Source organism: Marinoscillum furvescens DSM 4134 (assembly GCF_003386095.1).
GTDB lineage: Bacteria > Bacteroidota > Bacteroidia > Cytophagales > Cyclobacteriaceae > Marinoscillum > Marinoscillum furvescens.
Genome location: NZ_QREG01000019.1, coordinates 1 through 115,343, shown reverse-complemented (window position 1 = coordinate 115,343; position 115,343 = coordinate 1). Strand labels below are relative to the sequence as shown.

75 protein-coding genes and 1 tRNA gene are annotated in these 115,343 nt (G+C 45.4%); 20 read left to right on the top strand and 56 right to left on the bottom strand.

All coding sequences use genetic code 11. The annotated features are described in order from the left end of the window. Nucleotides 1–3: 3 nt before the first annotated feature. From C7460_RS17695 to C7460_RS17630, 15 genes are all read right to left on the bottom strand, one after another. Nucleotides 4–2,817 (bottom strand): NBR1-Ig-like domain-containing protein, encoded by a 2,814-nt coding sequence (locus tag C7460_RS17695; protein WP_115869467.1) that lies wholly within the window; start codon nt 2,815–2,817, stop codon nt 4–6. 690 nt (nt 2,818–3,507) lie between these two features. Then, complete coding sequence (locus tag C7460_RS17690) at nt 3,508–3,969, bottom strand: hypothetical protein (protein WP_147303007.1); 462 nt, start codon at nt 3,967–3,969, stop codon at nt 3,508–3,510. Nucleotides 3,970–4,102: 133 nt separating this feature from the next. Next, entirely contained in the window at nt 4,103–5,398 is a 1,296-nt protein-coding gene (locus C7460_RS17685) for an Ig-like domain-containing protein (RefSeq protein ID WP_115869465.1), read from the bottom strand. Between the two features lie 559 nt (nt 5,399–5,957). After that, nucleotides 5,958–9,035 (bottom strand): T9SS type A sorting domain-containing protein, encoded by a 3,078-nt coding sequence (locus C7460_RS17680; protein ID WP_115869464.1) that lies wholly within the window; start codon nt 9,033–9,035, stop codon nt 5,958–5,960. A 9-nt stretch (nt 9,036–9,044) separates the two neighbouring features. Continuing rightward, nucleotides 9,045–11,297, bottom strand: a complete 2,253-nt coding sequence (locus C7460_RS17675; protein ID WP_221409568.1) for a GH92 family glycosyl hydrolase — start codon at nt 11,295–11,297, stop codon at nt 9,045–9,047. A 222-nt stretch (nt 11,298–11,519) separates the two neighbouring features. After that, a complete protein-coding gene (locus C7460_RS17670; RefSeq protein ID WP_115869462.1) occupies nt 11,520–12,266 on the bottom strand; it encodes a DUF3823 domain-containing protein in 747 nt (248 codons plus the stop codon). A 68-nt stretch (nt 12,267–12,334) separates the two neighbouring features. After that, nucleotides 12,335–14,263: a RagB/SusD family nutrient uptake outer membrane protein gene (locus tag C7460_RS17665; RefSeq protein ID WP_115869461.1), complete on the bottom strand. Its 1,929-nt coding sequence runs from the start codon at nt 14,261–14,263 to the stop codon at nt 12,335–12,337. 18 nt (nt 14,264–14,281) lie between these two features. Continuing rightward, nucleotides 14,282–17,452 carry a SusC/RagA family TonB-linked outer membrane protein gene (locus C7460_RS17660; protein WP_245986441.1) on the bottom strand — a complete coding sequence of 1,057 codons (3,171 nt, stop codon included), beginning with the start codon at nt 17,450–17,452 and terminating at the stop codon, nt 14,282–14,284. A 611-nt stretch (nt 17,453–18,063) separates the two neighbouring features. Continuing rightward, complete coding sequence (locus tag C7460_RS17655) at nt 18,064–18,999, bottom strand: ROK family protein (RefSeq protein WP_115869459.1); 936 nt, start codon at nt 18,997–18,999, stop codon at nt 18,064–18,066. Nucleotides 19,000–19,054: 55 nt separating this feature from the next. Beyond that, nucleotides 19,055–24,025 (bottom strand): InlB B-repeat-containing protein, encoded by a 4,971-nt coding sequence (locus C7460_RS17650; protein ID WP_115869458.1) that lies wholly within the window; start codon nt 24,023–24,025, stop codon nt 19,055–19,057. Between the two features lie 289 nt (nt 24,026–24,314). Beyond that, the gene (locus tag C7460_RS23850) at nt 24,315–24,479 is read right to left on the bottom strand and encodes a PID-CTERM protein-sorting domain-containing protein (protein ID WP_170148085.1); all 165 of its coding nucleotides are present in this window, start codon (nt 24,477–24,479) and stop codon (nt 24,315–24,317) included. 19 nt (nt 24,480–24,498) lie between these two features. Beyond that, nucleotides 24,499–26,760, bottom strand: a complete 2,262-nt coding sequence (locus C7460_RS17645; RefSeq protein WP_115869457.1) for an autotransporter outer membrane beta-barrel domain-containing protein — start codon at nt 26,758–26,760, stop codon at nt 24,499–24,501. Nucleotides 26,761–26,942: 182 nt separating this feature from the next. Next, complete coding sequence (locus tag C7460_RS17640; RefSeq protein ID WP_115869456.1) at nt 26,943–28,352, bottom strand: sulfatase; 1,410 nt, start codon at nt 28,350–28,352, stop codon at nt 26,943–26,945. A 131-nt stretch (nt 28,353–28,483) separates the two neighbouring features. Then, nucleotides 28,484–29,296: a metallophosphoesterase gene (locus C7460_RS17635; RefSeq protein WP_170148084.1), complete on the bottom strand. Its 813-nt coding sequence runs from the start codon at nt 29,294–29,296 to the stop codon at nt 28,484–28,486. 162 nt (nt 29,297–29,458) lie between these two features. Next, nucleotides 29,459–37,036 carry an InlB B-repeat-containing protein gene (locus tag C7460_RS17630; protein WP_115869454.1) on the bottom strand — a complete coding sequence of 2,526 codons (7,578 nt, stop codon included), beginning with the start codon at nt 37,034–37,036 and terminating at the stop codon, nt 29,459–29,461. Nucleotides 37,037–37,653: 617 nt separating this feature from the next. Here C7460_RS17630 and C7460_RS17625 point away from each other — a divergent pair. Then, nucleotides 37,654–38,544: a hypothetical protein gene (locus C7460_RS17625; protein WP_115869453.1), complete on the top strand. Its 891-nt coding sequence runs from the start codon at nt 37,654–37,656 to the stop codon at nt 38,542–38,544. A 74-nt stretch (nt 38,545–38,618) separates the two neighbouring features. Here the strand turns inward: C7460_RS17625 and C7460_RS17620 are convergent, their stop codons facing one another. From C7460_RS17620 to fabG, 8 genes are all read right to left on the bottom strand, one after another. Then, on the bottom strand, nt 38,619–39,632 hold the full coding sequence (locus tag C7460_RS17620) for a hypothetical protein (protein ID WP_147303006.1): 1,014 nt from the start codon (nt 39,630–39,632) through the stop codon (nt 38,619–38,621). 209 nt (nt 39,633–39,841) lie between these two features. After that, nucleotides 39,842–42,313 carry a TonB-dependent receptor gene (locus C7460_RS17615; protein WP_115869451.1) on the bottom strand — a complete coding sequence of 824 codons (2,472 nt, stop codon included), beginning with the start codon at nt 42,311–42,313 and terminating at the stop codon, nt 39,842–39,844. A gap of 364 nt (nt 42,314–42,677) precedes the next feature. After that, on the bottom strand, nt 42,678–44,114 hold the full coding sequence (locus C7460_RS17610; protein WP_115869450.1) for a hypothetical protein: 1,437 nt from the start codon (nt 44,112–44,114) through the stop codon (nt 42,678–42,680). Between the two features lie 12 nt (nt 44,115–44,126). Then, nucleotides 44,127–45,068, bottom strand: coding sequence for an alpha/beta fold hydrolase (locus C7460_RS17605; protein WP_115869449.1), 942 nt, complete (start codon nt 45,066–45,068; stop codon nt 44,127–44,129). 24 nt (nt 45,069–45,092) lie between these two features. Beyond that, entirely contained in the window at nt 45,093–46,565 is a 1,473-nt protein-coding gene (locus C7460_RS17600; protein ID WP_115869448.1) for a class I adenylate-forming enzyme family protein, read from the bottom strand. Then, nucleotides 46,558–48,072 carry a sodium:solute symporter family transporter gene (locus C7460_RS17595; RefSeq protein ID WP_115869447.1) on the bottom strand — a complete coding sequence of 505 codons (1,515 nt, stop codon included), beginning with the start codon at nt 48,070–48,072 and terminating at the stop codon, nt 46,558–46,560. The genes C7460_RS17600 and C7460_RS17595 overlap by 8 nt, the downstream gene beginning before the upstream one ends. Before the next feature lie 3 nt (nt 48,073–48,075). Then, complete coding sequence (locus C7460_RS17590; protein WP_115869446.1) at nt 48,076–49,062, bottom strand: 3-oxoacyl-ACP synthase III family protein; 987 nt, start codon at nt 49,060–49,062, stop codon at nt 48,076–48,078. A 9-nt stretch (nt 49,063–49,071) separates the two neighbouring features. Next, entirely contained in the window at nt 49,072–49,806 is a 735-nt protein-coding gene (gene fabG / locus C7460_RS17585) for a 3-oxoacyl-ACP reductase FabG (protein ID WP_115869445.1), read from the bottom strand. 392 nt (nt 49,807–50,198) lie between these two features. Between fabG and C7460_RS17580 the strand changes: the two genes are divergently transcribed. Then, on the top strand, nt 50,199–52,136 hold the full coding sequence (locus C7460_RS17580) for an extracellular catalytic domain type 1 short-chain-length polyhydroxyalkanoate depolymerase (protein WP_115869444.1): 1,938 nt from the start codon (nt 50,199–50,201) through the stop codon (nt 52,134–52,136). 298 nt (nt 52,137–52,434) lie between these two features. After that, nucleotides 52,435–53,133 (top strand): DUF2490 domain-containing protein, encoded by a 699-nt coding sequence (locus C7460_RS17575; RefSeq protein ID WP_115869489.1) that lies wholly within the window; start codon nt 52,435–52,437, stop codon nt 53,131–53,133. 368 nt (nt 53,134–53,501) lie between these two features. On the opposite strand, the gene C7460_RS17570 is transcribed toward C7460_RS17575, so the two are convergent. From C7460_RS17570 to C7460_RS17515, 13 genes are all read right to left on the bottom strand, one after another. Further along, entirely contained in the window at nt 53,502–56,642 is a 3,141-nt protein-coding gene (locus C7460_RS17570; RefSeq protein WP_115869443.1) for an efflux RND transporter permease subunit, read from the bottom strand. 7 nt (nt 56,643–56,649) lie between these two features. Then, nucleotides 56,650–57,873 carry a signal peptidase I gene (gene lepB / locus C7460_RS17565; protein WP_115869442.1) on the bottom strand — a complete coding sequence of 408 codons (1,224 nt, stop codon included), beginning with the start codon at nt 57,871–57,873 and terminating at the stop codon, nt 56,650–56,652. A 6-nt stretch (nt 57,874–57,879) separates the two neighbouring features. Then, complete coding sequence (locus C7460_RS17560; RefSeq protein ID WP_115869441.1) at nt 57,880–59,427, bottom strand: TolC family protein; 1,548 nt, start codon at nt 59,425–59,427, stop codon at nt 57,880–57,882. Further along, entirely contained in the window at nt 59,424–62,492 is a 3,069-nt protein-coding gene (locus tag C7460_RS17555) for an efflux RND transporter permease subunit (protein WP_115869440.1), read from the bottom strand. The genes C7460_RS17560 and C7460_RS17555 overlap by 4 nt, the downstream gene beginning before the upstream one ends. Nucleotides 62,493–62,603: 111 nt before the next feature. Beyond that, the gene (locus C7460_RS17550; protein ID WP_170148083.1) at nt 62,604–63,686 is read right to left on the bottom strand and encodes an AhpC/TSA family protein; all 1,083 of its coding nucleotides are present in this window, start codon (nt 63,684–63,686) and stop codon (nt 62,604–62,606) included. 5 nt (nt 63,687–63,691) lie between these two features. Continuing rightward, nucleotides 63,692–64,783, bottom strand: coding sequence for an efflux RND transporter periplasmic adaptor subunit (locus tag C7460_RS17545; RefSeq protein WP_170148082.1), 1,092 nt, complete (start codon nt 64,781–64,783; stop codon nt 63,692–63,694). A gap of 190 nt (nt 64,784–64,973) precedes the next feature. Further along, nucleotides 64,974–66,569, bottom strand: coding sequence for a 6-bladed beta-propeller (locus C7460_RS17540; RefSeq protein WP_115869437.1), 1,596 nt, complete (start codon nt 66,567–66,569; stop codon nt 64,974–64,976). 414 nt (nt 66,570–66,983) lie between these two features. Further along, entirely contained in the window at nt 66,984–67,199 is a 216-nt protein-coding gene (locus C7460_RS23550; protein ID WP_147303004.1) for a hypothetical protein, read from the bottom strand. 54 nt (nt 67,200–67,253) lie between these two features. After that, complete coding sequence (locus C7460_RS17535) at nt 67,254–69,161, bottom strand: O-antigen ligase family protein (RefSeq protein WP_147303003.1); 1,908 nt, start codon at nt 69,159–69,161, stop codon at nt 67,254–67,256. A gap of 116 nt (nt 69,162–69,277) precedes the next feature. Beyond that, nucleotides 69,278–69,625: a LytTR family DNA-binding domain-containing protein gene (locus C7460_RS17530; protein WP_115869435.1), complete on the bottom strand. Its 348-nt coding sequence runs from the start codon at nt 69,623–69,625 to the stop codon at nt 69,278–69,280. Nucleotides 69,626–69,715: 90 nt separating this feature from the next. Then, entirely contained in the window at nt 69,716–71,677 is a 1,962-nt protein-coding gene (locus C7460_RS17525) for a hypothetical protein (protein ID WP_147303002.1), read from the bottom strand. 139 nt (nt 71,678–71,816) lie between these two features. Beyond that, nucleotides 71,817–72,833: a UDP-N-acetylmuramate dehydrogenase gene (gene murB / locus C7460_RS17520; RefSeq protein ID WP_115869433.1), complete on the bottom strand. Its 1,017-nt coding sequence runs from the start codon at nt 72,831–72,833 to the stop codon at nt 71,817–71,819. A gap of 67 nt (nt 72,834–72,900) precedes the next feature. Next, entirely contained in the window at nt 72,901–74,592 is a 1,692-nt protein-coding gene (locus C7460_RS17515; RefSeq protein ID WP_115869488.1) for an amidohydrolase, read from the bottom strand. Nucleotides 74,593–74,877: 285 nt separating this feature from the next. Here C7460_RS17515 and rpsA point away from each other — a divergent pair, with 285 nt between their 5' ends. Further along, on the top strand, nt 74,878–76,968 hold the full coding sequence (gene rpsA, locus C7460_RS17510; protein WP_245986438.1) for a 30S ribosomal protein S1: 2,091 nt from the start codon (nt 74,878–74,880) through the stop codon (nt 76,966–76,968). A gap of 166 nt (nt 76,969–77,134) precedes the next feature. Next, nucleotides 77,135–77,205, top strand: a tRNA-Cys gene (locus tag C7460_RS17505). A gap of 979 nt (nt 77,206–78,184) precedes the next feature. Here the strand turns inward: C7460_RS17505 and C7460_RS17500 are convergent. Continuing rightward, nucleotides 78,185–78,502 (bottom strand): thioredoxin family protein, encoded by a 318-nt coding sequence (locus C7460_RS17500; RefSeq protein ID WP_115869486.1) that lies wholly within the window; start codon nt 78,500–78,502, stop codon nt 78,185–78,187. 80 nt (nt 78,503–78,582) lie between these two features. Between C7460_RS17500 and trpF the strand changes: the two genes are divergently transcribed. Then, the gene (gene trpF, locus C7460_RS17495) at nt 78,583–79,203 is read left to right on the top strand and encodes a phosphoribosylanthranilate isomerase (protein ID WP_115869432.1); all 621 of its coding nucleotides are present in this window, start codon (nt 78,583–78,585) and stop codon (nt 79,201–79,203) included. 30 nt (nt 79,204–79,233) lie between these two features. On the opposite strand, the gene C7460_RS17490 is transcribed toward trpF, so the two are convergent. The 13 genes from C7460_RS17490 to C7460_RS17430 all read right to left on the bottom strand — a co-directional run bounded on the left by C7460_RS17490 (nt 79,234) and on the right by C7460_RS17430 (nt 94,868). After that, nucleotides 79,234–80,103 carry an FKBP-type peptidyl-prolyl cis-trans isomerase gene (locus tag C7460_RS17490; RefSeq protein WP_115869431.1) on the bottom strand — a complete coding sequence of 290 codons (870 nt, stop codon included), beginning with the start codon at nt 80,101–80,103 and terminating at the stop codon, nt 79,234–79,236. A gap of 1 nt (nt 80,104) precedes the next feature. Next, nucleotides 80,105–80,821 carry a tRNA (guanosine(46)-N7)-methyltransferase TrmB gene (gene trmB / locus C7460_RS17485; protein WP_115869430.1) on the bottom strand — a complete coding sequence of 239 codons (717 nt, stop codon included), beginning with the start codon at nt 80,819–80,821 and terminating at the stop codon, nt 80,105–80,107. Then, the gene (locus C7460_RS17480; RefSeq protein ID WP_115869429.1) at nt 80,818–82,104 is read right to left on the bottom strand and encodes a bifunctional folylpolyglutamate synthase/dihydrofolate synthase; all 1,287 of its coding nucleotides are present in this window, start codon (nt 82,102–82,104) and stop codon (nt 80,818–80,820) included. The genes trmB and C7460_RS17480 overlap by 4 nt, the downstream gene beginning before the upstream one ends. Before the next feature lie 3 nt (nt 82,105–82,107). Continuing rightward, on the bottom strand, nt 82,108–83,019 hold the full coding sequence (locus C7460_RS17475; protein WP_115869428.1) for an energy transducer TonB: 912 nt from the start codon (nt 83,017–83,019) through the stop codon (nt 82,108–82,110). Nucleotides 83,020–83,022: 3 nt separating this feature from the next. Further along, nucleotides 83,023–83,412: an ExbD/TolR family protein gene (locus tag C7460_RS17470; RefSeq protein WP_115869427.1), complete on the bottom strand. Its 390-nt coding sequence runs from the start codon at nt 83,410–83,412 to the stop codon at nt 83,023–83,025. Further along, on the bottom strand, nt 83,409–84,065 hold the full coding sequence (locus tag C7460_RS17465; protein WP_115869426.1) for a MotA/TolQ/ExbB proton channel family protein: 657 nt from the start codon (nt 84,063–84,065) through the stop codon (nt 83,409–83,411). The genes C7460_RS17470 and C7460_RS17465 overlap by 4 nt, the downstream gene beginning before the upstream one ends. 91 nt (nt 84,066–84,156) lie before the next feature. Then, nucleotides 84,157–85,212: an SPOR domain-containing protein gene (locus C7460_RS17460; RefSeq protein ID WP_115869425.1), complete on the bottom strand. Its 1,056-nt coding sequence runs from the start codon at nt 85,210–85,212 to the stop codon at nt 84,157–84,159. Nucleotides 85,213–85,297: 85 nt separating this feature from the next. Then, nucleotides 85,298–86,950 carry a porin family protein gene (locus C7460_RS17455; RefSeq protein WP_147303001.1) on the bottom strand — a complete coding sequence of 551 codons (1,653 nt, stop codon included), beginning with the start codon at nt 86,948–86,950 and terminating at the stop codon, nt 85,298–85,300. Nucleotides 86,951–86,952: 2 nt separating this feature from the next. Further along, nucleotides 86,953–89,955, bottom strand: a complete 3,003-nt coding sequence (locus C7460_RS17450) for a tetratricopeptide repeat protein (protein ID WP_115869423.1) — start codon at nt 89,953–89,955, stop codon at nt 86,953–86,955. A 53-nt stretch (nt 89,956–90,008) separates the two neighbouring features. Next, nucleotides 90,009–91,028, bottom strand: a complete 1,020-nt coding sequence (gene holA, locus C7460_RS17445) for a DNA polymerase III subunit delta (RefSeq protein ID WP_115869422.1) — start codon at nt 91,026–91,028, stop codon at nt 90,009–90,011. Between the two features lie 121 nt (nt 91,029–91,149). Continuing rightward, nucleotides 91,150–91,365, bottom strand: coding sequence for a cold-shock protein (locus tag C7460_RS17440; RefSeq protein WP_115869421.1), 216 nt, complete (start codon nt 91,363–91,365; stop codon nt 91,150–91,152). 332 nt (nt 91,366–91,697) lie between these two features. After that, nucleotides 91,698–93,386 carry a DEAD/DEAH box helicase gene (locus C7460_RS17435; protein WP_115869420.1) on the bottom strand — a complete coding sequence of 563 codons (1,689 nt, stop codon included), beginning with the start codon at nt 93,384–93,386 and terminating at the stop codon, nt 91,698–91,700. A gap of 87 nt (nt 93,387–93,473) precedes the next feature. Further along, nucleotides 93,474–94,868 carry an exonuclease domain-containing protein gene (locus C7460_RS17430; protein WP_221409567.1) on the bottom strand — a complete coding sequence of 465 codons (1,395 nt, stop codon included), beginning with the start codon at nt 94,866–94,868 and terminating at the stop codon, nt 93,474–93,476. A 161-nt stretch (nt 94,869–95,029) separates the two neighbouring features. Between C7460_RS17430 and yaaA the strand changes: the two genes are divergently transcribed. Next, nucleotides 95,030–95,794 carry a peroxide stress protein YaaA gene (yaaA, locus tag C7460_RS17425; protein WP_115869418.1) on the top strand — a complete coding sequence of 255 codons (765 nt, stop codon included), beginning with the start codon at nt 95,030–95,032 and terminating at the stop codon, nt 95,792–95,794. On the opposite strand, the gene C7460_RS17420 is transcribed toward yaaA, so the two are convergent. After that, nucleotides 95,791–96,549, bottom strand: a complete 759-nt coding sequence (locus C7460_RS17420) for an enoyl-CoA hydratase/isomerase family protein (RefSeq protein ID WP_115869417.1) — start codon at nt 96,547–96,549, stop codon at nt 95,791–95,793. The genes yaaA and C7460_RS17420 overlap by 4 nt on opposite strands. A 93-nt stretch (nt 96,550–96,642) precedes the next feature. Between C7460_RS17420 and C7460_RS17415 the strand changes: the two genes are divergently transcribed. Continuing rightward, nucleotides 96,643–97,296: a hypothetical protein gene (locus tag C7460_RS17415; protein WP_245986436.1), complete on the top strand. Its 654-nt coding sequence runs from the start codon at nt 96,643–96,645 to the stop codon at nt 97,294–97,296. Here C7460_RS17415 and C7460_RS17410 read toward each other — a convergent pair. Next, nucleotides 97,285–98,808, bottom strand: coding sequence for a GH3 family domain-containing protein (locus C7460_RS17410; RefSeq protein ID WP_115869416.1), 1,524 nt, complete (start codon nt 98,806–98,808; stop codon nt 97,285–97,287). The two genes, C7460_RS17415 and C7460_RS17410, sit on opposite strands and share 12 nt — an antisense overlap. 214 nt (nt 98,809–99,022) lie before the next feature. On the opposite strand from C7460_RS17410, the gene C7460_RS24485 reads away from it, so the two are divergent. Then, nucleotides 99,023–100,489 (top strand): MltF family protein, encoded by a 1,467-nt coding sequence (locus C7460_RS24485; RefSeq protein WP_170148080.1) that lies wholly within the window; start codon nt 99,023–99,025, stop codon nt 100,487–100,489. A gap of 60 nt (nt 100,490–100,549) precedes the next feature. Beyond that, on the top strand, nt 100,550–101,251 hold the full coding sequence (locus C7460_RS17400) for an MIP/aquaporin family protein (protein WP_115869414.1): 702 nt from the start codon (nt 100,550–100,552) through the stop codon (nt 101,249–101,251). On the opposite strand, the gene C7460_RS17395 is transcribed toward C7460_RS17400, so the two are convergent. Together C7460_RS17395 and C7460_RS17390 are read right to left on the bottom strand one after the other, a co-directional pair. After that, entirely contained in the window at nt 101,252–102,295 is a 1,044-nt protein-coding gene (locus tag C7460_RS17395; RefSeq protein ID WP_115869413.1) for a hypothetical protein, read from the bottom strand. It abuts the gene before it with no gap. Continuing rightward, a complete protein-coding gene (locus C7460_RS17390) occupies nt 102,292–105,009 on the bottom strand; it encodes a S8 family peptidase (protein ID WP_221409566.1) in 2,718 nt (905 codons plus the stop codon). The genes C7460_RS17395 and C7460_RS17390 overlap by 4 nt, the downstream gene beginning before the upstream one ends. A gap of 333 nt (nt 105,010–105,342) precedes the next feature. On the opposite strand from C7460_RS17390, the gene C7460_RS17385 reads away from it, so the two are divergent. Next, nucleotides 105,343–106,191, top strand: a complete 849-nt coding sequence (locus C7460_RS17385; protein ID WP_245986434.1) for a M57 family metalloprotease — start codon at nt 105,343–105,345, stop codon at nt 106,189–106,191. Between the two features lie 70 nt (nt 106,192–106,261). Here C7460_RS17385 and C7460_RS17380 read toward each other — a convergent pair whose 3' ends face one another. After that, nucleotides 106,262–106,810, bottom strand: coding sequence for a DUF2911 domain-containing protein (locus C7460_RS17380; protein ID WP_115869410.1), 549 nt, complete (start codon nt 106,808–106,810; stop codon nt 106,262–106,264). Between the two features lie 114 nt (nt 106,811–106,924). On the opposite strand from C7460_RS17380, the gene ppgK reads away from it, so the two are divergent. The 9 genes from ppgK (at nt 106,925) to C7460_RS17335 (ending at nt 115,044) form a co-directional block, all read left to right on the top strand. Further along, nucleotides 106,925–107,665, top strand: a complete 741-nt coding sequence (ppgK, locus tag C7460_RS17375; protein ID WP_115869409.1) for a polyphosphate--glucose phosphotransferase — start codon at nt 106,925–106,927, stop codon at nt 107,663–107,665. A 9-nt stretch (nt 107,666–107,674) separates the two neighbouring features. Then, nucleotides 107,675–109,354, top strand: a complete 1,680-nt coding sequence (locus tag C7460_RS17370) for an AMP-binding protein (RefSeq protein WP_115869408.1) — start codon at nt 107,675–107,677, stop codon at nt 109,352–109,354. Continuing rightward, the gene (locus C7460_RS17365; RefSeq protein WP_115869407.1) at nt 109,344–110,282 is read left to right on the top strand and encodes a D-2-hydroxyacid dehydrogenase; all 939 of its coding nucleotides are present in this window, start codon (nt 109,344–109,346) and stop codon (nt 110,280–110,282) included. The genes C7460_RS17370 and C7460_RS17365 overlap by 11 nt, the downstream gene beginning before the upstream one ends. Before the next feature lie 2 nt (nt 110,283–110,284). After that, nucleotides 110,285–110,563, top strand: a complete 279-nt coding sequence (locus C7460_RS17360; RefSeq protein WP_115869406.1) for a hypothetical protein — start codon at nt 110,285–110,287, stop codon at nt 110,561–110,563. A 72-nt stretch (nt 110,564–110,635) separates the two neighbouring features. Beyond that, on the top strand, nt 110,636–111,568 hold the full coding sequence (locus tag C7460_RS17355; protein ID WP_115869405.1) for a translation initiation factor IF-2 N-terminal domain-containing protein: 933 nt from the start codon (nt 110,636–110,638) through the stop codon (nt 111,566–111,568). 8 nt (nt 111,569–111,576) lie between these two features. Then, nucleotides 111,577–112,122: a hypothetical protein gene (locus C7460_RS17350; RefSeq protein ID WP_170148078.1), complete on the top strand. Its 546-nt coding sequence runs from the start codon at nt 111,577–111,579 to the stop codon at nt 112,120–112,122. After that, a complete protein-coding gene (locus C7460_RS17345; protein WP_115869403.1) occupies nt 112,119–112,502 on the top strand; it encodes a hypothetical protein in 384 nt (127 codons plus the stop codon). The genes C7460_RS17350 and C7460_RS17345 overlap by 4 nt, the downstream gene beginning before the upstream one ends. Nucleotides 112,503–112,775: 273 nt before the next feature. Further along, nucleotides 112,776–113,723 carry a hypothetical protein gene (locus tag C7460_RS17340; RefSeq protein ID WP_221409565.1) on the top strand — a complete coding sequence of 316 codons (948 nt, stop codon included), beginning with the start codon at nt 112,776–112,778 and terminating at the stop codon, nt 113,721–113,723. A gap of 616 nt (nt 113,724–114,339) precedes the next feature. Continuing rightward, a complete protein-coding gene (locus tag C7460_RS17335) occupies nt 114,340–115,044 on the top strand; it encodes a hypothetical protein (RefSeq protein WP_115869401.1) in 705 nt (234 codons plus the stop codon). Nucleotides 115,045–115,159: 115 nt separating this feature from the next. Here C7460_RS17335 and C7460_RS23845 read toward each other — a convergent pair. Then, the coding region (locus tag C7460_RS23845; RefSeq protein ID WP_221409564.1) for a hypothetical protein at nt 115,160–115,343 on the bottom strand (184 nt) is incomplete at its 5' end.

Here is a 115,343-nt window from a genome sequence, read left to right as displayed (position 1 = left end):
TGGTTATTTTATAAAGAATCGTCTAACTATCCTTTGAGCCCCAACTTTGATTTCCAAGACATGAATCCCGGGCTCTAATCCCTCAATGGGGAGCCTCCACTTTGACGTGTCAGTCTGTTCAAAATCATGAGTTAATAAGCGTACCCCTGCGAGATTATACACTGACGCGTGCACCTGCTGCTCCTGAGGTATTCCCAAATCGATGGTGATGAACTCACTAGCAGGATTAGGATAAACGGTGACTTTTGGATCATTCAATTGTCCTCCTTCATGGATATTCGTAGCACGTGCCCCTCCATTATTCACTAGTTTGATCTCATCAATTCTATTGGTGACCGATCCGGATTTGGCATTATATATCCTGAACCAATTAATCGCGTTCAGGTCTGGGGTACCACCTGTCGTACTTGCAGCACTCACATCCAGGCTGATGAAATTCCATCCTGTAGTAAAGCTTGAAAGCTTCCAGTGGTACTCATTTACATCAGCCACCCCTCCACTACCGATCTCTACCTGGTTATTGGATGTGCTCATATTTGATGGGTCAGACACATAATACCAGAACTCTAATCGCGCATTGGATGCTGTAAGGCCAGAATTGTAAGCCGTAGCAAATGCTTTCTGAAATTCATTTGTGCCAGATCCGCTCATTTGAATACTAGCACTTCCCTGCTTTAGGGTGGTACCATCTAATGATAAGCTATTTGACCCTGCTGTTCCCCAATCGGTCAGGGCATCACAATCATCGAGCATGTTGTTTGATTGATTTGGGTCGATTAGTTGAATAGCATCTAAACGGGTAGTTACAGAAGCTGACTTGAAATTATAGAGACGGAACCAGTCAATTGCATTGATGTCCGGCGTGCCTATCTGGTTTGCAGCACTGATATTTAGATCTATCAAATTCCAGCCATTTACTAAAGTCGGCAAAGCCCAATTGAACTCATCCGTATCAGCCTGACCGCCACTGCCTAACTCTACCTGATTTACACCGGTAAATTTGGAAGCATCTGAGACATAGTACCAAAACCTTAAAATAGCATCTGACTGACTGACATTTCCATTGTATGCCGGGCTAAAAGCTTTTTGGAATTCCATTTCTGTGGAGCCGGTAAACTGAAGACTATTTGTACCTTGCTGACTGTCAGTGCTCAGCGATAGCGACTGGGAAGAGCCCCAGCCCGTTAAGGCTTCACAATCATCCAGATAGTCGATATTCCCAACTGTAATCACCAAATTATCAGTGGTTGCACCGAACCACTCCACATTGTCCTGTACCATTTTCCACTGAAAATTATAGGTTCCTGCACTGGCGGGAGCGGTACCATTTAGCGTGAAAGTTACCTGAGCGCCGGGCGCTACACTTTCACTGGGTTGCAACTCTATACGGGTACTACCCCAAGTGGTGTTATCCTGAGGGTTTTGACTTCCCAACTTGTATAGGTTTGATTTTGTCCAGGTGGTGCTCCCTGTATTTTTCATGGTAATGGTGGCTGTAAATGACGCCCCTTCTGTTAACGTGGTAGGAACACTTTGTGAAACGAAGGATGCCCCATTACCATTGGCAGTGGATGGAGTAATAGGAATCGTACTACTTATCCCTGTAGTACCGTCCAGCATTTTTTGTGTTTCATCTGCCAACTGCAAATACCAATCGCTGGGCAAGCTCACTCCATCCTCATCCAGTGTCACCAGTGTGGAAGTAAGTTGAGTGGGCAAGTCAGCTTCTGTTTCGGCAATTTTAAACATAGCCGTACCTTCATCCACCTCATCAAACATGGCCACATAGATAAAGTCCGAACCAGCATCTATTGCATTGTAGGCCTGCTTCCAGTAAAAATCGCCTCCATACCTTGGGTGCTGATTGAATGCACCCCCATGAAGGTTGAGCCAGGAAAACCCCGGCCAGATCACTGGCATATAATCCTTCCCTCGGGAGTTGCAATCACTCAGGTCGGGCACAATTTTGCTCGTCTTCCAGCTGTCCACACCACTGAATCCATATCGCCCTACAGTCCACGGAGAAATCATGTCTAGTGATTGATAAACGCTGGTCCAGGCACTGCCTGTTTCTGAATCGTTTGAAAGTGTCCTCCAGCCACTAGGTACGCCTCCTACCACATACATGCCGTGTGTATTTCTAAAATAATCGATGATCGACTGCATGGTGGCTGTGGTAAGGCCGCGATTTTTAAAACCAATCCCCCAAATGGCAATGACGGGTTTGCCATCCTGATGTACATATTCAGGAGCATTGAGTATGTCAAATGTATCAATTAAATATTCCCAGTCATCCGTGATTTTGCTGAGCATGGTGCCATCATCCGCTACTCCAGATATATCATACATGATTGAAAACTTACGACCATATTCTGTAGACGCTGCGATTACATTTTCCAATACATCGTTTCGGACCTGGAAGAATCGATTGTCCTGGACTTCACCTAAAAAGCGTTGCAAATAGACCCCATGCACATTATAATCACTCATCCATTCAAAGTGCTTGCGTGTAGTACTCAAGTCATGCGAGGAAAACAATGCCGCATTGGAACCATCCGAATACGTCATGTTGGTATTATGTGTAACTGTGTACTCCGACATATCTGGCCACATGTCCACGCCAATATTGGCAGCCGAAGGGTCTGTTCGCCCTGCACTGTTGAACCAATGACGCCATTCATTGGGCGTAGAGCTATCCGATTGGGCCAGAAACCATCCTTGATACCCCATCATGACTTTGTTCGTGAGCTCATTTTGGGCGTGCAATCCGAACACGCACAAAACCGCTATTAGGGTTAGATATAATTTTTTCATCATAATATTGAATTAATGGTTAGAAATTGATTTATCCTTTGTTAGTAGAGATCCTATGGATCCTGAATTCCTGTGTGGTTATGTTTTCATGTTTTTCTTTTTTTAGGTTTAAAGAATAAATTCAGAAATACCGCTGCGAAATTGACCAGCCGTATTAACTAGCTCTTTTCATTGAAGTGCGCCTGAGCGAGTCCTTGAGTTTTCCGGCCACTATTAGATTTGCGTCCTCTTTCACACACCTTGCAAGGCGATCAATTCAGCTAAATTTTTTATGGCTTTTAGCCTTTTAGTAATCTTAAAATCAATGACTTAATATCAACTTAATAGCAAGTGAATTCTTAATTAATCGGTAGGTATATTGCATTTTTTTGCAATACTGGAAATGAGAATTCTATTTCCTAATGCTTACAACTAGTAGTTATCTTGGAACATCGCCTTCACGCCATAGGAAGGACGTAATTGAATAAAGCCAGAGGATGAGTGAACGTCCTATTTTGACCACTTTAGGACCTAGGAAAACGAGCAGATCTGCTCGCCAGGGGTCCTGCCGTTTATCTTACCACATGAGCATGGTAAGTGTCTTCCTGTAGGTGTCAATTGCAACGAGTGACAGGAAGTAGATTCAGTGTAAATAAAAAAGCTGCCACGTATGTGACAGCTTTATCAACCGATGTAAACGACTATGAAAAAATATTAAAAATTGAATGTGAAGACCCAGGGGCCTTCTACTACATCTACTCGGCCGCTAGAAAGTGCGGTGGTCATGGCAAATTCAATTTCAACAGATGTTTCTGACAGTTTGGTTACAGTTATAGGCTCTGCAGTATTACCATCTCTGATAATTACTGCACCTTCCTCATCACCAAACGCCCAGGTACCAGACTTTTTCCAAACGGCAGTTTGATAAAGATCTGCTTCTGCATTCGTGGTATAAGTACCACCGTTTTCATCTCCGGTAAACTGAATAGTAAAGCCTGTCCAGCTGGTCACATTGCTACCATTGGGAATGCTTACAGAAGAAAGTGTAGCCTGTCCTGAAGTAAGGATCTCGGCTTTGCCAATCAGTGGTGACGGCTCATCTGAGCCCGATGAGTTGCAGCTTGCAAGCAATGCCAGCACAAGCATGTATGTAGAAAGTTTCAAAAAGTATTTCATGATTTCTATGGTTTTGATCGCCGGTCTACCCTCCTGCACGCAGGACAAACACGGCTTTGATTTATCAATATTGGTTAAGGTTGGTGGCGGTCATGAATCAAAAGGAATCACAAGCGTCCAACGGATATTCGATTTATTTGACCAGAATACGGCCAGTGAATGCATCACCATTCACAATCGCTTTTACCAGGTAAGTACCTGACTGAAGATTTTGAACGTTTACTTTAGACACGTTGTACTCTTGCAGCATTAGACGACCTGTAGCATCAAAAACCTTTACTTCTGAGGCCAAACCTTTGTTGAATGAGAAGAAGTCTACTGTTGGGTTCGGGTATGCTACCAATTGCTCCTGAATGTTCTGATCAGAATTGAGCAGCACGTCTCCTTCGATAGTAAAAGAAAGTGATTCGTCAAACGCCAAACCGTATCCGTAAATATCCTTGGCCGACTTGCTCACAGAGATAGCGTACGTCACCCCATCTTTTAGGTCACCAGAAATCGTCAGTGTATCGCCACTTGTAGACCATCCCATCGCCTGGTTGTCGATAGCCGGTGTAATCGTGATATTGTCCGATACGCTTGCCTGATCCATTGCTTTGGTAAAGACAATTTGTATGTCTGCATCTCTGGATACTTCCGTAGACGCGTCCGCAGGGAAAGTAGACTCTACCAGCGTAGGTGCTACGATGTAGGTCTCATCAGCTTCTGCGTTGTACCAGTAGATCACGTCACCGTTTCCACCAAGAGCGGTGAGTCTTCCAGCCTCAATGAAAGGCTTCAGCTGATCTTCATAGTCCACATTGTCTTCACCTGTGTGTGCTAGTCTATTGCCATTGATGGTAATCAGTCCACCACCAGATACGTCAATAAGTGACCCTTCTCCGATTGACTTCATATCTGTGGCATTGATATTGGCTAGATCCAGCAGTCCGTCAGAAACGTAAACTTTACCGATTCCACCTTCCCAGCCAAGACCAGTCATAGCTACTACGCTTACCGTACCACCGGCAACATTTACAGTGCCCTCAGCACCAGCCAGAAATCCAACCCACATATGCTGACCAAATGTCAAGGAACCACCAGTTTCTACTGTTACGGTCGCCACATTGTTGTACCCAATACCACTCCATACATCTCCGGTAGTGAGTGTTCCTCCATTCTTTATGACAATTTCGCTAGCGATACCATTGTCACCAGCAACCATTTGGAATACCTCCTGAGTGTCAGTGATCAGACATGGTGCAGCATCTTCTACATTAAATACAGCCTTACCAGATCCTGGATTTGGGATACCTTCTGTCCAGTTGGCAGCTTCATTCCAATTGCCCGTACCATCAGGGTTTGCCGCAGGATTCCAAACTGTGGTTTGGCCATAGGCACCTACGCTTACAGCAACGGCTGCCACCAATTGTAAAATTCCTTTTTTCATAACTATTAGTGATTAGTTGTACATTTAATTTCTGGACCTAAAGTAGAGGGCGGTACTTAAAATGCGATTAAAATGCTCTTAACAGCTTGTTAAAATCGGCTTAAATCAGACTTAATCGCACTTTTTCTAATTAATCACCGTTTTTGGCGCTTTTAGGGGTTATCTATTTTTTAGTATTTCAAAAAAAAATTGTCGACTTGCTAATTTGCCCAGTCCATTCCACTGCTATTTCATGAATTTCATAAGCTCACGCACCTCCTTCGGGTTTCAATGGGCAATGATTTCGCACCAAGAAGTGGCCGATAGTTGACCCGAAAAACGGTACTGATATGTGAGCTAGACAAAGAAGCCAGGAGCAGCGGCTATAGCAAACAGAAGGGTAACAGCTCGTCCTTTTTCTCAGTCGTGGTTGCTGGAAACTTTAATGAAATAAGCCTGAGCGGTGCATGACAGCCTGATCAGGTATGCATTGAACTTAGAAATAAAAAAAGGCTGTCTCAAATGTAAAACGTTACAGTTGCATTGGAGACAGCCTTTTTCCGAATAATTAGCCCTATTGCTAGCGCTTTACCAGTTTAATGGTGTGGCTTTGATTGGCCGTCGATATAAAGTAGAGTAAGTAAATGCCGTTTGGCTGGTCTCGAATATCTAATTCGTAGGATTCATTACCGGTTTGTAATAGCCTTGGGTTGAGCTCCTTCCCGGTAAAGTCTGTCAATTTAACGTTTCCCAGATTTGTCTCACCGACCAATGCGAATTGACCATGCCCTGGGTTTGGGAAAACTTGAAAAGCCTGAGAGGCTTGCGATCCGAGTACTTGCGACCCACACTGTCCTTCGACTCCTACGCTGATTACTTGTTCTATTTTTGAAAAACACTCCGCGCTGGTCACTTTTAGTAAATAGGTACCATTCAAATCAGCTGACGCGCTATTAGAAAGTGTTGCTCTACGACCGGATTTTCGAAATCCATTTGGTCCTTCCCACTCATAGGTGTAGGTCGACTCATTGGGTGTAGCCTCCAAAATAAGTCGTTCACCTTCGCAAAATACGACCTCTTCAGGATTTCTTAGGTTACCATCCGCTTCTACCTGAAAGGCAACCTCAGGAACCGACCCCTCACCTACGACTACTTCATAGCTTTCTGTAGCCGAACAACCTTTGGCATCCGTATAAGTCACTGTATAAGTACCGGCCTCTGCCTCTGAGAGGCTCTTCGTAACGGAAATTTCGGATGTATTGGCTTCAAAACCACCCGGGCCAGACCACAACCAAGACTCCACAGTTACCGATTCGTCTACGATAGCCGCCAAAGTCAGACTGCTACCCAGACAAATACTCCCTGTAGCAGGCTCATCAAAGACCTCAGGGTTGATTGTCGGAGCAGGCACAATCGCCGCAATGTCCACTACACCCACAGCCTGTGCGCAAGTGGTACTTTCCCATTGGGCCCAAACGTCGTATTGCCCTTCTGCGATACCTTCGAGTGTTTTTTGATAGACACCTTCCTCAAGCGTGATACCATAAGTAGCACCACCATCCATGCTGATTGATACGGCTCCTAAATACGGATTGGTACCTACAGAAATATGAATTACACCATCCGAAAGGCAAGAGGCATCTTCTTTGGTAAGCGTTATTTCAGGTTGAGAATCTACGATGAGCACATCCCCAAGATCGGTAGGCAATGATCCATCCGCATATTTCACCCAGACATTGTACAAACCAGCGGACAGGTTAGGCACTTGTAGCGCAGAAACTGTCGGGTCTGCCGTGTAGCTATAGTTCTGCCCACCGTCAATACTAAATTGCCAGGCTTCGGATCCCGCAGGATAGCCTAAAGCAAGTGCGCCATTTGCTGATGCACAGGTAGCATGTGTAGCTTTTAAACTAAAGGCATCAATACCGTCCGGAGGTGTCTCCAGAAACTCACGGTTTTCTTCCTCGCCACGCACAACCTGAGTTACCAGACTCACCGCACGCAAATACCAGTCACTCGGGATCTCTTTTCCATCCGCATCCAGTGAAAGCCAGTAACCCTTGTCTGGCGACATGTCTTTATTTTCCGGTAGTTTGAAAAATGCAGTCGCCTCGTCTATCTCATCGAACATGGCGATATACAAACTTTTGGCCCCTCTACTGATATTGCCGCTGGCCTGCTCCCAGAAAAAGTCTCCACTGCGTCTTGGGTGCTGGTTTTTAGGTCCATCATGTAAGTTGAACCAGGAAAATCCAGGCCAGTTTACCGGCAAGTAGTCTATGTTTCTTTCATTGCACCATACCATATCTGGCACGGTGGTACGATTGGCAAAGTTTTCATAGCCTTCTTTTGAAGAACCATAACGCCCCACTGTCCAAGGGCTTATTACCTCCACCTTACTAAATGCTTCCTGCCACATGCCACCACCACGGGTACGCCAGCTGTCATTGCAGCCTAGCTTGATAGAGGCGCGGTACTTTTCTTCCGGATGGTTATGAAAAAACTCAATCAGCTCTTCCAGTTCCTCCAGCTTGGCTTCATCACGTACGGTATACCCCCACAGTGAGATCAGCGGTTTACCTCGGTGGTGCAAATAATTGGGGCTTTCGGTCAATTTGAGGTCATCTACCAAATGCATCCAGTCGTTTTTGATATCTTCTGCAGCCCCCGCATAGTTGAGGCCATCCCACATCATGGCAAAGGTGCGTCCATATCGCTCGCATCCATCTTTTACATGTACGGCTACCGTGTCCCGAAAGGTCTTAAACTTTGCATCTCGTGCCTCGGACATAAAGCGCTGAAGGAAAACTCCATCCAAGTCATAATCGCGGAGCCACTTCATGTGTCTCATGACCGTCTTTTTATTGCCTGACGAAAATGATCTTGCTTCCCGTCCGTCGGGAAATCTGTATCCCGTGGGGTAAAGTTCGTCTGGATCAAACTCACGGTCATCAAACCACATTTCTATACTGAGATTGCTTTGCTTTCCCTCACCAGGAGCCAAATCGCCCCAGTGATGGTAGCGATCACCAAGCGTAGTGCCGTCACCAGGTGATGAAAACCACCCCTGATAGCCAAACATGACTTTGCCATCCAGGGTCGAGGGGTCTACCGTTTTGATATCCAACAACTCTGGGGTGCTGGTCGTCAGACTATTGCGTAGTTTCAAGCCATCCAATCTGGCTTCTAGCGTGCCTGATAATGCCTGTGAGATGATGAATCCGCGTACAGCACTGAGATCTGGCGTACCCAGCTTTTGAGCAGAAGTGAATGTGAGGTTGAGTTCGTTCCAGCCATCGACCAAAGACAAATCCTGCATGCTCCATCGATAGGCATCTGTACCTTCGGTAGCGGAGCTATTGAGCTCCACAAAACCACTTCCACTAAAGGTGGAGGCATCAGAGAGGTAGAGCCAAAAGGATAAGTAGCCATTTTCGGACACACCAGACTGAATCTGTGCATATTTCTTACTAAACCATTTGGTACCTGTACCGCTAAAACTAAGAGCTCCAAGTCCTTCTTTCTTATCCGTACGCTCTACGGTCAGCACATTGTCACTTTCCCACCCGGGCGTAATTTCACATCTATCTACTATCATCTGCGCCATGGACAGGCGAGCGACGAGCAGCATCAGACATGTTATGGTAAGTTTCTTCATATTTTCAAATTATTGTGGGTCCTCACTTTTGGGCGAGGATGCCATTTCAAATTGTAAAACTCCTCCCTCTTCTATTTGCTTGTGACTGATAAAAGGCACTTCCAGCTCTTTTTCATTATACACATACCGCTGCAGGTAGATATTCTCCGGAGAGTTATTGAGTGCCTCAATGGTAAAGTCTTTTCCATTTTCCTGATGAATGGTCACTTTGTCAAACAGTGGAGAACCAAAGGTATAGTATGGACTTCCCGGTGCTACCTGATAGATGCCCATTGCACTCAGCAGATACCACGCGGACATTTGGCCGCAATCTTCATTGCCGGAAAGTCCGTTGGGGTTGTTGGAATACTGAGAAGTCAGTATTTGGCGAGTAAGCTCTTGTGCCCGATGAGGTGCCCCTACATAGTTGTACATGTACGCAATATGATGGCTGGGCTCATTGCCGTGCGCGTACTGGCCGATCAGCCCGGAAATATCAGCCGAGCTATGGTCTCCGGTAATTTCACTGCTTTCTGTAAAAAGTTGATCCAGCTTTGCTACAAAGGCCTCCCGACCTCCGTGCAGTGAAACCAGCCCTTTGATATCGTGCGGCACAAACCACGACCACTGCCAGGCATTACCCTCTACATAGTCGTCTTTTCGGTGGCGCGAATATTTCGGATCAAAAGGCTCTCTCCAACCTCCTTCGGCCAGTTTACCTCTCATAAAGCCCGTCTCCTTGTCAAAATACTGAACGTATCGTTTCGAGCGGGTCATGAAGTATTCATAATCAGCCGTCTTACCCAGTCCTTTCGCCATTTGCGCAATGCACCAGTCATTGTAAGCATATTCCAGGGCCTTGGATACAGATTCGTTTTCCAAATCTGCCGGAATAAAGCCCAGCTCATTGTTCAACGCTTTCGCTTTAGGCATGAGTTTTTCTCTAATGTGAGCGTCTGGAAAATGAATCCCCGCTGTGTCGTAATGTGCCGATTTGATCATGGCCTCATAGGCCGTTTCGATATCAAAGTCTTTTTGACCTTTGGTAAAAGCATCAGCAATCACTGCAACTCCATGGTAGCCGATCATGGTGCCCGTATAGTTGCCGGCCAGTTCCCACTTGGGCAGCGCACCTCCTTCTTCATACTTGGTAATGAGGGACTGGATCATGTCCTGATTGATGGCCGGTCGCACAAGTGTGTTAAACGGATGCAGGGCTCTATAGGTGTCCCAAAGGGAATAAACGGTAAAAATAGGTCGATCGGATTGATGAATCTGGCGATCCATACCCATGTACCTACCGTCTACATCACTAAATGTATTGGGTGCAAGCCCGGCATGGTACATCGCCGTGTAAAAGATGGTGCGGTCATCCATGCTGCCACCTTCTACGGTCACTGTGGAGAGGTATTGCTCCCAGGAGTCTTTGGCAGCCCTACGCACTTTATCAAAACTCCAATCCAAAATCTCTTCGTCGAGGTTGCGTTTGGCTCCTTTCCAATCCACATGAGAAATCCCCACTTTCACCAGTAGCTCGTGCGTATTGTCTTCAAACGTAAGTTCCGCTATGCTACCATCAGCATGGAGTTGGGACTGAAAAGGCATGGAAAATACTGCGTGAAAATAGACTTCATGCTTCCGTGCCCATCCACTGGTGCGCTTCACCCCGCGAATTTCATTGGGACCCACTACCTCCAATATGTTTTCGACCTGCCGATGCCCCTGCAGCGTGTGGTTTAGGTCTATGAGTAGCCCTGCATGACTGCCTTCAAAGCTGTAGCGATGGAAACCTGCTCGTGTGGTGGTGGTGAGCTCTACACCGATATTGTTGTCATCCAAGACCACCGAGTAATATCCTGGCTCCGCTTTTTCACTACCCTTTCGTTTCTTATTGGCATATGCATGGCTGTAGTTGCCATTTTCGTTTGGTGTGAATTCGGGAGTGGTCGTGATTGGCATAAACAGGATATCTCCATAGTCGCCAATACCTGTACCGCTTAGGTGGGTATGTGAAAAGCCCAAAATGCTTTCATCAGTGATATGATAGCCACTGCAGGCATCCCACCCCATGAGGCGTGTATCCGGACTGAGCTGCACCATGCCATTGGGCATGCTAGCACCCGGAAAAGTATGTCCATGGCCACCAGTACCGATGAATGGATTTACCAATTGGGTAAGTGATTGTTGTTCCGTGGTTGGTTCGCCATAGATCCGCTCGGCACGTGATCTATTACAGGCATATAGGATGATCAGGCTTAGCCCAAGGCTAACTAAAATTCCCAAGATCCTGGTTCGATAATTCTTTTTCATTGTTTCCTAATCAGACAAGTCAGATTGTATTTTGGCAACACGCAGCCAGCACTCCCCCGATCCTCCGCGGTGGAGCGAAGCTTTATGTAAAAATTGAGCTTCTTCGAAAATGGAGGCTGCTTCAGCGGTAGACAGATTCCAGAAAACTGTAGATAACCTGACAGAAACAGCCTCAGTATGTGTTATTGATTTATTTTAAAAATCCATCTCCACCGTACTGCCGTAATTTGATCGCGCAGTTGGCATGTCAGAGATGGCACCTACTCTCAGGTAAACTTTACCTCCGTTTACAAAGTCTGTATCACGAGAAGTATCAAACTCCAGGCTATAGACATCATTTTCCCCCTCACGGATTACGTCATTGACCGTCACGGTGGTTTTACCCAGGTTCATGTCCTTTCCTACATTCGGGTCCAGGTGTGCATATAGACCAACTTCTTTAATCACGACAGCACGCTTGACGGTATCCCCAGCGTTTAGATACACCGAATCGATCGGCTGCTCCAGCCTGAAGGTGGCCACTGCCTTACTACCTGTTTTAGAAATGTTGGCATCTACTACCCGCAGGTAAGGTACCACCTCAAAGTTGAGTTCGGTTTGTCCTTTGATCTCCACTTGTAAGGTATCTATGCTTTCAGTGGCATTGTTGTGGAAGTTGGTATTAACAGGAATGACGTCATACATGTTGCTAAACAAACGGGTATCCATGTAGCTACCATCCGTTTTTACTTCCAATCGCTGGGGTGTCACCGGATCATAACCGTACTCCCATATTTCTATGAGCGTACCATTGATGATGTCCTGAGGTACTTTACGCCCTGTTTCTTTATCAATAATTTCACCGTACAAGCCAGCATCAGGACCTTCAAAGTTATCCAGCTCGCAGGCTGAGAGTGCCCCTACCGTGCACAGCGCCAATGCTATATTTTTAATCTTTTTCATCTCTGTAAATGTCTTGTTTAAATCACCGCCGGCTTATCCTGCCGACGGTCTGTCCTGTTTTTTTTAGCTTACCAACCCGGGTTTTGAGTGAGTTGGTTGAGTCCGAGGTTATCGATTCTGCGATAGTATTCTCTGTGCACAAAAGTTTGTGGAGAGTTCGGACGGATGTCTTTACGCAAGAAGATGTACTTTGGAGGACTTTCACGCAAGTCCAACACCGGCACTAGCGCATGAGTACGCGTCTGATCAAAATACGTATGGAATTCTCTTCTGCGAATCATGTCCCAAAACAGCTTGTTTTCGAACGCCAACTCCACTACCCGCTCACGCTGAACATTTTCTACTGATAATGGAATGTTATCAGAATGTCCTGCTCTGCGACGAAGCGCATTGATAGCTGCAGTGGCCACATCTGCATCACCCAGACCGCTTTCTACCTGAGCTTCCGCGTAATTAAGCATCACTTCGGCCAGTCTAAACTCCATGAAATCTGTAAAGCTTTGGTTCCATGCCGGCACAACAGGGTCTGTGCTTAGAAACTTTTTCAGGCCAAAGCCTGTGCTGGAATGATTGGATCCTGTAGGATCAAAACCAGAGTAGTCCGCCTGAGTAGCCCCACCAAAAGTATGGTAGGTCACACCATCGATTTCCATGCTCAACTTGGTATCAGTCTTAAACTCCCCATCTGGCTGAATGTATCCATTTTGGTAGACGATCTCCACACCTTTCCACTCTGCGCCTGGTAGCATCACACTGCCAAAAAGTCGCGCATCTTTTCCCTGGAAGATGTCCATTGGGTGATCAAATTTCAAGTATTCACGAGCGGGATCATATCCCAGATAGTTCGTGACATCTCCGTCTATGGTTGTTTCGATAGGGTCGCTGACTCCACCTCCACCGTAGGACTCAAACATGTCTACGAAATCCAGCGTAGGACAAAAACGTCCTGGGTGCGGCCATCCGTTTCGTGTTTGGTTTGGATTAAACCAGATGTCGTAGTTATTCCCCAAAAAGTCTCCGGGAGAGGCTTTTCCTTTGATAAAAATGGCTTCTGTGCCTATTGCAAGGTTTGGATTTTCGAACATCTCACGGAAGTTTTCTGCCGCCTCTTCCGGCCCACCCGGGCTGGCTTTGTACAACTCAAACGGTCCATCCATCAATGCCTTGGAGGCATCCAGACACTGCTGGTAGTAGTTGGCAGCCTCACTGGCAGGTATACCCACCAGCCCCTGCTCCACAGCGGGTCCTACCAGATCCGCCTGTGCCCCAAACTTAGCGATTGAAGCCGCATGCAAAGCAGCTCTAGACTTCAGTGCAAGTGCCACCCATTTGGTCGCTTTTCTATAATTCGGATCTTCTACCCCTTCAAGATTTTGTATAGCTACATCACACTCAGAAAGGATAAAATCCCAGGTCTCTTTTTCTGTGGATCTACTGACTAACAACGCATCAGGATCACCTTCGTAGATTTGACGCTCTTTAATAATCGGTACTCCACCATAACGCTTGGCCAGGCCAAAATATGCAAAGGCACGGATGAATGAAGCCTCACCTAAATACTGTTGCTTGGTAGGTTCATCCACATTGAGGTCTGGAATAATCTCTATCAAAGCATTGGTGTTACGTATCAGTGTCCACGGAGTAAAGGTTTTGTCCGGTCGCGCATTATCTTCTACTTTCCACCATTCGCCATAGTCACCATTCACAAAAAGGTTTCTACCACTGTGATTGGCCCAGGGAGTGAGCATTGCCAGCACTTCTCCGGCATTGTTTGGCCCACCGTAATTAACTTCAAATCCCTGCTTGGGGTAATAATTTAGATCTTCTACCGGCATGCGGTAATACAAGTCTGCCATGTAGAGTTCGGTACCTGCAGGATCTGAAAACAGGTCCTGAGCAGTGATTTTATCGAACGGCTCTACATCTAGTGCATCGTGGCATCCTACTGCAAGAAAGGTAGATGCAACCAGCGATAATATATATTTAGCTTTTTTCATTTCTTTGGATGTTAGTCGTTAGAAAGTAATGTTTAGGCCCACGGTATAGGTTTTGGCTAGTGGATAGCCAAAGCCCGCATCATAGCTCAAGCCAGGACCATTGTTGGTACGCTCTGGATCGTGAGGTTTCACCCAGGGATCAGTAAGCGTAATCAGGTTAAAACCTGTGGTATAAAGTCTCATAGAAGCGATTCCGGTCTTTTTGATAAGCTCCGTGTTGAAGGTGTAGCCCAACTGCACGCTTTTGAGTCTTAGGTAGGTGGCATTTCTTCTCCACATGCTGTGCTCACTGTAGGTCATGCCTGGCATTGAGTCAATGTTTCTTGGCACTGGCCATTCACCTGCTATCCACTCACTGTCCTGATTGTAAGGATCTTCTTTCCTCCAGCTATCGTAGAAGTATGCTGGCGTATTGCCTCTGAAGGCAAAGATTTGACCGTATACTTCTCGGAACCTCAAGGTATGACCGGCCTGACCTTGTAGCAACATGTTGAAATCAAAGCCTTTGTAAAACAGGTCAAGGTTTAAACCATACTGATGGCGAGGTGTACCGTCTGAAAGGATTGGCGAAAGGTCATCGCCATTGATGATTCCGTCACCATTCACGTCATTGTATCGAAAATCTCCGGGCAAGGCACGTGTGATGTTCCCATCGCTACCGTTTTGCATGGCAGAGTTGCGCAGCTCGTCTTCGTTTTGGAACTGGCCAGCATAGTCGTATGCCCAAACAATACCTTGCCATCTGTCTGCACGCTGGTTTCTCCACTTACTGTAGCTGTTGGTGAAAGTTTCTCCCTCCCGATGAACGGCTTTCGTGCGATTGAAGGTGTAGTTAGCAGACACATTGTAAGAAAGCTCTCCGATGTTGCATTTGTAACCTACAATCATTTCCCATCCACGAGTGAGATTACTATTTAGGTTTTCCTCGGGCAGTTCACCTCCGTAAGTATCAGGAAGTGATATGTTTTTACGAGCTGGTATGCCTTTAAGGTGTCTTTGGAAGACATCTGCCGACAGGGTCAGTTTGTTATCCCAAAGCCCTACGTCTATTCCCGCATTGATGGTTTCAGCTGTTTGCCACGAAAGTTTTGCATTGGCTGGAGCCGGAGCTGAGATTCCGAATAGTTGCACGCCATCCTCAAATTCGTAAGGACCGCCACTGTTTACAGAATAGCCCTCTACATACTGAAATGGAAGTCCTTCAGGTCCTCCCACGGTACCAAAAGATCCGCGTATTTTCAGGTTTGACAGCATCGCCACATTATCTCGGATGAATGATTCCTCAGAGATTCTCCATCCCAGTGACATCATGGGGAACAGCCCCCATCTGTTGGAAGGCGCATATCTAAACTCGCCCATATATCTGGCAGCAGCTTCCAGCAGATATTTGTTGGCATAGCTATAGTTGACTCGCCCGATGTAAGACACATCCGCTCCATTCCAGGGATTGGAGCCGCTTTCCATGCGTAATCCAGCGAATTCTAATACGTCTTTGGTATAGAAATCTCCATAGTACCTTCTGATCCAGTATTCTTCTCTATTGTGCTGGTTTTGCTCATAAACAAGGACCGCATTCACATCATGTTTGGTACCGAACTTACGATCAAAGTTGATATATCCCTGAAAAGTCAGGTACTGATTGAGTCTATTCCGGTGCTGGATGTTTCCAGATCCATCGCGGTATTTGTTTTTTACGTATCCGGCTGCCGAGTCATAAGTATAGAGAAAATATGGCTTAGCGAGGTTTTTTGCCTCATAGTTGTTGAGGTCATAAGATGCTACCCCTTTGAAGGAAAGTCCCTCTAAAAATGGTGCTTTGTACTCCAAGGAAAAAGAAGACTGTAAGCTTTGAGTCTCTTCCTCCGCGTAGCCTGTAATGTCACGCTCGGCTAAGGCTACTGGATTTTGATCCAAATAGATCACTGCCGGATATTCAGGGTTTCCATTGGCATATGGCCCTTCGGTGGGTAAGCTTACCCTGGAACCTTTAAAGATGTTGAAAAAGCCCGTTCCCGGTTGCGTTTTAGTACTGTGACGTACCCCTAACAGGAGTTGTGCTTCCAGATTGTCCGTCAACTGCGTGGTGATATTGGAGCGTAGGTTGTAGCGCTTGTAACCCATATCCTCACTTTTGAGCAGGCCATTTTCACGCAAGTGCTCGAAACCCACATAGTACCCTACTTTATCGCCACCTCCGGTTACAGACAGGTTGTATTGCTGAAAATCAGCTCGATCTTTCATAACCTCATCGTACCAGTTAGTGCTTTCATAACCAGGGCCACCTTCTTGCCATTTGGCTAGCTCTTCCTGAGATATCAACGGCGTGCGGTCGTTGTTGCCACGCTCATAAATCGTAGCATAGTTGGTCATCTCCATATACTGTGCGGCATTGGCCATGTCCGGCACGTTGGTTGGAGTAAGCGCGCCAAAGTTCATGTCAAACTTAAATTTTGGAGCCCCTTTGGTTCCTTTCTTGGTGGTAACCAGAATTACACCGTTTGCAGCGCCTAGTCCGTAAATAGCAGCAGAGGCATCCTTGAGCACGGTGATGCTCTCGATATCGTTGGCATTGAGCTGCTGAAACTCTCCCTTGCCTTCCCGACGAATACCGTCAATTACGTAAATCGGGTTTCCAAACCCACGGATATTGATGTCATTGTCAAAAACCCCTGGCTGGCCACTTGCCTGACGGATATTTAGGCCTGCAACTTTTCCCTGGAGCTTTTGTGCCAAACTGGTGTGGTTGGTTGTTTGAATGTTTTCATTTCCGATTACAGAAACAGCGGAGGTCAGGCTGGCTTTGTTTTGTGTGGAGTACCCCACAACAACCACCTCTTCTAAATCTCCCAGATCCTCTGTAAGGCTCAGGTCGATGACCGATCGGCCATTTACAGCCATCTCTTCTGTTTTGTACCCAATAAAGGAAACTGTGATGGTGCTTCCCTCCGGTACTTGTAGTGAATACTTACCATCTATATCTGTGGTGGTACCCGTGGTGGTACCTTTTACTACGATAGTAGCTCCGGGCAATCCCGATCCCGTCTCATCTGTCACTGTCCCGGACACTTTCAGGTCGTTGGGACTTGCGGACTGTGCCATGGCAGCAATACTACTCATGCCAACAACCGCCAAGAATGCGAATAGCCATAATGTCTTGCGCACTATGGACTGTTGTACTGCTTTTCTCATAATTTTATCATTAAGTCAAAAACTAATGTCGGAAGTATTGTAAGCGGTTCAAGGTGTTCCCGGTATGCTCTTGTTCCTCCTGCACCTCGACGTTAGTGTAAGGTTTTTGGTGTTATGATTTTTAATTGCATTTCGAACTTAGGACGGTGGGATTAATTACAGCTTAAAATGGAATTAACTCATTAATTAAATTCAAAAAAGGCATCAAAATGCAATTTTTGAAGCTTTATTGGCTAAAAATTCACAAATTTTCAAAGAAAGGTGCTTAACAAAAATACCGATCTAGGGGCAGATATTTGGGGCATTAATTACCGATTAATTGGATGTTATGCCCGAACAGGTGCGGACTTGTAGCGAACTGGAAATAATGGCTGTAGCTAAAGTGAATTCGTGCTTGATTAGATACTGCTATGCCATGAATTTCACCTCCAATACCTCGCTGATTTGCTATTGAAACTTCAGGAATATTTAAAAGCCACGGGCATATAGCTTAACCAAACCCGGCTGGTTTCGAATACCATAAAAGCATCTTATCCCAGAGTCGAAAAACAAAGAAACCCCGGCGAAGCTCACCAGGGTTCCTAACATCTATTTCAACTAATTGAGGAGAATTATTGACTCGGTAGATCGTCTTTAATCTGTGTCCAAAAGTCATCATTGAGCAATCGGGCACTTCCGGCAATGGCTGCCTCTTCCAATTGATCGGAAACAAGGCACCTGATGTGAATACCGCGGTGCTCAAAAGCTTTTCCCAACCAGGGCTCTATGCGGTTCCAGGCCCTGGAAATATTTCCACCTATCACGATCACTTCCGGCTGGAATCCAGTGATCCAGGGGGCCATAAACTGCACCAGGTTCTCAGCAAAGGTTTTGAAAACACCTTCTACTACCCCCTGACGTGGATGGGCTACCATTTCTTTTACTCCGGCTACACGCTCACCAAGGCGCAGCTCAAACTCATTTACAAACCAACGCGTAGAAAAATACTCATCTGCAATTCCCGACTGAAAGGGAGCGTCCCACAGGCATCCATTTGCCGGCACGCCGGTACCATGAGCCACGGGTGCCCCGTTATGGATAAAAGCCGAACCAAATCCAGTACCTAGCGTCATGCAGATCGCTTTAGACGTGCCTTTAGCTGCCCCAAACCAGGATGTACCCACTGCAAAAGCTGTGGCATCATTGATAAATCGCAGCGATATATTCTTTTTGGAAAGGTAGGCGGGCAATTCGTCTACCACACTTACTCCATACAGGTTTTCATATTTGTCGTTGCCCGAGTACAGTGCTATTCCATCGCGGTAATTGAATGCTCCCGGCATCCCAAATCCAATACCATCTATGGCTGCATCACCGATCTTTTCTAAACACTGATTGATCGGCCGAGCCCATTGTTCAAATACCAATTCTTTGGTAGCCTTATTATCCAGGTCCGCCTCAAAGTGGGTACCAGCCACCAGCTCTCCGGTAGCTAAATCTACTCCACCGCATGCGATATGAGACCCTCCAACATCCACTCCTATTCCTATCAGACTTGCATTATTCATTCTTATATCAATTACTTATTCAAACTTGCTATTAACCAGCTATTCCATATGCCCATTACCTGAGCAGTAGTCGTGTACTGGCCGATGTACCCTCTCGAAACTGCACCGTCACCAAAAGCATGCGCTCGCCAGATACGTCCTGCAACAATCGCACTGTTTGGTAATCGGCAGAAGCGCTAATCGACACCTCGCTACCAGCAAGTGTGTGAACAGCAATGCCCACCACTTCTTTGGTAGCAGTGAGGAAAAAGTGATCTGTTGCCGGATTTGGATAAACGGTAAAAGCTTCTACTGTAGCATGAAGTGGAATTGGCTTAAACTCTGCTCGAATCGTATGCGAATCTTTGATTTTGGTAAACGTATAACTATTAACCACTCCTACAGACCGACCATCAACAAAGACGTCTCGGAGCTCGTAACCCTCAAATGGAGAGATCGCAAAAGTGGCGGTCTTACCTTCCAGCAAAGTCTGACTTCCCGGACTAATCGCCCCTCCTTCTGCAACCTCCACAGTGATGGTGTGATGAATGATTTTACGTTTGAAGCTCACGGCAATGCTGTGACTGGAGGTAACCGCACCGAACTGATAGCTTGATGATTGGCCTACGTATTCACCATCTACAAACACCTGATCGATTTCATAATCCTTGTCCGGGGTTATGACAAACTCCGGCGCACTTCCAAAAGCATAAGCGGCTGTACCTGACGGAGAAATGGACCCATTGGCACCGGCAGTTGCCGAAATCTGATAATAATGCTTTTCGAAAGTAGCACTGATCTGGTGAGCAGCATTTACGTCCGACAATGTGATTTTGCTTTGCGCTCCAACAGACTGTCCATCAACGGTAACATCCGCCAGCCTATGGCCAGACAGTGGATTAAACACAACTTCCCAACTTTCTCCAGCAAAGACCTCATGTGTACCTGGTGTCAGGCTTGACTCACCGCCATCACCTACAACTACCGTCACCTCATATGAGGTCCTGGCTGCAAACGCCACGTCCACCTGATGCGATTGCGTCACCGCACCCAGCTCAAACTGATATGCCTGACCTGGTGCCACATCAAATACCTGTGACTCACCATCCACCAGAACAGCTGATAGCTGATGACCTGTGGACGGGGTGAGCTGTAGCTTCAGATTGTTACCATCATTGACCAACAGCGTACCGGTTTGGGAACTATGCCCATCACCGGATACCGCCACCACTACGTCGTGTGCTGGTAGTTCTGTGAAGATCACCTCAAAGTTGATTTCCTGATCCAAATCCGCATAACATGCGCCTAATCCCAGGTGTAATTTCCAGGTTCCGATTATATCAGGTTGGTTGGAGGTGGCGGCTATTTTAGGATCTTCGTTGATCGGCATTAAATCCCCATTTGGCTGTTCCCATTGGTAATCACCATAATCCTCCATCGGCTGTAAAGCCAAACTTTGATCAGCTCGTACAACTACCTGATTATCAACTGAAATTGCATCCTCATCGAGGACATATCCGATTTGCGCATTCGTCAATGACGGATCATATGCATAGGCGATTTTCGTGGTAGCTTCTACCTGAGAGCACGCCAGGGGACTAAATGTCAACTGCCCCTGCAGGGATGATGAAACCACATAGTCATAAGTAGCTGTTGAGCTTAGCGTTACCTTCTCAGCATTGGGTAGCTGGGCAGAAACAGCCAATGGTGATGCAGCCATGTACGGATGGGCATTTGGCAACTGGTTTCCAATTTCCCACCGGTGACTTAGGTACCCTTCCAGCACGTTTCGTTCTGACTGCTCCATCGCATAGTCATAAAACATAACCTCTGAAATAGGTCCTTTATGAAAGCGGCTGGAGTTGGCATTCCCCTTATCGGAAAGACCCAGGAAAATTTCATAAGCCGTCGTAATTTTCTCACCTGGTTCCATCGTAAGCGAGCGTTCGAATTTTCCATTGAGGTAAAAGCTGACCTCCCGGCCTTTTTTGGTCATTACGGCTACAAAATCAAACGGGAGCTCGTAGGTATTACCACCATAATAGGCACCCCCAGCTGATATCTCCGTTCTTCCATTTTCAGAAAAGCGCATGAACCAACCATCATCATATTTACTTTCGGTTTTATTACCGATCACATCGGCCCAGTTGTTGATTCCCTGTTGCTGCCCTACCATCGCCATGGTCCAGTCATCTTCCATAAAGTCGTCCTCCTCCGTAGTAAACAAGCGCAAGCCATCGGCATTGTCTTCCATACCAAACATCACGGCCGGAAGTCCGTTGAATCCATCCTTATCAAAATACGGCATGAGCGCTTCTGAATTGGCTACTACTTCATAGTCGTTTCCAGATCGGTCATCCCATTGCCCCACTTTTGCCCCATCGGCCAGCTCGCCGGCTGCTTCCAACGCAAATGCATCCAGCCAAAGGATCGGCTCAAAAGGCATATCCACTTTTAGCGAGATCTGATCATTGTCACAAACTGTCATATCAGTTGCGAGGGTCCACGCTCCACCATTTTTACTGACCATCACATCAAATTCGGCTTGTGGCACTAGATAGGTAGCCACTGCTTCTTTTTTGGTGACACATGGCCTGTCACTGACTACACGCACCTGCAGTAAATCACCTGGCTCAAGTCCTGCATACTCCAGCTTTGAAGACCCTTCAGGGATTCTTACGTCATTTACAGACCAGATATAGGTTGGGCTTTGGCCCAGGTTTCCAGTCACGGCCTCAAAGGATTCAGGTACCGGATTACAACTACCTTCCGCCTCATATGCGAGCATCACACTCGCTGTAGTATGTGCCCGGAATTGCTCCCAGTCATAGTTGGGCCAGGCCTCGGCCGACCAGTCAACTAAACGGTTGATCAGCTCACAATCCACACCCAGAGCCGCAAAGCGAGGGATGAGGTAATACATCTTGTCCGTGTAATAGTATAAACCCAATTTGCTTTCAATGTTGACGAGCTCTCCCGACTTGGAGGCCGGTTCCAGCTCGTTGGCACCTCCATGCGGTGACCTCCGATCCCATCTGCTAAGATCATTTTCAGGCTTGTCCATTTCGCGTAGAAATTGACGCAGGAGTGCATCCAAAACCATTCGCTGCATTCCGGGCTTAATCTCATCAAGCAGCGCAGGAAAAGCCCCCGGTTCGAAACCGGAGAAGGAATTATTGTCATCTAGCCCATAAAACCAATGCGGCAATTGCTGACGTGCTCTAAATCCTCTCCCGCTGTTCGGACCTTTATTCTTTTTATTCGTCCGCAATTGATACATCGAATTGAGCGAGTGATAGTAGCGAATGGGTTCGTAGATTCCCGAACTGGAAGAGGCTCGTTTGATAAAATCCAATTGATATTGCCAGTCCATTGGTTCATTGCCACCGGTGTTTCCATTGCCACCATTGAGTACCAACTGCAGCTGATACCACGCTGTAGACTCATAGTGACCCGTTTTGCGCGGTTGGCCTACAAACTCATCACAGTTTACCGTGGTGATACATGACGTAAAATGTGGAGGAACTTCAAACACATTGTAATCAATACCTACCCACTGCCAGCCCCGTGGATTGAGCTCATCATAATCCTCCTCTATGGCGAACCACCTGGCCTTGTCTCGTAGTTCATAGACATTCATAAACTCAAAATTCTTTACAGCTAGTAGTCTGGCAAGGCTGGTTACGGCCATTTCTATCGGGATGTCATCGGGGATATGTGCCACCCGGTCGTTGTAGCGATTGTTGCGGACTGCATCGCCACCGGTCCGCCAGTGCCGCACCTGACCTTCGGTCTGATCCATAAAATGGCGGAAATGTCGATGAAAAATCCGTAACTCATTTTGAAGCTCAGATTTGTCTCGTTGCTCCAGCGGCATAGCATTGAGGTAGTCAAAAATGCGTTTCAGGCCCTCTCGCGGCTGAATAGCTACGGTAGTATTGTGGTAGTAGTCGTTTACAGAAAAAGCATCCATTGGATGCACCAGTGGCAACCAATGCTTCCAGTCTGGCAGCTGCACAGCCAGCGGCATGAGGGTGCGATCCTCCATGTTATCTGAATCAAAATAATCAGCTATGGTCACACTATCGATTCCATCGGGAAACATGTAAGGGAGCATGTCTTCATCTTTTTCCAATACTGCATTGAGCCCCGCTCCCGCAGCCCATTCATCGATGGTTTTGTCGGCTAAAGCCGGACCTGGCTGATACGGGGGGTTCCATGGACGACCGTAGCGTTCCAATCCATCAATCTCTCCAGAAAGCGAACGGATATAAGAAGCTATCTTTTTTCCCTCCTCTTCACTTAGCAAATGAAATTTTGAACGCTCGATTATCGACTCATTGCTATAGCTGAAATACTCCAGATCGTACCCATTGGACACATGACAGTCTGCACAAGTCGCTTTCATCTCTACGGCAGGTTGCAGGTCATAAGCATACCATACACCGAGGGTATCTTCATTTAAGTAGTTGCTCCAAAGTGTGGCGTTTTCCCAAAGTTCTTTTCCTTCTGCTATGGCACTCGCATCGGTGTAGGGCGCCTCCCAGGTGAAAGGATCATCTTGCACAAAAGCCTCCTTCCCAAGTAAACGTGCACCTCCTGCATCAAGAAGGTTAAAATCTACCACCCGATACCCGTTGGATATTCCGTCTGATCGGTTAAACCTAAAACTCAAAACGTTTTCACCTGAGTCCAGCGATATAGGAATGCTCAACCGAATGGTATTAAACCCTCCGTGAACCATACCCCCTCGGGCCTCCTCTTGATACTGCATGGTGACAGACTCATGGTTAAGGTCATACCATGCGCCATCATTTACTTTTATGGAAGCCTTGTTTTCGTAAGAAAGGTTATTGATTTGCAGCCAAAGCGTGGAGGCCTGACTTGCAGTATTCTGATCCAGATATAACATCCTGTCCACGACCTTGCCTTGCTCCCCGATAACTTCTACAGGTAGCTTCACCGGCTGAGCCATTGCGAGTGTCACTACCCATAGCAAGAGGATGGAAAGCATGTATTTTAAATGAATATATTTTAGGTATGCCATGATGGACCAGTTTTGAAAAGCGCCAGTACAAACTGGTCTTTTCGGTTTAGTTTAAGTTTCTGTGGTGACTAATAAAAGATGCGGCGATTAATGCCGGGTAAATCCTCAATTAATTTTGAATAAAACGTTTGTTAATAGGTAAACACAGGGAATTATTCCCTGTGTTTTGGGTTGGTGGTCTATATAAAAAGTGGTAGTCTCCTTCAATTAGCCTTACTTAATGTTAACACACATTATCGATTAAAAGAATCACAGAGCAGGCATCAGCCCGCTCTGCAAAAAATGATTCTTAGGGTTTTCTGCGATCGATCAGTTTTTTGACCCCATAAGCCCCGCCAGCAGCCAGGAGTATACTCAGCCCACCATCGATAGGTGTAGCTGGAGGTGCGCCTTGAGCTAAAACAGGTATGCTGATCAATAGGACGATTGCGGAAAGTATATAATTCGTTTTCATTGGAGTAGTGGTTAGTGGTTTAGTAGACAAACTTGATGCTGGTAAGCTCCCGGCCATTGACAACCTTGAGGATGAACACTTTGCCTGATTCCAATGGCACCATTGCAGACCAACTTCCCAGGTGATCAGGGGTTACCGCCAATGCCTCGAAACAAGCTTTTCCCGAAAGGTCAAACAAATGCAGGTCTTGAAGACCAGTCTCCAGCCCTGCAATTGTCAGCTGGGAGCCATCGTTGAAGACACGCACGTCCGTAGAACCTTGCGCAGACAAAATCCCACTCTTGCGCAAGTGAGCCGTCATCTGCCCGTTTCCAGCGGGCAGCTCGAGTGTCACCGCTTGCCCCATACCAAGTACATAGCTTTTATGAGCTACCTCAATGATCAGGTCATACCCTGCGGGGATACCTTGCATTTCTGCCACCGATAAGGAATATGTACCCGCTTGCTCTAGCTCATAGCCCAGCGCTACGGTGAGCTCCTCACTTGTGAGCTCTGGCAATCCCTGGATAGCCAGTCGTTGATCATTCAGCAATGAATAAAAGGAGAAAGCATCATTGCCTTTCAACTTCACAGCGTCGTAGCGTTTGTCAAAACCTGTGGTAGCATCGGCTCTAAAACCGATCAAAAGTTCATTGTAAAATTCCCCGGCAAGTGCCAGTTTCAAATGACTGCTTGCTTTTGCCTTACGGAAAAAGCTGTTGTTATTTCCTGACACACGCTGACTTTCATTGAAGGTCACAGATGCATCTGCAGTTTCACTGGTAACCTGCACAAAAAATCCCTGACCACTGGCAATATAGCCGTGAAAGCTATCCCCGGAGGGGCCATTATTAACTGTTCCGATAGCATTTGCCGTGATGTAGTCACTGTTGGTACGGCGCCCGGCATTAGACCCACCGTCATCCCACAGGTAAATGGCATTATTGATTACGGTACTGTTATCCGCCAAAAAAGTCTCTACATTAATCGCTGCAGCATATGGGTTGCTCACGAGGTTCCATCCTCTGTCTGAGGTAGAAGCAGCTGCTGCTACAGTATGCGACAATCCTGAGACTACCACCGATCCGGAATTGGGTGCACCGACAAAGGAAAGTGACTGGGTAAATGCCTGTGTATAGCCTACTCCCGGCACAAGCTCAGTGTTGGCAGCGTCAATCCACCGGCTGAGTCCACTATCGGTATCATAATTTTGCGTTTCGTCATAGCTATATACCGAAGTACCCAGTAGGCTCCCTGTAATGGCTGCATCCTGCTGCACAGGTGAGCCTACAAAGCTGTATTTTCCATCTGCATAGCGCGTATCTCGATAAATGGTTGCATTACCCGCCCAGCTGTTGGCTTCATAAGTAAGCAATGATGCCCCAGAGGCCACCGAAAGAGACCCTTCTACTAGTACATCACCCTGCACATCTAGCGTACCCGAGGCAATATTGACTAATGCATTTACCCCTATGGATAGGTTGTTGCAAGTAAAACCTTCTCCATCGTAAGCTGCGCTGATGATGGCGTTGACGCCTGCGGATGGAGCACCGTTAGTCCAGCTTCCGTTCCAGGTGGTGGGAGCAATAGCCGTCACGAAAATATCCCCATCGATCTTTTCTACAACCACAGTACCGGACCCGCCATAGGCCGTGATGCGCCCATTCGCTACATAATTTGTGGTAAAAGCATCGACAGTAAGTCCTGTGGTAATCTTAACAGTACCTTCTTCGATATCCATCACCGATCCATCTTTGATGGAATTGGTATCATGAAACTGTGCACAGTTCAGGTTTCCACTTTTGACGTTTACATAGCCAACACCTCCGTCCCATCCGAGACCGGTCATGGACGTCACATTGACTGTGCCCCCTGTGATGTTGACAGTTCCCTCGCCACCGGCGATGAGCCCTACCCACATATGCTGACCAAACGTGATGGTCCCTCCTGATTCTACAATAAGTTCTGCCTGATCATTGTAGCCAATAGCTGACCAGATGGTATTGTCGGTGGTAAGTGTACCCCCATCCTGTATACGTAGGATTTCGCCTACATTATTGTCTCCCATTACCAGCTGATAAACTGCCTGAGTATCGGTGACTTTACAATCCTGTGCTCCGGGCACATTCAGCACCACCTTGATGGTGTTATCCGGCACAGTACCTGTAGTCCAGTTGGCGGCTTCATTGAAGTTGCCCGTACTAGACGAATTGGCAGCCGGGTTCCAGACCGCAGTAGTCTGCCCAAAGACCACCGAAGTAGCACTGAGCAAGACCAACGCAAAGAGTGTTTTCATGTTCATACTGAAAAAAGATTTAGTTATGGTTAGTGATAGTGTTTAAGTCCTGAAAAAGGCCCTAAACCTGCGGTCAAATGTATTTGGAACAACTAAAGATTTACTTAAAATCCACTTAACCAAAGACTTAATTTTGCCATAATCTCAAATAATTGCAGTTTAATTGAGGCCTTTATAGCAATCAGAGTTTATTCACTTTTTTGCCCCTTGTTTTTGAGCAGCAAGCTCAGCTCACTCACCACACTTGCGTGGGCAGGATCTTCGGCAAGGTTGACATACTCTTGTGGATCATTTTGCTGATTGTACAGCTCTTTTCCTTTTACACCTTCATCCCACTCAATGTATCTCCATTCCTCAGTTTTCACCATCCGGCCGGTGGTTTCACCTCGTAGTGTCGATGCGTATACTGCTTCTTTAAAACTTGCATTTGGATTATCTAAAAGCTGCGCAAAACTCTCGCCCTCTAAATGATCAGGCTTTTCAGATATGCCCATTAAATCCAAAAAGGTTGGGTAGAGATCAATAAACTCCACCAAAGCATTGGAAGTCTTGCCTGCCTCAGCAATTTTATTGCCTGCCACGATCAAGGGTGCGTTGGTTCCTTCCTCGTAGACCGTCACCTTATTCCACCAATTGTGCTCTCCCAGGTGATAGCCATGGTCTCCCATGAATACAATTAGCGTATTTTCGGCTTGACCTGTTGCCTCCAATGCATCCAGGAGTTTGCCCACCTGCGCATCCATAAAAGACACACATGCATAATAGGAACGAATAAACTCACGCTGCTCTTTTTCGGTCATGGTTTCATGAAACACCTTTGACCAGCCCGGCAAAGAGTGCTTGTAAGCCGGCTGCCACTGATCTGGCAGTACTGGGGGTGTACATTGCTCCAGCGTATACCAATCAAAGTATTTTTTTGGTGCTACATACGGATCATGCGGTTTATGAAAACCAACAGCTAGAAAAAACGGTTGGTCGCGCTTTTCATGCAGGAGTTCCACAGCCTTTTGGGCGATCCTACCATCTGCCTGGTCCTCATCATCCCCCTCTGCTGCCTGCCAGTAGCACCACGGCAATTGATCATCTGTAGGGTTCACCTTGAGGCCTTGCTTTCCTTTTTCTGTAGAACCATACTTGTAGTAAGCATTCCATGCAGCAGGGTCTTCGTGATCGGGTTCTTTGTCATGAAAAGTTTTACCCAAACCGATCGTCTCAAAGCCATTTTGGAGGAAAAGTTTAGGCAATGTTGGTCGGCCCTGAAGTTTAGGTTGCAGAGGCGTTACATTGTCTAGAATGCCAAGCGTCTCCGGCCTTAACCCAGACAGGAATGATCCGCGGCTCGGGCCGCAAACCGCAAAATTGCAATGGGCATTGGTGAAAGTAATCCCCCGACTTGCCAGTTTATCAATGTTGGGTGTGATGGCCAACGAATCTCCGTAGGCACCTAAAGTGGGCTTCAGGTCATCTACAATAATGAAAAGTACATTTTGATAAGTGGAATCGGTCGTTGGAGCTTTGACTCCACAGCCATTTAGCCAAATACCAATCAGCGGGGCATAAAAGAAAAAGCGTAACAGTTTGAAAGGTGATAAAACCATCAATAATGAGTTTAGGTAAAAATAAAATCATGAGACTGCAACACCATTGATTGCTGATCCCAAAGCTTCAATTCTAACCCGATTGGCTTAATGACTCATTAATATCCAATTAAGTACCACGAAACCGGTAATTATTTTTCTAATTGATACGAATTGATGAGCGAATCCAACGGCAGGAACTGATGCGTTACGGATTGTTCCGACACTTCCCACATTCTAAACCCTAAAGGAGTCTGATCAAAATTTTTACTGATCGTCTCACCGCCAACATAATTGACTCCATTGTGGTGATTGATCACTCTGCGGTGCGTATGACCTGCGAGGTATGCACTGACCTGGTGTTTTTCAAATAGCCCCATAAGTTCGGCACGAATGGGCAATGGCAAATTGAAGTAAGCTTCCTCCTCTTCCGGGTTTTCAAGAAACAAGGGGTAATGCCCCACGACAAAGACCGGCCCTTGGCCACTATGTCCTGCAAGCGTGGCTTCAAACCACTCCTGATGTTTTTCTGAAGCCCCTGCGAGTGGAGCTTTCCATAGCTGCGTATTGGTGACGATCACACGGCATCCTTTGTGGTCTTCGTAATAGTAGTCTGGCCCGATGGTGCGTCGGTAGACCTCCAGGGTACTGTCGCTGGGTGTATTCCCCACATCATGATTGCCCGGTGCGGGAAAGTATGGCATTTCGAACCCTTCAGCAATTAATAAGAAATCTTCAAAAGACTTAGCATCCCGGTCATCTACCAGATCACCACAAATCACCACGAAATCTGGCGCCAGGTTGTTGATGACATTGACAGCCTGACGAAAGCTAAGTGAATCTTGACTGTAGCCTCCAAAGCCCAGCTGCGTATCACATAGCTGTACAAAAGTAAAATCTCTTTTGGGCTCACCACACGCGGCAACTAACCAATAGAGTGCGATAACATATATGATCCGGCGCATTTGCATAGTTAAGAAGTAATAAAAAACAGTTTGGCTCCAGGTCAATGTCGCCAAACTGCTAATCCTAATAGTAGTGAATTATAAATAAACGTATTAACCAAAGCAGAAAAGGTGCTACCAGGCACAAGAACACTTGCACCCGGTAGTCATCACCTTAACTAACTATCTTATGATGATTCGCTTCGCGATGCGATGTTCATCCAGTGAGAGATGCAAAACATAAAGCCCTGACTCCAGGCCTGAAACTGGTATGCTCCAGGTATTGCCACTAGCTTTTTCCAACTGCATCGAGCTCACTTCTATTCCTGCGAGGTTATAGACCTTCGCTGTTACTTTTTCTGCAACCAACGACCCAGCATCCACCGTGACAAAATCTGTGGCCGGCACTGGATAGATACTAATGTCAACAGACTGATCTACGTCAATCTCTGCCGTTCGGGAACTTCCATTATTTACCAGCTTGATCGCGTCAATGCGATTGGTAACCGAGCCAGATTTCGAATTATAAATTCTAAACCAGTTGATTGCATTGAGATTAGGTGTGCCACCAGTGATACCGGCGTTGCTGATATCCAGGCTGATAAAGTTCCACCCAGAACTGAAGCTGGAAATGGTCCAGTTGTATTCGTTTACATCCGGTCCACCGCCGCTGCCCAGCTCCACCTGATTAGATGATGTGCTCATCAGCCCAGGGCTGGATACATAATACCAAAACTCAAGTCGTGCATTGGTGGCTGTGAGCCCTGAATTGTAGGCAGGCGAAAAGACTTTCTTAAACTCGTCCGTTCCACTGCCAACGATTTTCACACTATTGGTGCCTTGCTGCACCGTACCACTCAAAATGAGGTTGTTCGAACTAGACGTACTCCAGCCTGTCAAAGCATCGCAATCATCGAGGAACTGATTGGGATCTACTACCGTAATGCTCACATTGGCCGATTGTCCACCAAACCACTCCACATGATCCTGCACCATTTTCCACTGAAAATTATACTGACCTGCTGTTGCCGGAGCGGTGATATCAAAGGTGAACACCTTGTTTTGATTCGGAGCAATCTGATCACTCACGTCTAGCCAGACACGATTGAAGCCCCAGTCGGTGTTATCCTGATTGTTTTGACTTCCCAGCTTATATAAGGCATCACGAGTCCAGGTAGAGGTCCCTGAGTTTTGCATCGTCACACTTACAGTAGCCGTTTGGCCAACATTTAGGGTGCTGGGCACTCCACTTTGGGAAACATAGGTGGCTCCATTGCTGATGGCCTGATAGGTGGCAGAAATGGTAGCCGTACCTGTGGACATGGTGAGCGTAGTGGATGCAGCACTGGCATCCGCTATCGTGGGGGTCCCCGCATCAATCACCCAGCCGGCAAACACCTGACCTGCAGGTGCAGCATACGCACTAATGTTTACCTGAGCACCCGGAGCATAGCTGCCACTGCCATTGCCACTGTTGACTACCAGGGCATAGGTGGTCGTGACGTAGGTCGCATTTACGGTCACATCGTTTGCCCCCATAGTCAGCGTAGTACTGCTGGCCAGTTCATCAGCCAGAGTTGCACTACCAGAGGCAATCACCCATCTATCAAACTCTTGCCCTGAGGGGGCGGCATCCGCTGTGATGGTCGCATTTTCATTGAATGTGTAAGATCCATCACCTGTGCCACTTCCTACCGTGAGCGTGTAGTTGATATTTCGATAAGTAGCCTGCACCTCAGCATTTTGAGCACCCATCACCAGGTTGGTACTGATTGCATTGGCATCCAATATAGCAGGCGAACCCGAAACGATCACCCAGGCATCAAACTCCTGCCCTTCTGGAGCTGGGTCTGCTACTATGGTCACATCTGTGCCGGAGGTATACGCACCATCGCCTGTGCCGCTGGTTACCACCAGGTCATAATCCACGTCTTTGTATGTTGCGCCTACGATGACACTGCTGCCATTGATGGTCAGGGTAGTATTCGCAGCATTGATATCAGCAATGGTAGCCGTACCCTCGGTGATCACCCACGCATCGAACTCTTTACCAGACGGAGGAGCATCTGCCGAAATGGACACAGCCGTGCTGTCAGCATAAGTGCCATCACCCGAACCAGAATTGACAACTACCTCATAATTGACGCCTCCTTGCGGATCGATCAACTGAATAGCATCCAGTCCTGTGGTGATACTTGTGCTTTTGAAGTTGTAAAGTCGGAACCAGTTGATGGCATTGATATCTGGCGTACCGATTTTAGAAGCCTCACTTAGTTGCAGGTTGATCAGGTTCCACCCGTTTTGTAAGGCAGGTAAGCTCCAGTTGTACTCCATAGAATCAGCCGTACCACCACTCCCAAGCTCTACCTGGTTGACTCCAGTCATCTGTGAGGCATCAGAGATATAATACCAAAACCTCAATACGGCCGTATTTTCATCCAGGCTGCCATTATGCGCCGGAGAAAATACTTTTTGGAACTCCATCTCGGTGCTTCCTGTAAACGAAAGGCTACCTGAACCTTGCTGATGTGTGGTAGTATTTAGACTTAATGTCTGTGAAGACCCCCAACCTGTCGTTGCATCACAATCATCTAGAAAATTGGAGACATTGCCCACGGTGATCAGGAAGTTTTCTGAAGAGGCTCCGAACCATTCTACCTGATCCTGAACCATACGCCATTGGAAATTGTATACTCCCGGGTTGGCAGGAGCCGTACCGCTCAGGGTAAAGGTCACCTGCTCATTTGGAGCAACGGACATTCCAGTACCCAGCTCAATTCTATTGGTGCCCCAGTTTACATTGTCCTGAGTATTCTGACTTCCCAATTTATAAAGGCCTCCAGGAGTAAAGGTCGTGGTTCCGGTATTTTTCATGGTGACTGTAGCTGTAAATGAAGCACCTGTAGCCAAGGTAGGCGGTACATCCTGACTTATAAATACAGCTCCATTGCCATTCACTGAAGGCGAGATAGGAATCGTACTGGAAATTGGAATGGTGCCGTCCAGCATATCCTGAGTCTGACCTGCCAGCTGCAGGTACCAGTCAGAAGGAAGGGCCTCACCGTCCTCATCCATGGTAATGAGCGTATTTTGAAGCTGTACGGGGACATCTGCCTTCGTTTCAGCAGTCTTAAACATCGCCGTACCTTCATCTACTTCATCAAACATCGCAACGTAGACAAAGTCTATACCCTCGTTGATTACGTTGTAGGCTTGTCGCCAGTAAAAATCACCTCCTCTTCTAGGCACCTCATTTAGCGGTTTGTTATTGTAAATGTTATGAGAGGAAAAGCCTGGCCATATCACCGGCATATAGTCCATACCCTGCGCCAAACAGGTATCCAAATCTGGCTTAATTTTAGTATTGAGCCAGTTGTCTACTTCTGTCTGCCAGTTATTGTTGGGGTCGGTTGCGTACCTACCTACTGTCCAGGGTGACAGCATATCCAAAGATCGATACACGTCTCTCCATTCAGAGCCACTTTCAGAGTCACCGGTCAGTGTAGCCCATTGACTGGGTACTCCCCCCACCAGGTACATGCCTCCATTTCTATTCTTGAAATAGGTGATGATATCCTGAATTTCACTTAATGCTAGCCCCCTATCCTGAAAGCCTATGCCCCAAATAGCGATCACAGGCTTACCCTCTTGCCGCGCATAGCCTGGATTATTGGGCACGTTGTAATTCAATTCCAGGTATTCCCAGTCTGCCTTTATCTGATCAGATAGATCAGCTGTGGTAGGCCAGTCGGACAAATCATACATGAGCGCGAACTTTCGATCATACATGGCCGCAGCATTGATCACATTGCTGAGCACTTGATTTCGAGTATCGAAAAAACGACTATCCTGAGCCTCCGCAATAAATCGCTGTAGGTATACCCCATGAATATTGTAGTCGCGCATCCATTCAAAATGCTTATTGGTAGTGCTGCTATCATAGGAACTAAACAGCTGCGCATTGGAACCATCCGCATAGGTCATATTGGTATTGTATGCCATGCTGTACTCACTCATATCCGGCCACATATCAGCTCCATAGTATGCCGCATCGGGAGTATCGTTGCCTGCACCATTTGTAAACCAGTGTCTCCACTCATTGGGTACGGAGTTATCGGGTTTAGCCAAAAACCAGCCCTGATAGCCCATCATAAGTTTACTGGTCAACTGATTATCCCCAGGAGCAGCAGCTACCTGTACCTCTAGATTCAATGATGGGTCTCCAAACCACTCCACATTTTCCTGCACCATTTTCCATTGAAAATTGTATGTACCAGGTGTTTCCGGCACATAAATTTCAAAGGTGAATGCCTTATTTTGACCTGGAGCTATTTCATCATTAGTCTCCAACTGTACTCGGTTAAATCCCCAATCGGTATTATCCTGTTGGTTTTGGCTTCCGAGTTTATAGCCTTCTGCATTTGTCCAGGTGGTTAAGCCGGTATTTTTCATGACTACTGTCACCGAGACCGTATCACCGGCGATCACTTCATTGGGTACCGTTCTGGAGACAAACTCTGCACCATTAGTCAGATTGGATGCCTTGTAAGTTGCCGTAACGGAGGCATCTTCTGTGCCCATCACGAGCGTCGTGCTACTTGCTGTAGCATCGGCTATGTTAGGCACGCCACTGTTTACCACCCATCGATCAAAAACCTGACTGGCCGGAGGTGTGTCGGCGGTGATAGAAACGGTAGCATCGTGGGCATAGCTGCCATCACCCGTGCCATTATTTACCACCAGTGTGTGTGGTGTACAGGTACCTTCGGGGATACCACAGCCACAATCTCCAGGCGCCGACTTGTCAGGATCATTCGGGCAATCATCAGTCGACAAGGGTAATGTAGCCCAGTCGACCTCATAAGCCGGACCATTGATTTCTTTTACAATCGCTAGCGTAGGATCTCCGATTCCATCGATATAGCCGGTTTGTAATTGTCGCGTGGCGTTATCTTCTGTGTTGATGTATTGGATGACCACACGTGGTGGGTTGTCCAGCACGTGAAATTCCATATACCCATGTGTAGAGCCGGTATGGCATGCCGCACCTGTATTATAATGTACCGCACCATTCGGGTAGTCCACATTGTATTGTGGGTAGCGCTCGAAAGTATGAATCGTGGCTGACAAGCAGATGTCTGCTGTGGAAAGCAACAGGTTTTTGCGATAGGCATTGAGATTTCCATCCCGCACAAAATCTCCATCATAACTATGCACTGCTACGATGATGATATCCTTATTAGTTTTGATCGGTGCCAGGGAATCCAGCTTTTGCTGCATGTAGGCACGTGACTCTTCTCTAAATGGAGTGGAGTTTTTCGGCTCATCCGGAAAGTGTAGCTGTATCAGGTGAATTTTAAAACCACTATGTGAAAAATGCGCGTAATAATCCACCTTATTTGGTTGCATGTCTACATTGCTTCTTCCAAAAAAGTTGTCTACATAGTTAAACAGCTCCCATCCGGTGCCCCATGCGCCCTGGTTTTTACCAAAAGCCTGGTTTTCACCATCGGCAATATTGGGATAGAAATTTGTTTTCCAATAAGGATCATTTTGAATAAAACTAAGGAAGGGATCGTCCTCATTCTTACTCACCAAATGGTCTCCAAGGCCTATGACAAACTCCGAGCTTTGAATCCACGCATCCAGGCGCTGCATACTAGTCAGCGACTGTGAATTACTGGCTTGTAGCGGGCTTTCTCCCTTATTGTCACTCATCACCGAAAAATGAAACAACGACCCGTTATCCAGATCTTCGATGTTTCGCACAGAGTAGTTGACCGATGGGTCTACTATTTTTAGTCCATCTATTCGAGTGGTGACAGACCCTGACTTGTTGGTATTGTATAACCGAAACCAGTTGATCGCATTTAGATCGGGATTACCGATTACACCCCTTGGTTCATTCGTTTTTAGACTGATAAAGTTCCATCCATTATTCAGGTTATTGAGCTTCCAGTTGTATTCATTTACATCGGCTGCACCTCCACTGCCCAGCTCCACCTGATTGCTACCCACAAGTTTGGACACATCGGATACATAGTACCAAAACTCCAAGCGAGCGTGTGTTGGGTCTGCTCCTGAGTTGTAGGCCGTGGTAAATGCTTTTCTAAACTCATCCGTGGCCTGTCCCACAAACTCAATAGAGTTGGCTCCCTGTCTGGAAACCGGACTCAGCGCGATGGATCCTGAAGACTGCCAGCCACTGAGAGACTCTGCATCATCCAGGAAATTGTAATCTCCCGCAGTGATGTTGACCATATCAGACGTTTTGGTATTGCCATCATTGTCTGTGGCAACTGCCGTAAGCTGAAAACTACCATCTCCAGGAATGGTAAATGATACCGCATAGGGTGCGGCATTGTCTGTGGCGATCAACTCACCATTGCTATAAAAGGCTACGCTGCTCACCGACCCATCGGCATCTGAGGCATCCGCACTGACCGTGATCGTCTGCAAGTCTTGATAATAAGCGCCATCTCCAGGTGCAGTGATAGCTACCGTTGGTAGCGTCACATTATTATTGAGAATAGTTACAACCTCTCCGTTGCTGGGTTTCCAGGTGTCCAAATTTGCAGGTATTGCAAAAGGATTATTATTGGGGTTTTCGCCCACAGAGGTAACGTTATCCAGCTTGATTGTCCGTACTTCTATTTTGCTTTGATCTACAAAAATCCACTTAAACTGATTGAAATCTCCGGAATTTCGAGTCCAGCTTTTATTATCATCATTTGGCCGATTGGGTGCTCCCCAGCAGCCTTCACCGACGTACACCGTGCCATTTGCATCATCTCTGATAAAACCCTCATCATTACCCGAATTGGTGGATGGTATTATTGGCCAGGTAGTTTTCACGGTATGTGCATCACACTCTACTACGAGCTTCACATTGTAATCATAAAACTTTCGAGCCCATGCGTCATACTGATCGTTTTTCTCAGGCTTGCCGCCTACATGCGGGCGAATCGGCTTATGATATTGCGCTGCTTTCCAGATGATGTGGTCGTGGGCCAGCAGATCAGTATGAAGCCAACTTTCTTGATCACCCCCTACTGGTATTTCAGTGTTCAGCGTGTAAGCTCTGATGAGCGAACCTCCAAAAGTCAATGCGTAATAGACGCTGTTGTTGTTTCTGGGTGTATCAAAGAGGTGGTAGATATAGTCATCGTTTGTTTCGTGATTTCCTCTTGCAGCAACGATGGGATACATCCTTCCATCATCGCTGATGGTGAACTGCCAGTCGTCAAACCATTGCTTCCACTCGGTATTAGTGCAGGCATTGGTCATATCCCCACCAAAAAGTACTGCGTGCGGCTTCAGCTTGCTAACTAAACGATTCCCATTTTGTCTGGGCGTCCGGTTATTGCGCGAATCGCCTCCTGCAATGAAGGCAAGCCTTTCAGTGGGCACGTTTGGAGCGGTTTTAAACCAAAACCGTGGACTCGTACTATTCGAGTCCTTAATTACAAAATAGTAAATGGTATTTGGCTGCAATCCACTGAGCCGTGCAAAATGGTTGTCCATTCCTGCAAAACCAACACTACGTGTAGCACCTGTGGAATGTGAGTAGCTAGCATAATCTGTACCCTGATCCGTGGTACCATAATACACCGTTACGCCGGTGCCATCTATTTGATTCCACCCGATAACTATAGAAGTGGCCGGGTCATCCCGAAGGGTTAGTCGGTATTTGTCTGTGGTGGCATACAGGCTGATCGCCAGTAGCAACGCCACACAGGTTAGTGGTATGTGCTTGATCATACAATCTCATTTAAGGTTTTTAGTTAGTGTCAGTTAGTCAAGGTGGATTGGATGAAGCTTTTATATTTTCATGGCTCACTTGGTTAGGTGGTTAAAAAAGTACATTTCAATTACTGGATGGCTGTTATTAACGGCTTCCCGTTCCTTCCAAGGAAAAGCCATTAACTAGGTCACTCCACCCAGTAGTATCATCTACATGAGCCTCAATTATCCTGGCAAGCAGTTAATTCCTGATTAATCAGAAGTAAAAAATGAATTAATCGAGGAGTTTATTGAAAAAATCTAAAAATGAACACCTTATATTCTCAGTATTCAATCAAATTATCATTTAGTGGTTAGGAAATCGATCGCAGCACTTCCAAAACCTTAAGTTTGATTAAGGTGTCAGCTACAACTTTTAATTTCTGCCGAGGAGTTTGTATATTTGACTAGCTGCTCAGCACAAAGCCTCATTATTCCTTCCTTCTTTAAAGGCTTTGTCTTAGGTCACTCCATACGCAGTATTTTAATCTACATGATTTGTAAATCGTACAGTGAGGTTTAAAACCTCCGACACAAGCTTGTTGTATACTGTGCGGTTTTGAAAAGGATTTTTCGAACACTAACCTTTTGAGATCATGGACCGACGCAATTTATTTATCAATGGATTCCAGCTTTGTTGTTTTTTTGTTTTCGCAGGTCGCGCCTGGCAGCACCTCTTTTGGGATGCCCCCTTTCGCACCTTCTTCTGGGACGAAAGCCTCCTATCGGGGATCGTCCCTATCCTCACAGGCATGTCCTGGCATGAGTACGCCACTTCCCCACAAGTAGACGGCATGATTAATGGCATCAAGACCTTTTGTGGAGCTGTCTATACGCTCTTGGCCGTTTTCAGTCTATTAGCTCACCTTCCGAGCCTCAAGAGGTTAAGAGGACTGTTGCTGGTGGGAAGTGGAATGCTCTTTCTACTTTCTCTTTTATACTTCAAAGAAAAGTTCTATCAGGTGGGTCAGCTTCTGGAGTATTCCATACAATTTGGTGCTCCATTGCTCCTGTATATGGCGCTGAAGCCTGCTGTAGATCAAAGGCGGCTGATACTACTGATGAAAGTAGCGATAGCGCTGACATTTACATGTCATGGCTTGTATGCATTAGGTTACTATCCTCAGCCGGGGCATTTTGTGAGTATGACGCTAGGCATTTTGAGTATCGATGAAACCACGGCCCGATTGCTACTCAAGTGCTTCGGATGGGCGGACGTGGCGCTGAGTATTCTGATCTTTGTGCCGCAGGCATCACGCTGGGCACTCCTCTATGCTGCACTCTGGGGGTTTGCTACAGCTGCTGCGAGAATCTGGGCCAATATCCATTTTGACTTTTTACTTACATCGCTCAACCAGTGGACTTTCGAGACGGTAATGAGAATACCGCATGGTTTGGTGCCCCTACTATTGATCTATCCACTAAGTCAATATTTCAAATTTGGAACGCAGAAAGAAGCACATCCGAAATTGGAAATGAGTAACTAAAGCTTAAAATATAAAATCAGAGGCATGCCGAGAGCAGGACTTAATTCTGCAACTGACATGCCTCTGATCGTTGATTAGTGCTCTTTTAAGTAATAGCTCTTTACACCGCCGATAAAATCACTGTATTTGGGGTTATTCACTTTGGCGAGCCAGGCCGAATCATACAGGATCCCTCTATCAATATACTGGCTCAGCTCGCGGGTAAGATAAGCCTCCTTGACCTCTCCCTTCAGGCGCTTTTCGATTACCGAAAGTCTGTATGCCAACTCTTCTTTTCTTGTTTTGAAGGGCTGCGCGTCAACCGCCTCAAATTCAATCTGATGCGTGATGTATTGATCCAAAAAGCTCATGTAATCTCTGTTTCCCAATAGCTCTTTTTTCAAAATAAGAAGTCCCTTGTAGGGCGCTGCTATTAGCTCCGAGCTCACACCTTCCTGTTTCAGGGTTTTTGTGCGGTAAATCAATGCATTCACTTTGTACCAGGTGTTGAGGTAGTCCAGTCTTTTCAACTCAAACTGCACATACCAATTGGGGATGCTAGACTGATGCGTGTTTAAAAAAGTCTTTTGGACTGCCGTGATGGAGTCATTGTATGCATAAATATCCTCCAGTGCCTTGCTTCCATCGATCATGAACTTGCTACGCCCCTCTCGATCTGAATGATACGCGCCAAAATGAGTGCTTTTTTGCTTCAAAAACTGATTGACAACCTGAAGGTCTCCTGCAAAATCAACAACAAGATCGCCGCTCTTTGCTCCACTAATGATCACTGTATCACGTGAACCCGGGTATGCATAGAGATTGTACGTTTCACCTTCTACTGAGAGATAAAAATCGTTTCTCCCCTGGGTTTTCCTGATTTCCAGCTGGGTGACCTTAGGTGCCAGCACTTTTACATCGTAGTAGTTTTTCTCCGGCCAGATGGCATTGTCACGAATTCTTAGATCCAGAGAGTCATTGGTATGGTTGATCAGGTAAAGATGACTCTTGCCCTTTAGGTCGAAGGTGAGTTCCGATTCGGTCTTTTTTTCACCGCAACCCAGGGCCAGGCAAGTGATCCAAACTGTGAAAAAGGTTAAAGTACGCATAAGGTTAAGGTTAGTTAGCAGGCAGATGCTCGTGCACATTGCCCAAAAATAATTTCTACCTTAAGCTTAAGCCTGAAGGCTTAATTTGCACTAAATAATCTCTTAATTTGACAGGAAGTCCTTCATAAGGGTGACTTCCTTCCACAAAAAAGGCCGCAAAATCGCGGCCCTTTCCATTTTGGGTTATGTATGAACAAAGTATTCTTTGACTAGTTTCCGATGGCTGGTAAGTTGGCCTTTAGCTCAATGGAGAAGAGTCTGCCTGTGAATGGAGCGGCGGTAAACTCTCTGTACTCTGCGTTGAACAAGTTGGTCACCTGACCAGAGACGGTAAAGACATTGTTTACGCGATAACCAAGCCCAAAGTCTACATTGACAAATCCGCCCAGCGGACCGTAGTTCCAGGCATCCGTGCTGCGCGCATTCTCCACCACAGGGGTGCCCCTCCAGGAAAGGTCCTGGGTTTTGGCAGCTATCTGATAGCTGGAGAAGTAGTCATACTCCTGCACCCAACGGATGTAGATGTTGGAGAAAAACTTATTACCACGGTAGTACACGCCTGTTCCAAACTTGTTTTTGGGTGCATTTACCAGTACGTCTAGCTTGTTTACCTCACCGTCATTGTTAAAGTCATTGTTTTCCAGGTCATCCTCATCATAGGTGTAGTCAAAATAAGAGTAGTTAAACGTCCAGTTGATACGATCTGAAAGGTACAGGTTGGTTCCGATATCAAACCCATAGGTATTCACCTTTCCAAAATTGACATAAGTGGCTACCAAGCCGCCAAAGACGCTATATCCAGACTGCACCTCCTCCATCGGAGTGTCTCCACGCTCTGTAGCCACCCCTACAATCGTCACAGGAGAAAGGAAATCGCGAGAAATATTGTAATAAGCATTGGCATCTACAAAAAACCTTTTGGGTACCAGTTCTCCCTTATAGCCCACTTCAAATGTCTGAATTTGCTCTACTTTCTGCTTTTCTACTTTTGTACCATCGTTTAGCGTAAACCCTTCAGCATTTCCCAAAATCAGTCCTGCAAACAAGTCGCCATACATGTTGAGGATGGTAGGTGCGGCTATGCCTTTTCCGTAAGTAAAGCGGAAAGCATTGTTGTTTTTAGCATACACCAATCCTGATTTTGGAATAAAGTTGAACCCATATACTTCGTGGTTGTCGCCGCGAAAAGCCGCCGTAGCTTTAAACTCTGGAGTAAACTGATAATCCAACTGTCCATATACCCCTACCTGGCTAATAATGATAGGATCTTCACCATTGTTGTCCAGCAAATAGGTTCCGTTGCTATTGGCATGGTCTCGCTGCCACTGTGAGCCTATCACTACCCCCAGGTCCCCAAACTTGTCATGATACTGCACCTCAGCATTCCATCTTTTCGAATCATCAGCAAAGGTGGCGCCATTTCCAAGTGAGCTCTCACGTGCTTCTGCTTCAGTGGCTCCACCATCTATCGCCGCATAGTAGTTTTTAGTACGTTGATCGATGGCATAGGTATCATCGGTTTTACTTTTGGTATGATACACCTGAGCAAAAAACTTGTCGGAGGTATACCTGAGGTGAAACTGATTCATGCGCCAGTCTTTGATCTGGTTACGCCCCACGTTTGTTGGTGATAGGTAGGTACTGTTGCTTCCGCCCCAGCTAAATATCAGGTCGGAGGTATTGCTCACGCTGTAGTACAGCGCTGCTTCTGCACGCAAAAATTCCAGGTCATTGTCTAGCATGTATTCTTCATAGCCTTCTTTCACTCCATCAGCACCCATATTGCCAGCAGCATCTTTTCGGTCGATGTATACGGAATCGGTAAATTCAAACTCCTCGGCCCGGGTGTATTCACCGGTTACCTTAAAAGAAAACTTGTCGCTTAGCACCTGAGCATGGCGCATTCTCGCCGTAAACATGCTTTGGTTTCCTGCCCCTACCGCTATGGTAGTTCCCTGCGAAGTACGTGGGTCTTTGGTAATGGTATGTACCAGGCCATTGTGAGCATTGGGACCGTACAACGCGGCATTTGGACCCAGGATTACCTCCACTCGCTCTACGTCTTCCTTTATCTGTGTGGTCAAAGGGCCCATGGGAAGCCCCGTAGCGATCAGTGTAGCAAAGCGGCCATCGTTTACCTGAAGGTTTTTGGCGTTGAAGTTGCTGTTAAACCCTCGGATATTGATACCCGTGCCCACCACACCAGCTCTAATAAAATCTACACCCTTTACACGCGCAAGGAGTTCGCCCGGGTTAAAAGATGGTAGCTCCTCCAGGTCTTTGGAGGAAATAATCTCAATAGTAGCAGGCGTTTCTGTGACTTTTTCGGCCTGGCGTGTACCAGACACCACCACCTGGTCAAAAGCAAAAATTGCTTCCGCCATAGACAGTTCACCCAGTCGCACATCAGCCCCGTCCACAGTTACTTTCTGCGTAAAGTCCGAATAGCCTACATAGCTTATAGTCAATGAATAGGTACCATCCTCTACTCCCTGGATGGCAAATGTTCCGTTGGTATCTGTAGTGGCTCCTTTGGAAGTGCCCTCCAGCATGGCCGTTGCTCCGATCAATGGCTGCCCTGAGTCCGCATCCATCACCCGGCCCTGTACAGTAGATTGGCTGTATGACCGAAAGCTGATGAACAGCAGGCTCATGATTAAGATGGTAAAGGTCTTTTTCATTTTTTCAAGTTATTTAGGTTGTTTTTCAATCTCGTTCAATAAACCTAGAGAAAGGAGCAACGCAAATAGAAATATCGCAATATTACCAGGTGTGGACTTTAGATTAATAAAACAAGATATTTTTTCTTATCTCTCTGTTTTTCAGCAAGATAAGACTTACACCCACTGCATGGACTATGTTTTGACCTGGCGCACAAAATTTCAAACAGCCTACCAGTCATTATTCGGCAAATACAGACTAGGCCCGAAAAGGCTAAAAAGCCCCACCATCATTACACAAAGAATATTTTGAAAGAAAAGTACACCACCTTGGTATAGGACCAAAAAGTAGGCAATAGGATGCCAACCACCTACCAGGGGTGGACTATCGTACGTGTTCGCTCTGAAACAGCTGTGCTTTAGCCTGCACCACCGATCGAGGCACATAGGTTTCAAGCTCTGAGAGCACCTGATTGAGGATAAAGGTTTTGTGTGGGTCGCCAAGGTATTCCTGAGAGCAAGCCACGATAGACGCTACCAGCTCTTTGGCCTCTAGCTTACCTACCTTCACTTGTGCTATCTCGTAGTACCAGCGGATGGTAGGCAGATACACTGATTTTTTGCTGTCTTCCAGGTCTCGCGCGAGCAGATCATACCGCTTAAAGGTCTGTAGTACCTTGTGGTACTTGTCCTGCTTTACCAGGGCCTGTATGTAGGCGGTAAAAAACGAATACCACCGCTGATTCATGATGTCATCAGTATAGATGCGCAAAAAGCTATCCGCCAATATCTCACCACGTTGTGGCTGGTTGTTTAAGTTTAAACACTTGATATAGAATGAGATAAAGCCAATTTTATGATAAAAATTGGTAGACTTTTGCACTTCGGCAAAGGACTCTTTCAGCAGGTTAAGGGCTTCTTCTATCTTCCCTCTACGAATCAAAATGGAGCTGAAATTACTCAGGTATTGGACATGATCTGAGTTCTTCTGTCGGATGGAGAGGTAGCCATACTCCTCCGCCTGCTGCAGTACATCAAATTTACTATGCAGCATCAGGCGGTTGGCATAGTAGTTATACAATATGCGACGGGTATAGAACTTGCCTTTGCTCAATAGCACATCGAGCTGATCATATACCTGCTTGAGCTTGTTAAACTCCCGGCTGTTGAAATATAAAAACGTGAGCCGCACCACAGCCATGTAACGGTTGAAGCCGTCGAGCTGGGTATCGCCAAACAAGCCCAGCAGCCAATCTTCCCACTGACGTGAGTCGCCTTTTTTCTCCTTGAACTGGTGGATGATATCTACTGTAGCCTGATGTAGCTTGGCATTTACTTCCTTGCTATAGTCATACTGCACCTGATACTTTTCGATAAACTGGTTAGCTTCCTGATAATCACTGTGCCGCAGACGGATCAGCAGGTAATGCCGGTAGTTGATCACCAGCTCAAAAAACTTCATAAAATTATGAATGGGGTGCTGGTAAGTTTTGATGCGGCGCAGCAACACCTTTTCTTCCTCATGGGTAATGGCATCCGTGATCACCTTCCGATCCATTTCGTTGATCCACTGAAAGTACTTATCCACGTCTATACCATCTAGTCGTTTCTGGATCCAGTCCATCAGACTGGAATACTTGCGCTTATTAATGGCGGTATTGAAGGGCAGCTGATCTTGCTGCTGGTGCGCATTTTCACTCACTCGGCGTAAGATCTCCACCTTTTCCGCATCTTCAAACTCCTGAATACTCAGCAAATAGTCCGCCTCATGAGGTAGGATCTCCTTTGCATATGCCGTAAATTTTTTCAGTTTGACCTTCACCGCACGTTGAGTTTATTCTTTCAGAAAGCTATTCAATATTTTATTAATTGCCTCAGGCTGATCGTAGGTAATAAAGTGACCACACTGCGGAATCATTTCCAGACGTACATCCGCAATCTTTTCCGTCCCGGCTTCAGCCACAGCGGCAGTAGTGAGTGCGGGGTTCAAATATTTGTTCGGGATGAGGGCATCATCGGCGCCATACACCACGAGCGTACGGGTAGGCAGCTCTCCAAGACGATCATATACTGGCTGGTCGAGCATGCCGCTCACACTGCTCACTATTGCCTGTCCATAGCTGCGAAAGTCCGTTGCGGTTCTCATAGCGATGCGGTCCGTAATCATGAACGCTACCTGCTGAGGCATCCTGTAAAAATTCAGGGCCCAGTTGGAGCGGATCTGCTCATCTGTGGCGTCACAAATTACATCCAGCCGGGTAATGGCCTTGAGCCAGGCAGCCTGCTCAGTGGTAAATGTTTCGAATCCCGCCGGTGCCAAGAGTATCAGTTCTCGATACCTTTTGGGGTTTTCTAACACAGCAGTCACCGCCACCTGCGCACCCATGCTATGTCCTACAAGCACTGGGTTAGTCACTTCCAGCTTTTCAATCAGCTGCTCGATGACTGCTGCATAATAGCTCATGGTCGCCGGATACTCCCGCTTAGACGACCGTCCATAGCCGGGCAAGTCCACGGCAATGCATCGGTTTTCTTTCTTTAGGTCATCAAACACCGGGTAAAATGAGGGTAAATAAGTTGCCAACCCATGTATCATAATCAGGGTACGCTCACCTTTACCTTCATCGATGTAGGCCAGGCGAGTGGAGTCGTTGAGGTTCAAATAGTTGGTTTTATAGGCGTAGGGCGCAATCACATCGGCCACCGTTTGCTGGGCACTGGCCACCACACCGATCAAACAACAAAAGAGTGCGAGTATAAGATTGTAAGTATTCATATTTGGGGTGATTGATGTGTAGGACTATGCCAGGCTAGCCAATTTTTTTCGATCTATTTTACCACTTCCATTTTTTGGAAGCTCATTTACAATTTCCAGGTATCTGGGCACCTTAAACCGCGCCAATCGAGACTGGCAATGAGCTATGATGCCATCTTTGGTGTAGGTCATACCAGATTTTATAGACAAATATGCCTTCCCTACTTCCCCCCACTTTGGGTCTTTGACACCTACTACAGCAGCCTCATCGATCACCTCGAGCTCGCGTAGCACACGTTCCACTTCTGCAGGATACACGTTTTCGCCACCAGAAATAAACATGCACTTTTTACGGTCTACTATGTACAGAAAGCCATCAGCATCTTGTCGTACCAGGTCGCCAGTGTGAAAAAAGCCATGAACGATCGATTGAGCAGTAGCTTCCGGGTTTTTCCAATACCCGGGGGTCACCATAGGGCCTTTTAGGCAAAACTCCCCTACCTCTCCAGGCGGCACCTGATTGCCCAAGTCGTCGAGCAAAGCATACTCCACATAAAAGTTGGGCAGGCCTATAGAGCCGATCTTTTGAGCGGCGTATTCCTGATGCAGTGAAGTGATATTTGGCCCTACTTCTGTGAGACCATACCCTTGTCGGATTTTCACTCCACGCTCATGCCACAGGTGTATTACAGGCAGTGGTAAAGCCTCGCCACCTACAATAAAATAACGTATAGACGCCAGTGAGCATGACTGAAAGGCAGCACTCTCGGCCATCATTTTAAGCATGGTAGGCACCCCCATAAATAGATTAGCGTTGGACTTATCGATCTGCTCCAACACCCGGTCGGCATCAAACTTCTTCATCAAACAAACCGTAGCTCCCCGGTGCAACATTGGTGTAAGCAGCACATTCCAGCCTCCAGTGTGAAAGGGCGGCATACAGTTTACTGTGTGGTCATCTGCAGTGATCTCCAGGCTCTGAGTCGTATTTAGACTGTTCCACAAGAGCATTTTGTGCGAGTACATCGCTCCTTTGGGGAAACCCGTAGAGCCCGAAGTGTAAAGGATAAATAAGGGATCATCTTCGTGGATAGCGTGGGGCACAAAAGTCTCCGACTCCCCTTCTGGCAGCATCTCCAACTCCATTCGTGGGAGTTCTACCTGAAGAGCTTTGGCTATATCCGCAAATTTATTTTCTACAATCAAGCATGCTGGGTCTGCATCTTTGATCAGGTAGTCGATTTCAGAAGCTGCCAGACGGTAGTTGACCGGTACCAGTATAATTCCTGTCTTCTGCGCTATAGAAAACAGCGTCACATAGTCGATGCAATGCTCTGCCATCACCATCACCCGATCACCCTTACTGAGACCCAGGTTTTTAGTCATCCACTCGGCCAAAAAATTGGCCCGTCTGTTTAATTGCGCATAGGTAATTGACCGGCCCGTTTCTAGTTCTTCTATGGCGACCTTCTCTGGGCTGTACATTGCCCACCTACTGATCCAATCTTTGCTATACATGTTGCCTCCCTCCTGTATAATGCATGATTAACCCCACACTGCCAGACATCAGCAGTGCCATCGTACTGGCTATGGCGGGATTGTTTACGGTTTCTTTCATATAAGGCATAAACTGGCCGTAATACACCGAAAAATGCACAACTACCGCTACAATAGAAGCTGTATATACGGTCTTAAGTCGTACTCCTTTGATAAACATACCGAAAAATACGGGAACAAAAGCTGCCGAAAAGTAAGCATACACCCCATTTTGAGCAAAGATCCCCACACTCAGATTGGGTGATAATAGCTGCTGATAAGAAAACATAAAACTCACGATAGCCAGAAACACGATGACCAATTTGTTGACCAATACCTCCTGGCGGGATTTCCGGTCTGGGTCGGCACTAAATCGTTTACCGAACAAGGGCTTGATCAGGTCTGCGGTGAGCGACGCACTCAGTGACTGAATGAGCCCTTCCAGGGTGGACAAGCCAGCAGAAATTAAGCCCAACACGACCAAAATGGTCACGTATACAGAAAACTCACTTACTACATACGCCGACACGATACCGTCCATAGGAATCGGCTGCCCGCTGATCATCAGATCAGGAAAGCGCAATCGCGCAAAAAGCCCAACGATCACTACCTGAAAAAACACCACCAGCACCAGGATACCAATAAGCAAATAACGGTTGACGTCCTGCTCGTCTTTGAGCAGCAGGGACTTAGTAATAACATGTGGCTGACAAACGATGGCTATACCAATAACCACCTGGCAAAAGATGATCTCAAAATAGTCTCGAAACAAAAAACTTTCAGGGTTGGTCCAGCTAGCAAAGTGAGGACCGATATCCTCCAACTGAGCTTTAAAACCCGACAATCCCCCATCAAATAAATCTGCCCCTGACGCCAGCAGCACCACCGCCACGATGAGCATAAGTGTAGCTTGAATGGCATTGGTATAAACCATGGAGTTGGCTCCGCCGAACATCATGTAACCAAACACGAAAACGATCACCGATACCAATACCCCCAGAGGCTCCAGCGCCAATGCACTGGAAAGCACCTGTGTGAGCCCCACACAAATCAAGACAATAAAAGTGATCAGTAGCAGCGACAAAAAAGCAAAGAAAATACCATAGGAAGAGCTATTGTACATTTTGCCCATCCACTGGGCCATAGTCAGCGCTTTTACGTGGCTACCGGACTTGCGAAAACGCTTGGTCATTACAATGAGCGACACGAAGATGGCCAGGGGCATAACGATACCGAACGACAGCACTCCACTCAGCCCATACAAGGCTATAAAGCCCGGGTTGATAATAAAGGTAGCCGCGCTGGTCATGGAGGCCGCCAGTGCCAGTCCCACAGCCAACGGCGAAAACGATATACTGCCCAGCGCATAGTCACTTATGGTCTTCACACGTATGGCTCCACGCACGACAAAAAACAGAATCACGGCCATATACAGTAGCACTACGATCCACGTAGCCACGATCTGGTCTGAAGATGCTAAACTACTCATAGCCTAAAACCGAATAGCTGCTGCAGCGAAGGCCAACCCCCCACCTGACCCTATAAATATCATCAAGTCACCCGGTGATACTTTGCCTTTCTGATAAGCATCATGCAGTGCCATGGGGATACACGCCGATCCCGTATAGCCATACTGATTCATGACCATATGTGCTTTTGCCCGGTCTACTCCCAGGTTGTCCATGGTTTCATTGATGGAGTTGAAGTTGAGCTGGGTGATAAAATAATGATCCACGTCTTGCGGATCCACTCCGATGCGCTGGCAGATGTCCTGAGCCATTTCCGTCCACATTTTTGGGTTGAGCTCTTTGGGGAATTTATGCACAAACTTGAGCTGATGATCCTTATTGGCCACTACGTCTTCACTTATAGGCATGCGAGTAGCACCTCCATAGATCCCCATCCAGCTATTGTACTGTCCTTCGGTTTTCAGGTCACTGGCCAGCATTCCACGCTCTCCCGAACCTGCAGACATCACTACGGCACCAGCTCCATCAGCAAAAAGCGTCACAGTCTTTTTATCGGCTTTGTTTAGGTACTTGCTCATGGCATAGCCACCCAGCACCAACACATGTTCGTAACGCTCGTCGGCAGCTATGTACTTGGCGGCTACATCCATAGCCGTCACAAAACCCGCACATGCCGTATTCAGATCGAAGGTTCCTGCATTTGTGAGCCCAAGTCGATCCTGCAGCACAGAGGCGGTAGAAGGTGAAATAAACTCAGGAGTATCCGTAGACACAATGATGAGGTCAATATTTTCAGGTTGTAATCCCGCATCAGCGATAGCTTCCAGGGCAGCCTGCTCACAAAGATCGGCCACAGACTCTGATGCTGTACACCATCGGCGTGTGCTGATGTTTACATTTTCCTGAAGCCAGGTGTCTACGTCTTCACCAAGCAGCTCATTGAAGTAGCTGTTGGGAATTTCCTGATTGGGTGCATAAGCCCCAATTCCGGTTAGTGTTGCTCTTCTCATTTGGATCAGTTAAAGGGTGACAGCTCCATCCACACTGAGGACCGAACCGCTAATAAATGAAGCTTCCTCTGAAGCAAGAAATGTATATGCATTGGCAATATCTGAAGGTTCTCCCAGCCTGCCCAGCGGTGTTTTACCTTCCATCATATCGATGACCTTTTGTGGCATGGCGCGCACCATGTCAGTAGCAATAAACCCGGGTGCTACGGCATTTACCGTAATGCCGTGCTTTCCCAGCTCCTTGGCCAGTGTTTTGCTCATGCCGATCACTCCAGACTTGGTAGCAGCATAGTTGGTTTGCCCAAAATTACCATATACTCCTACCACGGATGAGGTATTGATAATACGGCCACTGCCGGCTGCTATCATTACCGGTGAGATCGCTTTCACACAATTAAAAACTCCGGTAAGGTTGATGCTGATCACCTGATCCCATTGCTCATGGGTCATTTTCTTAATCGTAGCATCACGCGTGATTCCGGCATTGTTGATGAGTATATCTACGGTAGTGAACTTATCCAACGTTTGGGCTGTGGCATCCTCCACAGCATCGGCACGAGAAGTGTCCACCTTGAAAAATGCAGTCTGATCGGGAAATCTGGCTTCCAGCTCCTGCCCTGCTTGTTCGTTTACGTCCCATATGGCGACCCTGGCACCCTCCGCTACAAATTTCTCTACAGCCGCTCTGCCTATACCTGACGCACCCCCGGTGATCACTGCTACTTTACTTGCTAGTCTATTCATTGATAATGTCCGTTCGTATTGAAATTCTTGAAATTTGATTAGGCTAAAAATAGAAATTTGATACCCCAGGATATTAGGAAAAGAAAATAAAGCAACATGGACTATTGCTGTTCAGGCTTCCATATATGACTCATTATATGCCATTAAAGCAATTAAAGACGTTTTTTCCTTACCCGGACTTTTAATTTTAGACTGATCACCAAGCGGGCATGTTTTGAAAATTTCATAAAAGTGTAGCTACAAAGTCCGACTTCTAAAAACGTGGCTATAAGCTTCAAACGAGCCAAAATGTACCCATAGGCCAAAAAGTCCGCACCCCGCAATCTGGCAGAAACTTCCAATAGAACAGGGAAATGATCAATTTCTTAAGAGTAGACCAAAAATGAATACCTATGAAAAAATTAACCTCAACCACTCTATTCTGGCTATGGACTATTGCGCTATCAGCCCAATTGAATGCTGTATCATCGTTTGGATCCAATCCTGGAAATCTAAAAATGTACACGTACATTCCTAACAACATGCCCTCCAATGCACCACTGGTGCTGGTACTCCACGGCTGCACACAGACAGCCAGTTCGTACGCATCGGAAAGTGACTGGAATAGCCTGGCAGACACCTACGGGTTTTATATCATCTATGCACAGCAAAAAAGCAGCAACAATTCCTCTGAATGTTTCAATTGGTTTGAGACTGGCGACATCTCCCGGGGATATGGTGAAGCTGCCTCGCTGAAAAACATGACTGACTACATGAAAAACAACTATTCGATAGACAGTGATCAGGTATTTGTAACCGGTTTTTCGGCCGGAGGCGCCATGACCACCGTGATGCTAGCTACCTACCCGGATGTATTTAGCGGTGGCGCAGTGATGGCAGGACTCCCCTACAAAGTAGCAACCAGCAGCAACCAGGCCTTTCAGGCAATGTTTGGCAATGTAAACAAGAGCCCCAACCAACACGGCAATGCCGTAAGAAATGCCTCCAACCATTCCGGCCCCTGGCCTACAGTAGCAGTTTTCCACGGCACGTCTGACTACACGGTGTACTACATGAACCAAAATGAAATCATGGAACAATGGACCAATGTACACGGTGCCGACCAAACCGCCGATGCTACGGACAATGCCTTTGATGGCAACAGCGTAGTAAGCCGAAAAGAATACCGCAACAGCTCTGGTGACCCGGTAGTAGTTACCTACAGCATCAACAACATGGGCCATGCCATAGCCATCGATCCGGGCAATGGCACCAAGCAAGGCGGAAATACCGGATCCTATGCCACAGATGTCAACTTCTTTTCTTCCTATTGGGCTGCCAAATTTTTTGGGCTCACAGGCGGAGATGGCGGAGGTGGATCGCTCGCCGCTCCTACCAACCTTGCCGCTAGTGCCATATCTTCCTCTCAGATCAACCTAAGCTGGACAGACAATGCCTCCAATGAAACGACCTACCTTGTCAAACGCTCTACAAGCTCTGGAGGCACCTACACCACCATAGCTACCCTAAGTGCCAACAGCACCAGCTATAGCGATGGCTCGCTAGCTGCTTCCACGACCTATTATTACAAAGTGCTGGCTAGTGATGGATCCAATACTGCCGCGAGCAGCGTAGCCAGTGCCACAACCCAATCCTCTGGAGGTGGTGGTGGCACCATAGTCACCATAGAGCAGCTGCAAGGCAACAGCATCTTTACCTATGGCAACGCTCATGACATGGGACAGTCTTTTACAGCTATAGCTGATGGCCAACTGGTAGCTATAGAAGCTAAGCTGGTATATGCCATATCAAACTCCACACTCAAGATATACGCCGGCAATGGCGTGTCTGGCACACCTATTTACACCCAAAGTGGAGTGAGCGCCGGTAGCGGCTGGCAAGAAATCACCCTAACCAACCCACCTACTCTGGTAGACAACCAAACGTATACTTTCCAGCTAACCAATGCCTCCATCCGATACCACTACTCCAACGTGTACAATGGCGGAATTATGTGGTATGACAACATCGCTTACACTTCCTTTGATGTGGCCTTTGTCGTCTCCATCAGTACCGGGAGTGGAAACAGGCAACTCACCAGCCCTACGGCTTCTTCTTCGCTGGTAAGAGTGTACCCTAATCCGGCCGTAAGCCGGCTTGCTATTGAGGCACAGCCCGCCACCACCGTAGAGCTCTACAGCCTTCATGGGGGCAAAGTATATGAACAAACCATGAAAAAAAGCTCACTGAATGTAGACGTAAGCACCTATAAACCTGGAGTTTACCTATTGGCACTGCAGCAAGGCGATCAAAAACACAGTCGAAAACTGATCATTGAGCGAAACCCTTAAAAACAATATCATTTTGTTGCCCACGACGCTAAATGCCCATGACTGCCCCTGACAGCCATGCGTGTACTGTAGTCTCCGTTTAGCGTGGTGGTAATATCCCGAAAGGTTCCAAAGGTAGCGCATTGCCGATACCTCCTTTCGGGATTTTTTATTCCTTCTTATTACCGTAGCTCCAGCAGAATAATACGCCTGGTACCCTCTGTAATTACCCCAAATGTGCTATTATTGGCCTGCCAAAAAAAGAAAAGCGTGCTACCAGCCACGATGTAGTTCTTCGGACAGCTACAGCAAAATCATTATGCGCATTAAACACTTTTTACTTTCAGCACTTATCACACTGTGCACCCTGTCCTTGTACGCACAAGGTCCCGACGAAGATCAATTGGGTGCCTGGTACATGTACTTTTTCAACAAATCGTTTGAAAACAGTCAGTTTGGTATTCAGGGTGACTACCAGTTTCGGTTTTGGGATTTTGGTGCCGACCGGGAGCAAATCCTGCTGCGAACTGGCGTTACTTACAGGCCTCAAAATGCCAATATCCAGTTTACTCAGGGATATGGATTTATCTCTACAGGGGCTTTTGGCGAAAGCACCAGCTCGGTAGTAGAGCATCGAATCTATCAGGAAGCCCTTTTTCCACAAAAGATCGGAAATCGTTTTCTGCTCACCCACCGCGTGCGGTACGAACAACGATTTGTAGAAAACCAGGATTTTAGAACAAGGTACCGGTACAATCTCTTTTTAAACGTCCCTTTTAATGACACGAGTTTGGGCAAAGGCGTGGTGTATGCCGCCCTGTACAATGAGCTGTTTATCAATGGACAAACAGATATAGGTGATGGACTTTCCGTGCAGTACTTTGACAGAAACCGAACTTACGTAGGCGTGGGGTATGGGCTACTCAAAAACATGCGTGCCCAGCTTGGCTGGATGCGACAAACCACCGTCAACTGGGCCAAAAACCAGGCACAGATCAGTATTCACCACAGTTTTTAACACGAAAAGGGGCCTCGGCCCCTTTTATTTTTGCAATGATGGTTCTTAAAGCCATCCATACAACTTCACTATTGCTGCTTACACTTATCCAGCTCCAATTGCAACCGTGCTGATTTTGCCTGCTCTTCCGTAAAAGCCTTATTCAGTTTATATAATTCTAAAGCAAATCTCTCTGCTTCCTGAGCTTTAATATTGGAGAAAACGAAGAAAAAAGCTATCACTAATGCTGTCACTATTCTGAGTAGCCATTTTAATTTGTTGTTTTTTATAGCGGTAGGATTTTATTACTTGGAAATTAAGTATTTAGTCACTTTCCGTCCTGGTGAAATGCTCAATAAAAAGGAATCATTCGTGTCACGAAGAAAAAGTTAATTCTTTTGACTGAAATCAACTTTATTAATTAACAATGGAAGGTAAAACACCACAGCAATCAACGAAAACACCAAACCTCCGATGGTACCAGTGGCAAAGGCATACCAAAATACTTCATTTTGCCCCTGCCATATAAACGGTACCAGCCCCAGGATAGTGGATAAAACGGTTAAAAATACGGGTATACACTTTAGGTTAAAAGCCTTGATATAAGCCCGAGGTTCTGGACAGGGCATGCCCTTTTTCAGCAAATTGAAGTCATTAATGATATAGACACCAGAATTAACTGAGAGACCTGCCACCATAACAAAGGCTGCCAGACCCCCTTGATCAAAATTGATGTCAAACAGATAAAAGGTGAGGAAGACCCCAATAAATGAAACTGGTATCATAAGGAGAATGGAAAATGGTTGCCTAAGAGACTCAAAAAGCACAGAACAAACCACAAAAATGACAACTAATATGTACAGGATGAGGTAATACTGACTCTCATCATCTTTGTTCCACCCTCCCCAAGTAGGTATAAAAACTCTAAATCCCAATGGCAACTTTAATCGAAGATCCTCTACATATTGGTCTCTGACTTTCTTACCCAGCAAATCAGGCCCGATGAAATCATAAGCCACCTGCAACTGATACTGTTGATTTCGTTTATGTATGTTATTACCGGAATTACGTTTTTCCAGAGACGCTATTTCTTTAAGCTTAAATAGCTTTTCTCTTTCTAGTACTGGTGTGTTTCTCAAGCTCCAAACGTCAAAGTACTTGAAGTTTTCTGGCTGAATAACCACTTCCTGTAAAGCCCCATCCAAATATACCTGCCCAAAAGTCACTTCTGATACTCGTGCCTTTAAAAACCCATAAATATGTGTCTTACTCAATTCTCTTAGAGCCAAACGTTCCTCATCAAACTCCATGTAATACTCTGAATCAATACCAGCACCCCAACTCCGCGGCTCAGTGATATCCACTTCCTTTATTCGGGGGTTGGTGAGCAAGGACTTCTTCAAAGTAGTCGCTATTTCATGCAAATGTTCGTAATCATAACCTTCTAATTGTATTCGGCTGTTTCGAAACCCAGTCCCCAGCGCATTAGAAAATCCCCTACCCACCCCATATACGGACCAGTCTAAGCCTCCCAATGAAATAGCTTTCGATTCTAGTCGACTCTTGAGCACATAGGGAAAGCCTGATCTGTCATGATCTTCCTTAAAATAGATAGCAATATGAGCATTTTGTGGATCAGTGATAGATGTATTAAACACATCTACTTCATCAAACTGGCTAATGAAGTCTTCCATGCGTATAACAGCTTGGTTCAACTGCTGTATGGTACACCCCCTGGGCATACTCCCTCTCACATGCAAAGTCGTGCGCTCTGGCTCGGCATAAAAAGAGCTTTCGAAAACATATTCGGTAAACAACCTCAATGATCCTCCCAGCAATGTTTCTAATAAAGGAGCCGCTTCGCTCTGGTACCATTCGCTACCGAGAGTTTCATTATAAACATTGCTCCACCAGGTCTGTTCCTTTTGATGATCTGGCAACCAATGTATTGGTAATCCGAAAGCAAAAATCAAGACAAGAATTAAACCCCATCGAAAACGTCTTAAAAAAAGTATATATCTCCCGTAAAGCTTATTAAAGAGGATTACTTTTTTTTTCCTCTTAATCAATCGTCGGCTAATTTTTCGGCTTAAGGGGATATTCTCCATCAGAGCTGGTATAAAAAACAATGCTATTGAGATGGATACTGTTAAATTAATAGCTATTACTACTGCAAAATCAATTAGGTTTATTTGCTGACTCTCCTTCATATGAAAAACAGCTGACAAGGCGCCAAGCGTGGTAAATGTAGCAGCCAATATCGCTACAAGCACTCGTTTGTCTCCCTTATTTCGTAGATGATCTATCATGACAATGCTCGTATCAATGATAAGCCCAAGAGAAATGGTGATTCCTGCCATACTATAAAGGTGAATCTCCAACCTGAGAAAATAATATAGAGCCACCGCCACAGCAAGGTTGCTCACTATGCTTAAGAAAATCAGTAGTAAGTATTTTAGCTGTCTACTTACCAGTAGTACGAATATGAACAAAACCAGCACTGAAAATAGGGATCTTTGAATGATCGTTCGGAGTTCTTCTTTTATATATTCAGTTTCATCATAGACAAGACTAAGCCCGTACCCTTCTGGCAGTTCTTTTACCATTGTTGACATGTGTGCCCTTACCTGATCAGCCACTTTCAGATTATTAACACCATCCTCAGGGTAAACGACAATATTGAGCATATTTAGGCCGTTCACTCGATAAAAAGCATCTGCCCTCTTCTCTTCATACTTCAAATCCGCTAATTGATTCAAATAAATTAACCGTCCGTTGATTGACTTGACAGGAATTTGTGAAAGCTCAAAAGTCCCCCCTTGTCTTTGGCTCATCGCTACTGAAAACTCTAACCCCTCATCGCTAGTGGTACGCCCTAGATACCGTATATCAAAGTAAGTCCGTAATGCCTTTGATATATCCTCAATGCTAATTCCCAAACGAGTCAGCTCGTCGGCATTATAGGTCAAACGATAGTAAAAAGGAGTAGCTCCATAAACCTGAACACCACCAACACCATCTATATTTGAAAGGGATGAACTAATATGATCATCTGCATACTTCTTGATAAAATAGGAACTTACAGAAGCACTAAGAGCATAAGTTAAGAGTGGTTTGGGTTGTTGACCTGATGAACTGAGAGAAATGCTTGGATAATTCAAATCTTCCGGCAAGTCAGGGTAAACCTGTCGGACCAAACTTGCCACCTCAAAACGCATGGCATCAATAGAAACCTGTTCTTTAAACTCCAGATTAATCCTGCCGTGTCCCCGTTTAGTGACCGAGCGAATTGATTTCAACCCCTTCATAGCCGCTAGCACACCTTCCAGCGGGGCGGTCACTTCTTTTTCAATAATGCGGGCCGATGCACTCGGCCAATAAAATTGAATTGAAAGCTTCGGTAATGAATTTGATGGAGTGAGCTGCACATCAAGCCGTGACAAAACACTAATTCCTATCAACACCAGGCAAGCAAAAACGATAAGAACCGTAAATGCCTTTTTTTGATATGTATATGGTCGATTCCCCAATTTCTTCTTACAATTTCAACCACAAACGTCTCCAATTAACCCCTCGCCAATCATTGGAAAACAAAATTCGATCTGCCCGTCCAAGTATATTTCTCTCTGGAACAAATTGAGAGTATCTGGAGTCATTTGAATCCTCTCGGTTATCTCCCATCATAAAATAATAGTCTTCTTTGAACTCATATTCAAATATCTCTTGACCATTCACAAAAAACCTGTTATCCATATACTGGAGATCCACCCCTTCAAATTTGCGAATCACCCCTTTATATGTATAAAATAACTTATCGTTCAGCTTTAATTTCATCCCGCTGTAAGGCACGCGCAAAGGACCAAAATTATAGATGGTCCAGGTGGAGTCAATAGCTCGCAAATATCGAGACCGGAGTTCTTGCGCTTCAGGCTTTACATTTAATGAATCAATTACACCCCAAGATCTAACCCTCTCAATAGCATTAGTTGGCAATCTAGCTTGCAACGCAGCATTCGATTTTCGTGCCCCCAAAAAGGCCGACCTTCGAGAATTTATGCCTATAGAATCTAATCGGTGCATTGTTGCCGAGACATCATGAGTCCAGATATCCATAGGCACCAAAGTCCCGTGTATTTCATCACCTGTAAAATGGTCTGGTATGGCGTTGATTACTACCAACTCCCTGCCAGGGCCAGCTACGCAGCGCTTGATGAATGGTGTTTCATTCATAGCGCCTTTTGTGAAAACCAATACATCTCCTTCACTGATGTCAGTAAACCCCGCCAATCTTCTATACCCCCACCAGTTCCGATCTGACTCTGTGATACTATCCATTGTCAGATAAAAGAAAAGGTTAACCCACGGGACCTCTAACGGAGAACGAGGTAATACAGGACCATAGGCCAGTTTATTGACAACTATTTTGTCTCCAGGTACCAGTGTGGCCTCCATGGATGAACTAGGAATGGCATACACTTCAAAAAAAAACAACCGCATACAGATACCTACCATGAACACAGTCACAATGGCATAGAAATACCTAATTGCGGAAAAGAGACGCCCAACCAATGCAGTATGCTCTTTCCTTTTTGTTTTTTTCCACAAATAGACACTAAGCAACACGGCTCCAAACAAAACACCTATCCAGACCAAACCTCTAATTACAGCAATTGACACACCGATTAGCATCAATAACCATAAATAGCTTGATAGCCTCTGACTGGCTTTTTTTTGACTTTTGACTAACTCTAATATTCCCATAAGTATTTAGGGGTGAAATTCCTCAAAAGACGCAGACAATGGACGCTGGTTTCTGAAATCATATAGTGTCAACTGCTGAAGTCGATAGTAGTGCTGCCAGTACAGTTTTAGGTTATTGATATAATTCTCCTGAGCATTCTGTCTGGCGTTTACAGCGGACGTTAAAGTGAGTACATCTGCATTACCCGTTCTAAATCTGCTCTCCGTTAACTGATACGATTCAAGAGCAATAATTTCGGATTTTTTGGATGTACGTACTAGTTGCTCTTGCAGGTTAAAGTCAATGGCCTGGAGGGTAACTTCTTGCTCAAAATCGCTCTTGGCCTGAGTAATTTCAATCTCTGCCACTTCTTTCCGTCTCAGTGCCATCTCTTTTCTGCCCTTTCTCTGCCCCCAATCCAGCAAAGGCATGGACACATCAATAGCCACCATCTCCTGATCTAGCATGTCCGTGTAGAGTTGGCTGGGGTCGTCAGCTTGTTGGTTCAAACCAAAACTCGCCGTAAGGTCTATGTTCAGGTTGCCCTCTTTCACCGTGCGTTCAAGATCTCTCTCTGCCTCTAGTCGGGTTCGTCGCAACTCGAGCAAGGTTGGATTAGACTCTAGTGCATAACCAACCGCCTCCATTGCATCTATTTGTAGTCCTAAGGTTTCCTCCGGTATTTCAGGAAATAGTACAACCGCCTGATCCAGTCTCAGAAAAGAACTCAAGTTGAATCGGGCTCGGGCAATTTCCTTATTAGCCATCACCAAATCAGTGGTAGCATTTTGCATGGACAATTCCAGGTTTAGCAGACTCTCTTTGTCAATCGTGGTGAGGGCAAATCTTTTACGCCCGATATCATGAAGTTCCTGCGCAGACTTTAGATTGCTCTTAGCCATCTCACTACGTTTGATAGCAAGGAGAAGATCAAAGTACAACCCCACCACAGTCCTATTAATTATTTGTTGCTCTCGGATAAACGCTTTGCGCGCATGTTCAAATTTTAATGGTTCAAGCTTATGTAGCCACTTGGTCTCATTAAATGCAAACATTGGCTGGACCACACCTATTCTCACAGGAGTCAAACTGTAGGTTTCCAACCCGTCAGCATTAAAGTTTAGCAAGCGATTAAAATCCGAATCGACATAAACTTTACCTCCCGTTATTCCAATATTCTGATTCACAGAAAGGTTTGCATAAGAATTCAAGGTCTGCTGTTCGCGAAAAACCTCAATATTCTGATTGATATCATAACGTTGCGTCATCGCCCTATTGAAAGTAAACGGCCGAACTCGCAAGCTAGCCTGAGGCAACAAGCTGGATTTGAAAGCCTTGTACTCCCAGTAACTAGCCATGTAAACGTTTTCCGCTTTAAACGCCTCTAAAGACTGCTTCCCTGCCAGCTCAAGCACTTCATCCAAGTCCATGCGCAAGGTATCTTGGCTTACAGCCGAAATATTTAGCGCTAACACTCCCAGCAAAACAAAAAACCACTTACTTAGGCCGCTTTTTGAACCTGAAAATACAGCATCAGCTATGGACCAGTTTTCGCTTACCATTCTCTTCTTCATACTTTAAAGAGCTTTACCAAATAGAAATAACAAAGCGGAATAAAATACATGCTTACAAAAACACCTAGAACCATACCCCCTGTCACTGCAAGTGCCAGGGGCTTCTGTAAGTCAGCCCCCATTCCTTGAGAAAAAAGCACCGGTAGCAAAGCCAGCACTGTGGTGATACTGGTCATCAAAATAGGCTTGAGTCTTCGTTGCCCTGCCACTAGTAGAGCTTTTAGAAGTGGCATACCTTCCCCCCATCTGAGTTGATTGATGGTATCTATCTTTAAAATGGAATCATTGATAATGATCCCGGTCATTACCACCAGGCCTATCATAGACATTAAGTTAATACCAGCTCCAAACAGATACAACATCAAAAAGGCTCCAGCCAAATCGATGGGGACTTCCAAAAGTACAATCAGAGGAATAACCATAGACTCAAACTGTGCAGCCAGTATGAAATACAATAACAGTAGAGAAATGGACAGCACAGCCAGCATCTCATAAACAAGCTCTTGATTGTCAAAAAGCGAACCTTCAAAGTCCACCCTAAAAAGGTTATGTTGCTTTACAACACCCTCCACATAACCCATTATATCAGTGGCCTCCTCTTCGTCCACCTCAAAGTGAAAAGGATAGTATCCCCCCTCCTTTCCCGCTATAAGCGTTTTCATATCCCCGGCTACTTCACTAGTAAGCAGTTCACGCATCGGATACAGTTTACCAGCTCTATTTGCTACATGCAGGGTATTGATCACCTCATGCATGGCCAAAGCGTCCTGCGGGCCTAAGATAACAGGGACAACTTCATTGCCCGTTGTAATTTTGTACACTTCATTTTCATTAAACGCGCTCCGTAGTGTGCGGATGACTGACTCCAATGAGATATCATATAGCATGACTCGATCCATGTCAACACTCAGTACATGTTGCTCTTGCCAACTCAATGGATCGATGGACGGATATTGCCGAGAAATGGCCTGATGAATAGATATGAGGCTCTCACTAACCCCCATCTTAAACTCATCGGGAGGGTAAACCCTGGCCGTCAATGGTGAATCCTTCCCAGAAAAAATCGTCTCAAATAAATTTACATCGTTTCTAAATGAAAAGACGGCCTCCGGATATTCACTCTTGAGATACTGGGATAAATCCTGCTTCAACACCGCCACACGCTCAGCACTTTTGGACATGAGATAGACACTTACCTCTGACGAAGAGTGATCCACGTGCTGCAAAAGATACTGTTGCCCCCCGATAAGGCTGATCTCCTGATCGATTTTATCTGAAAAACGTGCGGTCAATCTACTTAGTCTACTTCGGTTTTCATCAACATGAATCGGTTCATTCCAGTCAATGTCTAGCACAAAATCATTTTGGGGTACTGGAGGTAACTGACTAACCGGCAAGTACCGATACAGCCACACAGCACCCATCAAAAGAATTAAAAAACACAGCCAGGAAATCCGCTGATGCCTCATAACCCAACGAAATCCTATTTCATAGAGCCCTTCATAATTCAGCATATTGATCGATTTCAGTTTACGATCAAGCCATAGTTCTTTTTCCCTACGATAAAACAAAACATAATAGACTGGTAACAAAGTGACCGAAACCAAAAGAGAAGTAAGCAGACCCAAAGAAACAGCCATGGCCTGGTCAAAAAATAATGCTCCCGAGATTCCACTTAAGAATATAAGGGGTATAAAAACCGCACAAGTGGTAAGGACAGAACTCAACAAAGGGCTAAAAACCTCTGACGTACCCTTTGCAGCCGCTTGCAGCAAACCAAAACCTCGATTACGGTACTGTGTGATGTTATCGATGACAATGATGGAGTTATCTACCATCATTCCTACCCCTAAAATCAGCCCCGACAATGAAATGATATTGATGGTGATTCCGCAGAGGTGGAAACTCAAAAGTGTACCAAGTACGGCTATCGGCACACTCACCCCTATCAAGAAAGGAGACCGAAAATCCTTCATAAAAAAAAACATCACAACAAAAGCTAACGCAATTCCCCATGCCAAACTCTGCTGCAAATTCGAAATGGAAAAATCCAATAGAGCCGTTTGATCCTGACTGATTTCAAACTGAATATGCGGATAATCCCGTTCAAATATTTCCAACAAACGAGTTAAGGATGACTTCAATTCACGCATTTGGGCATCCCCTTGCTGAATAATAGCCATACTGATCGCATCCTGCCCATTTAATGTCACCAAACCCTTTCTTTTGCGAGGCTGCTCCCTTATTTCTGCAAGTTCCGAAAGCCTATATACTTGACCTTCCCGCTTGATATGCAAGGTCTCAAGGTCCCGAATGTCATTAATTTCCGAATCCACCTGAACATTGTATTCATATTGGCCATCACGGATCAAAAGATTGCCCAGGTTAAAATTGTGATCTCTGATCACTTGCTCGATATCGCCCATTGTAATATTCAGAGCCCTAATCCTGGCTTCATCAGGAACGATGAGTATGTCAGAATACATCCGGCCACTCATGTCCACAAGAGCCACTTCAGGCAGTTGCTCAATGCGTTTTCTGATGACCTGCTCGGCAAATCGCCCCAACTCTCTAAATCTGGTAAGGTTGCGCTCCTTCACCTTACCATCAGAAAGGTCATATTCTTTGCCATCCTTTACCGTGAGATTTAAGTAAAAAACAGGAATATCGGTGGCGCTCGCCTTAATGGCTCGAGGACGATCAATGGTATGCGGCAGATAGTTGAGCGCCTGATCTATCTTTTCATTGACTTCTATGAAGGCAAAATTGATGTCTGTACCATAGTCAAATTGCAAGTGGATAATCCCCTGCTCGTTACGTGACTCGCTGGTGATATCTTTTAGATGAGATGTTTGCAGCAACTGACGCCTCAGGGGCTTGACTACTGTTTTTTCAAGCTCCCGAGCAGATGTATTTTTAGCATATACCTGCACCGTGACCTCAGGTATATCTATCGGAGGCATCAGCGAGACTGGTAGCTTACCCAAAGCCACCACACCCAGCACCAGCACCGAGAGAAATACCATGCTAACCGCTATGGGACGCTTAATAAGAAATTCAACCATTTAATTGATTCAATTATTTGGTTTGACGGCTTGGATATTAGACATTTTCATTTTTTAATAGATCCAGGCTAAAGCCCTATTGGAGCTATGCTTTCATATTAACCCATAGCATCAACTACCGAAAATTTTCTCCAGCTCATTTTGGAGTGCGTTACCCCTTAGGTCCTTTGCTACAACCACACCATTCTTATCAAGCAATAAATTATGAGGAATATAGTAGATACTGTAGGTAATAGGTACCTCTCCATTCATTCCTGTAAGATCTCCAACAGTCGTCCAGGTAATAGAATCTTCCCGAACAGTTGATTCCCAATGATCCTTTTTTTCATCAAGGTTTACACCAAGAATCTCAAAACCCTGATCCTTAAATCGGCTGTAAGCATTTCTTAGTATTGGGTTTTCCCTTCTACATGGACCGCACCAGGTAGCCCAAAACTCCAATAATACATACTTTCCTTTAAAGTCTGATAGGTTTACCGTCTTATTGGCCAGTGTAGGTAAAGAAAAATCTGTAGCCTTGTCTCCAACCTCAAACTTCTTTGATTTTTCAAGAAAAACAGCAATGGTTTTTCCCCATTCAGTTTGTTTCACATGAGGAGCGAAGTGTTCAAACAAAACTTTAGTTGAATCTTTTGGTGCTTCATTTTTATAGAACGTTAGAAAAAATGCACTTAATTCGTAATTAGGATGCATGGCTATGAAATTCCTTCCAGCTTTATTTTCCACTCCTTTTAGTGAATCATAGACGGGTTTTAATTGATCTCTAGTACTATCCGAATCCAATTTGCGAACTATGGTCATAAAACTATCTATCTGATGTCGGTAAGGAGCAATAAATGCCTCATATTCATTGCTTTGATCCTGGATTCTCGATCCGCTAATGGTAGCTTTCCCAAAAGTTGAATTTGTTGCATCAATCGTAATATGGCTATTTACTACCCATAGCGGCCTGAACAACTTGTAATCCTTTGAATGAATTACCATCTGCACGTAATCTTCAGCTATTTTACCCGAAAAACTAAAGCGATTTCCTACAACCAACGTACTGTCAAAGTCTTCATTGTTTTTTGCCAAATAGAGCATAGTGCTATCTTGAACATCAGATACAACACCCTGAATTACATACCCTTCTGAGTGAGGAGAGCAACTCATTAAAACACCTACAAAACATGTTAACCAAAGGAATTTCATCATATTCATTAAAAGTCTGATTTGGAATTATGGTTTATGGTAACATTGCTCTCATGTGCCAGATTTAGATTTCCCGAGACAATTACCGTATCCCCGACATCAAGTGATGCCCCCTTTTCGGTATTGGCCTTTACCGTGAATGACATGCTGTTCTCCAGACCTGTATGCACATATGTCCAGTAAGCTTTCCCATTAACTACTTTAAAAAGAACCTCTTGATTTTGACGGAGCACCACCGCCGACTTAGGTACCACCAGCTGATCGGGGATTTGCTTCTCCACGATCACTTTCACATTCATCCCATCCATCAAGTGACCAGGATTCTCTATCACCGCTTTCAGTTGGATCAGGCCATGCTCATCCACAATAGGGTTGAGCTCGGTAATTACTCCGCCATAGCCCTCCTCGTGAGCCAGAGGATACACCTTTACCGAATCTCCTTTCACCACCTCACGGATTTCCGTTTCGGTCAACTGAAAGGCTACTTCCATACGCTTCAAATCAACCAACTTGCAAAAGGCCTCACCACCATTTAATTGCTCATACTGCTTCTGCGCAATATTGGCCGCTACACCCGTAAAAGGAGCTTTCATGACAGTTTGTTCTAGCCGGAATTCTGCTTCCTCAAGGGCAGACTTTGCCGCCGTGTGTCCCGACCGAATGGATGCCGCATAGTACACCTTCTTAGGCACTGCAGTTGTATCCCCCAAGGCATACCCCTGGCCAATCAATGCATCTTCAAAATCCATTTTGGCCTTTTGATAATTGGTCTGAGCCTGCTGGTGTTGGAGCAAAATCTCAGTCTGAGCAAGCCTGGCGATCACCTGCCCCTTCTTCACAGGTGAGCCATTCGACACGAAGACTTTATCTATCTGCCCTGTGATTCCAAACCTCAGGTCACTTTTTTGAAGAGCGGACAATGTGCCATTGCTGATATACTGGCGAGGGAAGGTGGATTTCTTCAAGAGGACTACTTCTACTAGTTTTTTCTTTTCCTCGTATTTTCTACGTACATCCGCATTGGTCTCTCGTGGACTGGAGTTAGTGCAGGCAGCTAAAAAAAATATCCAAAGCGTGAAAAACATTGTTCGTGGTTTCATGTCAACCAATTCGAACAAAAACCTCCTTAATATATTTTTTGTGTTGAGAACTGCGTCATATCTTATCTCAACTATATTACTCATTTTAGTGACAACACTATTCATCTTATTAACCGCATTTAGAAATAACGTCGACCCCCACTTAATAATAGTGATCTGTTCCAAACTCCAAAGCTCTATTAAAAGATAATCATAAACCAAAAATATCTGGACCGAGGCTAAAGTAAGGAGATGATGCGTGATCAATATATAAACCACCTGTTTTTCTATTAATATCAAAGTATACCTTGGGAAACTTTACTCGCCCCTTTGTGCCACACCCCCTACACTGGACAGTAGGTCGGCAAAATTCAATTTCATTTGCTGAAGAAAACGATAAATAATCAAATTGTAGATCAACTCCAATTTTGTCTAGTTTGTCTTTGTAATAATCCAAGGAATCTAAGGTCATATTCTTATGAAGAACAACCTTCACAAAACCCATTTGCCTACATATCTCGTTCTTAAATCTGCTAAGGCCAGCAACTTCACGGATTGGGTATCTTGAACTTTCCTTCACCTTCATTAAAACGATGATGGGGTTATCATTCATTTTTATATTTCCCAAACCTTGAAAATAAGCAGAGTCAACACCAATATTCTGAAGCTCTAAATAAGGACTTACTATATCTACCAAGTATTTCTCGTGGTAGCTATCATGACTCATAAAAACATCTCCTTTCATACCAGGTAACAAGTCTATCTTTTTAGGAAAGGTAGAAATATCATTTGAAATGCTACTTGCGTGGAAAACTTCGTCAGTTTTCTTTAGTTTAATAAAATGATGCACGTTATCATCATATTCGTTATTTTCATCCTCACGAAAAAAATAAACGAACGACATTATGTCCTTATTATTAATTACCATGCATGGAAAGGAAGCCTTTCCCAATGAAAGTTTTGATCTAAAAAACTTCCTCTGATCTAAAGTGAACAATTTACTGATCGACTTATTATCTATACCATGGCCTAGGTAATCCACTTCATACAGAGGAACCGCCTTATCATCGGTAATTTTATAGAATTTATTGTCATATTGGGTAGATACGAAAATTTCATCTTTACTATTTATGATCAATGGATTATTATAAAGAGCAAAGTGAGCTGTCAAATCACCTTTGGTTCTTGTGGCATTTTGATTAAAGAACACCTTCTCAACTTTTCCATTTCTCAAAATTAATAAATCAGCATTGGTAGGGTTTTCTCTAAAAAAGTTATCATTTTTATTCGTATAGACAAAATAGGTGTCATTTACTCTCTTGACAGCATCGAACATGATTCGACTCTCCAAAGGAACGGTCGCTACCCAGTCAAAGGTTAAATTCGTATACTGTACAATCTTATTTTGGATATAATCAAATACTTCTATATACTTTTCGTCTTCACTCACCACGATTCCTCCCAACTTAGCATATTCTTGTGGCCCGTTGCCCTTTCTGGCTAGTTTTGATATCAATGAACCTTTTTTATTAAATAAAAAGACAATCTCCTGTGAATAATCCAAAACGTATACATAGTTTTTGGTCAAAGTAAATCCACAAGTATTGCTCAACAAAACATTGCTATCTGTCTTTAATTTTATATAGAATACTGAATCTACAAAAGCTGATAACTTTAAATTTTGAGCTTTATTAGGGTTGATAGAAATTTTTTCTGTTTGACGTTGATAATTATCAGAATGCTTTCTTTCGTCAATTTTTGCGCAGCCTAATAATATAATGAAACACACTACAACCAATTTTCTCATATCTGAACAACTTAGCAATTAAAAAAATCCTCCTCTAAAGTGAGGAGGAAAAACTCATACGAAACAACATACAACTAACACAGCACGGAAACTGTCTCAGCGCAGCCTTAATGGTCACAAACATTTACATCCAGTGTCATTAGCAACGCAACTATTCGCACAAGAACACGTATCACCATCACCAGATTCACAAGTCGCTGCTATGGCCGCTTCCAGACCTGATAAACTGATATTCGATATTGAATATGATGATTGTTCAAAATTCAAATTTAGGAGCATAACACTAGCAAATGCCAAAGCTCCCAGAAATTTTGGGATTACATTTTTCATTAAATTTTTGATTTTAGATTAACAATACATGATTAAATATTAGGGAAGTGATATGTGTGCACACATGCATCACAATTACTTCATTCAATAACATTCACAACTGGTCGAATTAGCCGAACAACCACCACTGCATTTACAGACATCACCGTCATCTGATTCACAAGTTGATGCTATAGCGGCTGCCAAACCTGACAGACTAATATAAGAGCCTTCATTAGCTGATTGACGAACATTGTAATTCATGAACATGGCCAAGCCGATTGCCAAGATTCCAGAAATTTTAAGAATTGAATTTTTCATAATTTAGAAAGGTTTATAATAAATGAAATTTAAAAATTTAACTGTCATTCAGAATTAGTAGTTGTTTATCACATCAATCATCTCATTCTTCATTTCATCAATTGCCAATGATTCCACCTTCACATCTTTCATCAACAATTCTTTTGCAACCCTTACGGCCGCTTTTACATCCCCCTCTTCTTCGTATAGTTTTGCAAGCAGATACTTGGGATAGAACCGAACGGGTATCATAGCCCCTGCATTCCTATAGGCTATTTTTGCTTTATCATAGTCCTTTGCTTTTTTATAAATATTACCCATAGCAATTTCAATAGTCGTACTACTAAAATACTTCCGCGATTCCAGTAGTATCTTTTTTGCCTCAGAGAAATCATGATCCATGGCCAATGCTTTACCGTACTGCTGTAGAAAATCTCCATCTTTGGAAAAGATAGAATAAAGTGAATCAAACCTTAAAATGGCTTCATCGTAAACATCCATTTGGTAAAACACTAACGCCGTATTCCATTCTCTAAAACCATGTGATATCTTTTGAATTTTTGAAAATATAAAAAAGGACGTAAGGATCAAAGCGACAGATATAACAACTCTAACTGCCTTTATTAGCGCTAGTACCCTAAAACTACCGTGGCTAAACAGTCTATGTGGGGAATAAATAGCCGCCGCGCCTAATGTAAATATTAACAACAGCTTAATAGGCAAAATAAGCATCGTGTAAGAAAATAGACCCAAAACTAAAAGGTTCAATAAACAAGCCATGACTACCACCAATACTTTGTTATCTCCTTTAAATAGTGGTAAAATAATACCGGTTAATAATAGAGCTATAGTAAGCCCAATCACCCCTTCTTCGGTCACAAACTGTAACGGCTCGTTGAAAGCGTAAACCGTCTCACCTGCCACCATCTCCTCCCCGGTTTCACCATGAGTTTGAAAATACTCCGCCTGATAATTCATATAGTGAGCCTTGAACCGGTCATAACCAACCCCCACCCAAGGGTGGTCTGCAATCATATTAGTTGTTACCTTCCATATCAACAACCTACCATCGGCCGATCCTTTCTTGAAGTGATAGAGGCCGTAGGCACTTCCACCGAGACAGATCGTTAGAAAAAGCCCTATCAATACCTTTTTCCATGGAGCATTTACCTTATTCCGTGTTAGACTAATAATATCGTACTTTGCTACAAAAAGAACTAGCCCACTGATAATCGCTGCAAGCCAAGCGGCTCTGGACTGTGAAGCAGGTAGCACCATGAAACTACTCAATACTCCTACCAAAGGAATGTATTCAAACAGGATCTGGTTTATCCATCTATTTGCTGTATCCCTGGTAACTGAAAAGTTTACCCATGGAATGCTCATGTCTTTTCGGAAAAACGAATCCTTCATAAACTCGTCCCGAAACAAATACATCCCAAGCGAGACAGTGAATACTCCAGCCAGATAACCTGCATAGGGTCCGGGGTTAAAAAAGCTACCCGTCATACGGAAGCCTGCGTGGTATGAAGAATAGTGCCCCCACAGTTGGAGACTGCCATAGATTGCCTGTATGATTCCGCCTAATATCACAGCCAGGAGGAAGTAAGTATAATACCTCTTGGGCATGCTGCGCAGAGTAATATAGAGCACAGTCAACCCCATCAACTCATAATACTTCATAGAAAAGCCATGGATAGGCTGCAACCAATACCTGTTAATAGTGATATAAACAAGCAAGACCAGTAGTACCACATCTAGCATAGTCACCTTCACGGATAGTTCACTAGTGAACACATACCTCATTGCCGACAAGCCTCCGATTACGAGCATACCATAGAAAAAGAAGATGGATTTACCGGTTTGAGTCGGGTGCATCAGCTCTGGCATTACCACAGATGGCAATACCACGAATAGGCCCGCTAAAACTAGCGCGATAATGTGCTGTGTTGTTCTGACTATAATGGGAGTGTGAGTTTCCACATTTGCAAGTTAAGTCGGTGTTTCAATCTTTTAGCAATTATTATTGCATATAATGTATTTAAGGGACATTATCGGATATTGATACATATTCATCATGAATCCTATCATCGTAAAAGCTAATTCGATGAGAACGCAAGGCTTAATAAATTCATTAAATTCTTTACTCCAATGGAAAAAGGAATTGTAGCTCCACACCTCAGATGAATCAGTTTCTTTTTTTTGTCTATCACATCAATTAGTAGAGAGTTTATTAGAAAGGATTGACTCACCCGCACAAATTGGAACTGATCCAACTCATGGGCCAATGCATTAAGCGTTTGTGACTTCAAACAGGATGAACCATCGCGTAAAACAATATTCACGTAACCACTGTCCGCTTGACAGTACGAAATATCGTATTGAGAAAAGACTTTAATCTCATCTTTTCCTGAACAGATGATTTTTTTATTTAAAGCTGATTCCATTAAAGTGTTAGGTATTCGGTGAATGATTAGTTAATCATAATTAAAAATAACGCCATTAGAAGTCAATCATAAGGGCAAACGTTTGCCCTCCTACCAACATACTAAAGAGTCTTTACCCGGGCATGCACAATTTATTGGACAATCTTGCCCTCTTAGTTGCGGCCAATATTGATTTCCAAATTCATCGAAAGAAAATAATTGTTCTTCACTGCCCCGTGTTAAATTCTTTAACCAATAAATTCCATTCTTAGGAATGCGTTTAACGTTGATGATTGTATCAGTTCCTTCGAAAACCAATATTCTTTCCCATGATCCTTTCCAAACCGATAGCTCATAGGAATCCCCAATTCGAATATTATTATCGTCGTTGCGTATATGAAAGTAAATCTCATCTACCGGGATCTTTTTTCCTAAGTCCATAACGAGACTAAAGTTAGGGCCTCCAACAAAAGTCAACGGATCAGCATCGTACAAGTTATCTGATTGCTTAGCCCAATCATTCAAATCTGATAAAACTCTGGTGATTTTTGGTCGCACCTCCTGTCCTTTGGAAAACAATCGTAGTTCAGCAAGAAAGTGTCTCCCACTTTCAGATGGCCTAATATTATAATACCGAAATGCCTTATTGTTTTTTATTTTAATATGCTTAGGCTGAGAATTATAAATATTGGAAAATGTAATCATTGGGACAGAATCACTTTCATGATTCCAGCCAATTAAGCTAGCCCCATTCCATTTCAATGTAAAGTTTTCATGAAACGCTCTATGTGCAGTACGATAAATTGGGTATTTCCTCGTTATTTCTGCATGTGGAATGAATCCTTCTGGTTTATAATAGTGTATACTATCATTCGCTAATATCTCAAACGGGTGAGTAACGGGATTTTGTGATTCATCAAGCACGATATACACACAATAAGGATGAATGCCCGAAACCGATATATTTCCATTCTCAATGGTTGCAAAATCCACCTTTCTCCAGACCTCTCTTGAGTTGAATACGCACAAGGAAAAGTCCCCATTCTCCGAAAGATTGTAATCAGAAATAATTTCTAGCGATGCGGAGTATGTTGGCACATATTGCTTATTGATTCTTCTTATGGGCAGCTTCATGGCTAACCCAAACTGATTTAACTCATAGGTCTTTCTGTAAATTTTCGAAAAACTAACTTTTTGATATTCTTCTAGTAAATCCTTATTGCCATCGACATCTCTAATCAATATGCTGTCTGGAAAGTGAACCACCAGCCACTCATGCCCTAGTGTGGCATGGTCCCCCCACTGTGGAGTATAATCAGCTGATGCACCTATCCCAAGGGATCTAAACACCCAAATTGCGTAGGTAACCATATCCGTACACCTTCCAATGGACAGTATCTCAAACTGGGTGGGATTAAAGGTTACAGGATATTTGTTGGGTACTGGAGAGTTTTTTCTAATCTTAATTGAATCTAAAACTTCAGCCACAACCTCCTCTATGCCAACCGAGTTTTCTAATCGATCATATACCCACTCAAACTTGTTATTTAAGTAGGACCTATGATCACCGACAATTTCTTCGTCGTTCACCCTGTATGGTAGTACGTATTCGCAAAAGTCTTCAAAATTCAATCTATATTTTTCAGGAATTCGACTCCAACTGCTAAGGGCTTGTTTCGTATTGTTAATTAAAAAATCCGCCGAAACACTATTTAGGTCATAGTTAAAACTTTCAGTCACATATCCTGAATTTCTCAGGAAACTTATTGTCTCGTTGAATTTTCTTATTGCTTTTGAACCATCGTTTCCGACTGTTCGGTAATAGTATAGGCTATCCCAGGCTGGTTGATATCCTTCTAAACCAGCCAACGATCCTTTACCCGGCATATTTGCCACCAGGTAATGTGCTGATTCTTGAAATAAAGTATCCTCGGAATAATTTAGAAATTTTAAAATTTCGCCTTTATTTCCATCAGATATACTTAAGGCGTACTCAATTGTTCCTATTTCAGGCCGTTGAGAACAGCACATCATAATAAGCAACAATAATGACCATAGCTGGAATGCTCTCATATGCATTAATTGGCAATTCAACGCGCAAAATGCACATGCAACCATTATGATGCAATGCTAAACACTCATATTCGATATGACGGATAGTTTAGACGAAATCCAGGTACTTTCATCCTAAAACCAATGAATTCGCTACAAATCACACCACATTCACCTCAGGTTCCAGCTGCACGCCAAACTTTTTGTAGACGGATTCTTGAATGTCCTTAGAAAGCTGTAGGAGGTCTTTCCCATCGCCACCTCCATGGTTTACGAGTACGAGGGCTTGCTTGTCGTGCACACCGATTGCTCCACGTCTATGGCCTTTCCAGCCACTCTGGTCTATGAGCCATGCTGCAGGCACTTTGGTATGCCTGTCATCCACAGGAAAACCCGGGATCTTACGAAATGCCGCTCGCAGTGCATCAAAATAGTCGTTGGTCACCATAGGGTTTTTGAAAAAGCTGCCGGCGTTGCCAATCTGCGCTGGGTCGGGTAGCTTAGACTGACGGATGTCAATCACCGCCTGGCTCACATCTTTTAGGTTAAGCTCCTCTACCCCCATGGCTTCCAGAGTTTCTTTGAGGTTGCCATATGAAATGTTATACTCCGGTTTTTTCGATAGCCTTAGGTATACTTTGGTGATGATGTACTTATCGCGCCGTGGGCCTTTGAAGATGGAATAACGGTAGCCAAACTTGCAGTCTTCTTTGTAAAAGCGTACAATCTTGCCAGTTTTCACTTCGTATGCCTCCAGCGAGTGAAAGACTTCTTTGATCTCCACACCATAAGCACCAATGTTTTGCATGGGTGCCGCACCCACAGTACCGGGGATGAGCGACAGGTTTTCGATGCCTCCATAGCCATCCTCTATCGCCCAGAGCACGCACTGGTGCCAGTTTTCACCGGCACCGAAGCTCACCAGCACCGAATCCCCACCTTCTTCCTCTACTTTGATGCCTTTGATTTCCATTTTGATCACCATCCCCAGAAAATTACGCGTAAAGAGCAAGTTGGACCCTCCACCGAGTACGAGCTTCTTTTTGTTCTTGTACTTTGGTGTATTAAACAGCTCCTCCAGGTCTTCTGGTTGCGCTATGGATGCCTTAAAGTTGGCATAGACATCCAGGTGAAAAGTATGATGATCTTTAAGCGAAAAATATTCCTCTATTAGCACTGGTGTATACGATTAAGGTACCGGAGGGCAAACGTATCCACAAAAGCCGAAAAATCAGTACCTCGCGTCAATTCTCTTCGTAAACCTCCTTACCTCCTACTACAGTCATCACCACTTTGGCATCCAAAATCTCTTCTTCCGGTATCGTCATGATGTCCCGATCGAGAATGGTGAAATCCGCAAGTTTCTCCGCCACTATGCTGCCCGTACGATCTTCCATAAAAGCACCATAGGCTCCCCACAGCGTATAGGATTTTAGTGCTTCTTCACGAGTCATTTTCTGAGTAGGCTCATAGCCTCCATCGGGCGTTCCCTGCAGTGTTTTTCGGCTTACCGAAGCATAGAAGCTGGCCAGCGGACTCACCGGCTCCACAGGAGCATCAGTGCCATTGACAATCATAGAGCCCTGATCGATCAGTTCACTCCACATGTAGGCTCCATTTTCGATGCGTTCTCTACCTAGCCGATCGATAGCCCATGGACGATCCGATGACATGTGAATCGCCTGCATAGCAGGAATTACGCCCAGCTCCGCAAACCGGGGAATGTCTTCTGGGTGAATGTGCTGTGCATGCTCTATGCGAAAACGATGATCCCTGGAGCGATCCGGATAGTTTTCAAATGCTTCTTCATAGATATCCAACACCTCACGATTGGCCCGATCACCAATGGCATGCGTACACACCTGAAAGCCGTTTTGAATGGCTCTATCCACCACCTCAGCAATAGCTTCCATCGGCATCACGTTGTGGCCATGCTGGCCATGGGCATCGCTATACTCCTCCAAAAGCCAGGCGCCACGCGAACCCAGCGCCCCATCTGCATAAAGCTTGATCGAGCGGATGTTGAGATAGTTGTCATACAGCCCTATCTGTGGTCCTTTTTCGAAGTATTCATCTAACAGGGTGGTATCCCTACCCGTGAGCATCACGTGCATGCGCAGCTTGAGTTGGTCGTTTTGAGCAAACTCTTCAAACACAGCGATATCATCAGCTTGCGACCCGGCCTGATGAAATGCAGTAATTCCGTTTTTCAGACACTCTTCAATAGCCATCTGTAGTTTTTTTCGCTTTAGCTCAGTCGTCTCTTTGGGTATAATCTCCGACACCAGGGTGCTTGCCGTTTCGTTAAGGAGTCCCGTCGGCTGTCCACTGACGTCTTTAAACACCTCACCACCATCAGGATGTGGCGTATCTTTCGTGATATCGGCTGCTGCCAAAGCACGGGCATTCACCAGGCTGGCATGACCGCTGGCATGTTTCAAATACACCGGATGATTAGGTACTGCCTCGCTCAATTTGTGGTGAGTGGGAAATCCATTAAACATCCCTTCGGGCAGTTGGTCCCACTTGTCCTGATGCCAACCGCGGCCTACGATCCACTGACCTTCTGGAGTTTGAGCGGCGCGTTCTTTTACCAACGCTATCACCTCATCATAGCTTTTGGCACCCATGAGGTCTACATTGATCAGATTGGCACCGATCCCCATTATGTGCGCATGTCCTTCCACAAAGCCCGGGTATACGTAACGCCCCTCTAGCTCGATCACACGTGTACTATCCCCTAGCAGGTCTTCCACATCAGCAAAAGCACCTACTTTCACGATCTCGCCATTTTTGATAGCGATGGCTTCTGCAGTGGGCTGCGTTTCATCGAGGGTATACACGGTGCCTCCACGAAGTATCAGATCGGCCTGCTCCACCTTGGGCACACAGGATAACATTAGGAAAATAAGCGTGAGAATAACGAGGTTTTTCATTTTGGGTAGTAGTCGTTTTAGGGTTCTTTTTCTTAGGTCGAAATTAGCATTTTTCATACAAAACCACGGGCCATATCCGGTAAGACTGTTGTGACCTACGAAAACCATTGATTTTCATTCATTTATCACCAGCACATTGTTTCCACTCTTCACCTTTTTCCACTACCTTTGCGCCTCCATTCGGGTGAATGGGTGTTTGGCCAATGCCAGGCACATCTTTTAAACCAAACCTCTTTTCCTCATGACTCTAGGGAAAAGGGCGTATCGTAGAGTCATTTATTTATTATGGCAGAAGAAAAAAAAGAAGAGCTTCAAAACCAGGAAGCTCAAGCCAAGGAGTCTCAAGAGGCTCCAAAAGAATCAGCGCCTGCAGAGCCAGCTGCTGAGGAGAAAAAAGAGGAGCCTGTAAAAGCAGCGAAAGAGCAGCCTTTCAAAGAAGAGGCAAAAACTCCTGAAGTAGCAGCTCCTATAGCTGAATCTGAAGCGGACATCTGGGACACAGCCAGTGACGATGGATTTGGCGAAGAGTACTCAGAAGCAGACCGTAAGAAAATGGAAGCGCTTTATGAGTCTACTCTCAATCAGATCTCTGAGAAAGAAGTAATGACTGGTACTGTAGTAGGTATCACCAACAGAGATGTGATTGTAAACATCGGCTTCAAATCAGACGGATTGGTTTCGCTCTCTGAATTCAGAGACCTGGAAGACCTCAAGCCTGGTGACGAAGTAGAAGTTTACGTAGAAGAGCAGGAAAATGCTAACGGCCAGTTGGTACTTTCTCGTAGAAAAGCCAAAATCGTAAAAGCATGGGAAAACATCCAGAAAGCTCTGGACGAAGACCTGGTGATCGACGGTATGGTGAAGAGAAGAACCAAAGGTGGTCTTATCGTAGATATTTACGGAGTAGAAGCTTTCCTTCCTGGTTCTCAAATCGACGTGAAGCCTATCAGAGACTTTGATGTTTTTGTAGGTAAGAAAATGGAAGTGAAAGTAGTGAAGATCAACTACGCTAACGATAACGTAGTAGTATCTCACAAAGTCCTGATCGAAAAGGATATCGAGAAGCAAAAAGCAGTAATCCTCGAAAACCTGGAGAAAGGACAAGTACTGGAAGGTGTGATCAAAAACATGACCAACTTCGGTGTATTCATCGATCTTGGTGGTGTAGATGGTCTCCTCCACATCACAGACATCTCTTGGGGTCGTATCAATCATCCAGAAGAAGTGCTTAACCTTGACGAGAAAGTCAATGTAGTAGTACTTGACTTTGACGATGACAAGAAGCGTATCTCACTTGGTATGAAGCAGCTTACTGCTCATCCTTGGGATTCTTTGGATGCTGGCATCGATGTTGGCTCTAAAGTGAAAGGTAAGATCGTAAACGTAGCAGATTACGGTGCATTCCTTGAAATTATCCCTGGTGTAGAAGGCCTCATCCACGTATCTGAGATGTCATGGTCACAGCACTTGAGAAATCCTCAGGATTTCATCAACGTAGGCGACGAACTGGAAGCTGTAGTCCTTACAATCGACAGAGACGAGCGCAAGATGTCACTCGGCATCAAGCAGCTTACTGAAGATCCTTGGACGAAGCAAGATGTACTTACTAAGTACGCTGTAGGCACTAAGCATACAGGTATCGTTCGTAACCTGACCAACTTTGGCTTGTTCATCGAGTTGGAAGAAGGTATCGACGGATTGGTACACGTATCTGACCTTAGCTGGACCAAGAAGATCAAGCACCCTTCTGAGTTTGTGAAAGTAAATGACGAATTGGAAGTAGTGGTAATGGAACTAGACGTAGACAACAGACGTCTTGCACTTAGCCACAAGCACCTTGAGGAGAACCCTTGGGATACTTTCGAGACAGTATTTACCAGAGGCTCTGTACACAAGTGTACGGTAATCTCTAAAAACGACAGAGGAGCAATCCTTGAGCTACCTTACGGTATCGAAGGACATGTATCTTCTAAGAACCTTCAGAAAGAAGACGGTAGCAACGCATCAGAAGGAGAAACGCTAGACTTCAAAGTGCTGGAGTTCTCTAAAGATGACAAGCGCATCGTTCTCTCCCACACTTCTACATGGAAAGAAGGCGCTGAGCAACCAGCACCTGCAGCTCCTAAGAAGAAAGCTGCCCCTAAAGGCAAAGGCAACACGCTCAATAAGATCAACAATGAGTCTGAGAAATCTACTCTAGGTGATCTTGATGCACTTTCAGCTTTAAAAGAAAAGATGGAAGAAGCAGCAGCTAAGCCTGCTAAAAAAGCAGCTCCTAAGAAGGAAGCGGCTAAAACTGAAGAAAAATCAGAAGCGAAAGCTGACGAAAGTGCTTCAGAATCAGCCGATAGCAAAGAAGAGTCTAAAGATTCTTAATATTTTCATAAAACCGGAAGGCAAAAGCCTTCCGGTTTACCTTCTTTCTTATTTAATTTGCACCTGCAAAACGATAAGGCACTCAGCAACCTACTGGTGATTGCTTAAATTTGCAGAACAGGCCTGCCCCCGCAATCTGGCGAGGAAGAGGCCAGAAGTTTTATTAGGTCCTGTGGCCGAGTGGCTAGGCAGAGCTCTGCAAAAGCTCGTACAGCGGTTCGAATCCGCTCGGGACCTCAAAAGGCATCCAGTTTTGGATGCCTTTTTTTATGTACTTCCTTCATTTCACTTTCCAATCTGCAAAAGCTCGTACAGCGGTTCTTCCGTAGGAATCCCTGCCATGCCGTCAGGCAGGCCTGCCTGTCGGCGAGACAGGCTTACAGGAGAATCCCAGCTTGGGACCTCAAAAAAGCATTCAAGAAATTGGATGCCTTTTTTTATGCCCTTATTCTTCTATTCTCATTTTACACTTTCCAATCTGCAAAAGCTCGTTCAGCGGTTCTTCCGCAGGAATCCCTGCCATGCCGTGGCAGGCCCTACAATCGGCGAGACAGGAAAGGTTTGTGAAAGCATTGCCGCTGTAGGTGTTGTCACCTACAGCCACGCAAACTCGGACTAGCAAGGGTGGTGACTCTTCACCTAACAGCCTCCCACATGTTGGCCACAAGATCAACAGGGGCGCGGGTCATCACACCCCTCCATGCCGATTCCCACAACATCCTTGCCAAATATTATTCTGTCATGGTGATTATTTTACATACATGCCAAATTTTACTCCGTCATGCCCGGCTACTGGAGCTCCATGACTGGCATGGAGTGGATTACCTCCGCCATGGAGGATGTACTACTACCATGGTGAGCAGTTTATAAACCATGGAGACTTAATCACCAACATGATTAGCATGCAACAAACCATGGAAACCACTTTACTGCCAATATTAGTAAACAACGCGACATGGGGGATATTACTAAACGTCACAGCAATAAAAGCAAGAGTAAAAAGTACATCAAAGGATAAGGTCTAGCTTATTTTAGAAGGTTAAAGACACCAAAAACATTTTAATGATGATTAACAGGGGGAAGGGTCTTACATTTCGACAGGCTCAATGTGACACTTCCTTGGCAACTAAACCTTGTAAAAAAATCAAAAAGGCTGCCCCACAAGCATACACTTGTCAGACAGCCTTTTCATACCTTACAACTGATGATCTAAGTACTAGTTCAGCTTACTAATCAGCTCCACTACCGCATCTTCCTTGCTACCGGCAAACCCTTCTACCAGCTCGCCGTTCTTGAAAATGGCAAAATATGGAAGGTTGGTCACCCCTCCTGCTTTGCGTGCTTCAGTGTTTTTCTCCGCGTTTACATCCAGAAAGCTTACCCCTTCAAAGCGATCGTCATTGGACAGGCGCTTGTATTTGGGAGCAAACAAGCGGCAGTTTCCACACCAGTCGGCAAAATACTTTACCACCACTTTTTCATCAGATTGCAACTTATTTTTGAATTCTTCATCGGTTACGACTTCTACTGCCATAATTACTATTTTTTTGAGCGTTAAAAACGTGTAAGAAACGCCAGATTTGGTTTCTTTGTTTCGCAAAAATAGAAAAGCAAATGAGTTTAAAAACTTTCGTGAAAATAAGCCAGATAACCAACCTCAGTGACGCACGGTATTGTGCCGGTATGATGGTGGATGTATTGGGATTCAATCTGGAAGAAGGAAGTGAAGGCTATGTTTCACCGGAGACGTTTAATGAGATCACTAACTGGGTGGCCGGTGTAAAGTTTGCCGGGGAGTTTACCCAGGCACAGGTAGCCGAGGTGAAGCTAGCAGCTACCAACTACCCTTTGGATTATATACAGGTACAGCAAGCGGACCAACTGGAAGAGCTACAGGAAACCGGTACTGACCTGATTTACAAACTGGTCATTCAATCAGCAGATGATGTGGCTGGAATAACGAGCCAACTGGCATTTGCAGCCGACCTGGCCAAGATGATCATTATTCAAAGCCTCGATCCATCATTGGATGAAGCCATATACGCTGAGCTTATCAAGTCGGAGCTGGACATACCGCTGATTAAAGGATACAGCCTCAGTGAAGCCACAGCGCCCGCTGTAGCGGATGATAAGGTATTTACTGGGATAGAACTGGAAGGTAGCCCGGAAGAACGTCCCGGATTTAAAGATTATGGAACCGTAATGGACATCCTGGAGGTATTAGAAGAAGAGTAGTCCCGAAAAGGACTACTCTTTTTTGTTATTTTACCTACCAACAATTTCCGTAAGTGTCACCTCAAATATCATAGTGGCATTTGGTGGTATTTGAGAAGACCCAGAACCATAAGCATATTTGGACGGAATAAACATCGTAATGCTTCCGCCTTCTTTGACGTAAGGCATCAAAATACCCCATCCCTCGATGAGGTCATCAAGCTTAAATTTCACCCCTGAAACACCTTCAAACACCTCATCATTGACCAAGAACCTTCCTTCATAGTCTACTCTCACAGTATCATCCACAGTAGGGTGTCTACCAGTTCCTTCTTCAGTGATGATATAACGGAGCCCAGTAGTACTGTCCATCTCAGCCGTAAGGTTTTTGGCTGTCAGGTAGTCTTGAATACGTTTTTGCTCAAATCCAAACTGATCATACACCCCTCGTACGTTCACCTCATACGCAACAGGAGTGTTTCCTGGCACGTTTCCATCAGCGCTTCCTGACTGACCAAAAGCATAGTATGAAGGCAACAGCATAATGATTTTACCGTTTTCCCGTGCATAAGGCATTAATAGTTGCCAACCGGCGATAGTACTCCCACCTAGCTGCACATAGATGCTATCTGCTTCGTGAAACACATTACCTTCTGGAATGAGCTTACCTACATAATCTGCAAATACATACTGGCCGTTTTCGGGAGCTGGTCCATTACCTGGATCTACCAAACTATACCGCAGCTCATAACCTTGCGTATCCGTCTGCACGGTGAGCCCTTGCTCTACGATATACTGATCAATCAATGCTTGCTCTTTGTTAAACTGATCTGCCGGATCAAAGACGTCTTCTGTTTTCAGACAGCCGCTCATCCAGATCACTGATGCCATCAGTGCGATCATTCCTAGTCCTTTTCTCATGTTACTCTTCTGTTATCTGTTTTTCTTCTTCTAATATGCCCAGCTCCTTTAGCTCCTCGGTGGTTTTAAACCGAAACTTCAGATACTTAATCCGCTCTCCTTTCTCCGTCCAGATGCCTTCATACCGGGTTTTGATACCGTGGTGGTCTCCTTGTAGGTCTGAAGCGTACAAATCAAATGTATATACCAGATCATCTACCGGAAACTCATCCTGCAGTACTTCCAGTGTATACTCAAAAAGAGGAGTATTATCGGTTTTGAACTTAAACCATCCGCGAGCTTTACAAGCCTGCTGATAGAGTTTTAAAAAGCGTGGATTGCTCAGGCGTCTCCTGATTTCTCGTTTTTTAGGGCGCGGGTCTGGAAAAGTAAGCCAAAACTCATCCACCTCTCCGGGAGCAAAAAACTTGTCTAGCTGATGAATTTGCGTGCGCAAAAAACCAACATTTGCCAGTTTATGCTCAATGGCGTGTGTACTCCCCTGGTAAAGGCGATCACCTTTGAGGTCTACCCCGATATAATTGCTCTGAGGATCCACCTCCGCCAGCCCTACGGTGTATTCTCCATTGCCACACCCTAGCTCCACAGTGATAGGACGCTCGTTTTTAAAATATAGTTGGTTCCACTGGCCTTTAATTTCTTCAAAAAGTGGCTTGCCAGGCTCTATGATATTGGCTCGTCTCGCATTTTCTGCGAACCTTTTTAATTTCTGTCTCACAAATGATCAATTTCTGCAACCACAAAAGTACTACCACATACTACAATGAGGTCATTTTCAGTGGCATTCTTTTTTGCAGAGATAAGTGCTTCGTTTACATTCGTAAAAGCCTCACCTACTTTGTTCAGGTCAGCAGCAAGCCTTTTGAGATCGGCAGCAGGCAACGATCTGGGTACCGAAGACTGAGTGAAATAGTAGCTGGCATTGGCAGGTAAGAGCGCCATTACCTTTCCTATCTCTTTGTCTCGTACCATGCCTAAGATCAAGTGTAGTTGCTCAAACTGCGTACTGGCTATTTGCTGCACCAGTGTGCTGACACCTGCTTCATTGTGACTTACATCTGCCACCACGGCCGGAGCAGACTCCAGCACCTGCCAGCGCCCTTTCAGCCCTGTAGTAGTAGCAATGCTCCCCAAACCTGCTTTTATGTCGGTTTCAGATAGTACAAAGCCCTGAGCTTTTAGTACCTGCAATGTCTCCCAAATGCCAGGGATATTTTTCAAAAAATAATCTGCAGCTATATCAGAATCCCCTTTTAGCACCCCTTCTCCATTTTTGGAGAGCTCAAAAGATCTGCGTCCGTTGACCAGACTTTTTCCGCGTATGCTGTAAGCCCCCACGCCATGTAGTGGTGCTCCTTTTGCTTCGGCCACTCGTGAAAAGACAGGCAACAACTCCGGCTGATCTGCACCAATGACTACTGGTACACCTTGCTTTATGATGCCAGCCTTCTCAGCCGCAATTTGTTCCAGTGTATCGCCGAGCAGGTCGGCATGGTCATACCCGATCATGGTGATGAGGCTCACCAGTGGCGTAATGACGTTGGTACTATCCAGCCTGCCTCCCAGCCCGGTTTCTATAATGGCTATATCCACCTCTTGCTTTGCAAAAAACTCAAAAGCCATAGCTACCGTCACTTCAAAGAAAGATGGGTTTATTCCTTCGATTACCCTCCGATGTTGGCTCACAAATGCGGCAACATCCGCTTGTGGAATTTCATGGCCATTGAGGCGAATGCGCTCGGTAAATGATTTGAGGTGTGGTGAGGTGTAGAGTCCGGTTTTATATCCTGCCTGCTGCAAAACGGCAGCCAGTGCGTGCGCAGAAGTTCCCTTGCCGTTGGTTCCTGCTATATGCACAGCCTGAAACTGCTCGTGAGGATTTCCCATGGCTTCCAACAAACGTACCGTATTGGTCAGGTCTTTTTTGATCGCTGCTGCACCCTGGCGCTGAAACATCGGTAGCCGCTCATAGAGGTACTCGAGGCATTCTTCGTAAGTCATGGATTACTTCGCTCGGATAATAAAAGTGATGGTACCTGTAGAAGATGGCGCTGGAGTGTATTCATTGGTTTTGCTAAACGACAAACGCTCGACACTTTGGCGATAGTAGCGCTCCACCACCGGAGATACGGTACTCGAAACCAAATCTATGTTAGTGATGTAGCCGTCCTGATCTACCACGATCTTATAAACAATCTTACCAGATTCATCAGTATTGTCTTTTGGCTGTGGCTGAAAATCCCACACCCATCCGGCCATCTGCAGACTGGCTCCTTTGGAGCTGCCCTGCTCCCCCATCAGGGCACGGCCGTCCAGGGTGCCTTCTTCCTTGCCGGCAGCACCTTCTCCACCTTCTTCACCACTGTTGAGGTTAGGGTCTCCATCAGCAGATTTTGGCATGGTCGCTTCAGGGTTGAGCTCTTCGGTGGGTTGCTCCTCAGCCGGCTGCTCTTGCTCTACCTGTTCTTCTTTTTTGGGTTCTTCTTGCATGGGCTCCTCAGCAATCACCTCTTCTACAGGTTCAGGAGGAGCATTTTCTTCTACTACATCCGGACTTGGTGTCTCGGTGATAGGAGTTTCAGCTATTTCAGGTTCTGATTCTACCGGCTCTGACTCCACAGGCTCCACTGGGGCTTCCTCTACCACCTCTTCTACGGGTTCATCTACTGTTTCTTCCACCATCTCAGTCACTTCCTCTTCAGGCTGTGCCTCAGCCGCTTCAGGCGCACTTACGGGTTCTGCTCCACTTCCGGTATTGTCAATACCAAAGGCAAGCTCTATTCCATAAGAAGGAATCGGCGGATCGGGTTCTCTCCAGGCTATGAGAAAATAGAAAAGCAACAGCATGACCAGCTGGGCCGCAATAGCGGAGATCCACCCAATTCGTTGGTATTTCTTTTCTTTTTCGTCAGCCATGAGTTAGTTGGGCTTGGTAGCTATCGATACGCGCGCTTCTAATGCCGTAGCAATGCCTGCCACCTGCACCAGGTTTTCTACAGGCACGGTTTTGTCACAGTGGAGCACTACCACGCCTTCTTTGCCACTAAAGGCATCACGCAGCACTGCCTCCAACTGACTGATACTCACTTGGCGGTCATCCACGTAGTACTGCAGATCATCAGTGATCGTCACGCTCACCTTTTGCATCACAATCTCTGAGCTCTTGCTGGAAGGCAAGTTTACCGGCAATCCCGACGGGGTAATAAACGATGCAGTCAGCATAAAAAAGATCAGCAACAGGAAGATCACATCCGTCATGGAAGACATGCTAAATGCAGCATCTACCTTATGTTTGGATTGAAGCTTCATTTTTGTGGCTCTTGTAACAGGTCAACGAAATCTATGGCGGTGTATTCCATGCGGTGTACTACTTTTTGAACTCGTGACACGAGGAAGTTGTATCCCAGATACGCAATAATACCTACAAAAAGGCCTGCAGCTGTAGTCACCATCGCTTCATAGATACCACTCGAAAGCAGCTTGGGGCTCACAGCACCTTCTTCCTGGGCTATGGCTATAAAGGCCTGAATCATTCCTGTAACTGTTCCTAGAAAACCAATCATAGGTGCTGCGCCAGAGATGGTGGCCAGTATACTGAGGTTTTTTTCCAACCTGTAGATCTCTATTTTACCCGTATTTTCAATACTCACTTCTATGTTCTTTAGCGGGCTACCTATTCGGCTGATCCCTTTTTGAATCATACGTGCTACCGGAGTATCTGTTTGGCTACATAGTAGCTGCGCACCTTGTACATCTCCTGCCAGCACCATGTTATGAATCTTGTCTTGAAAATCCGCGGGTGTTTTGGAAGCACTCTTTATGAGTAGCATGCGCTCTACAAAGATGTAGATAGACGCTACCCAAAGTACTATGATGGGTATCATCATAAAGCCTCCCTTGAGCAAAAGCTCCAGCACGGAGATGGTTTCCAGACCTTCTGTTGGTTCTAGTTGCAAAAACATAGGGTTTTATCTAAGTGTGTATAAACAAAAAATCGTTTAATCCCGGCCAATAAACGCGAGATTAAACGATAGATTGTCAACGAAAGTTGAATTAATATTTCAATGGCCAAATATCAGGACCGTATTCTGTTTTGAACCCTTCTACGGAGGCGGATGCATCAGAGAAACTATTGTACTCTGCGATCGCTACGCGGTGAAATCTGTGATCTTTAAACGGTGGGATCACAAATGGGCTCTTACCTTCAGCAGACAACTCTCTGGCATAGTCCATGGCCAAGTCGTCATCAAAGAAACTCCCGATTACGATGTAAGCCTTTCCTGTAGGGTCTGGCAATCGGGTAATTTCTCCTGCAGGTACAGCATTGGCCTGTGCAGGCCTATTCTGCTCGGTTTTAGGCGCAGGCTTTTTGGTCTCTTCCTTCTTAGGTGGAGGCGTTTGCTTTTTTACTGGCTGCTTGGCAGCAGGCTTTTTAGCTGGAGCTTTTTTCTGCTCTACTTTATCCGCCACTTTTTTAGGTGCCTCATCGCCACCATCGTACATCAGGTAGAAGACCACTGCGATTACGGCAAACAACAACGTACCGATAACCACTGTTCGCACAAACTTACCTTTAGACTCAGACTTACTATCTGCATAGGCACTGGCATAAGTACCACCACCGGCAGCACCTGCTCCTCCGGCTGCAGCCGCAGGTTGGTCAGAATAGCTATCTGCACCTTCTACCTTTTCGTCTGATGAATCACTGTCAAACACAGACCCTGAAGACAGGTCTTCGCCTGAATCTTCAAACTCTTCGTATGACTCTTCCTCATAAAAGCCTCCAGTATCTCCCTCAGCTTTTAATTCTTCTTCGAGTTCTTTCTCAAGCTCTTTTTCCCAGTCTTCTGGTTCATCACTGCTATCAAAATCGTCAGCAGATATATCTATATCATCGTCTAGTACCTCTTCTCCTATCGGAGCTTCTGGAGACTCAGCTTGTGGCTCTTCTTCTTTGGGTGGCTCTGGAGAATCTTCTTCAATGTCCTCCTCATCGTCTTCATCTAATTCTTCGTATTCCAGATCGGGTAAACCAAAGTCTTCATCATCATCAAACTGGTCGTCCTTTTTTTCTTCTGGATCTTCGTTTTTATTTTTTTCGTCAGCCATTCGATTAGATTTAAGTAGAAACCAAGATAGCAAAAAATCATTATTCCAAAACAATGACTTGCTTTCCACCCTGCGAATATGTCACTTAAAATCGATAAATAAAACCAATTTTGGCGGTTATGCCACGTACAGGGTAGTTGAGATATCGCTCGTATCGTATTCCCAGTAGGTTTTCTATATCTACATAGGCACTGAAACGATCATCAATTTGGTAACTTCCACCTACAGAAAGATCTACTATAGTGGGTAAAACGTAGGCTTCTGAGGTACCGCCCACAGGGCCTTTCAGGCCATCCCAGACATACATTTCTCCATGTACGCGCCATTGCTCACCTATTAGCTGACTGTAGTTAAGCTTCAAGGTGGTACCTGGCAGATACCATGCTTCTGCCAGGGTATCAGTCTGATATGAAACCATAGCCATTTCTGCGGATAGCTGGCTGCGGTTGTTGATCAACCTATAGCGCACGCCAAATGCTGATCGTCCGAGCCCTCCTGTGTCATAACGCAGCGTATATCGTGCACTGTCTAGCCCCGAAGGCACAAAGAATGCATAATTGGCGGTGTTTGAATAGCTTATAAAAGGCTCAAGACTCATGTCGTGGCGCATTTTATATTCCAAAGCAATCTCCATGTTTACATGCTCACGCTGATTGAGAAGTGTCAGTGTATCTTCCAGGTAACGATTACGCTTTCGTAAGGTGTTTAGGTCATTCGCCGCAAAACCACCTGTAGCATTGGCCATGATAGCAAACTGCTCATTGATGGCAAAACTCCCTTTAAATCTCGGAAATACGCCTAAGGCTGTGGATGCGCCCACACTGTCACTAGAGACTCCCAAAGCTGCTCCTCCAGCTAAAAGCAACCTATCATTATGATAACGCACCTCGGGTATAAGATGAAAAACGTGCCGCTTCTGGATGACTCCACTTTGATAGCCACTATAGGAATAGTCTGTACCAAGTCTAAATTCCAGTGATTCATTCTGCTTGTACGTTCCAGATCCATTTAGACCCAAGTTGGATTCCCTGTTGAAGGCCTCTTGTCCGCTAGCGCCCATCGTAGTAAATGCAAGAAAGGGAGTAGCCGTGTAACTAAAAGCTCCATTGCTACCCGAAAAATCACTTCCTAACCGAAAGTAGTTGGTGGCAATTCGGTCAGTAATTCCCTGCTCAGCAGGTTCGTCTTCGTACCCGTAAAAATAATAGCGCTCCAGCTCATAGTTGACAAATGGGCTTACGACAAGTCCAGTGTTGGACAGTGATCCCTGGAGAATTACCTGCGTATTGCTATAAGCACTCTCATCTTTACGCACTGGGCCGCGGGCAAAAGACTCATGGTCTACAAAAAGACCTACTCTACGGTTGCCATCAGCTACTCCGGCAAACCCACGAATCTCAGGTGAAAGGTAGTTTCCAAAACCCACTTTGAGATAGTTGGTGTTAGCCTCCAGCGCTTCAGTTTTGGAGAGCGATTTCACCTCTGGACTAAATGCATACGGGTCAAACGTAGCCTGAGGTTGAGAAAGGTAAAAGCTGAGGTTTACCGTATCGGTGACTACTGGCTGAATGGCCGATGGTTTATATACCCTGCTTGCACGTGGCAAAGTCAGGGGCTTGTCTTTTTCAATGATAATTTGAGCATCCTCTATAGCTCCGGTGGGAGCTGTATCTGTCTCCTGAGCCATTGCCTGGCTGACTAGCAGCAAAAACAGAACAATATATGTGTAACGAATCATTCTCATCGGATTGTGTCTTCTACCATGGTACTGTCAGCTACAAGTACGCGCTCTTCTTCTTCCAGTATCGTCAGCATTTTTTCATTTGCTTCCTGCACAATAGCATCATCAGAAGCATTGTCTATGATAGACTGTGTAGTGGCTTTGGCTTGCAGCAACTCCCCCATTTCCAAATAATTATCGGCAATGAGCAAAAAGGATTTTCCCACCCAGTGGGGATAAGACCCATAGTTGCGGTTGAGGTCAAATAGCATCTCCAGAGAACGCTTGTACTGCCCTTTGAGGTAATAAACCTTACCCATTAGGTATTTGGCTTCAGCTCCACGCTCGTTGGGCGCATCGTTTACCACGCGAATTAATTCGTCCAGAGCCTCATCATAGTTTTCCTTTTGGACAAACAGCTTCGCCTTTAGCAAAAGCGTAGCTCGCTCCGCATCTGCAGGTTTCCAGTCATCGGCGAGTATTTGGTTGGCGAAGTATAGGGCGCTATCACTCTTGTTTTGATAAAAATAGGCATTCATAAGCCCTTCCCTGGCAATGTATGTTTCCTTGGCATTGGAGGCGTGTCCCAGCAAAAACCGGTAGTTGTTTACAGCCTCTCCAAACTGCTCTTGACGTATCAAAGCTTTGCCTCGTTTGTCCAGAGACCTTCCCATATACGGAGATACGCCTGCTGCTATCACCTGCTGAAACTGGCTAGAAGCAAGTGACCAGTTTCCTGCACGGTAGTTGGCATCAGCTAAAAAATAGCGTGCATCTTCCTGAAACCCACTAGTAGGATATTTTTCCAAAAACGCCTGAAGTTTGTTGGCAGCATCTTCATACTGCTGATTGTAATAGCTGGTCTTTGCTGCCTCAAAGGCCACCACTTCCAGGCTATTGTCATCTGGGTTTGCCTGCTGATAGGCCTGCATGTAGTCCTCAAAATTGGGTACGGACTGTCCTTTTTTCATGACCTCTTGCAAGCCCAGTAAGGCTGCGTTTGCTACTTCATTCGCGATGTAGTTTTTCAATACATACTCATAAGAAGCTTTTGCTTTAGCAAGCTCATCCAGGTTGAAATAACTCAACGCCAGGCGTGTATGTGCATAGGGCATCAGCGGGCTGTTTGGGAAATCGGATAGCAAGCGCTCAATGGTTACCACGGCAGCATCAAACGAACCATTTTCCACATGCATTTGCCCCAACTGAAAAAGGGCATTGTCTGCGTATTCGGAGGTGGGAAAGCGAAGTACTTCTTCGAAATGCTGCTGGGCCATCACACCATCACCTTTTAGCGAATAAGCCAACCCTAGCTGATAGGCGATATAGGCGTTGGCCTGCTCACTGTCCACCTGCTTATACTGACGGATGGCTTTATCATATTGCTTTTGGACGTAGTAACAATCCGCCAGCCTCAACCGTGCATCTATCGTCAGTTCATCACGCTTGAAACTGTTTTGTATAAAATCTTCAAAAAATGCTTCCGCCTCTGTGTACTGTTTTTGATTGTAATGGATATAGGCCAATCCATACCTGGCAGCATTGGACCACTGCTCCGTGCCGGTACTCAAACATCTCATGTACGCATTTTTAGCAGCTTCAGGCTGATTGAGTAGTGAGTGGCATTCTCCTTTGAGGTAAAAAGCCTGTGCCTCCAGTTCTCGATCCATCGGAAATGCCAGACTTTCATCGAACAAGTCTACTGCCCGCTGAAACTTCTGGTCGTTAAACAACAACTGTCCTTTTCTAAAGGTCACTTTCTGATATGCGCTCTTCATTAGCGCAGATTTATTCCGAATGGTCGAGAGATGGTTTATCGCCTGGTCATAGTCAGAACTGCGCAGGTATGCCTGGGCCATCAGTTCATTCACCTCGGTTTTCCACCTTGAGTTGGGGTGTTTTTCCAAAAAGGACTCAAAATCCCGAACCGCGGCAGCATATTGCTCACGTTGAAAATTGAGCTTACCCATGGTAAAGGCTGCCTCTTCGGCCATAGCTCCTCCACCTTCAGCTACTGTTTGAAAAGCACTGTAGGCATAATTGATATTGTTTTTACGCATGTACAGCTGCCCCAGATAAAAGCTACTATTTTGCCCCAGTACGCCTTTCTCCAAACCTGCCAATTTGAAATTATCAATAGCCTCTTCGTTGGCTCCAGTTTGAAAATAGGCATAGCCCAGCTTGTAATAAGTATCGGCATCCACGCGCTTGCTCGAAAGGTCTACGTATCGCTGTAAATGTGTAGTTGCCTCTTTGTAATCTTCCTCCTCAAATCGCGCCTCTCCTACCAGCTTCAGCAATAGTTTTTGTGTATTGCGATTTGCCTTTTTGAGGTTTTGATCTGCATAGCGGTAGAGCATCTGATAGTTGTGCGTATGGTAATGTATACCTGCTGTCATTTGTGCTACACTTTCAAAAAACTGTTCGTCATCGGCTATTGATTCCAGGTACCCCAAAGCTTGCGTATAGTTTCCGCTTTCAAAGTGATATACCGCCAAATAATACGATGCATCACCGTGGTAGTCCCCTCTATATTCCAGTACTGTTTCCAAATTGGGCACTGCAGCGAGTGTATCTCCTTCTTTGAGCTGAGCATACCCCATACGAAAATACCATACCTCTTGCTGCCTCACGGGCAGCTGACTTCCAGACACACTAGAATAGTACTCGAGACTGGCAGCATAATCATCCTGAAGAAAGTAATAGTTGCCCAGCTCAAAATAAGCTCCTCCAGCCAGTGGGTGAGCAGGGTAATCCTGAATAAACCTTCTGATCATAGCTACGGCTCTAGCGTCACCCACACGCAAACTGGCATGTGCATGGTAATAGCTAGCTTCTGGATTAGGTGTTTTTGACAGCTCTTGAAATCGCTCAAAGTGAGTGACAGCAGCCAGGTAGCTTTCTTGCTGGTAGGCTTCCAACGCCTGCTGATAGATTAACTGCGGATCTGAAGATGACTCCAGCTGCTGAGCTATGGTAAAGTGGATACTTGCTATGCTAAATAGAAAAGCGGCAATACGCATGTGGTGTGCTTTTGGGTATTTAAGGCTTGAACGTATAATCAAACGATTTTGTATCAGTGCATCAACTTAAATATCAATTCTTTCAGGATGTTTCCATCTTTCATAGGAGCATAGCCTATGCCCTTAGACTGCAAATCTGCCTGATGTATGAGTTGGATATTTCTAATGACAATATGCGCCGGGTAGTTGCGTGCTGCCTGCATGTATTCGGTAGCGAAAAAAGGATTTACACCTATGGCGCGGGCTACAGCGTTTTTATCGGATGCTCCCTGATGGTGGATGAGCAGCAACTTGGTGAAATAAGAATATAAGTTGGCGATCACCATAATTAATGGGTTGCTGGATGGGTTGGCATCAAAATACTGCACGATTTTCATCACCTTCACCTCATCTCTCAATGAAATCGCCTTTTGCAGTTCAAAGGTGTTGTAATCTTTACTAATACCAACGTATTTCTGAACCGCCACCTCATCTATTTGCTGACCATCCTCCACGTTGAGTTTCAACTTATTGATTTCGTTGGCTAGTCGCTGGAGGTTGTTACCAATATTCTCCGTCAAAATCATGATGGCCTTCTCCGTGACATTCGCTCCCGTAGCCTGGGCATAGGACCTTACCCACCCTGGCACCTTGTCGTCATAGATGCGTTTGGAGTTGAGAAAAACCGCATTTTTTTCAAGCGCCTTGCTGATTTTGGTACGTCGATCTAGTGTCTTGTACTTGTGACCAAACACCAATATGGTAGTAGGAAGCGGGTTTTCCAGATAGGCTATCAGCATTTTTTGCGGATCTTCCTTTTTCCAGTCCCGCATGTCCTGGGCTTCTTTTACGATCACCACCTGACGTTCACCCATCATCGGATACTTTCGTGCCACGTTGAGCACATCTGTAAAGGTCACATCCTTGCCATACAACACATACTGGTTGAAACTTTTCTGAGTATCATCCAGGGCATTGTGTTCGATGTTTTCCGTGATGTTATCAATAAAAAAGGGTTCGTCTCCTTGCAAAAAGTAAACCGGAGCATATTTCCCCTTTTGTAAGTCTTTGATGATTTCAGCGTATTCGGCCATGGCGGTAAAGTTAGGACGAAATCCCAAATATCATGGACGGGGAGCATTTGATTTGAAAAAGTCGTTTCAGATATAAATGGCATAAAAAAAGCGACATGTTTTACACATGTCGCTCCTTGATTTATTCTTCTTTTTTCTTTTTCTCAGGTTTGGGCTCTTCTGGTGGCTCATCCACGATGTTACCAAACTCATCTACATAGGCTATCATATCAGAGAGATCTCCTCCCTTGTTGTTATTTTCTTTACGCTCCATCTTCTTCTCCATTTTCTCCTTCTTCTTCTGAAGTTTCTTTTTCTCCTTTTGTTTCTTGATGAAGCTGTTTTGTGATCTTGCCATGAATCTCCTTTTAGTGTGTGAAACATACAGTAGAGACCAAAAAGGCTTTCGCCCTACATCTCGGCGCGAGATGCGTTACGTCTTACTATTTACCTATATTAATCCGGAGCCTAATAACTATTCATGCGCGCCGCGCATGGTACCAGTGCACTTACAAAGATTTGTCTGAAAAACCGTGAGGTGAAATTGCAGATAGTTTGATTGCAGCTCCTGTAATGCAAAGGTAATGGAATATTTGGGTCCTTCCTCATGAAAACACAATTCCGGACACCAATCGTTCCCTATTGATCAGGCTAACTGTTTAGCTTGTAACATGTTAGCCCAGTTGTGATTTATCTCCTTCTTCTCCCCTTTCGGCGATCTCTTTCCGGACGTGGTTTACGTCGGTTTTTGGACTTCTTAAAGTCGGCTCCATTTCTTCTGTCACCTTGATCGTCTCTATTTACCCGAATGCTTCGACCTTCGATCTCCACTCCTTCAAACTTCAGGCTAAGGCCTCGATCCTGCGAGCTGTCAATATCTACATAAGACCGGTTCTTTTGCATGGTGATGTCCCCAAAGTACTTTCTGTCTACGTTGGCAATGTCTGACATAAAATGCACCAAATCTGCTTTGGTCATTCCATCTATAGAGCCTACATTGATAAAGTAGCGACTAAACCCACTTCTGTCCCGCTTATCTGGTGATCCACCATGGGTTTCATTAAGGTTATTTTCTTCACCTTCCTGCACCATCAGGTGATCCAGCTGTGTGGTGATCAATCGCTTGAGCAGGTCTTCTTTGCTCAGGTGTGCAAACCTGTCCTGCACATCGGTGAGGATACTTTCAGACTGAGGATCTACCTGTGTATTGATGATTAGGCTGGCCCAGTTGTGAATTCTGGACGATTTCAAAGCCTCTACGCTAGGGATTTCTACCCGCTCAAATTTCACTTTGATTTTGCGCTCCAAATCGGTAATCCTACGTCCCTCTCGTGGGTTGATAAACACCAACGATGTACCCTTATTTCCAGCTCTTCCTGTTCGTCCACTTCGGTGGGTATAGCTCTCTAGCTGGTCTGGAAGTGTATGATGAAATACATGCGTAAGATCATTTACATCGATACCTCTAGCCGCCACATCTGTAGCAATCAGCAGCTGCATAGATCGTGTTTTGAAACGCTTCATCACTGCATCCCGCTGACCTTGAGAGAGGTCACCGTGAAGTGCTTCCACACCATAGCCCAGGTTGCCCAGATCGTCAGCGATTTGTTGTGTTTCGCGTTTGGTACGACAAAACATTATTCCGCGCATGTCTGGCTGAATATCCAAAAACCTACGAAGTGCAGCTATTTTGTTGGACGATTTGGTCATCACATACTTGTGAGAAATGTCCACATTGCTTTTCTGCTCAGTGTTTACCGCTACCTCTATCGGGTCCTTCATGTATTTCTTTACAATCCGGCGGATTTCCGGTGGCATGGTAGCAGAAAACAACCAGGTCACCCGCGACTCCAGGGTATGGGAAAGGATTTCGTCGATATCCTCTTTAAAGCCCATATTCAACATTTCGTCGGCTTCATCCAGCACCACGTATTTTACGTTTTCAAGCTTTACAGCTCTGCGCTTGATGAGGTCCAGGAGTCTTCCCGGAGTAGCCACTATGATCTGTGTGGGCTTCCTTAGTGCTTTGATCTGATTGGTAATGGCAGCTCCGCCATATACCACTTCTACATTTACTGCTTTGTTGTTGCTAGAAAAATCTACCAACTGCTTACCCGTTTGCTGGCCAAGCTCACGTGTAGGCGCCATCACTAGCGCTTGAGTAGATTTATTGTCCTCCTCTATGAGATCTATGAGCGGCAGACCAAAAGCTGCCGTTTTGCCTGTTCCCGTTTGGGCCAACCCGATAAAATCGGTTGGGTTTTTAGTCAGAAGAAGAGGAATGGATTTTTCTTGAACTGGAGTAGGGTTTTCAAAACCCAAAGAGTCAAGGACGTCCACGATTGACTGTGAAAGTCCTAGTTTGCTAAAATTATTCAAAAATACTTTCTTAAAATGAACAGCAAAGGTAGCGAGTATCCCCCGGAATAATCAGTGAATTACCAATTATCTAAAGAAATGTGTTCGTCAAACCATTTTCAGACAAATTCCCTGCTCATCAAATATCAGCTTTTTCATTGGTTGCTTACCACCCAAAAACTTGCGAATAGTCACCACTTTTTCAGGTGCAAGAAAGTCTGTGGTGACATACGCCTTAAAATCATCAAAACTGCTCAAAGAATCATACTCTTCATTAAACTGACCATAACCGACATATTCATAGTTTTCAAAGAGGATAAACGCCCGTTCTTGTTCCGCAGCTGGCTCCAGCAGAGCAAACGTTCCTTTCTCTGGAAGCTCATGACGCAATGCTGAAACTACACGGAGCTGGTAGCTGTCTGCAGACTCTAGCTGATGGCATGGTCCAGGGCATGTGAATTTTCCTGCTTTTTGGCATTTTGAGCGATCCGCCTGTCCTGTAAGCTGAGCGCACAGATGATACTTATCGCGGAGCATCGCGAGGTGATTTTCAGCGAGCTTTTTGGTTTGAAACTCGTTCCACACGCCATGATATGATCGCTGAGACACCACCTGAAGCTGTGTATAGCCAAACATGTCGGTCTCCGCCACTAGTTGATAGGCGCTTGTTTTCAGGTTTTTATTAAAATCCGGCAGGTGCTTGCGGTGTTCATTGGCTGCTTTGAGGCTTACGATAAGTTCGCTATTTACCTCCTCAAAATCAATACTAGCCAGCGCATTACGAAGGTCGTGAGCCTTTTGAGAATTGGCATTTAGTTGTTTGATAGCCGCTTTGTACAGATCTCTGGCACCCTCTACATAAATAACGTCTCCATTCTGATTTTTAAAATACAATATCCCTGAGGACTCTGGTAAATCATCTACCAATCTGCGATCAAAACCCTCGGGCATTTTTGATACCCAGCTATCATTACCTACTGTCGGGTGGCCACCAGATGCGTCCATTATGAGCCGAAACAGCTCCACAGTGGCCTCTGCATCACCACGTGCACGATGGCGCCCATTAATCGGAATATTGAGTTGCTCACAAATGCGTCCCAGGCTATAGCTTTTAAACCCTGGCAAGTATTTTCTGGCCAATTTCACGGAACAAAGCTTAGGTGCATCAAATGCGTACCCTACCCGACGGTATTCGCCTCTAATCATTCCAAAATCAAAATTGACATTGTGAGCCACAAAGGTACTGTTGCCAATAACCTCCAGTAGTGGACGGGCTATTTCTTCGAAGGTAGGCGCAGAGCGCACCATGTCGTCATCTATGCCTGTGAGTTGAGTAATGAAGCCGGGAATTGGCATTTGAGGGTTTACCAGTGAAGTAAACTCATCTACCACTCGCTCTCCATCAAAAAGAAATGCTGACACTTCGGTAATGCGTGAAGCACCGGCCATACCTCCGGTGGTTTCTACATCAATAATGGCATAAGTCTTACCCGTTTTCTTCATTCGCATCTCCTGCGTAAATCTACCAAAATCAATCTGTAATCTTCGATCGTATTATAAGCATTACTTTAGCGGGTTTAAGTTTCAATTATCAGCAACCATTTATTTTCGCCAAACAAATCAGTTGATTTGAGCATTAGAACCTTAAACATAGAAATAGCCACATGATAGCGATCGTATCTCCAGCCAAAACATTGGATTTTGAGACTCCAGTAAATGCAGAAAAAACCAAAGCTCGTTTTTTCAACGAATCCAAAGTGATCCTGGAAGCCTTGAAGGAAAAAGATGAAAACGACCTGCAGCAACTCATGAGCATCAGCGAAAACCTGGCACAACTAAACGTCCAGCGTTATCAGAAATTTGCTTCCAGACATACGGAGAAAAACAGCAAGCAAAGTGTTTTTGCCTTCCAGGGTGATGTGTACCAGGGGCTAGATGCAGCCACTCTTAGCCAGGAAGAGGTAAACTTTGCACAAGATCACCTGCGTATCCTCTCGGGACTCTACGGCCTACTGCGCCCACTGGACGCTATACAGCCGTACAGACTGGAAATGGGCACCCAACTGGCATTCGATGGATACAAAAACCTCTACGACTACTGGAAAAACATCATCGCTCCTGCCCTAAACAAAGACCTCAAAAAACAAGGAGACGACATTCTGGTCAACCTCGCATCTGTAGAGTATTTCAAAGCTGTGGATACCCGCCAACTAAAAGCCCGAGTGATCGACGTAGAATTTAAGGACTTTAAGAACGGCCAGTATAAGATCATTTCCTTTTTTGCTAAAAAAGCCAGAGGACTCATGGCTCGCTACATCATCAAAAACAAAATAACCAGTATAGAAGACCTCAAAGGGTTTAACTATGAGGACTATTATTTTGATGAGCAAAACTCTACTGAGAGCCTTTTGGCCTTTAAAAGAGGTTAATCTTTCCTGTACTTAGCCAGTGCTTGTTTGGTAAACTCCGAAAGCACTAGCTCACCACTCTTGGCTGCTCGCTCCGCGAGTAGCTCATCCCAGTGGTCGGTCCCTGCCCAAAACACCTTTTTGAGGGCTGTTCTGGCCGCGGGGTTGGTCTTTGCAAGTTGTTCGGCATGAGCCATCATTACAGCATCCATTTCCTCGGCCGTCTCAAATACCTGAGCATACAACCCATGAACCTGTGCCCACTCGGCTGATTTACCTTCAGATGGATTGTAAGTCATCTGAGCTACATACTGAGCACCCAGCTTTCTAGACACCGCAGGCTCTATCACAAATGGACCAATTCCTATGTTTAGTTCACTCAAGCGAATCGCCGCGAATTTGGTAGCATAGCAGTAATCTACTGCTGCAGCCAGGCCTACTCCACCACCAACAGCCTTGCCCTGCACCCGCCCGATAATCAATTTAGGACACTTTCGGCAAGCGTTGATCACATTGGCAAACCCACTAAAAAACGCCTTGCCCTCATCCAGACTTTTGATCGCAATGAGCTCATCGAAGCTGGCGCCCGCACAAAAGGTGCGATCACCTCCGCTGCGCAACACAATCACTTCTACCTGAGGGTTTTCGCCGCAGGAAGCAATGGTAGTTGCTAGCTCACCCAGCAGATCAGAAGGCATGCAATTGTGGCTGGGGTGGTAAAACTCAATCTCCGCTACACCGCTCTTGAGTAGCTTCCAGTTGACATATGGGTTCATTTTTAGACTTTTTGGGGTTAACGACTGGAAAGTTATAAGGATTTTTACAATCTTGAACATGTAACAATCATCCGGTTTAGCTGTTATCTACATATGAACTTGCTCAAGAGCATCCTCATCATCTTTCCTCTTCTTTTTGTCTCAAAAAACTCTAGCATCTCACAAGCTCCCAAAGAAATGAATGTGATCTTTGAGAATGTAGAAAATCAAAAAATAAGGCGCTGCTTTCTCACGGCGTTAAAAGGATACGAAGCTTTACAATCCTATAGTATCACTTTGCTACAAAAACCCATTAAATCCTCTACCATGCAGGCTCAGCCAGTCATTAGCTTTAAGAGCCTGATATCCGGAGTAAAAAGCTATCGCGTAAAACTGGCTGAATATGTAAGAGATAGTAAGCAGGTGAAAGTAGCTGATCTACCGGAAGATGTACTCACAGGGTGGTTTGCTCATGAGCTGGGGCACATTGCTGACTATGAGCCGTACAGCAACCTGGGCATGATCAGCTACGGACTCAGGTATCTGATTTCTGATCGCTTTAAACGGGAAGTAGAGCATGCCGCCGACTACATGGCCATAGCCCACGGATTCAAAGATGAAATACTTGCTTCGAAACACTGGATTTTGGATCATGAATTTTCTGACAACACCTATCAGGACAAAATCAAAAAATACTACTTGTCCATCAAGGAAGTAGAGCTGTGTCCTGAAGGAGAGCCACTGCTGGAACCTGTATTAGCTCCATGAATTGGCGTAGCTTAGAAAGGCCCTCATCTTTTCTTCAGGCATTACTTTAGGAGTTTTCACCTGACCACCCTTCTTTTTCGTTCGTTCGAGATAGTCATGATAGCACTGTTTGGTGATCCGCATCACCTTCACCCCTTCCAACGCTTTTGAGCGGGCTACAGCATAATTTTTATTGGCTCCGGCCAGTGATTGGTCCAGCAGGTTGGCAAAGTGGCTTTCATCCACCTCCTGCTCACAGACGATTACCCACTGGTGTACATAGCCTGAAGCTTCTTTTACGGCAGCTACGGCATATTCATTGATTTCACACTGGCACTGCTCCGCCACTTCCACAATAGCTGTGTCCATTTTTTCTTCAGAAAGCTGTGAACCCACCACATTGAGAAAAAACTTCGTCCGCCCCGTGATCTTAATTTCATGTGGATCAATGCTGGTGAACTTAATCGTATCCCCTATCATATAACGCCATGCACCTGCACAGGAGCTCACCAGTAAGACATATTCCTGCCCTTGCTCTACATCTGCCAAAGTATGTACTTCGGGCTGGTCCAGTAAATTGCCCTGGGCGTCTACCCCACGCTCATCAAAGGGAATAAACTCATAGAAATATCCATGCGAAAGTGCCAGCTCCATGGTCATCGTATCCGGCCTGGCTGAATATGCAAAAAATCCCTCTGAAGCCAGATAGGTATCTATGACTTGAATAGGCTTGCCGCAAATCTTTTCAAAACCTTCACGGTAAGTATCATAAGCTACTCCTCCACTCGCATATACGGTAAGGTTTGGCCACAGTTCGTGAATGTTTTTCAATCTATGTGCTTTCACAACCTCCTGCAGCATGATCAGAACCCATGAAGGGATACCAGCTATGCCCCCAATGTTCCAATGGGGAGCTTCCTGCACTATTCGAGCGATGCGCTCATCCCAATTGTCGATAGAGGCAATTTCCTTACCCGGACGATAAAACCAATCATACCAACCTGGAAAATTACTTACATTGATACCGCTAATTTCACCTTCATAGTGTCCTTCCTGCTCATCCAGGTTAGCACTACTGCTGAGCATAAGTATTTCTGTTTCGAAGAGCTCTTTCGGAAAATCAAAATTGGGCAATGTACGTACCAGGGAGGTACCCACATCTCTTATGCTTTGCAAAAACTCGTCAGTAATGGGAATACGCTTACTGGTTTTTCCGGTGGTACCGCTACTACGCGCATAAAACTGAGGCTTCCCCGGCCAGGTGATATCGGGGTATTTCAGCTGCTGACGCCACCATCTGTCATGCATTTGATCATAATCGTGTATGGGAACTTCTCGCTGGAAGGCCGCAATCACATCCTCAGACTTGAGGAGCTCTCTAAATCCATAAAATTTGCCAAACGCTGTTTTACGGGCAGCCTCGAGAAGCTTTACCAGCTGGTCACGCTGGTGCTCCTCCGGCTTCTTTAGATCGAAGTTTAGTTTTTGATTAAGTGAAATTCCTGCCTTAACGAGTGATCCTACAAATGCCATAGTCTAGTTGCGCCTTCTGTTTTCCTTTTAATAATCACCAGACTTCAGTATTGTTTCAGCCATACAAAACTCTCCTACCAAAACCTTTGCTCCAGTGATCTGTTGAATTAGTGTCATGATCAACCTAAAACATGCACCAGCAGGGTGCCACAAAAACCTATTTATGTTACTTCCATTTTCCAGATTTAGCTTGAGTATAACCCTTCTCATTTGTATGATTGGCTGCCAACAAGCAGACCCAACCGCTCAAGAGACAGGCAGTGCTGGTAAAGACACGCTGGCAGAAGAGTCGTTTGTAGACTCTTTTTTAAACAGGATACACTCTTCTACGCAGTTTCATGCAGACCTGGAAGATATCCTGGAACGCGACACGCTCAAAGCCATCACCACCTACTCTAGCACGAGCTATTTTCTCTACCGCGGACAGCCTATGGGATACGAATACGAGTTGGCCGCACAGCTTGCCAGTGAACTGGGTGTAGAGCTGGAAATGATTGTTGCGGATGATATTGATCAAATTTTTAACATGCTCAATGAAGGCGAAGGGGATATCATTACTTATGGCCTCACAGTGACTCGCTCGCGAAGACAGATAGCAGACTTCACCCTTCCACTCAACTTTACGCACCAGTCGCTGGTACAACGCAAACCCGACAACTGGCGACAGATGAAACTGCACGAACTCGAAAAAGTGCTGGTAAGAAATCCTATCCGCCTGATTGGTTTGGATGTGCACGTCAGACAAGGATCCTCGTACAACGACCGACTGCTCAACCTCCAGGATGAACTGGGCGGGGAAATCAACATCCACTACCTGCCTGGAAATCTGAGTACGGATGAAATCATGAAGATGGTAGCCTCTGGAGAAATAGACTACACCATAGCAGACCATAACCTGGCGAGCATCAATGCCACCTACTACCGCAACCTTGACATCCAAACCACTGTAGGCGTGATGCAGCAACTGGCCTGGGCAGTACGCAAAACTTCTCCGGAGCTCAAAGCAAGAGTAAATGAATGGCTAAAAGCACAGCGAAAGGAAGATGATTTTTACGTGACCTACAACAAGTACTTTAAAAATTCCAGAGCTTTCACCACACGAGTAAAAAGTCAGTTTTATTCCAAAGAAGGCGATAAAATATCACGCTATGATGACCTCATGCGAGCTGCAGCCACAGAGATAAACTGGGACTGGCGACTGCTGGCAGCTCAAGTGTATCAGGAGTCACGCTTCGACCCAAAGACCAAATCATGGGCCGGGGCTGTAGGACTCATGCAGCTAATGCCAAAGACAGCTAAAAGCTACGGCTACTCCAAGCTAACCAACCCAAAAACAAGCCTGGAGGCAGGTATCGCACATTTGGATTATCTAGATGCTTACTGGAGCAAGCACATCGCGGACTCTACCGAACGGCTAAAGTTTGTGTTGGCCTCCTACAACGCTGGCCACAATCATGTACAGGATGCACGCAGGCTGGCAGAGAAAAATGGTCAAAACCCGAACCTCTGGTATGATCATGTAGAAGAAGCCCTGCTTATGAAAAGTCAAAAGAAATACTTCAACGACCCGGTAGTGAAGTACGGCTACTGCCGTGGCGAAGAGCCAGTAAATTATGTGAAAGAAATCATTGAACGCTATCGCTACTATCAGGAGTTTGTACCCGAAGAAGTCAGTTCATAGTAATTTCACCAAACACATTCAGGTTTATTGTCTATTTTCAAGGGCAAACGACCTGACAACATGAGTCCATTTATCAGTGAAATAGTCGGCACTTTCATCCTGATGGTGCTGGGAAACGGTGTAAACGCCAATGTATCCTTAAACAAAACCTATGGCAACAATTCGGGATGGATTGTAATAGCACTCGGTTGGGGCCTGGCGGTATTTGTAGCCGTATACATTGCAGGAGCTACCAGTGGAGCGCATATTAACCCTGCCGTAACGTTAGGCCTAGCCATGACGGGCAAATTTCCATGGGCAACCGTGCCTCAGTACATCCTGGCACAAATGATCGGGGCTTTTCTGGGGGCTGGTGCCACTTACATCCAATACCGCCCGCACTTCTCCGCTACTGACAACCCCGACACGAAACTGGGACTTTTCTGCACAGGGCCGGCCATTCCTAAAACCTTGGACAACCTGGCCTCCGAAATCATAGGAACTTTTGTCCTGGTTTTCGGCGTACTGTTTTTGGTTTCTGGAGACGGGCTTGGTTCGTTGAGTGCATTGCCCGTCGCACTACTGGTAGTCAGCATAGGCTTGTCACTTGGTGGCACCACCGGCTATGCCATCAACCCCGCACGTGATCTGGGCCCGCGCATTTTTCATGCCGTGGCCCCTATTCGTGGAAAACGCGACAGCAATTGGCGGTATGCATGGATTCCTATAGCAGGCCCAATGATAGGTGCTGCGCTGGCTGCTATCGTCTACTCAGTGTTGTAGTTACATATTGTCAAAGGCTGATACATAGATCGGGTGTTGCCGGAGGCTATCCAACACTTCTTTTGGCCCCCGAGCCATGACATATAGCTTCTTCTCATTAATTAGTAGACGGATAAAACCTCTATTTTGACGCTGCATCAGCTGATACTCTTGTGACTTAGGGTCCAAACACATGATGGCTGTATGCCGACCTGTCTGCGCCAGCACTCCTGAAATGAGTTTTTCGAGCTGCTTTTCGTGTCCGGATTTCACATAAATTCCCTCTATGGATAGAAACCGAAAATCACGATGAAACAACCGATTTATGAAGGGAATGCGCGATACCATATGAATCAAATGCTTCGATCCTGGGAGCTCGTGCACCTTCCAGTGTTCCGGATTGGCTTGCAAAGCAGCTACGATAGTTCCTTGCTTTTGTAAAACAAATAGACCGCCCTTGTATCCAATGTTTTCACTCGTGTACAAAGCGTGATTGGCATAGGCATCACCAATCAGCGCTTTTACTTCTGACTCCTCATTTTCGCTAACCCGACTCACGTCCGGATTCGCTTTTGGAGCAAATCGACTAAAAAAGACGGTATTAAAGTTGCCCACATGCTGAAAACCATAGGACTCTATGATCCTCAATGATCTCACATTGCCCGGATCCACATAAGCATAACTGAGCGGAGATGAACTCAGCCCAAAAGGTTTACCCTCCAGCACGTCGCTAATCTCATTGCGCAAAGCACTTTTTTTATTGAGCCGCCCTAGAGCGGCATCATTACTCCTAAACTGCGTGCGAAAAGCAAAATACCGAATGTGAAATGCCTCTAAGGTGTGAGCGCCTACTGCTACCGCTCGACGAATAAAGCAACTGGTACCAACCACTCGCTCAGCTAGCCTTACGCTTAGAAAATAGGGATCGGGAATATGGTCAAGTTTATCACGTACGCAGAGCTGTTGATAAACCATACTTTTTCCCGGTGTACCGATTACATTGTGAGTGAGCAGCTCTTTTATAGACGAATCTGGCTCCCCTCTTTTTAGCTCCAATAGCCTCATTCTATCAATAATTTCCCGCTATAGGTCCTGGTGCCTGCAGAAAGTCTGTAAGTATACAATCCTGCCCGCAAGCCAGACAAAGGTATGGATACCTGACTTAGCAGCAACTGCTTTCTATAGACTCTGTTGCCTTGAGTGTCCAGCAACTCAAACACGACTTCTCCATCAAATGCCCTGGTATATACCCGTACAAAATCATTCTGCGGTACCGGGTTTGGAAATACAACATAGGGTAGCTCTGAAAAATAGTAGCCTCCCATGGTTTCCTCAGACAACATCTGACCATTGGCAAGGTGCAAAGTTACCCGGTGGCGGTTGTGCCCTTCGCTAGGTTGCTCCTGTTGGATCCTCCAGGTAGTTTGCTGTGGGTTTTCTATTCGAAAAAAAGGCTCCGAATCACTTTGGCGCAAGTCATAAAGGCTCATAGCCTCTACACCGTAGGTCGTACCCAGACGTACGTTGAGGTAAACTCCGGTATCAGCTACCACTTCCTGATAAAAGGACTGAATAATGCATCCTGCCCCCTGGTTGTCATAGCGTATGGCGGCTGAAGGTAGCGGCTGGGCGTTGCCACTCACCATTGGCTGTACTTTCACCCAACCTTCAGTAAGAAGGTTCTTTTTCAGCAAAACAAGAGTATCCGGGGTGAAATTTATCGTCTGCATCATAGCCCCTTGAAGGGCTTGCACGGCATAAGCTTCGATGTTTGGTTGCTGAGGCCATTGTACCAGCACAGAATCCCCACAATTGATCCCCACAGTCAAGGGCAATGCTCTGGAAACCTGAAAAGTATCCGCTAGAAAAGTATCTAACCCTACCAGCATTCGCGCTACAGCAGTTCCTGTTTGACTCAGATCAGGTTGCCAGCGATAGACTTCCCGACTCAGCAACACCTCATCGTTGAGCACTTGCCACCCTTCGTTGTTTACATTTACATGAAGGCTGCCTGCAGACTCACTAAGCGAACTTTTCCACCTAAAATAGGTACCTGTTTCTCCATTGTAAGGAAAGTGACTACCAACAACCGGGTATTCCCAGCTAAACTCATTCAGGGGATCTAAACGGTATACTACATAAAACTGCTGTGAAGCAGTACGAATGCTACTGCCTTTTACCTTGATGACGTACTCTCCTGCTGGCACACTGTGCTGTGATACTACTTCTACTGGATTAAGTCGGTCTACTCCGCGTGATGCTGACAGACCCAGCGACTCTTCATCCGCCGATGTTTCTAACACCCAGGGATGCAACACCTCAGCGGCAGGAGTCATCACTTCCAGGTCCAGGTCATTGACTAGTGCAGGCGCATCTCCAGGATTGGCGGGCGCATCCAACCAGACCAATGCCACGGTAAGATCGGCAGGCGCTTCGGATGTGATCGTATAGCTTACTGTGTCATTTGCTGATAGTTCACCTGCAAAAAAATACTGTTCTTGCAACAACTCCATGCTCTTAGCAGCATTGGCGTTGCCATACCCACGAATATGGTCCGGCCCCGGTTCATCCAGGTCATCTGCTCCTGCTATCAGCAGGGCTTTGACCAAAGCCGACGGAGCCCAGTCACCCCAAATCCGAAAATACTCATCCTGCAGCATTCCTACTATACCCGACACCAAAGCTGTCGCATTGGAGCTTCCAAACATGCTGTAAGCCACCAATTCCGGTTTAATACGCCCATCAAAGGCCGGCCCGCGTGACGAATAGTCAAGTACTCGTCCCAACGTATCTACTGCCCCTACCACTACCGGGTTCTTCGCATGTTTAAAATTTCCGGTAAGATTGGCATAACCAGTAACCCCCTCATAGGGACCATCGCTTGAGGGCTCGGCACCAACATTACCAGTACTGAGCAGATGCAACAACTGAGGGTTTTGGTGCATAGATCTGTCAAATGCTTGTGCCTGAATACCATAAAACCCTTCCTGGGTGGTCCCGTACGAGTGATTTTGAATAACTATTTTATGGGTGGTGTAATAACTATCCGGCATGGGCAGTACCTCAGCAAAAGAAGAAGAAGTAAGCGTAGCTGCCGGCAGCACCCCAGCACCAGTCACAAAGCTATTGCCTGCCCCTGCAATGATGGTGGCCATCTCCGTTGCATGATTGTTTTGCGATTCAAATTCGCGGCCAGTTTCAAAAGAGCGACCTATCAGGTCTAAATCATCCGGGTCAAATCGTCGCTCTTGTACTGAGATCGTCACATGATCCCCATTGGCATCAGGTGCCAATATGCGAGCTCTGGGTATGGCATTTGGGTTTAAGTTCAGATCCAATACACGGGCTTCCTCCACAGGATCCTGACTTTCTCTGGAAATAAAACGAATTCCATGCATATCAGCGAGTTGGAAAAGCTCATTTCGAGTACACCGTACACGCATCGTGAGATGATCGTCATTGACCGATAAGACATTTACCCTTGATTTTACCTGTTCTACTATATCAAATGATAAAAAATGAATGAGAAATTTAGATTCCTGAAAAAAAGTTTCTTTGAGAATGTTTTCGGAAATTTTCCAAAGATTATTTGCTACATACCACTGTACCTGGTCAATGTTTTCATTTAGCAAAACATAATCCTTCAGGATCAACGTCTTATCATCCAATTTCCGAAGAATGTTTTCTTGTACAAACTCAGATGAAAACAGATCAACCTCACCATTAAAACGCAATAAATATGGCCCAGAAGTACGATTCTTAGAATAATCATCCTTCACATAATCACGCCAATCTAAAGGTTGCTGTGCACAAACAGCAACTGTCGCCAAAACTATTATCCATTGAAAAATGAACCTAAGAATCATTTTTAACCATTAATAATTCAAGCAATAATTCGTCAGAAGTATTGCAAAACAAACCAATGAATAGTGATTGTTTTTGGAAAAATTACAAATCCTTCAATTCAGAATTTTATTCTGCTTTTTTCAATTAAATCTACACTTAATATGTATATCAATTGATATTACGGCGATTTTTTCACTATTCTTTTCCTTTCAAAAGTATTCCTTTTTTCTATATTTAGGCTGTTAACAAATAAAACCTAATTCATTATGTTAAAACTACGTATCTCGCTAATGGGTGCCATAGCACTCTTAGCGTCAGCGGTTTTGATGTCGTCCTGTAATACTGAGGACACACTAGAACCAACCAGCAATGAAGTACCAGCAGAAGTTAAAGCCAACTTCAAAGAACTTGGCTTTGATGTGAGTGATATAGAGCTGGTATCTCAAGTCAACCCTTTCACCAAAGAAACCAGCACGGGGTATCTTTTGGAAGGAGACATTTTGATTACTCCAGACCTAATGGAGAGTATGCTTGCGAGCGAGCTACACCATGAAGGTCCTTGCGGTGAACAGTACCGTACCACCAACCTCGTAAGTGCTCCGCAAACCATCGACGTAATCGGCTACACAGGCGGTTCTTATGCATTAGATGGTACCATGCAGACAGCCTTGCAATGGGCTGTAAACAACTACAATGCACTGAACACAGGACTGACCTTCAACCTAACCTACGGTACAAACTATGGCAACAAAGACATAGTAGTATACCGTACGAGCGGTGGCGGAGGTGGATCTGCAGGATTCCCAAGTGGAGGCAAGCCTTACAAGTGGGTGCAGATCTACTCTGGCACAAGCAGCTATGGCACCAATGTGGTAGAGCATGTGATCACACATGAAATTGGCCACTGCCTGGGGCTTCGTCATACTGACTACTTCAACCGTTCGCTCTCTTGCGGATCTGGCGGAAATGAAGGTAGTGGAGGCGTAGGTGCACATCACATTCCTGGCACCCCTACTGGCTATGATGCCAATTCTATCATGCTTTCTTGCTTTAGCTCTGGCGAAGATGGAGAGTTTGGTAGCTATGATCGTACAGCACTAGAGTACCTGTACTAAATTTGAATACCCGTGCATAAAAAAGGGGCTGTCAAAACTGGCAGCCCCTTCTTTATTTCTTATCCCAGAACTATTGGGTAATTACAGGCACTTCCCATTTGACATCTGCCCACAGGAAGACCATTTTTACACCAGAATCATACAAAGGCTCCAGCTTGATGGTAAACTGCTCAGTAGGTCCAGCACTAACTACCGGCGCCATTACCGTAGCTACATCGAGCTCTTCTTTCGCTTCAAAGTAGCCCCACTGGCCCAACTCAGAATTGAGCCGAAGCTCAAAGTATTGTTCGCCGGGGATAGCATACATGCGGTAGGTTCCTGCTGACACCTCTTGATCGACTAGCAGCACATCCTGGTTGAAAGTCACCTCTGTAGCCTCATTGGCACCGAGTCTCCAGTAGGTACCATAAGGCTGTAAAGCTTCTTCCTCTACTGTACCAAAAACCACGCGATCACGAACTGATGGTCTGCAATAGGAAACCGATACTTCCAATTCCCCATTTTTCAGGTTAGCCTCTCCTTTAGGGCTCAGCGAGTAGTTGCGATAGTCCATGTAAAAATAGGCAGCAAGTAGCAGCACGGCCACCACACCTACTCCTATGAGAATTTTTTTGAGCATAATTGAGATAGTTTTTAGTAAAGGTAATCACAATTATTGGCCGCAAAACATCTCTGGCAGCGGATAGTTTGTGCTATAAGAAAATGTGTATTATTCGTTAAGTTTGGCCACTATATGAAAATACTAGGCATTGACATAGGTGGCACAGGCATCAAAGGTGCCGTTGTGGACACTAAAAAAGGTGAGCTACTGACTGAGCGTCACCGAATACCTACTCCCACACCAGCTACCCCCGCAGCTGTGATCGAAACCGTCATCAGTCTAATCAACCATTTCGAATGGACAGGACCTTTAGGTTGTGGTTTTCCTGCGGCGGTACGCAATGAAGTAGTGGTGACCGCCTCCAACATAGACAAAAGCTGGATTGGCATCAATGCGGCTTTACAAATAGAAAAAGCTACTGGCTGCCCTACCCACCTGGTGAACGATGTAGATGCAGCGGGAACAGCCGAAATGAAATTCGGAGCAGGCAAACTACAAAAAGGAGTCACTATCATGGTAGCAGCTGGCACGGGCATTGGCACATCGCTGTTTATAGACCGAAAGCTAGTACCCAACACCGAGCTGGGATTTGTGCAGGTAGCAGGCATGCCCGGCGAACACTACGCGGCTAATTCTGTGCGCAAAAATGAGGACCTCAGCTGGGAAGAATGGGCTCATCGACTGAATGCTTACTTCCAACGATTGGAAGAACTCTTTTGGCCCGACCTCTTTATTTTAGGCGGGGGTGTTAGCAAGCACTTCGAGCGCTATCAAGAGCATTTTTCGCTAGACACTCCACTAGTACCTGCTGCTACACGCAACCATGCAGGCGTTATAGGGGCAGCACTTGCTGCCAAAAAGAAATTTAACTAGAAAACGAACATGAACAACTACCCCTGGCTGGACCAGTACCCGTCCAGTGTACCCCACACGATCAACCCTGGTTGTTATGAATCACTGGTGGCTTTTTGGGAGGACTGTGTACAGAAATACGGCGATCGACCTGCGTTCGAAAACATGGGTGCATCCATCACTTTTGATGAAATGGATGCCTACAGCTCTGCATTTGCCAACTACCTCACCCAAAAAACCAACCTAAAACCCGGAGACCGGGTGGCTCTGCAAATGCCCAATGTGCTTCAATATCCCGTCGCATTGTTTGGAGTACTCAAAGCCGGCATGGTGGTGGTAAACACCAACCCCCAGTATAAGCCCTCGGAGATGGAGCACCAGTTTACAGACTCTGGAGCCAAAGCCATCGTGCTACTCAACACGTTTGCCTTTAAGCTGGAAGAAATCCTGGAGAAGACACCCATAGAGACCGTCATTATTGCCGAAGTGGGTGACATGCTCGGGACACTGAAGGGTGCCATAGTGGATTTTATGGTGAAGCGCGTCAAAAAGATGGTACCTGCTTATCACCTCCCCACAGCTGTCAAGTTTCAACAGGTAATCAAAGAAGGTGAAGCTCTGAGCTATTCCAGACCGAATTTAAAAGCTTCAGATATCGCCCTTTTACAATATACTGGGGGCACCACAGGCGTGGCAAAAGGTGCGGCATTGAGTCACCGAAACCTCATTGCCAACATAGAGCAGGTAGCTGCATGGATGAAACCATGCCTGAAAGAAGGTGAAGAGGTGACCATCACGGCTCTACCGCTGTATCATGTCTTTGCCCTTACCGTAAACTGCTTTGGTATGCTGCGCATAGGCGCCAAAAGCGTGCTGATCACCGATCCTCGAAAAATGAAAGACTTTATCAAAGTGCTGAAAAATCAACCTTTTTCGGTCATTACCGGGGTAAACACTTTATTTAACGGCCTGACTCAGCGCCCTGAGTTCAAAGAAGTAGACTTTAGCCACCTCAAAGTAGCAGTAGCCGGAGGCATGGCCCTGCAGCAAGCGGTAGCTGATAAGTGGAAAGAAATTACCGGCAATGAAATAGTGGAAGGTTATGGACTGTCTGAGACCTCCCCGCTCCTCACCTGCAACCCGATAGATGGCAATGGCAAATTAGGCACCATTGGTCTTCCAGTACCATTTACAGAAATCAAAATCGTAAGTGACGAAGGAAAAACTCAAACTGTAGGTGAGTTTGGGGAAATATGGGCCCGAGGGCCACAAGTGATGACAGGATACTGGAATAACCCTACCGAGACGAATATTGTCATGGAAGGAGAATGGTTCAAAACCGGTGACATTGGTTTCTTTGACAGTGAAGGCTTCATCAAAATCGTGGACCGCAAAAAAGAAATGATCAATGTCTCAGGCATGAAGGTGTTTCCCAACGAAGTAGAAGATGTGATCGCTAAGCTGGAAGGTGTACTGGAAGTAGGCGTGATTGGGGTGCCTCACAAAACTTCTGGTGAAGTGGTAAAGGCATTTGTAGTGAAAGCTGATGAAAACCTTACAGATGAGCAGATATTGAAACATTGCCGTGACCACCTAGTTGCCTATAAAATGCCCAAGTACATTGAGTATCGGGTAGAGCTCCCAAAGTCAAACGTGGGCAAAATATTACGAAAAGACCTAAGAAAAGAAGAAAACGAACATGTCGCATAACATCGTGATCCTGGACGGGATCTATGCCAACCCCGGAGATCTCTCCTGGGAAGGACTCGAAGCATATGGTACCATCACCACCTATGAGCAAACTGCCCCCGATGAGGTGGTAGCACGTGCCAAAGACGCCTCCATTCTGATCATCAACAAAATCAAACTTGGCGAAGCGCATTTCGAGCAACTGCCCAACCTCCAACTAGTGATCATCTCTGCCACTGGCATGGACAATGTGGACTTGAAAGCTGCTGAAAAACACGACATCCCTGTGAAAAATGTGGTGGGCTACAGCACCGAGTCTGTAGCTCAGCATGTGATGGCGATGCTTCTAAACCTAACCAACCTTCCTGAAAGCCACAGCGAAAGTGTGAAAAAAGGAAATTGGAATGAAAATGTGGGTTTTAGCTATACGCTACAAACCATCCCCGAATTGTCCGGAAAATCCATAGGCATCTATGGCTTTGGCCAAATCGGTCAGCGTGTAGCAGAGCTGGCCCAGGCATTTGGCATGACGGTAAACATCACGAGCAACCATGCTCAGCCATCAGATTATCCTGACTATCATCTAATGCCTTTAGACGAGCTGTTTCAGCAGTCAGATGTGATTAGTCTTCACGCCCCGCTGCGAGCAGACAACAAAGAAATCGTCAACAAATCACTTTTAGCCCAGGCTAAACCTGGTGCCATCCTCATCAATACTGCACGTGGAGGACTCATCAATGAAAACGACCTCCACGAAGCCCTGAAAAGTGGCCCATTAGCTGCTGCTGGCCTGGACGTAATGAATTCAGAACCCCCTTCAACATCTCACCCGCTTTTTGAGTTATCTAACTGCATCATCACTCCGCACATGGCGTGGGCTTCTATTTACTCACGAAGCAAGCTCATCGAAGGAGTGGTAGAACATGTAGCAAACTTTGCCAGCAACTAAAGATGAATGAAACCCGCAGCACTTACCTTAGATACGTATTAGGCGTTTTAATAGGCCTTATTGGCGTGGTTTTTATGTTTATCCCGTTTATCCCGATAGGGTATCTGCTCATTTTCATGGCATTGTTTATACTGTCACCAAAAATTCCTTTCCTGAAGAAGTACGTCCGTTTTCTAAAGCGAAAAGACAAAGACGGGCGTCTGAACAAACTGGAGAAAAAAATCAATGACCTGGAAAACTATATAGACCGTAAAACCTCTACGAGCAAAAGCAGTGAATAATATTTGGTCTGAATCCCGTCATTTTAAGGCGGTTGGCTATTTTTGCCTCATCGTAATCAATCGCCCTTCACTATGAGACTTGGTCAGCTGGCACGTAAACTGGACGTATCTACCACCGACATCATCGCTTTTTTGAAAACAAAGGGGATCGAAAAAAACGATCACCCTAATGTAAAACTCGATGATGAGATAGAGCAAGAGGTGATTGCCCATTTTGGAGAAGAACAGGAAGAGCCTCTACCAGACGCCTCTCCTACTTCTGAAGACCCAACGGATGAAGCTCCTACACCAAAAGAAGTAGCGGCAACTCCACCAAATGCTGAAGACGACCTTACCTCAGCTGTTGAAAGTGAAGAAGCTACTGAAACACCTACTCCAACAGCTACGCTAAGCGAAGAAGCCACTGCAACAAACCCAAATATCGAAATAGCTAACGATGATAGAGGCGAGCCAGCAATTGCAGAAGAAACGGAGCCTGCACAGGATGAAACCATAGCAGGCGTGCAGGATGAGCAAGATGATGAGGCTGAGCGCAATTACGAAAGTGTAGATGTCATCAAAGCGCCTAAAGTGGAACTCCCCGGACTGAAAGTAGTGGGCAAAATAGACCTGCCCGAGCCCAAGCCCAAAGAAGAAACGCCTAAGGAAGAAGAAGCTCCTAAAGAGGAAAAGGAAGAAACTCCCAAGGTGCGCTATGCCTACCACGACCGGCGCAATAGCCGTAAAAAGCTCACTCCAGAGGAACGCGAGGCACGCCGATTAAAGAACAAAAAAGCCAAGGAAAAAAGACTGGCACGTGAGGCAGAAAAACGCAAAGAGCGGGAACTAAAGCGTATAAAAGCCAAGAAAGCAGAACACTACAAAAAGAAGCTTGAGCAAAAGGCCGTATCTCCGAAAATCAAAACCCAAAAGGCTACTGCACCCAAAAAGCGCAAAAAGCAAGAACCCAAGCAACCACAGCCCAAAACACTGCTGGGTAAGTTTTGGCGGTGGTTGAATACTTAGGAGAGCTAGTGAAGATAGCCGACAAAGGGTATGACGGCTACATATATTCTAAGGTTAGAGCCTATTTCTCGACACATATGACATCTCAACAAATAGGAAGTCGAATTGCAGTTAAATCTGCCCTCATTGGGATCGCCATCGCTTACCTAATTATGTCAACACTGATTGGACTTGATGAAGGCATAACTGCGATTTTCTGGCTAGCTGAGGTTGACTACTGGCCGCACCTCCTTTTTGGAGCTTTTTCGCTAACACTCATGGGCTCCATATTCGGTCGATTGGCAGCAACGGAAATAATCGAACGAAAGAAAGATCATAGTTGGGTTGGAATTAAGTATGGGTTTTTAACACTAATAACGGGAACATTAATTGGAAGCACGGTAGGATTTCTTCAAGAAGGACTTGATAACATTGGAACTCCTGACAACCCTTTCGAAGATTACTACTTCAAACCTCTATTTTGGGTAATAATCTTTGGGTCAATTCCAGTGTTGCTTGTTGGTCTGTGGTTCGGGAGAACAATCAAAAAAGCAGGTAAAATTGAAAAACCATGAGAATTATAAAACTGGCTCTTGGATTTATTGCTGCCGTGATAATTTGCTATCTCGGATTCGTAGCGTTCATAGTCTTCAGTGAAGATATTGACAACTACTTAAATAGGACAGACTTCAACTCAGAAAGCTGGAAAAACTGGGAGGAAACTGAATTGACTGGCTGTCTAAGGTGGGATATGACTCATAGTCTTACTTCCAATTATGAACTGGTGGGCATGACAGCCAACCAAATTATTGAACTTCTAGGAACTCCTTCTAATCAAAGTGATTCAAACATGAGTTATTATCTGGGCATGGCAAGACATGGAATTGACACTGGATCCCTCATTCTTGAACTTGAGAACGGGGTGGTTGTGGATTATAGAGTTTCGCACGGTTAACCCCCTCGAACTAACAACAAAAAGAAAGTAAAACAGGCTCTAACAAGCACTCATTGAGCATATGCCTTACTGCTTTCTGGTTGGTTTCGATGCAACTCGACCGTGATTCCACCCTGCTAAGGCTGCCGCTAAGATTTACCGTTGTGAGTGTTGGGCAGTTTCGTTATTTTAGTGCTATTCACCAGCTGCGGACCGGGTCGCGTAGACATATGCCCGATAGCTGGTTGTTGACTACCATTACTTTCTATGAGCATAATTCTTCGAAGACAATTTGTGAACTACGAACCTGATGAATATGAATTACTTGGTTCAAAGCAAACTTCTGAGATAAAATCAATTTTCGAGCAATATCCTTGGGAAGAGCAAGTTGCAAAACATCTTGAACTTGTAGAATCTCATGCTTTTCCTTCATTAAACTTGGAACAAGGGAACCGCGAACTAGTAATAAGCGGCTATATATCTGACCGGTTTTCAATTCAGTTTCTGTATAAGAACTTTATCAATAAGTCTAAATTGGTTTATGACTTAACCAATGATGAAGTATTGGATTTAATCGAAAAGTTCTCGCTTGAATCAACAATAGATTTTCTGAGAAATCTTAACAAGTTTAAAACTATTGAAACCACTTTTCTACAAAAGGTCTTTGGAGCATTTGGTAGAGGCAAGAAGAAAATACATTCTACTAATGGTAGGAACGATGAGTCTAAATATGAATTTTCGACTAAGCGTTTAATATACATGTTTGGATGGAGCCTACTTTATTTATTGATGCCACTTGCAATAGATATAATGGTCGGAAACAAGTTTAATTTATCTGTTTTCTTGATTTTACAAGGTTTCTGTTTCCTACTTGCTTTACCTGGAATTATAATCTCAATAAATCATTTTAAACGAAACGGAAAACTCAAACTTCACTTTCAAAAAGGTGAAAACAGATTCATCACTATTATTGGGGACAAAAAGCAATTATTTGACAAGAAAGACATTGTCAAAGTATTTCGGTACGTCTCAAACTCTAACAATTCACCTTGGAATGGTTATGAGTATTCAGTTCTACAGTTTAATAATGGTGTGGAGCTATGGCTATCAAACATACTGATTAAATCAGAAGACCTTGACAAGCACATAAGTTTTGTGGACATGGAATTAAAGAAACAATGGATACCGATGCTGAAATATACGGTAGTCAATCGAGTAGACGGCCCCACCAGTCATAACTGATGGGGTGCGCCTCACTAGGCGTGCCCCAGGAACGCCAGCCCGGTCGCGGACGGCCAGTCACACCACCGTATGTCCACCAGGAGTCCGCAGCCTTCCACGAAGGGACCGCAGCCATTCACGAAGTGACCGCAGCCATTAACCAAGAGACCGCAGTGATCCGCGAAGAGAACGCAGCTATCCACTAAGAGACCGCTGCCTTCCACGAAGGGACCGCAACCATCCACGAAGAGTCCACAGCCATCCACGTAGTGACCGCAGCCTTCGACTAAGAGAACACAGTCTTCGACTAAGAGAACACAGTCTTTCACCCAAAGCCCGCAGCTATCCACGAAGTGACCGCAGCCTTTCACCCAAAGACCGCAGCGATCCACGAAGAGTCCACCACCATCTACGAAGAGAACACAGCTGGCCGCTACTAGCCCACAGCTATTGGCGAGTACTACTCAGCAAATCACGAATGGACTAGCATGTACCGCTACTACTCCCCGACCGCTGAGCACCCCGAACAGACTCGTGGCTGTTTAAGAAAATTTTACATAAATGACGGTTAGGTATTGCTTTATTTATACCGGTTCCTTATTTTCCAGAAAAATTTGTTTTACCTAACTACTTTAAAATGAATCAACTGGAAAGAAAGTACAACATCTCTGATGCTCTTTTACTGGCACATGTGAGCAAGATTGTGCAGCAGCTCCCTGAAGATCTGGACGAGATACAGTCTACGATATCGCTCATCAATGAGCAGTTTGCGACTCAATTGCGTGAAGATTATATGACTGCTCTTCGTGAAGGGGGCGACGATCTGGCGAAGGGCACTGTGGGTCAGCATACACAGGCCATGATAGAAGCGATGGACGAGTCCAAAACGCTAGTAAAAAAGTTGCGGTTTTGGGTAGCGGAAGCCTTTGCAAATGACCCTGCTGCTCAGCGATCGTTTCAGCTGCATCAGTTTTGGAAAGTGGCCAACAACCAGCCAGCGCTCATCCGTTTCATGAACACACTCGCGGCGCAGGTTACTGCACAAAAGGGTCAATTAATGGCAGTGGGTGCCAGTGAAAGTTTTTTGGATGCCATCGTTATAAATGCTGAGCGTCTGGCCGAAGCGGATGCCATCCAGGAACAAAGCAAGGGCGGCCGCTTGCAAGCCACGCAGACACGAATCCAAGCCCTCAATTCGCTATACGAGCGGGTCATTAAGCTCAGCAGAGCCGCGGACATTGTCTTTGAAGAATCGCCAGCTGCGGCCCGGTTTTATAAGCTCCCCCAGCCGACTCCTGAGGCAGAAGATGTAGAGGAAGAGCTGGCCATGGCTAGCGAATAGTCGCATAGGGCTTGGTGTAAAACGCAAGCCATTTTTTTAAATCACTAGCCTCAAATGTATCAGCCACCTCGGCGCGACTTACGCGGACTGAGGTGGCTTTTTTTTACCTGGTAGCTCACCGAAACACCTTTTCAAACTCCGGGCGTGCATTGTCGCCTGGGAAGTTCTGTATCCCTTCGGTGTTGAGCGTATTGCCTAGCCAGCATAAGGTGTTGAGTTTTGCATAAAAAGCAATGCAAAGAAACCAGGAAGATATGTTTGCACTCATAGAGCAGTGGAAAAACAGTGCTGAGTCGCGA

What these genes read in the sequence shown, in the direction of transcription:
- C7460_RS17380 (WP_115869410.1), bottom strand. Translation starts at nt 106,810, where the DNA reads ATGCTCAAAAAAATTCTCATAGGAGTAGGTGTGGTGGCCGTGCTGCTA.
- C7460_RS17580 (WP_115869444.1), top strand. Translation starts at nt 50,199, where the DNA reads ATGAAAAAATTAACCTCAACCACTCTATTCTGGCTATGGACTATTGCG.
- C7460_RS17440 (WP_115869421.1), bottom strand. Translation starts at nt 91,365, where the DNA reads ATGGCAAGATCACAAAACAGCTTCATCAAGAAACAAAAGGAGAAAAAG.
- C7460_RS23550 (WP_147303004.1), bottom strand. Translation starts at nt 67,199, where the DNA reads ATGAAAAATTCAATTCTTAAAATTTCTGGAATCTTGGCAATCGGCTTG.
- C7460_RS17455 (WP_147303001.1), bottom strand. Translation starts at nt 86,950, where the DNA reads ATGATTCGTTACACATATATTGTTCTGTTTTTGCTGCTAGTCAGCCAG.
- C7460_RS17595 (WP_115869447.1), bottom strand. Translation starts at nt 48,072, where the DNA reads ATGAGTAGTTTAGCATCTTCAGACCAGATCGTGGCTACGTGGATCGTA.
- ppgK (WP_115869409.1), top strand. Translation starts at nt 106,925, where the DNA reads ATGAAAATACTAGGCATTGACATAGGTGGCACAGGCATCAAAGGTGCC.
- C7460_RS17670 (WP_115869462.1), bottom strand. Translation starts at nt 12,266, where the DNA reads ATGAAAAAGATTAAAAATATAGCATTGGCGCTGTGCACGGTAGGGGCA.
- C7460_RS17460 (WP_115869425.1), bottom strand. Translation starts at nt 85,212, where the DNA reads ATGGCTGACGAAAAAAATAAAAACGAAGATCCAGAAGAAAAAAAGGAC.
- C7460_RS17385 (WP_245986434.1), top strand. Translation starts at nt 105,343, where the DNA reads ATGTTAAAACTACGTATCTCGCTAATGGGTGCCATAGCACTCTTAGCG.
- C7460_RS17680 (WP_115869464.1), bottom strand. Translation starts at nt 9,035, where the DNA reads ATGAAGAAACTTACCATAACATGTCTGATGCTGCTCGTCGCTCGCCTG.
- trpF (WP_115869432.1), top strand. Translation starts at nt 78,583, where the DNA reads ATGAGTTTAAAAACTTTCGTGAAAATAAGCCAGATAACCAACCTCAGT.
- C7460_RS17540 (WP_115869437.1), bottom strand. Translation starts at nt 66,569, where the DNA reads ATGAGAAAATTGGTTGTAGTGTGTTTCATTATATTATTAGGCTGCGCA.
- yaaA (WP_115869418.1), top strand. Translation starts at nt 95,030, where the DNA reads ATGATAGCGATCGTATCTCCAGCCAAAACATTGGATTTTGAGACTCCA.
- C7460_RS17370 (WP_115869408.1), top strand. Translation starts at nt 107,675, where the DNA reads ATGAACAACTACCCCTGGCTGGACCAGTACCCGTCCAGTGTACCCCAC.
- C7460_RS17550 (WP_170148083.1), bottom strand. Translation starts at nt 63,686, where the DNA reads ATGATGAAATTCCTTTGGTTAACATGTTTTGTAGGTGTTTTAATGAGT.
- C7460_RS17650 (WP_115869458.1), bottom strand. Translation starts at nt 24,025, where the DNA reads ATGGCATACCTAAAATATATTCATTTAAAATACATGCTTTCCATCCTC.
- C7460_RS17490 (WP_115869431.1), bottom strand. Translation starts at nt 80,103, where the DNA reads ATGAGAAAAGGACTAGGAATGATCGCACTGATGGCATCAGTGATCTGG.
- C7460_RS17360 (WP_115869406.1), top strand. Translation starts at nt 110,285, where the DNA reads ATGAATGAAACCCGCAGCACTTACCTTAGATACGTATTAGGCGTTTTA.
- C7460_RS17400 (WP_115869414.1), top strand. Translation starts at nt 100,550, where the DNA reads ATGAGTCCATTTATCAGTGAAATAGTCGGCACTTTCATCCTGATGGTG.
- C7460_RS17655 (WP_115869459.1), bottom strand. Translation starts at nt 18,999, where the DNA reads ATGAATAATGCAAGTCTGATAGGAATAGGAGTGGATGTTGGAGGGTCT.
- C7460_RS17575 (WP_115869489.1), top strand. Translation starts at nt 52,435, where the DNA reads ATGCGCATTAAACACTTTTTACTTTCAGCACTTATCACACTGTGCACC.
- C7460_RS17555 (WP_115869440.1), bottom strand. Translation starts at nt 62,492, where the DNA reads ATGGTTGAATTTCTTATTAAGCGTCCCATAGCGGTTAGCATGGTATTT.
- C7460_RS17530 (WP_115869435.1), bottom strand. Translation starts at nt 69,625, where the DNA reads ATGGAATCAGCTTTAAATAAAAAAATCATCTGTTCAGGAAAAGATGAG.
- C7460_RS17690 (WP_147303007.1), bottom strand. Translation starts at nt 3,969, where the DNA reads ATGAAATACTTTTTGAAACTTTCTACATACATGCTTGTGCTGGCATTG.
- C7460_RS17420 (WP_115869417.1), bottom strand. Translation starts at nt 96,549, where the DNA reads ATGAACCCATATGTCAACTGGAAGCTACTCAAGAGCGGTGTAGCGGAG.
- C7460_RS17470 (WP_115869427.1), bottom strand. Translation starts at nt 83,412, where the DNA reads ATGAAGCTTCAATCCAAACATAAGGTAGATGCTGCATTTAGCATGTCT.
- C7460_RS17590 (WP_115869446.1), bottom strand. Translation starts at nt 49,062, where the DNA reads ATGAGAAGAGCAACACTAACCGGAATTGGGGCTTATGCACCCAATCAG.
- C7460_RS17545 (WP_170148082.1), bottom strand. Translation starts at nt 64,783, where the DNA reads ATGAAACCACGAACAATGTTTTTCACGCTTTGGATATTTTTTTTAGCT.
- C7460_RS17515 (WP_115869488.1), bottom strand. Translation starts at nt 74,592, where the DNA reads ATGAAAAACCTCGTTATTCTCACGCTTATTTTCCTAATGTTATCCTGT.
- C7460_RS17695 (WP_115869467.1), bottom strand. Translation starts at nt 2,817, where the DNA reads ATGATGAAAAAATTATATCTAACCCTAATAGCGGTTTTGTGCGTGTTC.
- C7460_RS17645 (WP_115869457.1), bottom strand. Translation starts at nt 26,760, where the DNA reads ATGAACATGAAAACACTCTTTGCGTTGGTCTTGCTCAGTGCTACTTCG.
- C7460_RS17345 (WP_115869403.1), top strand. Translation starts at nt 112,119, where the DNA reads ATGAGAATTATAAAACTGGCTCTTGGATTTATTGCTGCCGTGATAATT.
- C7460_RS17415 (WP_245986436.1), top strand. Translation starts at nt 96,643, where the DNA reads ATGAACTTGCTCAAGAGCATCCTCATCATCTTTCCTCTTCTTTTTGTC.
- C7460_RS17600 (WP_115869448.1), bottom strand. Translation starts at nt 46,565, where the DNA reads ATGTATAGCAAAGATTGGATCAGTAGGTGGGCAATGTACAGCCCAGAG.
- C7460_RS17430 (WP_221409567.1), bottom strand. Translation starts at nt 94,868, where the DNA reads ATGAAGAAAACGGGTAAGACTTATGCCATTATTGATGTAGAAACCACC.
- C7460_RS17355 (WP_115869405.1), top strand. Translation starts at nt 110,636, where the DNA reads ATGAGACTTGGTCAGCTGGCACGTAAACTGGACGTATCTACCACCGAC.
- C7460_RS24485 (WP_170148080.1), top strand. Translation starts at nt 99,023, where the DNA reads ATGATTGGCTGCCAACAAGCAGACCCAACCGCTCAAGAGACAGGCAGT.
- holA (WP_115869422.1), bottom strand. Translation starts at nt 91,028, where the DNA reads ATGGCCGAATACGCTGAAATCATCAAAGACTTACAAAAGGGGAAATAT.
- C7460_RS17525 (WP_147303002.1), bottom strand. Translation starts at nt 71,677, where the DNA reads ATGAGAGCATTCCAGCTATGGTCATTATTGTTGCTTATTATGATGTGC.
- C7460_RS17335 (WP_115869401.1), top strand. Translation starts at nt 114,340, where the DNA reads ATGAATCAACTGGAAAGAAAGTACAACATCTCTGATGCTCTTTTACTG.
- lepB (WP_115869442.1), bottom strand. Translation starts at nt 57,873, where the DNA reads ATGGGAATATTAGAGTTAGTCAAAAGTCAAAAAAAAGCCAGTCAGAGG.
- C7460_RS17640 (WP_115869456.1), bottom strand. Translation starts at nt 28,352, where the DNA reads ATGGTTTTATCACCTTTCAAACTGTTACGCTTTTTCTTTTATGCCCCG.
- C7460_RS17665 (WP_115869461.1), bottom strand. Translation starts at nt 14,263, where the DNA reads ATGAAAAAAGCTAAATATATATTATCGCTGGTTGCATCTACCTTTCTT.
- C7460_RS17480 (WP_115869429.1), bottom strand. Translation starts at nt 82,104, where the DNA reads ATGACTTACGAAGAATGCCTCGAGTACCTCTATGAGCGGCTACCGATG.
- C7460_RS17630 (WP_115869454.1), bottom strand. Translation starts at nt 37,036, where the DNA reads ATGATCAAGCACATACCACTAACCTGTGTGGCGTTGCTACTGGCGATC.
- C7460_RS17465 (WP_115869426.1), bottom strand. Translation starts at nt 84,065, where the DNA reads ATGTTTTTGCAACTAGAACCAACAGAAGGTCTGGAAACCATCTCCGTG.
- C7460_RS17605 (WP_115869449.1), bottom strand. Translation starts at nt 45,068, where the DNA reads ATGAATACTTACAATCTTATACTCGCACTCTTTTGTTGTTTGATCGGT.
- C7460_RS17635 (WP_170148084.1), bottom strand. Translation starts at nt 29,296, where the DNA reads ATGCGCCGGATCATATATGTTATCGCACTCTATTGGTTAGTTGCCGCG.
- C7460_RS17450 (WP_115869423.1), bottom strand. Translation starts at nt 89,955, where the DNA reads ATGCGTATTGCCGCTTTTCTATTTAGCATAGCAAGTATCCACTTTACC.
- C7460_RS17365 (WP_115869407.1), top strand. Translation starts at nt 109,344, where the DNA reads ATGTCGCATAACATCGTGATCCTGGACGGGATCTATGCCAACCCCGGA.
- rpsA (WP_245986438.1), top strand. Translation starts at nt 74,878, where the DNA reads ATGGCAGAAGAAAAAAAAGAAGAGCTTCAAAACCAGGAAGCTCAAGCC.
- C7460_RS17475 (WP_115869428.1), bottom strand. Translation starts at nt 83,019, where the DNA reads ATGGCTGACGAAAAAGAAAAGAAATACCAACGAATTGGGTGGATCTCC.
- C7460_RS17395 (WP_115869413.1), bottom strand. Translation starts at nt 102,295, where the DNA reads ATGAGGCTATTGGAGCTAAAAAGAGGGGAGCCAGATTCGTCTATAAAA.
- C7460_RS17620 (WP_147303006.1), bottom strand. Translation starts at nt 39,632, where the DNA reads ATGCGTACTTTAACCTTTTTCACAGTTTGGATCACTTGCCTGGCCCTG.
- C7460_RS17615 (WP_115869451.1), bottom strand. Translation starts at nt 42,313, where the DNA reads ATGAAAAAGACCTTTACCATCTTAATCATGAGCCTGCTGTTCATCAGC.
- C7460_RS17685 (WP_115869465.1), bottom strand. Translation starts at nt 5,398, where the DNA reads ATGAAAAAAGGAATTTTACAATTGGTGGCAGCCGTTGCTGTAAGCGTA.
- fabG (WP_115869445.1), bottom strand. Translation starts at nt 49,806, where the DNA reads ATGAATAGACTAGCAAGTAAAGTAGCAGTGATCACCGGGGGTGCGTCA.
- C7460_RS17410 (WP_115869416.1), bottom strand. Translation starts at nt 98,808, where the DNA reads ATGGCATTTGTAGGATCACTCGTTAAGGCAGGAATTTCACTTAATCAA.
- C7460_RS17660 (WP_245986441.1), bottom strand. Translation starts at nt 17,452, where the DNA reads ATGAGAAAAGCAGTACAACAGTCCATAGTGCGCAAGACATTATGGCTA.
- C7460_RS23850 (WP_170148085.1), bottom strand. Translation starts at nt 24,479, where the DNA reads ATGAAAACGAATTATATACTTTCCGCAATCGTCCTATTGATCAGCATA.
- C7460_RS17500 (WP_115869486.1), bottom strand. Translation starts at nt 78,502, where the DNA reads ATGGCAGTAGAAGTCGTAACCGATGAAGAATTCAAAAATAAGTTGCAA.
- C7460_RS17560 (WP_115869441.1), bottom strand. Translation starts at nt 59,427, where the DNA reads ATGAAGAAGAGAATGGTAAGCGAAAACTGGTCCATAGCTGATGCTGTA.
- C7460_RS17625 (WP_115869453.1), top strand. Translation starts at nt 37,654, where the DNA reads ATGGACCGACGCAATTTATTTATCAATGGATTCCAGCTTTGTTGTTTT.